A 114,293-nucleotide genomic window follows, 5' to 3' on the forward strand; every position below is an offset into this window, starting at 1 on the left:
CGCTATATTCCAGAGGCGGTGGCTTTGATCAATGCCGATGAACGATTGGATCGTCGCCTAAGTGAAGTGGATCTTGAACTGCGGGTAGAAGGCTTGATGGGTGATCATAGGATGATCGAAGAACGAGCGTTATCCTTTGGCCTGGACGCTTTTCTGTTAAAGCTCGAGCGCCATCGCTTTGAAATTGTACCCGCCTACCATCGTTATCTAGAGTTGCGACAGGACATTATTCGTAGCGAAAGAGACGCTCTTCGCCTGGAGGAATTCAAGGCGCGCCCGCTAAGTTCATTTGTCCGCAACCGTTTGATCAATGAATCCTATCTTCCGCTTATTGGTGACAACCTGGCGAAACAGATGGGAACCGTAGGGGATACAAAACGAACGGACCTTATGGGGCTATTGATGATGATCTCGCCTCCGGGATACGGTAAAACCACATTGATGGAATATGTGGCGAACCGTTTGGGATTGATCTTTATGAAGATCAACTGCCCATCTCTCGGCCATCAGGTCATATCACTTGACCCAGAGCAGGCACCGAATGCGACTTCTCGCAAAGAGTTGGAAAAACTCAATCTGGGCCTGGAAATGGGCAATAATGTGATGTTGTATCTTGATGATATTCAACACACCGATCCGGAGTTCTTACAGAAATTCATCTCACTGTGTGATGGTACACGCCGAGTTGATGGCGTGTGGAAGGGTAAAACCAAAACCTATGATATGCGGGGCCGGAAATTCTGCGTAGTGATGGCTGGTAACCCTTATACGGAATCAGGTGAGGCGTTCAAAATCCCGGACATGCTGGCCAACCGGGCTGACATTTACAACCTCGGTGACATTCTGGGTGGAATGGATGAGCAGTTTGCGCTGAGTTACATAGAAAATGCCCTGACCTCCAATCAAGTTCTGGCGCCCTTGGCGGTACGTGAAATGGGGGACGTTTATAAACTGATTGATTTGGCCAAAGGTGTAAACGTTCCCACTACTGATTTAAGTCATCAATACAGCGGCGCTGAAATTAACGAGATCACTGAAATCTTTAAAAAGATGATGGTGGTTCAGGATGTCGTGCTCAAAATCAATAAGCAATACATTGCTTCAGCGGCGCAAGATGACAAATATCGTACTGAGCCCGCTTTCAAACTGCAGGGCAGTTACCGCAATATGAACAAGATGACGGAAAAGTTATCAGCGGTTATGAATGACAAGGAACTCATGCAGTTGATTGCTGACCATTATCTGGGAGAGGCACAGCTGCTAACCACCGGTGCTGAAGACAATCTTCTTAAACTGGCGGAGCTCAGAGGCAATATCACGGAAGAACAAAGCATGCGTTGGGAGCAAATTAAAAGCGACTACCTTCGCAATAAGTCTATGGGAGGGGATGACGCTGACACCGGTGCCCGCGTTGTTGCACAGTTAGCGGATCTCGTTGACAGTGTGCAGGGTTTATCTCAGCAGACGAGCAGCGTCAATGCCAAGTCGGCACCTAAGCACAGGATTGATGCCGAAAAAGATGAGAATCTAATGCTGTTAATGCAACAGCTTACGGAAGCCGTAAAGCAATCCCAACCGTCGGTCAAAGTGGTTAATGAGCCAGTGCCTGGCATCAATAAGTTGTTATCTGCACTTGCCCAGACGATTGAGCACAGTATTTCGCCGTTGGTGCGCAGCATGGACAAAAAACTTGATATCGATTTGCGCACCCACGACAAAATGCGGGATATCTCAGAGCAGTTGCGCAGTCTGGAATCTGAATTTTCAGGAAAACCGTCGTTAGACGCACCTGATGATCCCGTCGTATAAGGTGTGTTGATCCAATATTGACAATGCAGAAAAAAGATTGAGGGTCGCCCCTTTTTCTTTTTTCTCGCACCGGAAACCTCAATGCCCACTGAACGTTTCCTGTATTCCGATGATTTGCCCTTTTATTGACTGGAATTTTCTTCCCCCGCACACTCTGTTGGATGGCGTCCTTTCTGTATCTGGCCTCTCCTGTACAGGAGCGAAGAGATTGCCTGCTCTTCAAAACATACAATAAAAAATAGCACCATAGGGGAAAGAATTGTGGGTTCAAAAATTCAAAAAAGAGTGTCCGCTATTATCATTTTCAGTGCATTTCTTATGAGCGCCTGCGCTGAATATTGGGATGGGAAATCCAGCGCGGAGGAAATGTATCGTATGTATTTTGAGGGCTTTCCCGGAACGTTGAAAGCTTACGATGCCAACCCGGAAGCCAAAGCTCAACTGTTAGATCGTACCGCTCTGGCTTATGAGAGTGGCGGGCAGGGAGCGGCTGACAGCGTTTTTCTCGCCGAGTTTTGGCAGTTTTTTAATGAACGTACTCGTTTGAACATATCCCGAGCCCCGGATGCCGATATTATTCAATACGCGCTTGCACTGGCCAATTGGTTGGATTTTCTGGCCGATAAACACGGTGCGTCCTGCCACGATATCGCTTTGACGGGCAGTGACTTACTTCGTCTTGGTTTGGTGTTGGAACATGGCACTACCCAGGGGTTTATTGGGGCAGGTGATAATCTGATGCTCAAAGCTGGGCCTAACAATCGAACACGAGCCTCAGAGAGAGACGCCAAGCGGCAGCTTGAAAATGCCCGGCGACACTTGTTCAATTCCATGGAGAATACAGACTATCGAGAAGCGTTTTTGTTTGAGCCTCTCTCGGCTGAGAGTAATGATGAAAAGAGGCAGGCCTGTCGAACACTCTCAGCAACTTTATATTACTTCAGTGCGCCAGAGCGTAATCGAGCGACATCAGCGTCGTTTCTGCGTCGTTATCTGCAGGGGCCGCAATAGCCCCTCGGATTATGGAAGGTTAAACAGGATCGACCTTGTGCATATCCACTGACTGAACCATGTCTTTGGTTGACGCCAGATAGGCTGCCATATGCACTGAGTTGGCGTGGGCTAGGAAAGCGTCTTTGTCCCGGTAGCATTCCTGTACGTAGAACATATGGGGTACTTTGCGATCTTGGTAAAATTGATAGCGAATACAGCCCGCTTCCTGGAGTGTTAGCTCTTGAGCTTTACGCATTTCGGCTTTGAGAGCCTCGATATGCTCTTCCCTGGCGCTTACGCGCACCAATAAATTAACTTCGCTCATAGTCTCCTCTCTTGCTTGAACAGTGATTAATATTATGACCGAACGATCGATCATAATATTAATGTGGCTAAATGAAAAGCCAGCTTCACTTGCCAGAGCAATGATGCAAACAGGAAAACCTAAAGTGTAGGTAAGGAGGGTGTGCGGATAGTATCAGGAATACAGTTATGGTAAGTTTAAACGCTACTGTTGGTATTGTTTAAGCCTTGACTGCTTAAGGCCTGTTATTGGAATTGACGATGAGCATTGATGCATTTTTCGAAGATAAGAGCTGCCACTTTGATGAGTTAGTCGACTATTTGGATAAGCTGGATAAGGGACGAAGAATTGACGAGTCGACAGGCTTGAGTGCTCAGCAACAACAATTGCTTTGGGAGGCCGCTGAAGGTTCCGAAAGGCTAACGATGGATTACTTTGTTCCTGAAACGTGTAAGCCATTGGAACCGGTTATTCATTGGGGTAAAAATTCCTTGCCCGCGTTTACACACTTTCAAAAAGTCATGTGTCGTACATCGACGCCTGGCGAATTTTCAGGGTACAACGTTTATGCATTGAAATCTTTGATTGGCGATGGTTATTTTGTGGCAAGAAACACCACCTCAGATGAAGCGGACGATCACGGTGTGGTTATCGATTACACTCGTGTGCCTGAAGAAAAATGTTTGGATTGGCCGGATATTCATTGTAATGAACGTAGGTTGGGCCGTTTTTTCTACTCTGGAAATTACGATTATATGCGCCGAGTCAGCCGCCATGTTTCTATCGGCCGTGCTAAAAAGGCCAAAGCACCGCACAGTACGTGGATGCCCAATTGGTTTGTACTGTGTCGGGAAGACTAATCTTGAGTTGGGTTGTCTATGTTAGATAGGCGTATAAAAAGTACCAGTCGGCTCAAGAAGAGCAAATGAGGTATAGGGCGTCGAATGCCCAATTCTGTTTCCCTTCTTTCTTTTCTGCGTTATTTTCTTTTTGTTTTTCATTTATTGCTTCTGATTTTCCACTGCACAGGCTGCTGGATGGTACGCCACGGTTTCGCTGCCTGAGTCGTATAAATAAACCCACGGCAAGAGATAATCATCAAATTTGGCAATAAGTGCAAAAAATGGCGTTTCAAGAATCATGTTTTTAGCTTCAAAGCTAAAGTAATGGCTGGTTGAGTCGACACTTTTGATACGTTCTGGTCACATGAATGACTGCTCAGTTGAGATAAATCGGAGGGAACCCATGATTTTAACCAGGAAAGGTGGTCTCAAAATTCAGCTCAAAAACAGTGAAGTCGCGTTGGAAGATGACGATTTGATCGTCAGCAAGACAGATGTCACCGGCAGAATTACCTACATCAATCGCACTTTTATGCGGATTTCCGGCTTCCTCGAGCAGGAATTGATCGGCGTTCAGCATAATGTGATTCGACACCCTGATATGCCCCGCGGCGTTTTCCGAAAAATGTGGGCCGATCTCAAAGAAAACAACGAGTTTTTTGGTTATGTGAAAAACCTGTGTCGCGATGGTTCCTATTACTGGGTCTTTGCAAACGTCACCCCGGATTACGATGAGTCTGGAAACTTACGGGGTTACTATTCAGTAAGACGTAGACCTGGCCGAGATGCAATTAAACTGGTTGAAGACTTCTACGCCAAGATGCGCGAAGAAGAAAAAATTGGTGATAAAAAATCGGCGCCAGAACGTTCCTGGAAAATCATTGACGATTTCTTAGAGGGGAACAGCACAACATACAATCGCTTTATGGTGGAACTGGATGCAGAGCAGGGGATGTCATTATGAGTATTGCGGCAAGTACAGGGAAGTCCAATAAGAATACGGTGAGTTCGCAGATACCCTTTCTACAGACAAAAGCACAGTTTACTCTGTGGGGGCTCGCGGGTGTCATTTTCGCCAATAATGCCTTTTTCTTTTTTTTCTATGAACCCGCTATGTGGTTGTTGATTGCGCCCGTGGCAACCTGCATTTTGGTATTGATTGGCCACCAGATCGTGACTCGCGTATTCACCACGGTTGATAAAGTGTTTTGTACGATTCGTTCGGCGAATAAGGGCGGGTTTAACAAGCGCGTGGTCAATACAGTTGGAATGGGTGAACTGGGTATGGTGGCCTGGGAGCTCAATGATTTTCTTGATTATATTGAATCCTATTTTAAAGAAGTAAACAGCTGCTTTACCCATGTGGCTCGAGGTTCTTATGAACGCACGGCTTTGTATCGTGGTTTGCCGGGGCAGTTGGGCAAATCCCTGTGTTCAATCAACATCTCGATTGAACGTATGAAGGATGGCATGGATCTTCTGGCCGCGAATGAGCTGCACTCTGAATTGCACAGTTTGAATACCACCAATCTGATTAAAAACCTGAAAGTCAGTCAGGTGGATTTAAACCGCATCAATAATGAAGTGAAATCGGTTGAAATCATTGCTCATGAAAACGGAAAGGCCGCGAAGGACAGCCACGTTGAGGTGAATGCCATGTCGACGCGCCTGGAAGAAATCAATGCAAGCATTCAAGACGTTGCTCGTGTTGTCGCCGAACTGGGGCAAGACAGTAAGAACGTTTCTGAATCGCTATCGATCATTGAAGAAATTGCTGATCAAACCAGCCTCTTAGCCCTGAATGCTGCGATCGAGGCGGCGCGAGCGGGTGAGCAGGGCCGAGGTTTTGCCGTCGTAGCCGAAGAAGTGAAAAGCCTTTCCAATCGCACCAAAGAATCCGCTTCTGGTGTGGCCTCGATTATTGGTGGTTTCAGCCACCGGGTTCAGGATATGGTTAAGAAAGCGGAAACGTCCAGTTCAGCGGCTGCAGAAATGAATGATCAAGTCGAATCATTCAAAAAGCGTTTTGTTGAGTTCTCTGAATCGGCTGAGAAAACCAGCAGTTATGTGTTGAGTGCCAAAGGTCTCACTTTCGGTGCGCTGATGAAGATCGACCACGTTATCCTGAAGCAGAATGGTTATCTGGCCTTAGGCGACGGGAATAGCGACATCGCCGAAGAGTTAACGGTGGAGCACACCGATTGTGAAATGGGTGGATGGTACTACCGAGGCGAAGGTTCGACTCAATATGGGCATCTGCCTTCGTACGCGGGGCTTGAGAATCCACATCGTCAATTGCACGATTTCCTTAAATCGGCGGTTTCCTATCGTGATAAAAACTGGCGCAATGATAAGCAGATTCGCGAAACGATTATTTCGGACATGCGAAAAGCGGAAGACTCCAGTGAGCTGTTCCTGAACAGTATTGACCAACTGATGCAGGAGAAAAGTCTCAACGCTGGGTAGACCGGGGGATACGGGCATTGTAACAAGAGCAGGCAGGCGCGCCTGCTTGTCGTTCGACCACAAGATAACACACAATTTGGGGCTTTCCTCGCGCCTGTTTCAACGGAGAAGTTGAGTTGTCTGGCATTCTGGTGCAAGTTCGCTAAAATAATCTTTATGGCGCTTATTATGTTGTGTCAGTTCCGAATCACATTAGCCTTACTCAGAATGTGGATGTTATGAGCGAATTAAAGCGTTGTTTTAGAGACCGCCCGCCTGAAGCACTGGATTTAGAGCAGTGGCAAACCACTGTCGACTTAATCTCCCAGATCTATGGCACGGCATGTGGGGCGATTGTTCAGTTCAGTGGCGATGAGTTTATCGCGCTTTCCACCAGCAGCAACGATGACAATTTTCTTGGACCGGGCGATGCCTGGGCTTGGGAAATCAAAAGCTTTTGCCGCCGGGTGGTTGAATCCCGCAACCTGCTGTACGTCAACAATGCAGCCGGAGAAGAGGAGTGGTCGGATGCTCCTCCGGTATGCAGTGGCCCGGTGCGTTCTTACTTGGGTTTCCCTATTTTCTGGCCGGATGGTGAAGTATTCGGCACCATCTGTTCCATCGATACCAAGTCCACAGAGTATGAAGAAAGCTTTGTAGATTTAATGGGCCAGCTCAGAGATCTGGTCAGTGGTGAGTTGCAGCATTTGTGGGATATCGAAAAGCTGCAACAAGTCGCCATTACGGATTCGTTGACGGGTTTATATAACGTCCGCGGTGTGAAAAGTCTTGGACAACAGCGCATTAACGATCAGCAACGATTTGGCCTGGAATTGGGGCTGATCTACTTTGACGTTGATAACCTCAAGCGGCTTAATGATAACTTTGGCCACCATAAAGGCGACGATTGTCTGGTTGCATTAGCCGAGGCCCTACAGTCAAGCTTTCGCAAGACAGATATTATCGCCCGAATTGGAGGAGATGAATTTTTGGTAATTGCGTTATGCCAGGCCGGCTCAGAAGGAGAGTTAAAACGCAGCTGTGAGGACGTCGGTAACCGCTTTAGAGCGCGTTTTTCCAATCAGTACGCCGATATCAAGCTGGCCGTTAGTTTTGGCCTGCATTGCTTCTCAGCAGGCGAGGCAGGGGATCTGGATGCCATGATTACCAAAGTGGATCAGCTAATGTATCAGGATAAAAAGAAAATCAAGCCGGACTAGACCAATACACATCAGGCTTGCAGCTCAAGCATGGCTTTCATGTAACTGGTAATCTCCTCCACCGGCAGTGGCTTGCAGTAATGAAAGCCTTGCACATTGTTGCAGCCATTCTTCAAGAGAAAATCTCTCTGGTTTTCCGTTTCTACCCCCTCCGCAATTACGCCCAGACTCAAGCGTTCAGACATCGCAATGATAGCCTCCGTAATGGCGTTATCATCGCCGTCGTCGCCAATGTCATGGATAAAGGACTTGTCGATTTTGAGTTTGTGAATAGGAAGCCGTTTCAAATAGCTCAGCGAAGAATAGCCTGTGCCGAAGTCATCAATGGCAATGCTAACCCCGAGTTCTTTCAACTGTTTGAGTTGTTGGACGGCAAAGTCGGGGTTCTCAAGCAACATACTCTCCGTGATTTCCAACTCCAGGTGATGAGCCTCAAGTTCGCTGCTCTGCAGTATTGAATGCACCACGTTGGGGAAATTCCCTTTATGGAGTTGTCGGTTCGATACGTTTACCGCCAGTGTCTGAATCGGAAAGCCGGCCATTCTCCACTGTTTAAACTGTGTGCAGGCCTCTTGCAGTACCCAAGTGCCGATATCTTCGATCAAACCGATTTCTTCGGCCAGTGGGATGAACTTGTCTGGGGAAATCAAGCCGAGTCTGGGGTGTTGCCAGCGTATCAGCGCCTCAACAGCAACGACTTTACCAAGTCTAATATCGATTTGAGGCTGATAGTGGAGGTGCAACTCCTGTCGGCTTATGGCGTCGTGCAAGTCGGCCTCAAGAGACATGCGTTCGATGGCGTTCTTGGTGAGTTCCTCGGTATAAAACTGAAAGTTCATCTTACCCGAGGACTTGGCGCGATACATGGCGGCATCAGCGTTGCGAATCAGGGTGGATTTATCTTCACCGTCCCCAGGGTACACGGCCACGCCCATACTGGCGGACACGCGAAGGTCCTGGCCGTCCACGGTGACTTTGGAGTTGATTTTCTTAAGAAGCTTTTCGGCCACATAGCCGACGTTCTCCGGGTTCTGAATATCACCCAGTACCAAAAGAAACTCATCGCCTCCGATGCGGGCAACGGTGTCGTCGGCCCGCACGGTTTCACTGAGTATTTCAGCAACCTGTTTGAGTAGCTTGTCGCCAACGGCGTGCCCCATGCCATCGTTGACGAATTTGAAGTTATCCAAGTCTACGAAGACAACGGCCACGTGTCGCTCACGCCGAAGGGCATACCTCATGGCCTGTTCTAGACGTTCATTAAGCAGTAAGCGATTTGGCAGCCCCGTTAGGGTGTCGTGGTGTGCCAGTTGGTAAAGCATTTCTTCGGACTTTTTAATCTGACTGATGTCTGTCATCAAGCCAACGTAATGGGTGAGCTCATCGCCATCGTAGACGCAACTAATGGTCAACCAGCTTGGCCGGTGGCTTCGGTCTTTATGGTGGTTCCAAATTTCACCTTGCCATTGTTTGAAGTTTTTCAATCCCGACCATACGCTGCTGTAACTGGAGCGGTGCTTCTTTTCTGAAGAAAACATTTCCGGCCTGGAGCCTACCACCTCAGCTTTTCGAAACCCCAGTATTTTCTCGAACGCGTTGTTCACATCCATGATGATTCCCTGCTTATTTAGAATCATCACGCCTTCTGCGGAATTTTCATAAACACTGGCAACAAGACGCAAGCGCTCATCCAGGCGGCGGCGTTCGGTAATATCAAACTCTGATCCGGCCATTCGTAGAACATGTCCTTCAAGATCATATTCGGCAACGCCCCGGTCGGCCACCCATTTGATGTCTCCGTTTTTACAGACGATGCGATAGTCTTCCTGGAAGACATCCGTCTTTCGATCAAAATGATCTTGAACCGCATTCATAACACGTTGCACATCGTCCGGGTGGATACCTTTCACCCATTCTTCCTCAGAGTCTGATATCTCGTCTTTATCGTAGCCCCGCAGTTCGCACCAGCTTTTGGAAAAGTACACGTTTTTCTCTTTGACGTTCCAGTCCCATATCGCGCCGTAGGAACCTTTAACCACGAGCTCATAGCGCAGCAAGGTTTCTTTAAGTTTTTTGTCTATACGCCGTTGTTCTGTCATGTCCGTCAAGCTTACGGGAACAAGATAAAATTCTCGGTCGCCCTTGGGGATCTGGATTTTCAATTCGACTACGATAATTTCGCCTTTCGCATTGATAAAGTTGAACTCGGATTTGAAGGAATCTTCAGAATTCCAGAAGGCAGCGACCTCTTTTTTGAACATGTTGATTGCGCCAGGCCCGAGAAGGTTTTTCGAAATCTCATCAAACTCTTCGCGGCTATTAACCTTAAACAGCTTCAGGCAGGCTCGATTGATCTTAACGATGGGCATTCTCAACAACAGCTTGTAGATTTCCTGACTGTTGTTAGACAGATATTCCTCGATATCTTCGACGCCTTGTTGTCGTAAGCTTTTGAGGTAATCATTGAGTTCGCTCAGATCTTCACACCACATGGGTGTTTCGGAGTTTTCAAACAGCAGGCTTTTATTTTTTAAGCGTTGTAACGTGCAGACGTTTTTCTGAAATTCATTGGCCAGCTTCAAAAAGTCGTAACTGTCTTCATCATTGAAAACGCGCTTGGGTTCGGAGTGGCTGATACCCAATAACATGGGTTCCCCAGTCTGGATCTCGATTTTCATCACTATAGATGGCGGGCGCGTAGCGGATGTGGGTCCGGGAATACCGATAATCGAAGGATTGATGTTGCAGGGGGAAAAGCAGGCGTCTATAGGTTGGGAGAGTAATTCTGAATCGGGTAGAACCTGGGAGAGAGAAATGTCTCGTATATCGATCGATGAATTCGGATGAGCAGAAACCATATAGGAACGAACAAGCCTGACCTCGTCGCAGAAGGGCGTAATCAGCCATGCATAATCGACGTTGATATTCGATCTGATAATCTCTAAGGCCAATTCGAAGTATTCGTCAGAACCGGAAGAGTTAACAAAAGCCGCGTACATCGATTCGATCGCTCGCGCGTTCCGAATCTCTCTTTGCTTATTTAGCTTTAACTCATTTATCTCACGTTCCAGTTCATGGATGTGCTCGTTTGAAACCTTCATGTCAGGACTTTCAATTAACAAAACACTTCTTCCGCATCAGGATTGTTAAATAGCCACTTTTTATGGGGTCATATCATCACTCGGGGTCGGCTGTTCAATACTTAACCGCCGGCGATAATGAAGTATAGATACAGATTCTCTATTGTGCTAATGAGAGTGTTCAGCGTAAGGAATAATTCCACTTCGATAGATCGTTAATGGTCTGTAAGAAGCATGGCAGGGGCTGGAATATAGGGGACCTGGAAAGCGGCATTACGAGTGTGGCTAGAAACCGAATGCAATACGCAACTGTGTAGTTTGTCTTTTTAGATTACCTTTATGAGTAAGGTAATTCTAATAAGACTATGCCCAAGACCATTAAGTTCATGACATATGATATGGAATGTTTGATTTGTGGACCCGCTCTTATTCTGCAGGAATCATGCTTGTTTGCCCTTAGGTTGGTTGGTAGAACAGTTTTTGCGTATTGACTGAACAAGGAATGCAATATGGGAATCTTAATGAAAATGCGTGAAAGTCGTGCCATTAAAAAAATAGCCAGGAATCTTCCGCCATTTTTAGCCTCTGGATACGGCGGCGGTGAAGTCTATACTCCAGGTCAAGTTGAAAACGCGATGGAGGAAACAGGTTGCGATACTGATTTTATCGACCATGCCTACGCGATGTACTGCAGTAAAGAGGCTTTTGATAACATCAGTGACGGTAATTACGAGTCGTTACAGTCCGAATTTGGTGAGGTTTGCTCCCAGGGTGGTTTGTTTTCATCGTCTGATGCCTCGTTGGGTGATATCGGTGGCGATTCGGGTGGAGGGGACTAGAGTCAGGTTTGGTAAACATCCCGTTTAAAGGACAGCCTTGCAGGAGTTTAGGACAGGTGCGTTCTTGTCAATGAATTGAAATTTAAGGATAGCTCACTTGAGAGTGAGTTATCTTTGAGCCTCATAAAAATAGGGCCTGAAAGGCCCTATTTAATCTGTATCGAAATAAATTCTCTGCGGATTTAAGTAACTACTTTAGATCCGCAGAGTTAACCCACTCTTAATCCATATACTCCTCGATACTAGGACAAGAGCATACAAGGTTTCGATCTCCATACACATTGTCGATACGATTCACCGTTGGCCATACTTTATGTTGCTTCAACCAGGCAGCAGGGCGGGCGGCGATTTCTCGGCTGTAGGGACGATCCCACTCATCGCTCATCACGTCGTCTTGTGTGTGAGGGGCGTTGTGCAGTGGGTTGTTGTCTTTTGGATACTCACCGGATTCGACCTGGGCAATTTCCTTGCGGATGGTCACCATGGCTTCGATAAAGCGATCCAATTCTTCTTTGGATTCGGATTCGGTAGGTTCGATCATTAGAGTGCCGGCAACCGGGAAGCTCATGGTTGGGGCGTGATAACCGAAATCGTTCAAGCGCTTGGCGATATCTTCTTCGGTGATGCCGCTGCTTTCTTTTAACGGACGCAGGTCCAGCAAGCATTCGTGAGCAACAAAACCGTTTTTGCCTTTAAATAGAATTGGGTAGTGCTCGCCCAGTTTTTTGGCCATGTAGTTGGCGTTTAACATGGCGAACTGACTGGCTTGTTTCATGCCCTGGCGACCCATCATCTTAATGTACATATAAGAGATCGGCAGGATGGAAGCGCTGCCCCAAGGTGCGGCGGAAACGACGCCGTTGCTAACATCGGTTTCAGGTACGGGTTGCACCGGATGACCGGCAACAAAAGGCGCAAGATGTTCTTTTACACCGATTGGTCCCATGCCTGGGCCGCCGCCGCCGTGAGGAATACAGAAAGTTTTGTGCAGGTTCAGGTGAGACACGTCGCCACCGAAGCTGCCTGGGCCCGCGATGCCCACCAGCGCATTCATGTTGGCGCCGTCTACATATACCTGGCCACCGACAGAGTGAATCAGGTCGCAGAGTTCAACGATCTCTTCTTCAAACACGCCGTGTGTGGACGGGTAGGTGACCATGATGCAGGAAATGCGCTGGCCGTATTCGTCCACTTTCGCGCGGATATCGTCCATGCACACATTACCGTTGGCATCGCACTTGGTTACAACCACTTTCATGCCGGCCATTTGTGCGGAGGCCGGGTTGGTGCCGTGGGCGGATGATGGAATCAAACAGATGTCGCGATCGAATTCACCTTTGCTGTGGTGATATTTTTTGATCGCTAACAAGCCAGCGTATTCGCCTTGGGCGCCGGAGTTAGGTTGCAAACTTACGGCATCGTAACCGGTACATTCCTGCAGCATCTTCTGCAGTTCGGTAAACAGTTGCTGATAACCTTCAGCTTGATTAATCGGTGCGAAGGGGTGAATGCGGCCGAACTCAGGCCAGGTCACCGGAATCATTTCCGCGGTGGCGTTCAGCTTCATCGTACAACTGCCCAGAGGAATCATAGAATGATTCAGGGCAATGTCTTTGCTTTCCAAGCGCTTCAGATAACGCAGCATTTCGGTTTCGCTGTGGTAGCGATTGAAAACCGGGTGGCTGAGGATATCGTCGCTGCGCAGTAGTTCCGCCGGGATACCTTCACTGGTGGCCAATTCGGCTTCGATCGCGGTGGCATCGATGGTTTGGCCGGTGATCACTTCCAGCAGTTCGCTGATGTCATCCAGCTTGGTGGTTTCGTTCAGGCTGAGGGTGATGTGTTGTTCGCCCAGAGGACGTAGGTTGATTTCCTTGGCGGTAGCGCGGGCCAGAATATCAGCGCTGTTGTCGCTTTCGATCGCCAGGGTATCGAAGAAGGTGTTGTGTGCCAGTTTAACGCCAGCCTGTTCCAGGCCGTGGGCCAACACAGCGGTCAAACGGTGAATTCGATGAGCAATGCGACGCAGGCCATCAGGGCCGTGGTAAATCGCGTAGAAGGCGCTCATCAAGGCCAACAGCACCTGGGATGTACAGATGTTGGAGTTGGCCTTCTCGCGGCGGATGTGTTGCTCTCGGGTTTGCATAGCCATGCGGTAGGCTTGTTTACCGTTGGCGTCAATGGATACACCAATAATACGGCCAGGGGCTGATCGCTTGTATTTTTCACGGAATGCGAAGAACGCGGCGTGAGGGCCACCAAAGCCCATTGGCACCCCAAAGCGTTGGTTGGTGCCCACCACAACGTCAGCGCCCATGCTGCCGGGTGATTTCAGCAGGATCAGGCTCATGATGTCGGCCGCAACGGTCACCAGTGCGTCGGCGGCATGCGCTTGATCGATGATCGCCGTCAGGTCTTTGATTTCACCACTGGTACCAGGGTATTGCAGTAATACACCAAAGTACTCCAGGCCTTCCAGATCGGTCTCTGGATTGCCCACTTTGATTTCAAAGCCAAAGTGTTCGGCGCGGGTTTCGATAACGGCGATGGTCTGTGGGTGAGTGGCAGCATCAATAAAGAAGGTATTGGATTTATTCTTCTTCATCTGGCGCTTGCACATCGCCATGGCTTCAGCTGCGGCAGTGCCTTCATCGAGCATGGAGGCGTTGGCGATTTCCATGCCGGTCAGGTCCATGGCCATCTGCTGAAAGTTGATCAAACCTTCCAGGCGACCTTGGGCGATTTCCGGTTGGTAAGGCGTGTAAGCCGTGTACCAGCCTGGATTCTCTAGCACATTACGCAGAATGACGTTTGGCACGTAGGTGTCGTGGTAGCCCATGCCAATGTAGCTTTTGAAGACTTTGTTCTTATTGGCAATCTCGCGAATTTCCGCCAGGGCGGTTTGTTCGCTCACGGCATCAGCCAGATCCAACTCATCTTTCTTCAAGATGCCATTAGGAACGGTCTTCTCAATCAGCTCTTCGACGCTGTTCAGGCCCAGTTCGGCCAACATAGCATCTACTTGGGCTGAATTTGGGCCAATATGGCGACTGATGAATTCATCGTTGTGGGCCAGGGTCTGATACGGTGTAACGGACATAGACATACCTTTGTACGGCTGCTCCGGAGGCAACTGCCCTCTTGGAAGGTTATTGCAGCAAGCAGCAATTCTCGCCCAGGCCAGTACTGGCGGGCGTTTGGGTGCATGGGGCCAAAATGGCGATTAAAAAGTGGCGCAATTTTAGCAAACGGGTTTCCTATAGGGCAATGGAAATTTCCTATAGGAAACAAGATACCTTTGAACGGTGCAGGGCACACATTTTGGCCATTTAGATGCCAACTAAATATCGACACGGCCTTAAGGACAATCAATAATTGCTTAAGCTATGGTCAGACTGGGCGATACATTCTAAAGCTTCTGTTAAATCAGAGATTTACGGGCCCAGAGCCGATCGGGCCACCAGCATTTACCATTGGAGGGTATTGAGACCAGGGTAACTGCGGATTTTGGAAAGATATATGGCCCTTAGACAAAACTTGTGCAACATGCCGATATTTGGCCTTTTAAGGCCAGTGTTGTGCGCCTGCGTTTTATGTTTTGCCATGGTGTCATACAGTGGTGCAGAAGGCGGCATTGTATACGGGGCATCCAATGGCCCCGGCCTTGAGGTGGTCGAGCTGCCTGAAACGACGGCGGCGGTTTCCCATCAGTTTCTTGATCTGAGGTTGCGCGAGGCGTCCACGCTTTTGGTCGGTGCGGTGGTCGCATCGATTGCCCTGCTGGTTTCGGTGTTGGTTCTGGCGTTTATCAATCTGCGTACACGGGGGCAGTGGCTCTCATTAGCCTTTATTCTCTCAGCCCTGTTAGGCTTGGAGTTATGGCTGGAAAGCTACATCCGTTATCGTTATGAGCAGGACGATCGTGCTCATATTGCTCGTCGCCTGGGTATGGTCCGGGCCAATCTCGAAAGTATTCTCAATAATAACCTCTCGCTGATCAAAGGGATGGGAATCGCCATCGCTGCGAACCCTGATTTGAGCAAGCGTGAGTTCAATCTCTATGCAAAAGAAACCCTGCGAACTGAAACTCTATTGCTGAACTTTGCGGCCGCGCCAGACTATGTTGTGAAGTATGTCTATCCGGAAAAAGGTAATGAGGCGGTGATCGGTCTGGAATATATGTCGACACCGGGACAACGCGAAGACGTGTTGCGGGTAAAAAATATGCGTCGGATGCTGGTCGCCGGCCCTGTAAATATTGTGCAGGGTGGTTGGGCGTTTATCGGTCGGGCGCCGGTGTATTACGCCGATTCGGTTACGGGAAGGGAAGTGTTCTGGGGCATCATTTCGTCGCCAATGATTGTTGATGACGTCTATCAGGCCGCAGGTGTGAATGATCTGGCCAACGATCAGGAAATTGCGATTCGCAAAAAAGGCTTGAACGGCGAACAGCGTTCGGTATTTTTTGGTGACCCACAAGTGTTTGAGCAAAACCCTGTTGTCAGTGAAATGTTGATTGGCGCCGAAATGTGGCAGTTGGCATCGATCTCGAACAAGCTTCCGGAAGGCTTGGCATCGGCCCTCAATGGCTTGCGTTTGGGCTTCCTATTGTTGCTTTTGGCGGGCGCGTTTTTCCTGCATGTACGTATTCGCCAGGGCAATGAACGTAAGAATCTGATTTCAGCATTGCGCTATCGCGAACGCATGCTGGCTCAGGTTGGGCGCATCGCCAGCGTTGGGGGATTTGAGTACGAGATTGATAAAGGCTTTATTTATTGGTCTCGAGAAGTGTTTAAAATTTTGGGGGTGCCATTCAGTCGCGGACCACTCCATGACGTCGAATTTTTAGATCTCATCGAACCTACCTGTCGCGACAAGGTTCGAGAAGCCTTGAGAAGTTTGTCTGACAACGCCAGTGAAACGTCGTTGGAACTTGAATTGCTATTGGATGATGGTCGCCATAAATGGGTGGCGATTCAGGCGTACTCGGAAATCAGCGATGAAGGCCGGGTGAAAATCAAAGGGGCGATTCAAAACATCACCGAGCGTAAAAAGTCGGAACTGACGATCTTGCGTCAGGCCAATTATGATACTCTGACTCAGCTTCCCAACCGCAGCTTGTTTGATAATCGATTGATCTCCGCGGTAGCCAGCGCCAATCGCAGCGGAGAAAAATTTGCATTGTTGTTTATCGATCTGGATCGATTTAAATCCGTAAACGATTCCCTTGGTCATGCGGTAGGCGATCAACTTTTGCAAACCGTGGCGGAACGACTTAACCGTTGTACGCGAGAGACCGATACCTTGTCCCGCCGCAGTGGCGATGAGTTCACCCTGATTGCCACTCAGATCAAAAGTGCCAAGTGTGTCGAGATTGTGGCTCGCAAAATCATCGAAGAACTTAAATTGCCTATTTGTATCAGCGGCAATCAAATCTACGTAACTGCGAGTATCGGCATCACCCTGTTTCCGGATGATGCCAATTGCGCGGAAACTCTGCTGAAAAATGCCGACCAGGCCATGTACGCCGCGAAAGAGCTGGGTCGTAACCGTTTCCGTTTTTATACCACGACCATGCAAAACGATGCCGATGAGCGTTTGCGCATGCACATGGATTTGATTGACGCGATTGAGCACGAACAGTTAAAAGTGTTTTATCAGCCGATTCTGGATCTGAAAAGTGGTGATGTTTGTGAAGTGGAAGCCTTGTTGCGTTGGCAGCATCCTGAGCAGGGCTATATTCCGCCGGATAAATTTATTCCTCTGGCCGAGGACGTTGGGCTGATTTCCCAATTGGGCGAAATCTCGATGAAAACGGCGATTGCGGATATTCTCGAAGTGAACGACGATTTTGGCTTGAATATCGGGCTCTCACTGAACAAGTCCTACCGGGAGTTTTTCGGTTCCGTAGATGATGGCGAAGAGCCTTGGTTGAGCACCTTGTTGTCATCGGCAAAGCGCCCACCGATCACCATTGAGATTACTGAGTCGATCCTTATGGAGGACGATCAGGTGTACCAGATCCTCGACAAGCTTCGGAAGGGGGGTATCAAGATTGCCATCGATGATTTCGGTACCGGTTATTCCTCACTGAGTTATCTGCGACGCTTTCCGGTGGATTGGCTCAAAATTGATCGCTCATTTGTGCGTGATGTTGAAGAGGATCAGGAAGATCTGGCCTTGGTAGAAAGTATCCTGGCCATGGCCCATAAACTGGGCTTGTCTGTTGTGGCAGAAGGTCTGGAAACCGAAGAGCAGCTGCGACTATTACAAATGCGTCAATGTGATATGGCTCAGGGCTTCTTTTTAGCTCGGCCTATGCCTCTGGCCGAATTTAAGCATTGGCTGCGCGAGCGTAATGCACCCATCAAAATTGCCGGTGACCGCTAATTGGGCTCTCGTATGGCTGTCTATCGAAGTTCCTCCCTGCTCAAGTTATAATCGCCGCCTATTCATAAAACAGCAGGTGCAGCAGTGAGTGTAGAGAGCGGTGATGTGTCGGTTTTGGCCGTGGCCCGTAAGGACGATGACAAATTCGTAGAGCCGTTGCAGTTGGGTAAGCGTTTAAAGGAAATTCGCCTTGCCAACAGCTTGACCCTCGAAGAAGCCAGTAACCTGACGGGCCTGGCGCGCTCCACTCTGTCCAAGATCGAAAACGAGCAAATTTCGCCCACCTTCCAGGCTGTTCAGAAGCTGACTAAAGGCCTGGGTATCGACATCCCGCAATTGTTTGTGCCACCGGCAGACGGCCCAGAAGCAACTGGGAGACGAGACGTTACCCGAAGAGACCAGGGCAAAGCTCACCCCACCAGCACCTATGAGCATGAGTTACTGGCGTCGGACATCCGCCATAAAAAAATGGTGCCTTTCAAATGTACAGTACGGGCTCGGTCATTCGACGATTTTGAAGACTGGGTGCGTCACGAAGGTGAGGAATTCCTGTTGGTATTGTCTGGGCGTGTGGCGGTACATACTGAATTTTATGAGCCTGTTGAGCTCGAAGAAGGTGACAGCATGTATTACGACGCCAAAATGGGGCATTGCCTGGTGTCGCTCAGCGAGGAGGATGCCCAAGTGCTGTGGGTGACAACCCGTTAGTGTTTTGCGACCTGAGTGTGTAACACAAATAAATAAAAGGGGCGGGTATGGGGCCGTTTAGTATCGTTTTATTCGTTAGTCTGATTGTTGGTTTGATGATTGGTTGGCGAAGTGGCTGGTTAACGACACTGATTCGCTTACTGTCTTTTATCGGCGCCTACGTTTTACTGTATCTGTATTTGAAACCCCTCGCGACGTATCTACAGCAGAGTGCTGAATTGAGCTATCTGCTCAGTTATATGGCCGCAGGTGGCGGCATCCTGGTACTCGGTGGTCTGGCTATTTCACTAACGCTTCGTTTGTTGTTTGGCTTGTTGAAATTGTTCCTGCCCTGGCAGCCACCTTCGGAAGAGGACAAAGGCAGTGCTAAAAGCCCGGTGGGAGCCATTTTGGGGGGTAGTCTGGGAGCGGCATTCGCGCTGTTTTTAATTTGGTCCTTGTCGTTATTGTCTGTTCAGTTTCCTCAAATACAAGCGAAGCCGGAACAAACTTTTGATGTGAGGCTTGTTGAAACCTCACAAGATTTAATGGGGTCGATCAGTGCTCAGTTGTTGCAGGTGGTTGGTGCCGAAAAGCAGGAACAGGCCATGGTGACCGCGATCATGCGGAATCCAGTCGAGAATGCCCAGCGTTTAAAGAGCATTGGCAGCAGCGATTCTTTCAAGCGGTTGATGCAGGATCGCAACAGTTTGACGTTAATGCGCAGTGGCAATAGCAAGGCGTTGGTGCAGGACAGAAAGTTTCAGGCGGTTATGCAGGAGCCTGCAATGAAAGCCTTGGTGGAAGAGAGTGGTTTAAATTCCAGCGACGATCAAGAAGAGTTGGCAAGTACGGTGAGCAGTGCCTTTACTCGTATGGATCGTTTGCGCCGGGACCCTAAAATACAACGGATTCTGCAAGACCCTGAACTGCAACGCCAGGTGCAAAACAAGGATTATTTTGCTTTGTTCGCCAACCCTAAATTTGCCGAAATTCTTGAAGCATTTCAAAACCCTGAGCCCTCAACCGACGCTCCTAATGAGGGCGCGCTGGATGGAGGCAACGATGAGGCTGGTTCAAGCTTGGATGAAAAGGCGGACTATCCGGAACCCAGTGGCAAGGTATACCACTGGGTAGATTCTGACGGCCGCCATCACTACTCCGATAAAAAGCCGGATTGAGATCCGTCAGGAATGGCCCCGAGTTTCAGGTGGCTATTCCGCTGCAAGCTTTTGGTAGCGATAACAACCATCTTCGTCATAGCTTCGGCTGATCAGCCCCTGTTTCCACAAATGATTCAAGTGGGCCAGGGCTTCGCCCATCGCTAAACGGAACTGAATGCCTTGTAGTTCACGTTTGTAAATTACTTCGATGGTTTCTACTGCGCGCAGCGGATGTTCACAGGCTTCCAATAATCCATCCAAGTCCCGTTGGTGTCCCTGTTTCAATTGGTTCAGGCGACTGTGCAGACCGTAAAATGGGTCGCCGTGGGATGGCAAGACCAGGCAATCTGTCGGCAAATCGAAAAACTTTTCCATCGAAACCAGATATTCGCTCAAGGGCGACTGGTTGGGCTCCAAGGATTGCACACTGATATTGGGAGAGATTTTTGGCAGAATTTGATCACCCGATAATAAGATATTGAGTTCCGGACAATACAGGCAGGCGTGTTCGGGTGAGTGGCCATAGCCAATAATGACTTGCCAGTGGCGACCGCCAATGGTGAGTGTCTGGCCTTCGCTCAAGCGTTCATAACTGATGGGCAGTGGGGCGGTGATTTTTGAGAGACTGCCGGTATTTTTAATGAAGTCTTCCATTTGTTCTTCATTCAAACCACAGCGGTGGTAAAACTGAGTTAATTCCCAATTATCTTCGCGGTTATTGCCCTTGAACAAAGCGCGCGCGGTCAGGTATTCACGTTGACTGATGTAAAAGCTGGCGCGGTATTGATCGCACAACCAACCGGCCAAGCCCAGATGATCTGGGTGCAAATGTGTGGCGATCACACCAATCAGGGGCTTCTCCTGCATCATTCGCTTACAGATTTGTTGCCAAAGGTCTCGGGTTTCCTGGCTGCCAATACCGGTATCAACGATGTACCAGCCTTTCTCATCCTGTAACAAATACACATTAATATGTTTAGGGTGAAAGGGGACTGGCATACGAATCCAGTAGACGCCGGTTGCGACTTCGGTTAAATCGCCGGGCTCAGGAATGGCCAGGTCGCTGTATTCAATACTGTAGTCGCTCATATCACTCTCTCTTTATCGGCTGGCCGGGCGTATTCTTTTTTTACTTACGGGGTTCTGTATGCCAGGGCCTTTTATTATAGGCCCGCGGGCTTAGGTCTACCCGTTTATTTGTGTGCAAATACCCATGGGAATTGTAGCGAATGTGCGGCTTGTAAACACAGTATGAAAGCGGCTGGCTTTCACCCGTGTTACGCGACATAATTTCTACCTCTTAATACTAGGTGTTCCCGCTGTTTGAACAATGGTAAAAAGGATCAAGCAATCTGTCTAAAAAGGACAATTGCGGCATTTTTAGACACGATTTAACAATGCCAGAGCTGAATAACCCTAAAAAGGAAAAGACGCGAATGATGAAATCCCTTAAGCGCCTGTCTGTCACAGCCCTCAGTGGCTTGAGTGCACTGGCATTATCCCATACGAGCTTTGCTGCTGAAAAAAGTCCCAATGCCTTGTTTGTCGAGCAATCGGTTGCCAAACAGGAAGCGCAATCCACCGGTCTGGCTGATCAGTTATGGTCCTGGGCTGAAATGGGTTATCAGGAATATAAAAGCTCTGCGGAAATGCAGCGCTTGTTGACGCAGGCGGGTTTCAATATCGAGAAGGGCCTGGCGGGCACCGAAACCGCCTTTGTGGCGACCTATGGAAAAGGCGGCCCGGTGATTGGTATTCTCGCTGAAATGGATGCTTTGCCTGGTTTCAGCCAAGCGGCTAAGCCTGAGAAGGTTGCGGAAGAGGGAATGAATTCTGGTCACGCCTGTGGCCATCATTTGTTCGGTGCAGGTTCGTTGACCGCTGCAATTGCCGTGAAAGAATGGTTGGCGGCGAATAAGGTGCCAGGGCAAATTCGTTTATACGGAACGCCGGCCGAAGAGGGGGGCTCCGGTAAAGTGTACATGGTGCGCGCAGGCTTGTTTGATGATGTTGACATCATGCTGCACTGGCACCCGGCCAATAAAAACATTGCTCCAGTGGGGACCTCGCTGGCGAATAAATCCGCCAAGTTTCGTTTTCATGGTATCGCGTCCCATGCTTCTGCGGCGCCTCAATATGGCCGCTCCGCTTTGGACGGCGTAGAAGCGATGAACATCATGGTCAATATGATGCGCGAGCACATTCCCAGTAATGCGCGTATTCACTATGTCATTACCAATGGCGGCGAAGCGCCGAATGTCGTACCGGAATTTGCGGAAGTTTTTTACTATGTGCGCAGCCCGGCCGCGGAATCTCTGGTGCCCATTTGGGAGCGTGTTGAAGATATCGCCCGAGCCGCTGCAATGGGAACAGGCACCAAGGTGGAATGGGAAGTTATCCATGGCAATCACAGTGTGCTACCCAATGTGGCCTTGGCGGAACTCATGCACAACAGTCTGGAGCAGTTTGGTGGCTTTAACTACAGCCCTGCAGAACAGGCGTTTGCCGATAAAATTCGCTTAAGTCTTGGTGAGCGTGGCGAAAAAGCCGTCGGTGATGAAGCTAAAATTTACCCTTTCAGCAAAGCCATTAATTCTTCCGGTGGATCGACGGATGTGGGCGATGTCAGCTGGGTAGTTCCAACGGTTGGCCTGCGCACGGCAACTTGGGTGCCAGGTACGTCGGCCCACAGCTGGCAAGCCGTAGCGGCTGGCGGCACCAGTATTGGCCACAAAGGCATGTTGTTGGCTGCCAAAACCATGGCGACGACTATGATCGATCTGTACCAGCAACCCGCCGTTATCGCTCAAGCGAAAGCGGAGTTTGATGAGCGCCGCGGTAAAAATTTCGAGTACAAAGCATTGCTGGGCGATCGTCAGCCACCTTTGGACTACCGTGTCAAAAAATAAACGCAGTAAGGCATAGCTTTATCTCAAGGTTGTTGAGTAATAGTGCACAAAGCGTTTAGCGTAAAGCCGCCTATTGGCGGCTTTTTTGTGAGCCGTCTCCGGTCAACGTTTTAGATGGGCGGTTTGGGGGAGTTGGTTTCGGAAAACACGGGCGTAACATGCAGCGTACATACGGAGTAGCATATTTATGGATCCGCAGGAACTTGGTAGGAAGTACGACAAAATTGCCCAATGGTGGCACGACCGACACCAAGACTCAGAATATGGCGTGACGCAGTGTGAGCGAGCTCTGCGTTACGCTGTTGATCGAGAAGACTTCCAAGGTGGCGAGGCACTGGATATTGGTTGTGGCGCTGGCGGTCGTTTGGTTCGAGCTCTGGAAGAAAAAGGTTTCTCGATCACGGGACTGGATGTGTCGGTCGAAATGATCAAGCTGGCCAGCGCGCAGCATCCTGAGCACAATTTTTATCACCAGGACATCTGTGACTGGCAGGTGGATAAGAACTATGACTTTATTCTCGCCTGGGACAGTTTGTTTTGTTTGCCTTATGAGCAACAGGAGCCAGTGTTGGAAAAACTCTGCAGCTGCCTAAGCCCTGGGGGTGTATTTGTGTATACCTTGGGTGATGGTGACGGTTGGCATACGGACACCTGGCTTGAAGATGAGTTTTATTACAGTTCGATCGGTATCGAGAAAAACATTCAGTGCTTACTGACTCAAGGTATGGCGATCAAACATGTCGAGTTGGATCAGTATCCAGAAAAGCATGTGTATATCATCGCAAGTAAGATCTAGCCCGTGCCCATATGTGGGCGTAACCAGACCTTAGAATAAAAACGGTAGAAAATCAAAACCGCTTTCACGATATAGTCGGCGATCAGCGCGCCAAATATCCATTCCACCGGCAGCCCTAAAAACTTAAACAACAGGGCAGCAGCCATTCGAGTGAGCAGAAAACCACAGAAAGTAGACAGCAGAGGAAAGCGGGTGTCACCTGCGCCGCGCAGTGCCCCACCTAAGGCAAAGTCGACTGCCATCAGAGGTTGTGAAATACCGAGCATCAATAAAAACACAGCGGTCAGGCGTATCACCTCAGGATCGTTCACCATAAAACTTGCCAGTGGTGTAGCAAAGTAAATGGTGAGTCCGCCCATGATGGTCATGGTTAACACAGCCCAAAACAAAGTGCGATACCCAATGCCGACGGCGCGGTCCGGGTTTCCCGCCCCCAGCTCCTGACCAACGAGTGCAGACGCCGCTACGCCAAAGCCGGCACCAATCACGATGGTTATGGATAAAATGCCTAGGCCCACCCCATAGGCTGCGAAGGCTTCGGTGCTGTATGTGGCGACGACGCTCAGAAATAAAAACAGTGCGATTTGAATAACGAGTTGCTCCGCGATGGCGGGGTAGGAAATCGCCCAGAGTTTTTTAACCGCGTGCCAGTCCCGTTTTATATTACTGTCTCGATAAGGCAGTTGCAGGCAATGGCGTCGCCACAGTACCCAGGTAAACATGCTGCCAATAACGTAGGCAATTCCGCCGCCGAGGGCGGTACCGCGAATTCCCAGTTCAGGGATGTTCAACAGGGGCCAGCCGTAAGTCAGTGCCGCACATAATGGAAGAAACAGTGCGTTGCACAGCGCTGTGATATACAGCGGCACCCAGCCGTCGCCGGTAGCGCGTAAGGCTGAAGTAATCAATACAATGATGGCAAAGTTTGCGTTAAAAGCACTGGAAAATCGCACGTAATCAATAGTGGCTTCCTTTGCAGGTCCTGCCAGTTGAAAGACGTCTGCAAGGTGTGGCACGAGCCACATAAAGATCAGGCTCGCGACAATACTCAAAGCAATACCGAGCTTTACACTCAAGCTGGCAAACAGTGCGGCATCGTGGGGTTTTTTGGCGCCCCAGGCGTGAGCAATCAAGGCTGTTGCTCCGGCGCTTAAGCCCATGATACCGGCATACACAATGAAAAAGATTCTTGAGCCTGTCGTAACTGCGGCCACTTCGGCTGTGCCTAAAGTGGCGACAATTTTGATCACCGCGAGGTTAACCAGATTGAAAATCAGAAAAAGAGAGATGCTGGGCAGGGCAAGTCCGAGAATGCTGGGGCCTGCTTGTGTATTCTGATTGGCCTCTCGCTTGGCACCCTCTGGATGTGGTTTGGCTTGGCGCGCGTCAGTGTCCATGAAGGTTTGGCTATTCCGCTGTGGTGAGCCGCCAGTTGCTCCTGTGTTTCCCCCGTTCTTTGCCCGTGTTCTTTGCAGCACGAGTGTTTGATGTTAGGGAACCGTGAAAGGCAGGAAGCGGCATTTTGATTATCCGCTCAGTGTAACAGCCCTGTCGATTTTCTGAACAGGGCCATTGTGTCACCCTAAATGGTGCGAAATGGTCATGCCTTCATCGGCGGCCAATACCCTCAGGATTCTGGCGCTTCTACTTTCTGTTCCGGATTTAGAATCGCGAGAATACGTTGCCGCGGAGTCATGATCAGTACATTACCAAGCAACACCAGACACAAGCCCATGACGCTGAGCCAAGTCCATTGAAAATTTTCGAACCACGCCGAAAGTTGCAGGGCGATAACGGGAAACAACAGGCTCGCGTAGGATGCCTTGTCGGCACCCAGGCGACCGACCAGGGTCAGGTAGCAGCTGAAAGCGATGATGGATCCGAACACCGAGAGGTACATCAGTGACACGATGTATTCCGTGCGCGTATCAAAATTGAATTCAAGCCCCATTACGGCGGCAACCAGCATCATGCTTAAGGCGCCGTAGCTCATGCCAAAGGCATTAGCCTGCAGAACGGGAATGCTGCGTTGCTGATTGTGGGATGACACAATATTCCCAAGTGAGGCACAGTAGGTCGCTCCCAGTCCCAGGGCCAAAGCGACCCAAATATCGCCGCCTTGGCTCTCGACGGCGGCCAGTTCTGGCCAAAATACCATGGCAATACCACAGATACCGATACAGGCCGCGAGCAACACGTGCATCTGAATCGGTCGCCCAAGAAACAGTCGTCCATTGAGTATGTTTAAAAATACAATGCCCGCAAAAATAACAGCGACCAAACCGGAGCTGATGCGTTCGGTGGTGAGATACATCAACCAGTAATTCAAACCGAATAAAAAGTTGCCCTGCAAAAACATCGACAAATGTTCACGCCATCCAAACCGCAAACGTTTGTTGAGCAGGGCACAGAAGAGCATCAGTAGAATGCCAGCCAGCGCAAAGCGATAGGCCACCGAGACCAGTGGTGCCACTTCTCCCAATTGAAAGGTAATGGCGATCCAGGTTGAGCCCCAGATCAGAACGGTGGTCAAGTACAGGCTGATATTGTTCACGGTCGTTCACTCATTGCTATGGTTTTGGGTTTATGAAAAGATAAGTCATTCTTGCCTGACAATACATGTACAGTTTGCGATACAGTATATGCCACTGTCATGGTGCTTTTACCGATACAGTTTTCACGCCGGATCGATCGGCGAAGGAGCCCCCATTGGCGTTACTTCCTATTAATCGCCACGATGAACAGCCTTTGGTCGAGCAGATCGTTCAGGGATTCAGTCAACGTATTGAGCAACGCAGTATTCGCTCGGGCAGCAAGGTGCCATCGATTCGCCGTTTTGCTGAGGAGCATGGTGTGAGTCGTTTTACGGTGGTGCAGGCTTACGATCGATTAGTGGCGTCGGGTCATTTGCAATCGCGCAAGGGCTCGGGCTTTTATGTGGGCAAGGTGGCGGCTCCGGTTAAGGTACACACGGCCTGTCAGCTGGATCGAGCCGGTGATGTACTGTGGTTGTTGCGTCAGGCGTTGAAGGATGGTCAGTATCGCTTCCAGCCAGGCTGTGGTTGGTTGCCGGCCGACTGGATGGACCCGGCCAATGTGCAACGCAGTTTGCGTCAATTATCGCGAAATGGCGGTGCGCATTTGGTGGATTACAGCCAGGCCGGCGGCTATGTTCCCCTGCGCCAGCAATTGGTGCGACGTTTGGAAGAGGCTGGTATTCGCGCCGATGTCCCGCAAATTGTGACCTGCCACGGGGCATCCCATGGTGTCGACTTGGTTTGCCGTTTGATATTGCGCCCGGGGGATAAAGTGCTGATCGATGACCCGGCGTATTTTAATCTCTTCGGCATGCTGAAGCTTTCGGGAGTCGAAGTGCTGGCTGTCCCTCGGTTGGAGGATGGGCCGGATATTCCAGCCCTAAAAGCCCAACTGGCGCTTCATAAACCGAAGTTGATGATCACCACCGCCATTTTGCATAACCCTACCAGCAGCTGCATCAGTCCGGCGATTGCCTATGAATTATTGAAGCTGGCTGAGCAACATAATTTTTATATTCTCGAAGACGATATTTACGGCGATTTGCATCCGAATCCTGGGCCGCGGTTGGCTTCTCTGGATCAGTTGAATCGGGTTATCTATGTCAGTAGTTTTTCAAAGACGGTCTCTGCTGCACTGCGCGTGGGTTATATCGCCTGCCGCCAGGATCTCACCGCCGAGTTGATGGATTTAAAACTTCTAACCCAATTAACGTCGAGCGAGATTGCGGAGCGTGCGATTCATCATACGCTGGCCGAAGGTGTGTACCGCAAGCACGTGCGCCGTTTGCACGGGCGCCTGGACAACGCCCGAGAATGCGCCAGTGAAGGCTTGGAAAAGCTGGGTTTTGACATCTTTGGTCAAGCGGAGCACGGCATGTTCCTGTGGGCAACGGTGCCGAGTGGACCATTAAATTCTTCAGAGTTGGCTCAAAAGGCCTTGGAGCACGATATGGTTTTGGCTCCAGGGAATGTATTTCGAGCGGATGGGCAGGGTGAAAATTCCATGCGCTTTAATGTGGCCAATACCGGACCGGAGGCATTAACGCTGCTAGACAGAATCCTGTCGGATTCTTAGTTGGAGTTTGTGCTGTCGGGGGCAGAGTTTGAATCACTAGGCCAATAAAAAACGGGCCATAGCGAATCCGATCGCCATGGCCCGTTAGCTCCTCGAAAACTCTGTTTAATCGGCGTGAATCGTGTGTCGATTAAACCCGCAAGCGTTTTATTGCTTCTGGTTCATATAATCCATGGTTAAGTTGGCCAGAAGCTTAACGCCCAACTTCATACCGGAATCTTCCACCTGAAACTCGGGCGTGTGATGCGCAGGAGCTTCGCTCAATGGACGGTCCTTGGCTTTACCGCCAACAAAGAGATAAACACCCGGCACTTTTTCTTGGAAGAAGGAGAAGTCTTCAGCACCTGTTACTGGGTTAACCTCTTGCACATTGGACTCGCCCGCAGTGCGGGTCAGGGTAGGCAGCATTTGGCGCATCAGTTCGGGGGTATTGTAAGTCACCGGGTAGCTGTAATTCAGAGGTAAGGTCACTTCCGCAGTAGCGTTCATGCTTTTTGCAATGTACTCAGCCTTGCGGCGGACGCCTTCATGCACTTTCTTACGAACATTTTCGTCCAGGGTGCGAATGGTACCGATGATTTCAACTTCATTGGGAATGATGTTTGAGCGAATGCCGCCCTGAATTTTACCAACGGTTACTACGGCTGCGGATTGGGTTAAATCGGCTTCACGGCTGACTACGGTTTGCAGGCCCATAATAATTTGAGCGGACGTGACAATCGGGTCCGTACTCAACCACGGGTAGGCGCCGTGCGCTTGTTTGCCTTTTACGACAATTTTGTAGGGGTCTACCGCAGCCATGATGCCGCCACTGCGATATTTAACAATGCCCACATCGGTTTGGGAATTAATATGCAGACCAAAAATGGCGTCGACATCCGGGTTTTTCAGTACGCCTTCTTTGACCATCAACTCAGCACCACCTTCTTCACCGTCTGGCGCGCCTTCTTCAGCAGGCTGGAAGATAAACTTCACTTTGCCGCGCAACTGATCTTTGTGCTTAACCAGAATGTTAGCGGCACCCATGAGCATCGCCATATGAGTATCGTGGCCGCAGGCGTGCATCACTCCGGTTTCCTGGCCGCGATAGCTTGATGTTGCTTTTGACGCCCAGGGTAAATCAACGGTCTCGGTGACAGGCAGGCCATCCATATCGGCGCGCAGACCAACTACCGGGCCAGGCTTACCGCTGTCTAAAATGGCAACAACACCGGTATGTGCTACACCGGTTTGAACTTCCAAGCCTAAACTGCGCAGGTATTTGGCAATGTATTTTGCGGTTTCAAACTCGCGGTTGGAAAGCTCTGGATTTTCATGAAAATGATGGCGCCATTCGATCACTTGTGGCTCGATTTTATCGGCCATTTTATTCACGCTGTCACTGGCAAAAGCGGAACTGGCTGCGCCTATAGCCAGACTGACCAAGGCAAACGAAATGGGCTTTAACATAAAACTTCCTTAGGTTTTATTATGGCATTAGAACTGTAACGATTTAGCTGGCCTTAACCTTAATGGATTGCCGCCCTATAGGGTAGTGGCTTGTACCGCGAAATCGATATAAGACAGCGCTTGCAGCGCTATGGTTTTCGGTCGTTCGACTGTTCTAGACGCTAAGGTTCTGATTCTGCTATGGTTTTGTTTGCTCATCTACAAAACCGTAAATCACGGAACACCGCGTAGGCCGGCTTTCGTTTTTCCCGAGGCAGGAACGTATGCTTAAGCATCTCTTCAGATGGCAAAAAGGCCGACGGGGTTCGGGCTACGATAAAATGTTACTGGCTGGCGCTTATTGGCCACTGCCGTTTGATATCTATCTGCTTCGATTTCCCGAAGGCAGTGACATTCCTGTGCATAAAGACACCGTGAAAACCGGACGTCATTACCGGTTAAATATTGTACTGAAACAAGCCAGGCGAGGTGGAGAGTTTTTTTGTGAGGCTGCCATTTATGACCACGCGCGCCTAAAGTTGTTTAGGCCTGATATTTCTGAACATTCGGTCTCGAGGGTAGAGCGAGGCAGTCGTTATGTGTTGAGCGTGGGTTGGGTGAGAGACGCTGTGCATGGAGAGTGTTCTGAGGGCGAGGAATGACTAGGAGTTAAAAAATGAGATTAGGAAAAATGAAAGTTGTTCAACGGTTTGTTTTATTGTTTATGATATCGGTTTCTGTGTTTGCAGAGGGTATTCAATCCAAAGCAGTTCTCGACTGGTTGGGGATGGTAGATGCGGGGCAGTATGCCGAGAGTTGGGAGGTTTCCGCTCCGTTTTTTAAGGCGCAGGTTACCCAAGAACAATGGCAGAATGGGCTTAATCAGGCTCGCATGCCACTCGGCAAGGTGCTTACTCGCGAGATTGCGAGCAGCGATATTCATTCGGTATTGCCGGGTGCGCCGGAAGGTGAGTACATCGTGGTGGTGCTTAAAGCCAGTTTTGAAAAAATGCCCTCGGCAACCGAGACCGTCACCCTTAAAAAGGATGATGGCCAGTGGCGGGTGGTGGGCTATTACATTAAATAGGGTGTCTGTGCCTCAGGCATCGTGTGGTTTGATGGGTGATGTGTGATAAAAGAAATTGAACGGCGTGACTTTGATGCCTTTTGGCCAAGCTTTTCGGCCATTGTCGGGGCTCGGGACAGTTACGCCTTTGAACCGAATATGAGTTACGAACAGGCCTATGAATTGTGGTGCCTGCGGCCTTTGAAAACCTACGTGTACATTGAAGATGGGCAGGTTCTCGGCTCTTATTACATTAAAGCGAATGGCATGGGACCAGGTGCCCATGTGTGCAATTGCGGCTATATGGTGAGCGAAGCGGCACGGGGTAAAGGTCTGGCCCGAAAGCTGTGTGAACATTCCCAGCAGGTCGCTGTGGAGCTCGGTTTTAAAGCGATGCAGTTTAATTCGGTGGTGGCGACAAATGAGGTCGCGGTTAAGCTCTGGCAAACGCTGGGATTTGATATTGTGGGTACCTTACCTAAGGCTTATCAGCATGGCCGCTTGGGCTATGTGGATTGCCATGTCATGTACAAACTCCTGCAGGGTATTTAAATGGCCGTTAAGGCGATTAATGGTGCGAAATTTCTTGACATTATGGGCCTGCCTATATAGCCTGCCGCTAGCTGAAAACCAAGCTTATTTACAGTCTCCATTACGATGCGTTGTTTCGGTCTTCGTCCTGTAGTTGTTAAATTATTGGCTGTTTCTTCATGCTAATTCAGGCCCTTTAAGGGCGATTTTTTCCAAATACAGGAATGATTTTATGTCTAACACCGTTACTGGTACCGTAAAGTGGTTTAACGAAACTAAAGGTTTTGGTTTTATTGAACAGGAAAATGGCCCCGACGTATTTGCGCACTTCAGCGCAATCTCTGGCGATGGCTTCAAAACCCTGAACGAAGGTCAAAAAGTTGAGTTCACAGTAACTCAGGGTCAGAAAGGCCCACAGGCTGAGAACATCGTTGCTCTCTAAGACCTGACTGATTGACTCTCTCTCGAAAAGCAAGCCTCCGGGCTTGCTTTTTTGTTTCTGGGCAACGGGTGTCTCCGTTTTGCTTTCTGTTGACTGAAACCATCCTTCTCTGCTGCTATAAGCGCCCCTGCGCTGTTTCTTTTGAGGTTGTATAGACCTGCTTAACGTTGTTCCAGTCGCTGTACTGTGCGCGAATCAGAAGGCTTGAGCGGTTTTTTTGCGGCAGCTCGATTGATCAGCTTCTTTTCCAGGCTGGTGCAATTAAACGTCGGCGCCCATCCTGGCTCAACGTCACACCTTCTTCGTCGCGTCCTGATTTATCCCATAGATTACAGGTAACCTCCTGATGGTTCTGGTCCAGGCGTTCACAATAATTGCTGTATTCACACAGGCGGACGTCCGTACCGCAACCGCTTTTCACTTTGCGAAACCAATCTGGGTCCGCAATGGCTTGCCGTGCGATACCGATAACGTCTGCCTGATCCTGCTGCAGAATCTTCTCAGCCTGTTGGTAGCTGTGAATACCTCCGGCCACGATGACGGGGGTATTGAAGCCCGCTGCTCGAATGCTGTCCCGAATGCTGGCGGTAGGCGCAATATTTCGGCCGAAAGGACCTTGTTCATCCGACTGAAACGAGGGCATGCACTCATAACCCGACTCTCCCGTGTAGGGGTAGGCAGCCTGGCCCACTTTGGGACGTTTGGCGTCGTCGAATTTTCCACCTCGGGAAAGGGAAATAAAATCCATCCCGGCGCGGGCAAACTCGGTTGCAAAGAAACGGGCGTCTTCCAGAGTGCTGCCACCTTCAATAATCTCTTCGCTTAAAAAGCGACAGCCCACAGGGTAATCACTGCCGACCGTGTCACGGACGGCTTGGAAGACCTCCAAAGGCAAGCGGACGCGGTTTTCACGGCTGCCACCATAGGCGTCCTCTCGGACATTACTGGCTGATAGAAACGAGGCCATGGTGTAGGCGTGTGCATAGTGCAGTTCAATTCCATCAAAACCCGCCGCTTTGGCGCGTGCCGCCGCGTCAGCGAAGAGACCGGGCAACACCTCGGGCAGTTCTTGTAGATGGGGAGCAGGATCGAACACCCGTTCACGGAAGCCTTGATAGAGCGATTCCTGTTGGCGGGAATCCAGAACCTGAGCCAGCGCCTCTTCGTTCAGTTCACTGAGCGCCTGACGTAAATCTGTATCGCTTATATCGTCGATGTTTTTGAGCTGGCAATAGCGTTCGCGCAGAGCATCATCAATGGTCAAAAAACGCTGGAAGAATTTATCGGGTTCCGGCCGGCGACGAATCGACAGAAAATCGATTAATTGAATAAAGACTTTAGTTTTCCCCTGGCTCGCGTCGTGTACGGTTTGAGTCAGCGTTTTCAGCCCGTCTAGGTAACGGTCATGACCGATTCGCAGCAATGGGCCGCTGGGAACATCTCTTATGCCTGTGGCCTCAATCACAATTGCCCCTGGTTGCCCTTCGGCGAATCGACGGTACCAATCCAGAACATTTTCTGAGACAAAGCCCTCATCGGTTGCGCGCCAGGGCACCATGGCGGGAATCCAGCTGCGTTGCTCGAGGCTCAATGGCCCGTGTTGAAAGCGCTGGAACAGACGCGATCGAGCCGCTTCTTCACGGCTGGGCCAGGGGTGTTCCAGAGGTGTGTATTTAATGCGCTGGGGCGGCTTCCACATAAGATCTGAACCATTTATCAATAAAAAATTTACATGTAATGTTAATTTCTAAAGCAATGCTTGGCAAGTCGGGTGTTTTGTTGCCAGCACAAGGCTATAAGCGCTTATAGGGGTTTTTCGAGGTCGATAACCGCGCGATCGAGTACTTGGTTCAGGATGATGGTGGATTCAATGTGAGCGACCTTATCGACGTGGGCCAGATCGTGCTTGATAAAACGTTCGTAAGATTCGAGATCCCGGGTAACGATGCGCAGGCTATAGTCGTGGCGACCGGCGAGAACACAGCATTCCATGACTTGGGGGAGGCGGGAGACCGCTTCTTCAAACTCGCGACCGTTTTGAGCGGTGTTGCGCTCCAGCTTTACAAACACGAAGGCGGAGATTTGCAGGCCGAGCTGCTTACGATCTAACTGGGTGCGGTATTGTTTAATCAGGCCTTGGGCTTCAAGTTTGCGCAGGCGGCGCAGGCAGGGTGTTTGAGAGAGGTTAACGCACTCGGCGAGCTCGGCATTACTGATACGAGCATTGGCTTGTAGTGCCTTGAGTATTTTTATATCGATCTTATCCAATTTGATCGCTTCGTCTTGGTTCATTGGCGAAAATCACTCGCTATATTCTCTTTCGAGGGATTTTATGCTCGCTAATCATAAAAATATAGTCGGCTAAACCAAAGGCAAACTCCTTTGGTTTGGCCGACCTTTACGGCAATATAAGTGTTTTAAGATAGGGCTACGCAGCGGCAGCGGCCTCAAACTCTTGGCAGATCTGGGCAACCCAGCGGCCAATGCGGTCGTCGGTTTGCTCAAACTGTTGGTCATCATCAATGGCTAATCCGAAAAAGTAGCTTTTGTCTTCACTGCAGCCTAAAGACGCTTCAAAGTCATAACCTTCGGTGGGCCAGTAACCGATCATGGTAGCGCCGACGTTCAGAACACGCTCGTGCAGCCAGCCCATGGCATCCAGGAAGTAGTCGCCATAGCCCAGTTGGTCTCCGAGGCCGTACAGAGCGAGTTGCTTGCCACTTAACTCGGCGTCGCTGATGATGTCTTCCCGTTCTTCCCAATCTTCTTGAATGCCGCCAAAGTCCCAAGTTGGAATACCCATGATGATGAGGTCATAGCCACTGAAAAATTGACTGTCGATATCGACAATATTGACCATTTCAACAGCCACAGCTGCTTGGGCAAACTGTTCGCAAATTTTTTCGCCAACCTCTTCGGTATTACCAGTGTCTGTGCCAAATACCAGGGCCACTCGGGCATCGCTGATCGCGCTCATGGGGTAGGGTCTCCAGTGTTAGTTTTTGCCAATGATAATAACAATGATTATTATTAACAAGTTTCATTTGTCGTTTTGTAGAACGGAGTGGCGGGCAATAGGTTTGAACCGCTGGGCTAGCCTTTGTACACTTAGCAGGTTTATGCCCGCTTACGAATCTGTGTGAATTGCGTGAGCTAAGTTTCTGATTTGGAAATGGTTTTGACTGACGATTCTCTACCTGAAAATAATGCTGGCAGCAGCGGACAACTGCCCGGTCTGGATGGATTGCTGGATGCCTTTCAAAAGCAACGGCCGCTGCGCGGTGGTTCGCTGATTATTACGGTGTTCGGTGATTCAATTTCCCAACACGGTGGCTCAGTGTGGCTGGGGAGTTTGATTGAAGCCTTGGAGCCCTTTGGGTTGAATCAGCGCTTGGTGCGAACATCGGTATATCGTTTGATTCAGGAAGGGTGGTTGGATTCCACCCAAGTAGGGCGGCGCAGCTATTACCGCTTTACAGATTTCGGTTTACGTCAGTATCAAAAGGCGGCACGCCGTATCTACGCCCAGTCACGGCAGAATTGGGATGGTAAGTGGACTTTGGTGATGCCCGCCTATGTGGTGGATGAGGCCCGCGAGCAAATGCGTAAAGAGCTGACTTGGGCCGGCTTTGGCCAGCTCACTGGCGGGGTTTTGGCCCATCCCGGGGCAGAGCGTCAAAGCCTGGACGAAACGCTTCAGGAACTGAATATTCGCGATAAGGTTGTGGTGATGACCGCTTCGACCGAGGACCTGTTATCGCAATCGGCGTTGAAGCAGTTATCCGCAAGTTGCTGGAATCTCGATCAGCTTGAGGCGCGCTACATTGAGTTCCTGGAAAAGTTTCGTCCTCTGCAAGCGGCTATTCCCAAAAGCGGTCCTTTGGATCCGAAAAGTTGTTTTCAGCTGCGTACTTTATTGGTCCATGAATACCGCCGTATTCTCTTGAAAGATTCTGATTTGCCCCAGGAGCTACTGCCCAACGATTGGGCGGGTAATGCCGCGCAATTGTTGACGGCCAACATCTACAAGCGCGTTCATCGCTACGCTAAGCAGTACCTGAGCCAGACGATGGAAACCGCCGACGGCCCCTTACCAGAGGCCTCAGTCAGTTACTACTCACGTTTTGGTGAGTTGAGCGATTAATCCTGAGTGCTTTGTTTCTGTTGGCGTCTAACTTGTTGGTGGATGTCATTGGTGGAATGTTCATCGATAAACAATTGATAATCTTTGTCGTCGGCCAGTTTTAGCCAGATTGAAAAGTACCCGTCTTTAAAGCGGGAGTGTTCGGCAAACTGACTTGAAACACCAAAACCAAGTTGCAAGGTTGTTTCCTGGGCCGCATGTTTATTAGCTTGATAGCGGTTGGTGTGCGCAGCTTGCCAGTCTTTCTGTAAGCGTTTGAAATCGTCGATGCCGCTCTGACTTATTTTCCACACACTGTATTCTTCCCTGCGTGCCTGGCCGAGCCAGTTTTCTGTTTGCAGTTGTTTCTGTTCAACAATTTCCAGAGGGAATTGGTAGTCGTTTTTGTCTGTGTCGGATTCAACGGTGAAGCTCAGGGAGGTTTTGCTGACGATCAATTGCTCGCTGCTCTGAACTTTGGCGCGGATGCTTTCAGGGGTCAACGCCATAAGGTCGTCAATATCATGATTGCGGTACTGCCAGAGGGTACCAAGGGGGATGCTACTGCAGGCGGCGATCATAAAACTCGATATGAGCACCATTGACCGTTTTATCCCTAGACTTTGCCATAACACGGTAGTGAGCATTGCGATTCCTATTGCGGAGTTTGATAAACACTGGATCTGTAAATACAGGGCGTTCGAATTTAACACAGTAACCACCGACGTTTTCGCGAGGCTTTACAACTTTGCCAACAATACCGCAATATGCCTGCATTCGACGTCACTGATAACAATAATAAAGGAATCATCATGAAAGCAAACGTACAAACATTTCCTGAAACCATTGGGCAAGTTTTTGCTCTGGGGTTGACCTATCGTGCTCATATCGAAGAAGTGGGAGCTAGAGAAACAGAGCCAATGATGTTTGCTAAGCATTGTGAACATACGATTGGGGATTGCAAATTACCTTTGCCAAGGGAAGCGCTGCTTTGGCAAGCCTTGGAAAATCTGGATTCGGAAATGGCGTTGCAGTTTAAAGGCCTACTGAAAGTAATGCCCTTGATGTTGGACTATGAGGTGGAGTTAGGCCTATATCTTATGGAAGAGGTTTGCGCTGAACAGTTAGCTGATGGGCAATGGATGCCCAAGGTGGGATTGTTTTTGGCCAATGACGTGAGCGCACGCAGTTTACAGATTTGCGGGGAACTGGCAGCGAGCGAAGCGCAGAAGATGGACTATTGGTCACTGTCCAAAAGCTTGCCAGGCTTCCTACCGGTTGCTGATGCCATGTATTACCCGGAATCTATTTTGCCCGACGCGTTTCCCGATATTGAGTTGCGTTTGACGGTGAATGGTGTGGAGAAACAAAGAGACAACTGCCGGAATATTATCTACAGCCCTAAGCAGGTGCTGCATTATGCTTTGCAGGCGTCAGGTGAGCGAGGGCTGAAATCAGGTGATTGTATTTTGACTGGTACCCCCGCTGGTGTAGCATTGCGGATGACCCCATTTAAGAAATTATTGGCGAATATTCTTCCTGCGTCATGGCGAGTAAAACTCGGCATACAGAGCGGGGCGAAAGATCCATCCTATTTAAAAGCCGGTGACGAGATTGCTATTTTCGCTGAGCCCTTTGGTCAACAAATTACTCAAATTATAGATTAAAATTCAACCAATTTTGCCAGTGAAATAATGCCACGGCCATGATTCACCACTACTAGTGACTGTAAGATTCGTCACAAAAATATTGTGACTCAGTTCACAAGTGGATGGGTGGATTTTTGATAGTTTGAAGGCTCGGTACTAGATTGTATCGAGTGACTTATCTTTTGGGGGTGGCATTCACGGCTCCTATTTAAGGAACGCAAACGCAGACACTTTTTTAAAGATAAGCCGAAACAATTTTGGAAAAGGATGCCTTTCCATGAAAGCGTTGGCTGTTAGTTTTTTTTGTCTTTTCAGTACATTTTTGCGGGCGGCAGAGGCCCCGGAAGTTATGGTGCCTCCTGGTGTTAAACCAGGTGAAACCTTTTACATCGTCTTTGTGACGGCCGCTAATGACATCGGCACGTTCAGCAGTGTTGAAGAGCTCAATCGCATCGCAAATGAGGAAGCGGACTCCAGCAGCTTCAAAGGTACGGACGATCCGAATATTGAATGGAAAGCGATGTTCAGTCATTCCGATGGCACCGTTCAAACCAGTAATCTTTTTCAAGACTCCAATGCGCCTATCTTCAATCTCAACGGCGAAAAAGTAGCGGACGATGTCGACGATATGTTCGATGGTGAGTTGGATGCGCCAATTGCTTATGAGCAATCGGGTTATGAAGTGAGTAGTTTGGTGTTGACCAGTTTCAGCGCGAACGGTGACGCGGTCGACGGTGGCCTGGCCAAAGCCGAGGGCAATTGTTCGGTGGGGCTTGCGGGACACAAAACGTCTGCTTGGGCGATGAGTGGTCCAAGCTATTGCGGCAGTGGTCGAGGGGATGAGCGCACAGGGGCTCTGTATGTTGTGTCACAGCCTCTGGTCGCGCCAGGAAAACTGGAGGAATCTCAGCAGGCGGCAATCATGAATTTCTTGAGTAATTTGTTGCCCACCGCGAGCGGGGTGGAGCAGGACTAGGTTTGATCTGCAACGCTTACGTCAAGACATAAAAAAGGGTCAGCTGTTTTCAGCTGACCCTTTTTCTTTTTTACTGTGCGGATTAAGCGTGATGCTTATTCTACGTCCAAGGCACCGCGACGAATCTGATCGCGCTCCATGGATTCAAACAGCGCTTTAAAGTTACCTTCGCCAAAACCGTCATCTTCTTTACGCTGGATAAATTCGAAGAAGATCGGGCCAACCTGAGTTTCTGAGAAAATCTGCAGCAGCAAACGAGGTTGTCCGTCGGCGGTGGTGCCGTCCAGCAGAATTCCGCGTCGCTTCAGTTCTTCTACTGGTTCACCGTGACCCGGCAGGCGTTCTTCCAGCATCTCGTAATAGGTGTCGGGTGGTGGTGTCATGAAGGGAATGTCTTTGTCCTTCAGCTTGTCCCAACAGGCGAGCAGATCGTCACAGGAGAAAGCAATGTGTTGAATGCCTTCGCCATTGTACGCCATCAGATACTCTTCGATCTGGCCCTTGCCACCGGCCGCTTCTTCATTCAGTGGGATGCGAATCAAGCCATCAGGGGCGGTCATGGCGCGTGACTGCAGGCCAGTGTATTCACCTTTGATATCAAAGTAGCGAATCTCTTTAAAGTTAAACAGCTTCTCGTAGTAGTTCGCCCAGTAATTCATACGGCCGCGGTAGACATTGTGCGTCAGGTGATCAATTACTTTAAAACCACAGCCTTCAGGCTGGCGATCAACACAGTCCAGATACACAAAATCGATATCGTAAATACTCGACTCGGGCTCAAAGCGATCAACCAGATACAGAGCTGCGCCGCCAATACCTTTAATGGCAGGTAGGTTGAGTTCCATTGGGCCGGTTTTCATGTCCATGGGTTGGGCGCCACGTTTGATCACTTCATCGTAAGCGTGACGGGAATCGCGAACACGGAAGGCCAGACCACAGGCGCAGGGGCCGTGTTCTTCGGCAAAGAAGTACGCGGGGCTGTTCTTTTCGTAGTTGGTAATAAAGTTGATGTCGCCCTGGCGCCACAGCTGGCAGTCTTTACTGCGGTGGTTGGCAATGTGAGTGAACCCGAGGGATTCGAATACGGGTTCAAGCACACCTTTTTCCGCGGCGGCAAACTCTACAAACTCAAATCCGCATAACCCTATCGGATTCTCAAATAAATCGGCCATACCAGGCTCCTTATTCTGTTTCATACATCGTCGGCTAAATCTGGGCTCAAAGGATATATCCTGAAGGGAGAAATTATTCTTCTAATTTCACCGGAATGTGGCCATAATTAGGTTGTTTCTTTCTGTTTTGTGATTTAACTGGGTGGTATTTGCCATGTCGGAAGAGAAGCCGAGGTTTTCCGCCTCTGAGAAGGCTATTTTGGGGGCATTACAGCGCCAGGGGCGCATGTCCAATGTGGAATTGGCGCAACAGGTCGGATTGTCGGAATCACCCTGCTTTCGCCGGGTGAAACAGCTTGAAGATGATAAAGTGATCACGGCCTATTGTGCGGTGGTGGATCAACGCCGACTGGGCTTGGAAGTGACGGCCTTTGTTCAGGTCGATCTTGAGCAGGGCTCTGAAGCCGATACCGATGATTTTATGGCTGCGGTACGTGCCGAGGAATACATCACGGAATGCTATGCCATGAGCGGTGAATACGATTACCTGCTCAAGGTGGTTGCTCGTAACATTGATCATTTTGGGGAGATCAGTATGAAGCGCATTCTGAAGTTTCCAGGAGTCAAGAATATTGTGTCGAGTTTTAACCTGTTGGAAGTTAAGAATACCCGACAGCTGCCCCTGGCTTGAAGACAGTTGCCAACGGGAAGCGAAATGCTGCATCAAGGAGAATCCATTTGGAAAGTACTATCGCTGTAGAAAAAGGCGACGTTAATCTGGCAGGCCACGTAGATAATGTTGTTTTGTATCGCTGGTTCAATGACCAACGCCTTACGTTGTTTGATGATATCATCCAGCGTCGGGCCAAAGCGTTCGTGCCGCCTTACGTGAAAACCGAGCTGCAATTCAAGCGAGAAGTCTTCGATCATGAGGCTGTTAACATCGAACTTGAATTAAGCCACATCGGGAACCGTTCATTCCAGTTGTACCAGGTTTTGCGACAAGATGGCGACATTTGCGCCACATGCGAGACCGTTGCCGTTAACTTTTGTACTGAGACTCAGGAAGTCATCGCGATCGATGAATCACTTAAAACGGTATTTGCTGAGCTGTTTTGAGTGATTAAGGATCGTTAAAGTAATGGCCAAGGCTGTCTATGCTGGGTACACTGCGAGGCTATACTAAAGAAAAACCCTTGTTTTATAGGGGAAAACGGAGAAAGACAACGTTGAAAAAGCTGAGTTATCTCTTCGAGGCCAATAAAAAATGGTCCGAGTCTATTAAAGAAAACGATCCTGAATTTTTTACTCGCCTCTCCAAACAGCAAGCCCCGGAGTATTTGTGGATTGGTTGTTCAGACAGCCGTGTGCCTGCCAACACTTTGATTGATTTGCCTCCGGGTGAAGTGTTTGTCCATCGCAATATTGCCAACGTGGTCGTGCATACTGATCTCAATGTGCTGTCTGTTTTGCACTACGCTGTGGAAGTGATCAAGGTGAAACACATCATTGTGTGTGGCCACTATGGTTGTGGCGGTGTTATGGCGGCAATGGAAGATGAAGACCATGGCTTGATCGACAATTGGTTACGTCACATCAAAGACGTCGCACGCTTTCACAAAGATGAGTTGGATGCGCTACCTGAAGCCGAGCGAGTTGATCGCATGTGCGAACTCAATGTTATGGAACAGGTGCGGAATGTGGCCAATACCAGCATTGTGAAAAATGCCTGGAAAGAGGGCAGTGAACTTACTGTCCATGGTTGGATTTACAATATTAACAATGGCATTTTGCGCGATCTGGATATGTGCATATCTGATTCGAGTGAATTACGCACCGAAGTGTAAACGCGGTTCCGGCCTCGAGTTATTCGAGGCCAAGCTCAATCGCGATCCGGGTTGCTTCCGCGCGGGAAGAAATACCCAGTTTGCGATAAATTGATTTGATGTGATCTGCAATGGTGTAACGTGACAGATCGAGCAGCTGGGCGATATCCGTGCGGTTTAAGCCTTTTGAAATCAAGGTCAGAATCTCGGCTTCTCGAGGTGTGAGGTCTGGAGCCAATTCAGGGTGTTTCTGCTTTTTATCCAGTTGTCTGAAATGTTGTAGAATCTTTTTCGAAATGTCTCCCGAAATAGGGGGCGCGCCATCGACAATGTCCTGTAATTTGTCGATCAAAACACTGCCGGGTTCGTTCTTCAGCAAATAGCCATCGGCTCCCATCTGCAAACATTCAAAAACCGTATTTTCGTCATCGGCCATGGTGACCACGACACAGAGTACATTGTCGCAATGTTCTTTGAGTATAGGAATCAGTTCGCAGCCTCGGCCATCGGGCAGGCTGATGTCGATGATCGCAAGTTGAAACTCTGACGATAGAATGTGCTCGGTCGCTTCATCCAGATTGTTCGCAAAGGTGGCTGGTTTCGCTTGGGGGATGGCCTGGAGCAGGTAGCCGGCCATCAGCTCCTGGAATAATATTTCATCTTCTACGATCAGGCATTGCTCAATATTCATCGATATTCCGTATATCAAATAGTGCTCGTTGGGGTGACGAGCGTTTACATCATTGATTTGTGAGCAGTGTAATTAAGCTTGTCGTCGCAAACGACTACAAGCGATTACGTCGTATATTATGAGGGGGAATGCGGTTAAATGACAGCGTACATGCATCGACTTGTGAACAGAACGGTGTTCATTGAGGGTCGGTCTGTGCGGTATGGCTTGCCTGCCGTTCCGTGGATTTATTGTCAACCTGAAGGGTAAGCCAAGCGAGGCCATTTTGAAGGCGCTGTTGCAGTTGTTTGAGCATCACGGCAATGGCGCCCCAATCCAGGGGGTCTTTTTCTGATTTTAATTGCAGCTGCTTTGCTTGCTGGGCGCTGTCAATCAGGCCCAGTGCGGCACACAAGCCGGCCAGACGATGGCTGCCAGCGGCCAACTGCGCTGCTTGTTTTGAGACGGCAAAGGCTTCCAGTTCCTCAAGCAATTCGAGGCAGCTGCTGCGATAACGTGAGAAAAAATCCTGAAGTTCTTCCGGGTTTTTATAGCGGGCGATATCGTCCAGAAAACGGATGTCATAGCGTTGGACAGAAGCATCACTGATGGTTTGTACGTCATGACGCTGCACCAGGCTGTAGAATACAGGTAAGGAAAACGGTTTCTCCATTAACAGGTTCATACCCTGGGCTTTCAGTTGTTCACTCAATTCTGCGGTCAGACCGGCGCTGATGCCGATGATCGGGCAGCCTACGCCAATTTCCCTCAGTTTGGGCATCAATTCCTGACCTGAAATCAGCGGCATGTGAATGTCCAGCAGAACCGCATCGAAGCGATGTGTTTCAGCCAGTGCGACGGCTTCGCTGGGATCGACAGTGGTGTGAACCGTATGACCAGCACCGCGTAATAAGCTGGCGATAATTTCAGTGTTGAGTTCAACATCATCAACCACCAGCACGGTTAAATGATCATCCATTTGTATGTTCTGTTCGGGAATTCGTACTCGCAGGTGGAAATCAAAACGACTGCCTTTGCCTGGCTCGGAACGAAATGAAATTCGTCCTCCGAGACGATCAGCAATGTTTTTCACTATCGCCAGGCCCATGCCCGTGCCCATGAGTTCTCCCTGACGGTTATTGCTGGCCTTGGTAAAACTGTGGAATATGCGGTCCTGATCTTCATAGGGGATTCCGATACCGCTGTCTTTGATTGAAAAACACAGATCCATTTCGCCGCGCGTCAGATACCGCCCGCTGCAGAGCACAGTGATCTCACCAGTATTGGTGTATTTGGCTGCGTTGTTCAATAGATTGTTGATCAGCTGTTGCAATAGATCCGGGTCGGTTTCGATAACTGTGGGTACATTGGGTTCTATTAAGTATTCCAATTGAATACGCTTCTCTTCGCAAATACCTTGAACCAGCGCAACCGAAGAGTCGAGGATATCAAGCAGAGACGTAGACTGGGTTTTAATCTGCTGCTGTCGACCTGACTCCAGTAGCAACACGCTATTCAGCTGTTGCAGCAGTTTATTACCACTGCGGTTCATCTGCTCAATGTATTTGTTTTGAAGTTGATTGAGGGAGGTTTGCTTTAACAGTTTGATTAAGCCCAGCATGCCATTGATTGGAGTCTTCACTTCATGACTGAAATAAGTGATAAACGCTGAGCGCGATTTTTCCATTTCTTTGGCAGCGATATTGTCTAGCTGAATCGAACGAAATTTTTGTGAGATCGCCAAAGAGAGCATGTACATTTCAAATACATGGCAGGTCAAACCCACCAATAAAATATTTTCAAAACTGGGCGCCAGGCCGATGGTCACCAAAGCAGGTAGGGTCGAGCCGGCAATGAGGCCGATCCAGCCGATAAAGACGAAAATGGCCGGTTTGACGCCGCGTCGATAGGCCAGCCACGCAGACAGTATCATCAGAGTTCCGAACAGAGGGTGTGGCGCTGCAGAAATAATACTGAAGACTTCCCGGCTGGTAAAAGGATAGGTGAGGAGCAGTATGACGTAGTAAATCATCAGGGCTTTAAATGCCCAGTTGAGCTCTTTTAGCAGGCGCGGCACTTGAAAGAAGACATAGCAAAACCAAGTGCCAAAGAGTTGAACCCCTACGCTAGCGGGTTTGTAGAAATACAGCTCATAGTCATAAAAGCCGAACACGGTTTTGAACAAACCGTAGGCGCTGACAACAAATACCACACCGCACAAGGAATGGATTGCGTAGAGAATATGACTGACATCACGTACGGTGGCCCCAAAAAATAAATTATGCAGAGCCAGGGACAATGAAATACCTACCATGAAAAATAAAAAACTGGTTCTGGCGGTAGACGTAATTAATGAGGTTTCATAGCGTTCCAGATTAATGTTCAGCGAAGAAACAATAGGCGAGGCAATACGAATCAACATTTGATATTGCCGCCCGGCTTTTAGGGGAAGTTCATTCAGCCAATCCGACGAGAGGGTATGTAGGCCTTCGGTGTTGGCGTGATACCCACTTTGTTCATGGAGGATCAATTTACCTTGCTGATATAAAAAAAGCTCGATTTCCCGAAAATGCGCATTGGCCAGACGGACTGCCCAGCGCTGATCCAAATCGCTTTCGATGTTCATTGCAAACCAGTATTGTCCGGCGTGCTTGGGGAAGCCGGTTTCACCACTGATGTCATCACTGCGGGGGTTGGCCAGTCGCTCCAGCACCAGAGTAGGGTTGAGCTCTTGCTCACTGTCGAGCAGTAATATGCCTTGATCACTGACATTTTCAGACAGGGAAAACGGTGCAAGAAGGAGCAGCAGAATCAGGATCAAAACTCGGTAAAAAGCACATTTGGTATGTTTGAGGCTTTGCATGACCAGTGAGTATTTCCTGCTCAGGAGGATTATTTTTATTGGCTTGGATTCCTTTCTGCGAACCTTTGCGCTCGTCAGGCGACCCTGCCTCAACACGATAATAAACGGTGACGATTAACGATGCACTCCCTTAGATGGGGGAGTTGGCCTTATTTTGAGGCTTATGGGCGTGATGTTGAGCGTATTGAAAGAAGCGTAAGACTGGAGTGACGACGAGAAAGAAGGGTCCATGGTGCTCAACAGAGTGTTGAGCGCCATTGACCCTGACGGATCCGTTTAGGCGATGCGCCCGGTTTCGGACTGTTGTACCAGGTTGTCAAAGTTTGCGCGATCTTCCTTGGCACGTTCGGAGTTGTCCATATGGGACACGATCCAGATGGCAAAGAAGGCGGCCGGCATCGTGAACAAGGCTGGGTAGTCGTAAGGGAACAGGGCTGTTTCAAATCCAAGAATATCCACCCACACCTTCGGGCCAACAATGATTAAGCCAATTGAAGAGACAAAGCCTACGATCGCTCCGGCAACTGCGCCGCGAGTACTTAGTTTCGACCAATACAGCGACAGCAGAAGAATAGGTAGATTGACACTGGCAGCCACCACCATCGGTAAGGTCGCAATCACGGCAACGTTTTGCTCCTGAAACACAATACCCAGGGCGACCGCGAGCAGGCCAAGCACCAGGGTAACAATTCGGGTTAAACGAATTTCTTTATCTGGATCGGGTTTGCCTTTGCAAAGCACTTGAGCGTATAGGTCATGGGAAATGGCTGCTGAACCGGCAACCGTTAAACCGGCCACGACCGCTAGAATGGTGGCAAAGGCAACGGCGGACATAAAGCCCATTAACAGGTCACCGCCTACTGCGTTGGCCAGGTGAATGGCCGCCATATTGCCGCCACCTAATAACTTGCCAGTGGCATCGGTGTATTCCGGATTGCCCATGACAAAGACGATGGTTCCGAAGCCTGCAACGATTAACAGCAGGAAGAAGTAACCAATAAATACCGAAGCGTAAAACGCCGATTTACGGGATTCTTCCATGTTGGGCACGGTAAACAGGCGCATCAAAATATGGGGCAGGCCCAATGTACCAAACATCATTGAGACCAGCAGGGTCAGAATTTGAATTGGATCGTCGATCCAAACACCGTTGGTAAGAATGTCACCACCCCGTGGGTGTTTGTCGACCGCCTGACGCAGCAATTCATTCAAATTAAAGTCCACACTGTGCAGCACCAGAATGCCAATAATGGTGATGCCGCTTAACAGGAGAAGCGCTTTCACAATCTGCACCCAGGTGGTGGCCAGCATGCCACCAAAGGCGACATAAGCCATTACGAGAGCCGCAACAATGATGACCGCCACTTCATAGGGCAATCCGAACAGCAGCTCGATGAGTTTTCCGGCGCCTACCATTTGTGCGATCAGGTACATCACTACAACTGAAACCGAGCCGAGTACCGCGATAATTCGGGTTCGAGTTTGTTCCAAGCGCAGTGCAACCACATCGGTGAAGGTCACTTTACCCAGATTGCGCACGCGTTCGGACAAAAGAATCAGCATCATTGGCCAGCCAGCAAAAGCGGCCAGGGCCAGTGTCATACCATCGATACCGGTGGCATAAATCAGGGCCGTAATACCCAAAAAGGACGCGGCGGACATAAAGTCCCCAGCGATGGCGGCGCCATTCTGAAGGCCGCTAATGCCACCGCCAGCGGTGTAAAACTCGGCGCTGGTATTGGTGCGTTTAGAAGCCCAGTAACTGATGTACAGCGTCACACAGACAAACACCAGGAACATAGCGATAGCGGTGGGGTTGACGCTCTGGCGTTCTACCGCACCATCAATGCTGCCCGCGGCCATGGACAGGCTAGGCAGCACACAGGCGGGGAGTAGAAATAAGAGAGAGGTGAGAGGCGATTTATTTCGCATAATGGCTGACCTCCTCATCTTTGGGGTCCAGGTTCTTGGCGGCTTTCAGATAAATCATCTCGATGATCACAAAACTGAAGATCAAGCTCGCGAAGTAGACCAAGCCAAAGGGGATGAGGCTGTCGGCCATTTTTTCGGCAAAGAGTTCTTTCAGTGGGCCATAGCCCAATGCAAAACCAAAATAGAGGGCCATAATAATGACGGCCATCACCAGGCGCAGGCGATTTTTCTTGCGGATAAGCGTCTGCACATCCTGAGAAGTGGGCATAGTTATCATCTCTTCTTATTTGACGGTTCTTTTTATTGCTGTTTTATATTATTACTGTTTTATTGAGCCCCATTGCGACGGGGAGAGAGGCAGATTAATCCTTGCACAGAACTCAAGCAAAGGCTAGACGGGCTCTTGCTGTATAACACCGAACGTTGAATCGACCTCCTAAAAGAAATACAGAAGGTAAAGAAATTCAGAATCTTCGGTGTTCAAGCGCTTGCCTCGCAATCTACCCGATATAATCGCCGCTTTTACAAGGCCAGCTCGACACTGAGCCCGAAAGTACGAGGGGTGCCGAATAAGGCGTAATCATTACCACCGAGCAGGTAGAGATGTGCAATATAAGCCCGGTCGCTGAGGTTCTTCCCCCAAAGGCTCAGTTTCCAGTTTTTATTCGCCATCTGCCAGCTCAGCTTGCTGTCAATAAGGGTGACCGCTGGCTGCACAGTAATTTGATTGTCGGGTTCGCGATAGCTTTCATCCTGATATTGCACCGCTACGTGCCATTGCAGTTTTCCGGCGAAGGGGCCTTGTTCGATCACACTTTGGTAGTCGGCAGAAAGGTGCGCGCTGTGTTCCGGGGATTGACGAAGCGTACTGCCTTTATAGTCGCGCCCGTCGGCTGCACTGAAACTGTCATAGCGCGCTTTCAAATAGGCGTAACTGCTGCTGAGTGTCCACTTGGGCGAAGGTGAGTAGACCATTTCCAATTCAATGCCGGACAGTTTGGCCGACGCGGCGTTACGGGTTTCAAACACACCAAAATTATCAATGGTTCGAAACTGCACCACCTGCAAATCGCGATAGCGGGTGACGAAGCTGGCCAAGTTCAAACGCCAGCGATTTTGCCATTGAGCTTTGATCCCCATTTCGAATTGCAAGGCGGATTCCGGCTGAATGATTTCCCGGGCGGATTGCAGATTGCCTGGCACGCCCTGAAAACCACCGCTTTTAATACCTTCAGTGATCGAACCGTAAACCATCAAGCTGTCTTGCAACTGATGACGCCAGGTCAAGCGGGGCGAAAAGTCCTGCCAGCTGTTGCTTTGACGCGATTGGAAATCTTCGAGAATAATCGCAGGCGCGCCACCATTGATGGCGGTTTGTTGTAGGGTTTTTTTGTCGCGGTTGTAACGTGCCCCAAGACTGACGTGGCTTCGCTCACTGAGTTGCCATTCCAACTCCCCGAACAGGGCCAGATTTTGGGTCGTGTTGAACTGCTGCGACACAGCGCTGGCTCCGGTAAAGAAAAACGTCTCTTGGCGTCGAGTCAGTTCACGCAGGAAATAAATTCCCGAAATCAATCGCAGACGTTCATGCGCTTGCCACTGCAGGCGAAACTCCTGTGAGTATTCCCTGTAGCTCTCGCGCACATTCAAATCCACTGTTTGGGCTGTGGCCGTAGCCGGTAATCCTGAGGAATCTTCCAGCCAGTCGAACTGACTGTGGCGATAGGCACTGATGCTGTGAAATTGCCACTGATCCGATTGCCACTGTATGCGCTGGGAGCCGCCCCAAATGGTTCGGTCGGTGTAGCCTGCCAGGTCATTTGTGGCGTGTTGGTAATTCCCACCGAGCTCATTGAACAGGTCCGTCGGCAATGCGCTGCCCGCATCGTCCAAGCGGGCCAGCGGTACGCGACTGGCCACAGGAATACGCCCTGTGGAGCTAAGATTGTCTCGACTGGCATCCAGATTCCAATCCGCACGCCATTGCTCATCAAATTGATGACTCAATTGGCCCCGAAGTCGGCTTTTGATTTTGCCCATTTGCTTGTCGCCAGGACGGACGATATTCTCCTGCCAGCCTTCACGATAACGGTGATCGAACACGGCGCGGGCGAGCCATTGTTCTTCCGAGTCGAGGGCGCCGTTGAGGCTCAGATTGGCATAGCGCGCATTGTAGTTCCCAGCGCCCAGAGTGAGCTTGGCTTGGGATTCGGCGCTTGCCTGATGCGTGCGCACATTAATCGCACCGCCAATGGAATTTTTTCCATACAAAGTGCCCTGAGGCCCTCGAAGTACTTCGATTTGGTCGACATCAAGAATATCCAGATCGATACTGGAAATACGCCCGATATAAACATCGTCCACAAATAGCACGACCGAAGAATCCATAGCGGCGCCATCGTCGTTGGAGCCTATGCCGCGTAAATGGATAGAAGGTTGTCCTAAACTGTATGAGCTGATGGACAAGCCGGGTGTGCGGTATGAAATTTCCTGCAAATCCCTCAGTTCGGCACGATCAATCTGAAGGTCATCAATGACGCTGAGCGCAATGGGCACCTGTTGCAAGTTTTGCCGATAACGTTGGGCCGTCACAATCACTTCTTCCATTGGGCGAAAGTTTTCGGGCAGCGTATTGGGATGTGAATTGGCGGGCACTGCCTGTGCTGGCTGAGGTGTTTCGGGGCGTTTGCTGATCATCAACTGAGTGCCTTGCCAGTTGAATTGCAAGTTGCTGTCGGCGAGTAGCCGGGTTAATGCCTGTTCAATATTCAAAGTGCCGATGACGGCAGGGCTGTGTTGTTGCCCTACCAGTTCGCTGGGGACGGCAATATTGATTTTTGCAATACGAGCCAGCTCAATTAATGCAGCCGCGAGCGCGCCAGAAGGAATATCGAACTGGAAATTATTGAGCTTGTTTTGTTGTTGAGGTCGATCAGACGATTCGTTCGTATCAGCTTGCCCGTAGAGCGGGCAGGGCAAAGTCGCTGCCAGTGCAGAAAGCCAAAGGGACATGTGTCGTCGGCAAGGACGCGCTGTGTTCAAGGCCTTTTTATCAAGCAAGGCTATACCTGATTGTTATCATTATTGTTTCGCAGACGAGTACTGCGAAGGCCATTTACAGGCCTGCTATTGAGAATCCCCATGCCATCTGCCCAAGGGATGGAGTGGGTTTATTATGTTATTTTCGTTGTGTTTTTAGCAATGTTTCGCCATTGGCCAGTTCAACGACTTCCAGAGACAGGCTGTTGGCCAAGGTGCTGAGCGCGGCATCTTTGTCATCGAGACGCAGAGCGGCAACTAATGTGCGTTCGCCCAGGCTTTCGTCCTGCAGGCGAATCTCGCCATTGTAATAGCGGTTCAAATCCTGAATCACTTTGTTCAGGCTGCTGCCATTGTAAATTGCTTCGCCACGTTGCCAGGCCAGTACATCATCACTATTGACGGTTACGACTTCACCACGCTTGCTGGCGGGAGTGTTACCCAGAACATCATCGAGCCAGGTATTACTGTCGAGATAACGCAGTTGCACCTGTTCGTTGGCGGTTAATACGCGCTTGGATTGATAATCACGCTGACGCAGTTCGGAAAATTCCTTATCGGTGCTGACATCAACCTTGCCCTCAACGACGGTCACCTGAGTACGTTCTTGATCACTGTATACATTAAAGCGCGTACCCAACACGCGTACGTAGGCGCCTTGGGTTTTGACGATTAATGGCCTATCCGGATCGTGGGCAATATCGAAATAGGCCTCGCCCTGTTCCAATTCCAATAAGCGGTAGTTTTCACGCAAATCGATTTGCATGGTGGATTGGGTGTTCAACTGAATTCGGCTGCCATCACTCAGGCTGAGCTGCAATTGTTCGCCTTTGCCGGTTTGCATTTGCTGGCCCTGCAAGGCTCCCCAGCCAGGCAGCAGGGCTAATGCAGCTACCGTTGCCGCTGTGGCAAAAGCCAGCCAGGGTTTCCAGGCGCGGCCTTTTTTCTGTGGGGGTGATGAGCGAGTTTCAAGAGGGTAGGGCTCAAGGCGTTCATTGAGTTCGGTGGAATGACCCAGGCTGTGCCATAGGGCTTCCGCACGCAGATAAGCAGCTTGATTCGCGGGGCTGGCTTCCAGCCATTGAAAGAAGGCCTGCTCTTCGTTTTGACAGAAGCTTGGAGATTGAATTCGAATTAGCCAGGATTCGGCCGCTTCATCCACAGACGGGTCGGCCGGCCAAGCAAGATCAGCGGAACTTGGCTCGCGTTCGGGTCTTCCCAGCTCGTCATTCGCAGCATTAGCAAATTCTTTGTCGGCCATGCCTGTGGTGTCTCATGTGTTTACTTACTTCTATAGACACACAAGTATGCCATAGCCTCCAGCAGTAATTGCAGCTTTATAGTGTTTAGCCGATATTCTGCGTTGTTTTGCGCCATGTTATAGAGCTTGGCGCATTTCTTTCAGTGCCCGAATCAGGTATTTCTCGACGGTGCTAACGGCGACGTCCAGTTCTTCGCTGATCTGACGATAGCTGTAGTGATGAACCCGGCTGAGAATAAACGCTTGGCGGCATTTTTCCGGTAGCTTTTGCAGAACCCGTTCAATACGCTCGAGATCTTGTTCCGCCAGTACTGATTGTTCCGGTGGAGGGACTTCCTGAGATTCCCGGTCGGATTCGGTCAGCTGTTGATAATTGGTGTGGCGGCGCAGTTTGCGGATTCGGTTTAAGGCGAGATTGGCCGCTGTCTGAAAGAGATATGCCCGAGGGTTCTCCAGACTGTCGGTATTTTCACTGCGAATCAGATTGTGGAAGGCATCCTGAGCAATATCTTCCGCTTCGCTGCTGTCGCCCAGGCGAAAACGCAGAAAACGCAGCAGCGCAGACTGGTTCTGCTGATAAAGCGCCTGAACTGCCTGGCGATTCGGGTCAGGTTTGTCGGTCATCACGGCTACCTCGCATCGCATATACCGATAGGGCATGTGAGCTTATTATTATGGCCTTCAGAGAGCGATACTCTCTTTGCTTACCTATATAAACATTTAATTACATGTAAAACAATACCGATTCACCTCTTTTGAGGCGAATCGGGTATCACAATCGTTCTACAGCGTGCGACGATCAATCACGCGTTTGGCCTTACCCTCTGAACGCGGCACCGAGCCTGGCTCAACAATCTCAATACGAGTTGAGACGCCGACAATGGACTTAATGTGGTGTTGCAGTTCTTTAGCCAAGCCTTGCTTTTGTTCATCGGCCATCGCGGTTTGGCTTTCCACCTGGACACTCATGGTGTCGAGATTACCATTGCGATCAACTTCAATCAGGTAATGGGGAGCCAGGCCTTCGGTACCGATGATCTGTTCTTCAATCTGAGTGGGGAATACGTTCACGCCACGGATAATCAGCATGTCGTCACTGCGACCCGTGATGCGGTCCATACGGCGCATGGTACGGGCTGTACCTGGCAGCAAGCGGGTCAAATCGCGGGTGCGGTAGCGAATGATAGGCAGCGCCTCTTTGGTCAAGCTGGTGAACACCAGCTCGCCTTCTTCACCATCTGGAACCACTTCGCCGGTTTCAGGGTTGATGATTTCCGGATAAAAATGATCTTCCCAAATGGTTGGGCCGTCTTTGGTTTCGGCACACTCCATGGCAACACCTGGCCCCATCACTTCTGATAGACCATAAATGTCGATCGCATCAATACCCAAGCGTTGTTCCAACTCTTCTCGCATGGAGCCAGTCCAGGGTTCGGCTCCGAAGATGCCAAGACGCAAATTGAGTTTGTGTGGATCGATGCCTTGACGTTCCATCTCATCGGCGATGTTCAGCATATAAGAAGGCGTCACCATAATGATATTCGGGTTGAAATCCTTAATCAGCTGAACTTGCTTCTCAGTTTGGCCGCCTGACATGGGAATCACGGTGCAGCCCAATCGTTCAGCACCATAGTGTGCGCCCAGTCCGCCGGTAAATAAGCCATATCCATAAGCCACATGCACCATGTCTTTTCGACGCCCACCAGCTGCGCGGATGGAGCGGGCAACGACGTTGGCCCAGGTATCAATGTCATTTTGTGTATAGCCAACGACGGTTGGTTGGCCGGTGGTTCCACTGGATGCGTGAACCCTAACGATATCGTCCATAGGGGTGGCAAACATGCCGAAAGGGTAGTTCTCACGCAAATCCTGTTTGGTGGTAAACGGGAACTTGGACAGATCCGACAGCTGCTTCAGGTCGCTCGGGTGCACACCGTGGGTATCAAAAGCTTTGCGATAATGGGGGGAATTTTCGTAGGCATGATGCAGGCTCTTCTGCATTCTCTCCAATTGCACAGCGCGCAATTCGTCAATGCTGGCTTTCTCGATGGATTCAAGTTCATCGCTTATCACTTCTCTGGTCACTGTATGCCTCCAGGCGCTAGATCCGGAATAATGTTATGGGAAACCCGGTTATTTAGGCTTGGGTCTCGCGTCTTCGTTGTGACATTTGGGCGTTTATTGTTTTCTGTGTGCATTGCTAAATTTTATAAGTTATTGATTTACATGCAATATTTTATTTTTAGCAACACAATCACAGTGCTCTCGCCCTGATTTCAATCAAATATAACACGAAAAATCCGTTGTAAGCACTATTTTTGTATCATATACTTTTTTCAACTTAAGCGGAGCAATGAAAACCAATACTCGGTTTTTTGGGCTGCTTCGCGCCAACATCTACAAGAATAAACGTGTCGGTGTCGCGCACAGTCGACCCTGCCCAGTGTTAACCCAAACAAGTAATGTGAGGCCTAGATGAGCAAAAAGCTGCAGAGTTACGTCAACGGACAATGGCTGGAAGGCCAAGATGATGGAGTCATGGTGTACAACGCTGTGAATGGAGATGCCATCGCCAGCGTGAGCAGTAAAGGTGTCGATTTTCAGGCCGCAATCGACTACGGTCGAACTGTGGGTGGTCGTGCGTTACGCGCCATGACATCTCATGAGCGTGCCAATCGCTTGAAGGCTCTGGCCCAGCACCTGATGTCTATCAAAGACAAATTTTATGAAGTATCGGCCTGGACCGGGGCGACCAAAGCCGATAGCTGGGTCGACATCGAAGGTGGTCTCGGTACGCTATTTACCTATTCTTCATTAGTGCGTCGGGAAATGCCTAACGAAACCTTCTGGTTGGAGGACGGTGTCGAGCGTTTGTCGGCTAATGGCACTTTTCTAGGTCGTCATATTTTGGTGCCTAAAGAAGGTGTAGCGGTTCACATCAACGCCTTTAACTTTCCTTGCTGGGGCTTTCTGGAAAAAATGGCGCCGAGCATTGCTGCGGGTATGCCCGTTATTATCAAGCCTGCGACAGCGTCTTCCTACCTGACCGAAGTGATGGTGAAAGAGATTGTTGCTTCTGGAATCCTTCCTGATGGCGCCATCCAGTTAATTTGTGGCAGCGTTGGCGACACATTGGATCGTCTGAACGAGCAAGATGTTGTGACCTTTACCGGCTCCGCGTCCACTGGCCAAATGTTGCGTTCCCATCCAAACATTATCGCCAAGTCTATTCCATTTACCATGGAAGCTGATTCATTGAACTGTTGTATTTTGGGCGCGGGTGTAGAACCGGGCAGTCCAGAGTTCGATCTGTTTATTAAAGAAGTGGCTAAGGAAATGACCACCAAGGCCGGTCAAAAATGTACGGCTATCCGTCGTACTATTGTGCCTCGCAATCGTGTTGAAGCGGTGCAGGAAGCTCTGGCAAAACGTTTGGATGGCATCAAGATCGGTGACCCGGCTGCTGAAGGCGTTCGTATGGGTTCACTGGTCGGCCGTGATCAAATGAACGATGTGCGCTCTGCTGTGAATAATCTCTGTGAAGCGGCTGAGGTGGTTTATGGCGGTAACGATGATTTCGACGTAATCGGCGCGGATAAAACCAAAGGCGCCTTTTTCCCAACTACCGTGCTGTACTGTGATCAGCCATTGAATAGCGAGATTCCTCACTCTGTAGAAGCTTTTGGTCCAGTCACTACGATGATGCCTTACGACAGCACAGAAGAAGCGATTGAGCTGGCGAAAATGGGTAAAGGCAGTTTGGCCGGTTCACTGGTGACCGCAGACGACGAGGAAGCGGCCAAGGTAATTTTGAACACGGCGTCTTACCACGGTCGTATGCTGGTTCTGAATCAGGATTGTGCGAAAGAATCCACGGGTCACGGCTCACCTATGCCAACGCTGGTACACGGTGGCCCAGGTCGTGCAGGTGGCGGCGAAGAGTTGGGTGGCCTGCGTTCTGTGAAACATTATATGCAGCGTACGGCGATTCAGGCATCGCCGACGACCATGACAGCCATCACTAAAGAATTTAATCCGGGTTCTGAGCAGCTAATCGATAACGTTCATCCGTTCCGTAAGAACTTCAATGAAGTGCGTATCGGCGATACCCTGATTACCCATAAGCGCACAGTTACCGAAGCCGATATCGTTAACTTCGGTTGCATTTCCGGTGATCACTTTTACGCTCATTTTGATGAAACCGCGGTGGCGGATTCCCTGTTCGGAAAACGTGTGGCTCACGGTTATTTCATTATCAGTGCGGCCGCTGGCATGTTTGTTGATCCGGCTCCTGGCCCGGTGCTGGCCAACTACGGTTTGGAGAACCTGCGTTTCGTTGAACCCGTAGGTATCGGTGACACAATTCAGACGCGTTTGACTTGTAAGAAGAAAATCAAGAAAGACAAGCGTCCGGATGAGGATAAAGCGAATGGTGTTGTGGTTTGGGATGTGGAAGTCCGCAACCAACACGACGAGCCCGTAGCACTCTACAACATTATGACTCTGGTAGAGCGCGAAGAAGACTGATTTTCTTTTGGTTTGACTCTTTGCAACAATTCCCGCAGTAACGTTAAGCCGCGCTTTGCGCGGCTTTTTTTGTATTTAACGCATACGAATTGCGTCCATGTAACCGATCTCTCAGGAACCGTGTCTTTTAAAGATTTTAACGTTCGAGATGGGGGAGAGTAGAGGCAGGTACGCATTTCTACGTTCCACTCAACACCCCCCTGAACAAAAACGCTTCCGTTTACGCCCCGACAAAACAACCATGAAACCCAAACGGAAACTGCTCATTGGCCCAGGCGGTAGCCACGGGGCCAGCCGCGAGTTCACCAGCCTTAAACAGAGCTAATCCAGTTTGTTGTTTGTCTCGGTCGGCCAGTGTGTGCAGAACATATTCCTGGTCATTGCCGCCACGAACATACAAGGGTTCTTCAATGGTGATGTTTTCCCCGAAATCATAGTGCTCTTGCTCACCGGTCAAAGGGTGGTAACTCAATAAATAGTCTTGGTCGGCCTTGGCGCCCGGAGCGACTGGTCGACCCATGCCAATAATTGCTTGAGCTGAAAACGCCTGGCTCTCTTTGATATTGGGGAATTCCAGAGAAAGCTGACTGTGTTCCTTACGCCATTGGCCCGATTTCAGGTTGATCCGGTATAGGTTCAGTTCGCTATTGTATTGAGTCGCGTCTTTGGCGAATGCAGATTGCGGCCCAAGGCCCAGGCCCTGGTTCATGATGTCGGCATTTTTATACTCAGCCATTGAGAAGCACAGTTCATCGCCCAGCTCAAAAGCATTCCCGAAGTGGAACACAAAATTTGCCGGAATATCGATGGTTTTAAAAACACTGAGATCATTTTTATCCACCAATACGATTTCACTTTTTCCCTTTGAATCGTAGTGAAAACTGTCGAAGTAGTTTTCTCCTGCTCGATAGATATTGGCTGTGTTGACCAATATGACAAAACGCGGGCTCAGTGCAAAAGCGTGCATGTAACCCGCCTGTTGCATTGGAATGGCTTTTACGCGTTTAAGATTTGCTTTTGCGTCCAGCTGATAAATAATGGTCCGGGCTTGGCCGCCGTAAATCCAGGAACCAATATTCCACCAGTCACCATTTTCATCACGTAGAGGGTGTGCAGAGAACGGTAAGTGTTTTAAATCGTCGTTCCAGTCGACGCGGCCATAGGTTGCCAACGTATCTGGGTCAATTTCGTATGCGGAACCGGCCTCCCAAAGCGCAAACAGCTTGTTGCCCATCTTGCGCACCGAAATATTGGCGGGATTGGCCGTATCATTGTTGCGGGAAGGGCGAGGGTTTGGAGGGCTGCTGCCCAAACCGCGATACAGAAACCGACCAGCGTCTTCTTCCGCCAGATACTTATGAGTGGCAACCATTTGCGCTTGATGGAAAACCTGGCCGCCTTCCAAAGTAAAGCGCTGAATCATGCCGTCACCATCGAACAGATGACTGTGTTGAAAGCCATTGCGCTCCAGCATCGCGGGACTGTTACGGTACAGATTCCCGACCAGATCCGATGGCCACTTCCCATCCACTCGCAAGCGCGTTCTGGGAAACTGTTTGGGGACCTGATGAAACGCTTTGTCGGAATGGGTGCTGGCTAGGCCCAGGCCGGCCTTGGCTCCCAGACCAAGCGCGGAAGCGGCACCTATTTGCTGAATAAACTGACGACGATTAGGCATGGGAGGTCTCCAATTAGCGCAGATTGATGACGATGGTTTTATCCGCTTCCAACGTAAAGCTGGCCTTGTTGAACTTGGCAGGGCCAAACGCGCCAGCGTCATTCGAGAAACCGTAAGGCTCGCTGGGAATCCCCAACATGTTGCGATCCAGCTCCCGGTTGTTGTTGGCATCGTGATATAGGCTTACGGCATATTGGCCGGAATTCAGATCGTGAAAGGTAATGCGAAGGGTGTCACCGCTGATGCGTTGCTGAACATTGGCGACAGACTTGCCATCCATTTTGTTGAAATGCTCAGCCTTATCGTAAAGGCTCAGATAGGTTGTACCTGTGCTTTCTTCATAGCCCTTGATCAGCAAGGTCAACTGATGTTGGTTTTGTTCCGCCGTAGCGAACGGACTGCAGTACAGGCCCAGCAGGGTGATGATGGACGTCAGGGCTGTTGAGGTTTTGCTTAAGCTTTTCATAGTGATCTCTCCAGAGGTGAGTTGCGTGTCAGTGGTGAGCAGTATGTCTCTGGAGGAGGTTTTGCACAGTTGCCAAAAGTCATGACATCGATGGGCTGAAAACATGACTTTTGGCACCTGAGTAAAAACAGGTCTCCGCCTATAATGTTCAGCTACATTGACCCAGGCAATACCTGAGTCAATGGTAGTATTGAGATGAACGCAATAAAGCAGGAATACCATGAAGAACATGAGGATGAGTCTGGGGGAGCTGGCACTGATCGCCAGCGGTTTGCTGACCATAGTGGTGGTGGCCATTGTCGACTATAAAATCAATCCGGTTTGGGGCGTCGAGCGAGCCATCGGTTTTATGGCGTTTATGTCGGCGTTTACCTGGCTGTGTTTCCTCGAAGATTCCAAGCCGAAGCTTCTGGCACGCAGCTTGATCTGCGTACAGCTGGCCTCGACGTTTTATTTGTTTGTGGGGTTTCCCTTTGAACCCATTATGGTCCTCCTGGTGGTTTGTGCGGGGCAGATGCCTTATGTCGCTGGGCGCTACAGCCATGTCCTGCTGGTGTTGGCGAATATCCCGTTTTTTATCTATTCGAGTTTCTATTCCGAGATGCCTTTGCATACTCTGAGCCTCGTCATGTTTTTAGGCTTCCAGCTGTTTGCCGGTTCTTCCAGTCAGGCGAGAAAAGAAGCAAAGGAAAACAAAGAAGAACTGGAAGAGGTTAATCTGAAACTTCATGCCACCCAGGCTTTACTGGCGCAGCAGAGTCAGCAACAGGAGCGGCTCAGAATTGCGCGAGATTTGCACGATAGCATCGGCCATAGATTAACTGCACTGAGCTTACAGCTGGAACATGCCAAGCATCAAAACCCGGAATCATTTGAGCCCTGGAGAGCGGAACTGGGGGAGCAGGTCAAAGGGACCCTGGGGCAATTGCGCGAGATCGTTAAAGCGACACGTCAGCAAGGGGAAATAGAATTAGTTGAGGTTCTTAAACGCTTGCAAACTTCCTTGCCGGCAAACATTCAGTTGGTTTACCCCCAATCCTTGCCGGTGAATAACCCGGAGTTGGGTGAACAGCTGGCTTACTGTGTGCAAGAGGCCATCAGCAATGCCCTGAGACACGGGGGCGCTGATCGTATCGAAATCTCTAGCCCCAGCACGGCACCTTTGCAATTGAAAATCAGCGATAACGGCCGTTCAATACAGCAGTGGCAGGCTGGCAGCGGCCTCTTGGGGATGCGGGAACGACTAAAAGAATACGGTGGCTCGGTTGAGCTCAGCCCGAATGGTCGAGGCATGGATTTGAATTTAATCACAGCGGTGAATAGTTAAGATGATATCGATAGCGCTCGTAGACGATCAGGCACTCATTCGAGAAGGGGTCAGTCGTTTGTTGCAACTGAATGAGCAGTTTGAAATGTCCTGGGAAGCCAGCAATGGGCAGGAGGCATTGGAAAAACTGGCAGAACAACAGGTTGATATCATCATCAGTGATATCCGTATGCCTAAAATGGACGGCATCGCTTTTGTGCAGGCATTGCGCGACAAAGGCGATAATACTGCGATCCTGATGCTCACCACTTTCGATGAGCATCAATTGTTTATTCAAGCTCTGCGTGCCGGTGCGAATGGATTTCTGCTAAAAGACGTGAGTCTGGAAAAACTGCACAAAGCGGTTGAAACCGTTGCGGGAGGGGGCTTCCTCGCGGAACCCGAATTGTTGCAAAACGATGCTTTGCAAAGCATAGACGATGAGCAGCTAAGTCGGCCTTTGTTGCTGGAGGAACTCAGCGATAAGGAGCGCCAAATTCTGCGCTATATTGCGGCGGGTTTCAGCAATAAGGAAATTGCCGGGGCCGTATTTTTGTCGGAAGGAACTGTGAAGAATCACATTTCCACCATACTGCAAAAAATGGAGGCTCGAGATCGCACTCAGGCGGTGGTCAAGGCTTTGCGATGGAAATTGCTGGACTAGAGAAATGATACAACGGCGACGATGAATTTGCCGCCGTTGTAACAAGCTTTAAAAATCAGGCGTCGTAGCCGAAAGGGTCGTCGACAGAGTGGCTCGGCTCAGTAAACCATACCGGGCCGTTTTCACCCATATAGAAGTGGTCTTCCAGGCGTACACCAAATTCACCGGGCAAGACCAGCATGGGTTCATTGGAAAAGACCATCCCAGGGGCCAGCGGTGTTTTGTCTCCGCGCACCAGATACGGGCCTTCGTGAATGTCGATGCCACAACCGTGTCCGGTGCGGTGGGGCAAACCAGGCAGTTCATAGTCTGGGCCAAAGCCTGCGGCCTCCAGAACTTCACGGGCGGCATAGTCGCTAACTTCACAAGGTTGGCCAAGTTGCGCAGCGGCAAAGGCGGCAGCTTGTGCGTCTTTTTCAACCTGCCATGCTTGGCGTTGTCGCTCGGTGGCTTCTCCGTAAGCATAGCTGCGGGTAATGTCGGAATTATATCCTTCCACCAAACAGCCAGTGTCAATCAAAACCCAATCGTTCTCTTGTAATATCTGAGGATCTTTTACGCCATGCGGAAAGCTACTGGCCAAACCGAAAAGAACGATACAAAACGAAGAACCACTGGCACCTACTTTTTTGTGGGCTTCATTAATAAACTGGGTCACTTCCGTGGTACTGATACCAGGACGAAGGATTCGTGCGGCTGCCTTGTGCACCTCAATGGTCATATCCTTGGCGCGTTGCATCAGGGCCAGCTCAGCCTTGGATTTTTGTTGGCGACATGCCGTGCTGACGCTGTTGCCATTCACAATGTTCAGATGCGGATTGGCTTTAGCGATGGCATCGACCTGGAAAAACCCTGCGGAATCGTCAATGCCCAGTTTGCCTGAGTCGATACCGCGTTGACGCAGCACTTCACCCAATAACACATGGGGGCTTTCGTGCTCATGCCAACCATGGAAGGGGGCATCGATTAACATGAAGTCACGCAGCGAGTTCTCTTCAAAATGTGGTGCGATGTAGTGGAGTTCACCATTGGCCAATAATATTGCGCCAACCAGACGTTCGCTGGCGTACCACTTGAGACCGGTAAAGTAATAGAGATTGGTGCCCGCGTTCAAATAACAGGCAGCAACGCCTTGTTGTTGCATCAATTGGCAGGCGCGTTCTTGGCGCTGTAAGAATTCTTCTTTGGCAATCGGCGTGATATCGCCTGTCATGTTGCTGAGTTTGGCCAGTTCCGCCTCGGGGCTAGAACCTCCTACACCTATGGTCATGCTTCTCTCCGGCTATGCTTGTGTTTATCAGCTGCTTATTATTATGGCTAACGCTACAAAGGTGTAGCGGTTTTCAGGGAGCTTCCCAAAGGAGAATGCGGCAAAAAGAGTCTTTGCCGCATATAATTTGGCTTAGAGCCAGCCTTTTTGCTTGGCAATGCGAGCTGCGTCGATGCGATTGCTGGCATTGAGTTTGGCGATGGCCTCGGACAGGTAATTACGCACGGTGCCTTCTGAGAGAAACAGTTTGGCGGCAATATCAATCGTTTTCATACCTTCGCCCGCCAGGCGGAGCGCCTTACGTTCTTTGTCGCTGAGTGGGTCATTATCACCCAGGGCGCTCAGAGCGAGTTCCGGGTCGATTACGGTTTTGCCTTGCATAATCTGCTTGATGGCTGTGAGCAGAGAATCTGACGGTGCCTCCTTTAGAATAAAGCCGCCAACACCGGCTTCAATTGCGCGGCGAATGTAACCGGCACGAGAAAAAGTGGTCATAATGGCGGTTTTCACATGGGGGTAATCCTGGCGTATTTTTTCCGCCAACTCCAAGCCGGTCATGTTGGGCATTTCAATATCACTGAGCACTAAGTCAGGTTGCTTTTCTTCGATCATAGCCAAGGCCTGTACGCCGTCTTCAGCTTGATCGACAACCTCCAGGCCCTCTTCGAGTTGCAAGAGGGCACTGATGGCTCCGCGAACCAGAGCCTGGTCTTCTACAATTAACACCTTGGTCATACTAAGCCTCTTGATCTGCAAATTCTTTGCAGATGGAAATCAGTGTGCCTTCGGCACCGTGTTGAATTTGGTATTCGGCGCCGACCTGAGCACAGCGGTCTTTCATTCCTGATATCCCATTGCCTTCGAGAATGTGGCTGGCGTTGCCGTTATCCCAGATATTCAAGATGATCTTGGAATGTTGATAATCCAATGTCAGATGAGCCCGGTTGCCCTCGCTGTGGCGTAGAATATTGGTGCTGCCTTCCTTGAGCAACAGGATCAAGGTGGTTTCTATTTCGGGGCTGAGCGAATGTTCTACAGGCAGATTATTCTCGCACTCAGCGGTGAAGCCCGCGCTGCGCAAACGTTCACACATCACGTTGAGTTCAGCGCTTATGCCGGTTTTTTTCAGCCCGGAAACACTTTCACGGACTTCACTCAAGGCACTTCGGCTGAGTTGAGCAACGTCGGATATCTCCTTCATCGCATTGTCTTGCTGGCCGGCGTGAATTAATTTTTCCGCCAGCTCGGCCTTCAAAGCAATGCTGGATAAGCTGTGGCCTAATAAATCATGCAGGTCGCGGCTGATACGCTCGCGTTCTGCAATGGTGGCCAATTGCTGAATCTGTTCTTGATCTCGCGCTTCACTGAGTCGATGCTGCAGATCTTTCCGAACAAACGCCGCATTAATAAACAGGGCAATGCTCAGGAAGATCGCGATGCCCAAAAACATTGTGTCGTAATTGCGCAGATAAACAAAGCCAAGCACCTCGATGACAATGGCGAATACTAACAGCCAAACCCCTTTCTTAAAGGGGAAGTAATACGCGGCTAAAAACATCGCAAAGCCAAACAGGGCATTACTTCCGGGTGTGAAGGCTGTGAGGACAAAGCAACACAGTAAAATAGCCAAGATCGGATAAATGGCGTTACTGGTATCAGATTTCAAACCCCAAAAGTAAAGCCCCAGAAAAATCGCATAACCCACCAGTATCGTCACCCAATCAGTGATAACCATGGAGTTCATGGACATCACAGCGGGTAGAAAATAAAACAGGGAAAACAACAAGGAAATGAAATTCCACTTTTGTGCTCGTGGTGCCATGAGGGGAGGCATATAGTTGCTGAAGGTGGGATTGCTGGACATGTGTATTCCTTGTATTAGGCGGTGATTTTTAGCGATTGCGGCCCTGCTGTAAAGCACCCCGTATGTCACAGGGTGCTATGAGGCTTGAATTTTTGCTGGCTTTACTGATGTTTTTGGATCAGTGAGTTGGCCCAATGGTAGTCCGGTTCGATTGCAACTGCAGATCGCCAGTCGTTCAGGGCTTTACCGCTTTCCCCCAATTCCATTTGCGCCAAACCGCGCCATACATAGGCTTCGGCCAGGCCCCAGTGGTAACCGGAAGACTGATCACTGGTGTATTGATGAATAGCGGTGCTCAATGATTTGATCGCACTGGTTTTGCTGCCACCGAATACGGCCGGAGAAAAATAATCGCTCACACCTGATACCAGATTCACTCTTGGGTTTTCCGGCGCCAGTGCTTTGGCTTTGGCCAGGCTCTTACCCGCTTTAGGTCCGTAGTACATCCCTTTCATTGGGTTAAATCCGATCTTGGTACCATAAATGTGGCTAAGCAAGGCCCAGGCTTCGGCGTTATTCGGTTCGGATTCAGTCAGCGCTTCCATGGATTCCATGGCGGTATCAAGTGCATCCTCCGCGGCATCGTTATCGGCTTTCAGGTTGTAACTGATGGCCAAACGATAATGGGCTAATGCGCTGTCGTAAGTGTCTGGGGAATGGCTTAGAGCTTCCAAACGGTCCGTGTCCAGTTGACGCGCAGCGTCTTCGATATCGTTAATGGTCGCCTGGTCTGCCAGAACACTGATGCTGAAGACGCTGATGATAGTGGCCAAGATGTGCTTTTTCATAATGATCTCCCGAGGGCTGTTGTTTAATGTGAGATCAGTATGGCGAATGGGCGGTGGAATTTTTAGAGAGCTTTGTCAGGACTTTCGGATGACAAATGTCATTGGTGTAGGGTTTGAGTCTGGTGGTAATTGGCGGAAAAAGTGGAATGGGCGAAACAAGAGCAAAGAAAAAGGCGGGTGATGACCCGCCCGTGATGGTGGTTTAGCTGGCCGCTTTCATTGCTGGTGGGTTAATGAAACGCTGTTCAGCAACCTGGTCAGCGACAATATTAGTGGGCAGTCCCTGCTCCTGAGCGCGGCCAAAGATTTCTTCCAGAGTGTGGGCAATGGTGTCCACATGGGCCAGCATTTCTTCGCGACTCTTGTTTTCACGTTGGTAGGCGATATCGATAATACCTCCTGCATTGAGAACATAATCGGGTGTGTAAAGAATGCCGTTTTCCAATAGGGTTTCGGCGACCTGAGCTTGGGCCAGCTGATTATTGGCTGCACCTGCGATCACCTTGGCTTTCAGTTCCTGAACGGTGTCTTGATTGATGCTGCCACCCAGAGCGCACGGGGCGAAGACATCGGCTTCAACGCTATAAATTTCAGTGGGTGCGACAATGCGCGCGCCCAGCTGTTCGGCGGCACGTTCACTGTTTTGTACGAAGATATCACTGACAATCAGTTCCGCACCGGCTTCCTTCAAATGGCGGGCGAGATGGAAGCCCACATTTCCGACACCTTGAAGAGCAACCGTGAGGCCATTAAGGTCATTTTGGTTAAAACGGTGTTTCACTGCGGCTTTCAGGCCAACAAACGTGCCGTATGCGGTCGTGGGCGAAGGATCACCACCGTGTTCACCTTCTGGGTTAATACCAGCCACATAGTCGGTGCTGCGAGAAATGATTTCCATGTCTGGCACACTGGTGCCGGAATCTTCTGCGGTGATGTAAGCACCGGACAAGCCATTGATGTACTCACCCAACGCCAGCAACATGCTCTCGCTTTTGTCCTGACGAGGATCGCCAATAATCACACACTTACCGCCACCGAGCTGTAAACCCGCAACGGCGGATTTATAGGTCATGCCTTTTGATAGACGCAGCACATCAGTCAGAGCATGTTGGAACGAGGCATAAGGCCACATGCGGCAGCCGCCCAGAGCAGGGCCCAGATTGGTATTGTGAATGGCTACAATAGCCTGTAATCCAGATGCGGGGTGGTTAAAAAATGCCACCTGTTCGTGTTGGTCAAAATCTGGATGGTCAAAAACTGACATAGTCTCGCCTCGGTCTTCTCAATATTTCTTCTTGTTGGGCGTATTTTGCGCCCTTGAACCGCCCAATATAGTCCGATTGCCATGTAAAATTTATGCCTTTATTTATCGAAATTGCACTTTTGGTGAATTATTTATACTCATATTGTCTTTTTTGGGTATAAAATATTCTCGCAATTGTCGGGGTATTTTATGGGAGGTAGAAACTGTGAATCTGGATAAAATTGATCGCAAAATTCTTAAATTGATTCAGCGGGACGCGAGTCTGACGGCATCCGAAATCGCTGAGCAGGTGAATCTTTCCCAGCCGCCGTGTTGGCGCCGGATTAAACGCTTGGAAGATGAGGGGTATATACGGGCACGCGTGGGCCTCTTGAACCGACAAAAGCTGGGTTTGAATACCGTGATCTATACCGAGGTGAAGCTGACGGCGAATGGTCGTCAGGAGTTGCACGCCTTTGAAGAGCGCATCCGCGGAGTTCCCGAGGTCACCGAATGTTATGTGATGCTTGGGCGAGTGGATTTTCTGCTTTGTATCGTGACCAAAGACATGGAGCACTACGAGCGGCTGTATCGTGATGTGTTGTCCCAACTGCCGGGTGTGCAGGAATTTAACTCCAGTGTGGCAATGAGTGAGATTAAACTGAGCACGGAGTTACCCTTGGACGCGATTTAACCTCCTAAGAAGCCGAAAGGATGCGGTAGCTTGCTTGTTGTTTGCACCCGATGCAGCCTGTGACTCAACGTCACTTGTTTTCGTGCGGCCTTGCATGATTCAAGCGGCTCTGCAAGTTACCGACATGCAATTCCAATTGGTAGCCGTCCGGATCAAGAAAATAGATTGAGTCGCCTTCGCTTTTATTGGCTTGCCATTCCTGGATGTTGGCTTGCTGAAGTTTGGTTTTCCAGTGCTCAAAGTCTTTCTGCTGAATCGAGAACGCGATATGGGTGTAGCCCTGTTGAGACGTTTGGTAGCTCGGCTTTTCGATCAAGCAAAACCAGAGTTGACCAGCACTGAAGTAAGCACCGCCGGGCCATTGATGTTCCAGTGTCATGCCCAGCAGGTTTTGGTAAAAGTTGATCGATTGAGCCAGACTCGAGCAGCTCAAGGTAATGTGGTTGAGTCCCTGAATCATAATGCGCTCGGTGTGTGACCCTGTAAAACCTGACTGAAAACCGGGCGATCAATATTGGCTCCGGTCACAATCAAACCGATTTTCTTTCCGGCCTGCTGTTCTCGCTCCTGTCTCAGGGCGGCGAGTGCCGCCGCACCAGCGCCTTCAGCCAGTGTGTGGCAACTTGAAAACAGTTGTCTCTGCGCAGCGGCCACTTCATCATCGCTGACGCTCACAATACGGTCGGCGCCTTGTTGAATAATGGCCATTGCTTCTGCTTGAGGTTCGCGACAAGCCATGCCGTCAGCATAGGTAATGGCCGAGTCAGTAGGGATAATGCGTTTTTGTTCGAAGGATTGTTTGATTGCATCCGCGCCCGTCGACACCACGCCAACAACCTTTGTATTCAGCTGTAAAAGGTCACGCACTGTGATGACGCCGCAGATTCCTGAACCCATTCCAATCGGTACATACACCGTATCGAACGTCTGGCTTTGGAACATTTCCAGAGCATAGCTTGCAACGCCCAGAACCAGATTCTTGTGAAAGGAGGGCACCATATGCCACGCTCTTTCATGGGCCAACTGTTCCGCGATTTTACGGGATTCATCAAAGTCTTTGCCGGCGAGAAGCAACTCGGCTCCAAACGCTTCCATTGCGGCGTTCTTTTCTCGTGAGTTGCCTTCCGGCGCCACAATCAGTGTTTGCAAACCGACTTGACTGGCGGCGAGAGCGATGGATTGCCCATGGTTACCACGGGTTGCTGACACTACTCCTTTCAACTCGGGCTGCTGTTGGCTCAGGGCCTGCATGTACACCAAACCTCCGCGGACTTTAAAGGCCCCCGTTGGATTATGATTTTCATGTTTAAGGTGTAATTCGCAGCCCAGCTCCTGGCTTAACAATGGCCAATGTCGGCAGGGGCTCGGCATCATGTGTTGATAAATCTGGGGTAACACCGCTTCCAAAGCCGGCAGATCAAACAATGCGGTCATAGTGGCCTCGCGTATTGCGCGTTCCTTTTTATTCTTCGTAAGAACGCGTTGTAGCACGAGCGGAGGCCGGGGCCAAGGCTAATTTCCCAGCATCAGGCCGACTTTGAAATGGCCAGCGTAGGTTTCGGGTTACTGCAGTCGCCTTGTTGAGCGCAGTTTCGGCCAGCTTGTTTGGCTTTATACATCGCAGCATCAGCGCGATGTAACATGGTATCGAGATCATAATGGTGGCCGCAATCTACCCAGCCGATACTGACGGTGTAGGGAATGCGATTTCGACGTTCCACAAAATCATGCTGGGCCACTCGCTCACAAATTTCATCGAGAAAATGCTGGCACTGCTCCGGGGTCATGTTGGGCATCAGTAAGACAAATTCTTCGCCACCGTATCGCACGAAGGTATCAGTTTTACGAATTCTGGCGTCAATGGTTTTGCAGAAGTGTTGCAGTATTCGATCGCCAATCTGGTGGCCGAAGTTATCGTTGATTTTCTTGAAATGATCGATGTCCATTAACGCAAGGCAAACTTTATTCCCGTGGCGGCGATGGTATTGTAAAAATTGCGGTCCGAATTCCGAGAGGTATTTGCGATTGCAGATTCGGGTCAAGTGATCTTTCATCGAGAGGTCGACCAGTTGCCTATGGTACTGAATAAAGCGCCAATTGATGGTGATAAAAATAGCGAAAATCAATAGGGCATTTAAGCCTAGGATCAAGGGTAAAGACTTGGCCAGGCTTTCTTCACGTTGATGAAGATTATGCAGGTTTTTCGCAAGACGCTTGTTTACCACGATTAAAAACTGATCGATAGGGGCCATGATGCTGTGTTTGGCTTCTTTGTACTTTTCGCCGAACAATAAGGCCTTGGCGGCCTCCTGGTCGGAGGGGGCCAGTGCAAAGGCGTCGCGCTCTATCATAGCCAGTTTGTCGGATTGGGTTTTAGCCAAGTGCAAAAGTGCGAATTCAGCTTCGCTATAGGGCATGGAGGCCATGATGTCCAACAGAGCAATGCCTTCCTGTTGGCCGTGACGAGCGGCTCGCTCATCTTCATTCAAGTTCCAGTACGTTGCATGGTAATCCTGTGGTCGAGGTTCGACTCCATTGCGAATGGCCAGTACCTGTTCAAAGGCGCGCAGATACTCCGGATTTCCCGTCACAACATAATTCTGAGCGAACAGGGTCAGCTGGTCTGAGCTTTGCTGCAGTTCATTGGCCAGGGCAACCATATCAAAGCGGTTGTTTTCCAGGCGGGCAATGTCGTGGGTGAGGCGATAAAAGTCATTGATCAGATAGCCGCTGTAAGCCAGCAATCCCAGCAAAATGGCCTGTAAACCATAGAAATAGCGATGAAAACCTGCGGAAAACTTCATTGATATCCTGTCCTTGAATCCATGGGGTTGCTCGTTACGGCGTAGGCAAAACCCTCTCTGTTCATAACGGCGCCAGTTCGCTTTTTTTGAGTGACTCATTCGTCAATATAAGGTTTTAGGATGAGCGGTCAGGGCTTGGTCAATAATGGGGGTAAGCCTCGCTGGTAGTGGTGGCCGGGCAGATTTGCTTGATGCGTCGGTAAATCCCTGAATTGTTGGGTTCGAAGGGGCTGCTGCCCTAGAGTTGGCGGGGGGCTTGGGGTACAATTCGCGCCTTTCAAATTGCCCGAATTGACCCCTTAAACCTGTGGATGGGGCCTTGGGCAGGCATTAACGAACAGAATCAGTGGCATTTATGGAAATCAATCCAATTATTAATCAGTTGAAAGACCTGCAAACGCGTACCGATACGCTTAGGGGGTATCTTTGACTATGATCACAAGAAAGAACGCCTGGATGAAGTAGAGCTGTTGCTCGGAGAACCGGATGTCTGGAACGACCAGGAAAAAGCCCAAGAGCTGGGCCGTGAGCGCTCTTCTCTGGAGGCCGTTGTAGAAACAATCGATACTCTCGACGGTGGTATCGCCGACGCCCACGAGCTGTTGGAAATGGCCGTGGAAGAAGAGGATGAGGATACCGTTGCTGAAGTTGAATCCGAGATTGAGGGTCTGAATAAACATCTGGCCAAGCTCGAGTTCCGTCGTATGTTTTCTGGTGAAATGGATCCGAATAATGCCTATTTGGATATCCAGTCGGGTTCCGGTGGTACTGAAGCTCAGGACTGGGCGGAGATGGTCCTGCGCATGTATTTGCGATGGGGGGAAGCAAAGGGTTTCAAAACCACACTGGAAGAAGCTTCCGCGGGCGATGTAGCGGGTATCAAATCAGCGACTATTCGCTTTGAAGGCGAATACGCTTTCGGTTGGCTGAGAACCGAAACCGGCGTACACCGTCTAGTGCGGAAATCGCCGTTTGATTCTGGCAATCGTCGTCACACGTCGTTTTGTTCTGTATTTGTGTCCCCGGAAATTGATGACAATATCGAGATTGATATCAACCCTGCGGATGTTCGTACCGATACCTACCGCGCCTCTGGTGCAGGTGGTCAGCACGTCAACAAAACCGACTCGGCTGTTCGTTTAACCCACGAACCCACGGGTATTGTGGCGGAATGTCAGAGTCAACGTTCTCAACATAAAAACCGCGATCAAGCCTGGAAGATGTTGCGTGCAAAATTGTACGAACAGGAAATGCTCAAACGCAATGAAGAAAAGCAGGCGGCGGAAGACAGCAAAGCTGATATTGGGTGGGGCAGCCAAATTCGATCCTATGTACTTGATGATCAGCGTATCAAGGATTTGCGTACCAGTGTGCAGACCAGTAACTGTCAATCCGTATTAGACGGTAATCTGGACCAGTTTATCGAGGCCAGCTTGAAGGCCGGCCTGTAAGCGACAGGTCACAATGATCGGTGTCGCACCCTATTTTACTTTTTATAGATTTATTTCTACTGACTAAAGAGCTTTAACCATGAGCGATAACAAGCCACAAGACGAAAACAAATTAGTTGCCGTGCGTCGTGAAAAACTTGCGACGATTCGCGCCGAAGACGGGCCTACTTTCCCAAATGACTTTCGCCCTAAACACAAAGCTCAGGATGTTCAGGATAAATACGCGGAAATCAGTAAAGAAGCACTCGAAGATGATGATGTGCAAATCAGCGTAGCCGGTCGTGTTATGGCCATGCGTGGTCCGTGGGTAGTGATTCGCGATGCCAGTGGTGCTATTCAGTTATACATTACAAAAGAAGCTCGCCCTTTTGCCAAACGTTTGGATTTGGGTGATATCGTTGCTTGTGAAGGTAAGCTGCATCGCTCTGGAAAGGGTGATCTTTATGTGAATATGGATAACACGCAGCTGTTGACCAAGTCCTTGCGTCCCTTGCCGGATAAATATCATGGTCTGGCGGATCAGGAAACCCGCTACCGTCAGCGTTATGTGGACCTGATCGTCAATCCTGAAGTTCGCGATGTGTTTCGCACCCGCTCCAAAGTGATTGAGTTCATTCGCAGCTACCTGAATGGCAAAGATTATATGGAAGTGGAAACACCGATGTTGCAGGCCATCCCTGGTGGTGCTACGGCACGTCCGTTTGTGACTCATCACAATGCTCTGGATATTGATATGTATTTGCGTATCGCGCCGGAGCTGTACCTGAAGCGCCTGGTTGTGGGTGGTTTCGAACGTGTTTATGAAATTAACCGTAATTTCCGGAATGAAGGCTTGTCGACTCGTCACAATCCTGAATTCACGATGCTGGAGTTTTATCAGGCCTACGCCGATTACAACGACCTGATGGATTTGACCGAAGATATGCTGCGCAATCTGGCCGAGTCGGTATTGGGCACCACTCAGGTCCGTTCTACAGTGAAAAATGCCGAAGGGGAAGTGGAAAGTGAAACGATTTACGATTTCGCCAAGCCTTTCCGTCGACTGTCTGTGTTCGATTCCATTCTGCACTTTAATGATGATATTAATGCGGAAGAACTGGCAGATGAGCAGGGTGCTCGTAAGATTGCTGAAGGTTTGGGCATTCCACTGAAAGATATCTGGGGACTGGGTAAGGTTCAAATCGAAATTTTTGAGAAGACGGTCGAACACCGCCTGGACGACCCAACGTTCATTACCCAATACCCAACCGAAGTTTCGCCTTTGGCTCGTCGCAATGATGACAATCCATTTGTCACCGATCGCTTTGAGTTCTTTGTGGGTGGTCGTGAGATTGCCAATGGCTTTTCGGAGCTGAATGATGCGGAAGATCAAGCCGAGCGTTTTCAGCAGCAGGTGGCTGAAAAAGATGCGGGTGATGATGAAGCCATGCATTACGATGCCGACTATGTACGCGCGTTAGAGTACGGTTTGCCTCCAACAGCAGGTGAAGGTATTGGTATTGACCGTTTGGTTATGTTACTGACTGATTCCCCGTCCATTCGAGATGTTTTACTGTTCCCGGCAATGCGCCCTGAGTAAGATGATATGAGCAGGGACGTACAGTTAGACCCTTCTTGGAAAGCGCTGTTGGCCGATGAGTTTGAACAAGCTTATATGCAACAGCTCGGGGATTTTTTGCGCACTGAAAAGGCGGCGGGAAAAGTTATTTTTCCGCCCGGTCCGCAAATGTTTAACGCCTTGAACAGCACGCCGTTCGATAAAGTCAAAGTGGTTGTGCTGGGGCAGGACCCTTACCACGGACCAGGGCAGGCCCATGGCCTGAGCTTCTCGGTTCCTCCCGGTGTGCGAATTCCGCCTTCTCTGTTGAATATCTATAAAGAAATTGAGCGTGATCTGGGTTTGGCTATTCCTAATCACGGTTGTCTGCAAAGTTGGGCTGATCAGGGGGTGTTGCTGTTGAACGCAACCTTATCGGTACAACAAGCCAATGCTGGTTCTCATCAAAACAAAGGCTGGGAGCAGTTCACGGACAAAATCGTTCAGCTTTTGAGTGAGCAACGTGAAGGTTTGGTGTTTTTACTTTGGGGCAGTTATGCCCAGAAAAAAGGTCGGGTTATTGACTCGCAGAAACACTGCGTCCTGAAGTCTGTTCACCCATCCCCTCTGTCGGCCCATCGTGGCTTTCTGGGTTGCGGTCATTTTTCTGCGACGAATCACTATTTGCTTCAACGCGGGCAAACCGCGATCGATTGGTCTGTGCCGTCACAGTAATGTCAAAAAATGGCCGACCTCGTGCGGTCGCGATAGAGTGACAGCTATAGGGTGGTCATGTGATATTGAGTGACTTTTTATTCGAAGTAGAAGTCTTTGGTGATATTTCCGTGATAAATTACTCTCATGCTTACGCCCTATAACAAGAATGAGTATGAGGTAGCCATTGAGCTCACAAATAAGTTGGTCCGATTACTGGCAAACCGGGGCAGAACAATCCCTTCAGGCACATGCCGCCAGTCCCGTCAAACAATTCGTGCAACAGTACTTTGTTTCAAAGCTTAAAGATCAGGACAGTGTTCTTGATTTGGCAACGGGTAATGGCGCCTTGCTTCAGCAGTTGCCTGAGAGCCATACTGGCTTTTGTGTTGGTGTTGACTACAGTGATATTGTCCCGAATACCGATTTACGCCATCAGCATCACTTCATTCGTATGGACGGTTCCAGTCTGGCGTTTCCCGATCACAGTTTCAGTTGGGTGGTGAGTCAGTTCGGTTTTGAATACATTCCGCGTGAGAGTGGCATACGAGAGTTGTGTCGAGTGCTACAACCTACGTCGCAACTGTTACTTCTATGCCACCGAAAAGATTCTCTGCTGTGCCGCCACTCGCAACAACAGTTAATGGAAGGGCGTAGTGTTTTGGATAGTGGTCTGTTTGCCGCCGCTTGGCAATGGTGCCAGAACGCTCACACAGACAAAACGGACCGAGTGGGTTTGCAGAAACTGATGGCTTCTATGATGAACGAGATTCGTTTGCCCAGGGAATCCAGTTTGATGTTTGCGTTGTTACGAAGCCTTGCGCAGTTATTGACCGATGTTCGTGATGATAAAGTGCGTAGCGATCTGGCTCAACAAATGATCGGTCAATGGCAATCTTCCTTGCTGGCGAACATCGATCGGTTGGAACAACAGATTTCGGTTGCCTTAAGTGGTGCAGACCAAAAAAACTTGGTAGACACGATCAGGGCATCAGGGTTTAAGGCCAAAACCGTCGCACTCGCGGAGCAGGGTCGTCCATTGGCTTGGGGGATGTACTTCTCACGAGAACAGCGCTGAGCTTTTCGTGCGAAAAACAGGTTGCGTTGTCCTCGTGAGTGACGTGGGTTGATCAGGTAAGCATGGCCATGGCGGCTTCCATTTCAGCCGAAATGTCTTCGCCTTCGGCATCTTCCATATTGGGATCGAGCCCCAGGCGGGCAAATGCGGTTACGGTGCCGTAGTCAATATTAGCAAATGGGTGATTGCCTCCCATATGGCTTTGCAGCATGGCCACAGTAACGATATCCGCGTAGCCAACGGTATCGGCTTCGCGCGCAAAGTCCAGATGCTGGCTGGGTACGTGAACAAGCTCCGGGGAAAATTCCCAGGAGCTTAAAATCTTATCACCCAGTTCGGCGCCAAGATCATACACCAGCATATCCAGCACAAAGGGGTTATTCAAAGCGTCCGGATTTTCTTCGGCGTATTTGAAGATGGGGAGGGCGCCAATATTGTGTACCAGCCCTGCCAGGGTCGCCTGATCGGGTTGCAGATCGGTGCGGAACTTACAGAGCACATTGCACATGCCGGCAATTTCACTTGAGCGACTCCAGACTTCACGAATACGGCGATCAATCTCTTTCGATTTTGCCTGGAACATTTGCTCCATGGCTAAGCCCATGGCCAGGGAGGCGGTAAACTGTAAGCCCAGGCGCGAAAGCGCCATTTGCAGATTGGTAATTTCCTGGGCGCCGCGCATAGTAGGGCTGTTGGCCACTTTAATAATGCGCGCGGTCAGGGCGACGTCGTTACCGATAACCTTATTTAAATCCATAACACCGGCGTCAGGATCTTCAGCAACCTCCCGAACCTGCAGGGCAATTTCCGGCAAGCTGGGGAGTACTAACTCGTCATTATCAATAGCGGAAAGAATGTCTGTACGGGCCTGGGCCGCTAGTGGATTCATCGCATCGTCTCGTTTAAGGCTTGGCTTCTTATGGGCCGCCTTAACTGAGCGACCCTTATTTAAGTTATAGCATATGGGAGCGGTTCGACCGTGAAATTCCAAGGTCCGTCCGGAGACAGTGCCAGGGCATTTTGAGAGGCGTTATCTTTAACGACAGCCAGCGCTTCAATACCCTCCGCGCTGGTGGCAACATTAACCAACTCACCTACGGCTTGCGTGCTATCGGCGCCAAACAATTCGCGACCACTACTCAGCTGTGACTCAGCAACAGTGTCTTTGGTGTTCACTAAACGAACGGTATGGCGTTTCAAATTACCCCGGTACTGCATTCTGGCGATGATTTCCTGGCCGGTATAACACCCTTTTTGGTAGTTAATACCGCCCAGTTCGTTGAAGTTCAGCATTTGGGGAATAATCGATTCTTCCACCCCGGCCTCGACTTCAGCGATTCCCGCTCGAATATCCAATAACCTCCAGTAGCCGTTATCGACCAATACGGGCTCGGACTTTAACTGATCCAACAAATTTTTTATCTGCTCACGATCTGCCCAGATTTCAAAGCGGTCATCCGAAATATTGAGAACCTGGATGCCGTTTTGTTCGCTGCAGTGGCCCTCAGCGGGTGCCTGCAATTGCCAGGCCTGGAGTTGATCTGGGGCACCTTGGCCGTGTAAGCCAAGCCCAATACAGTCGGCATTCAATGTGAGTTCGGCTTTTGAAAAAATGGCGTATTTAGCCAACGCTTTGTGGGCATTGGCAGAAATATTCTGGCGCAAAATCAAACGGATGTGTTCTTCGCCTAGGGCGCTGGCTCGAAAACTGCTCAGCATCCGCCCCTTGTGATTGCAGTGCGCGCCAAGGCGCCATTGTGTCGTGCTGACCTCATCAAGATCACAGGTGAGCTGACCTTGCAGGAAGGTCTTGCAGTCTGGACCGATTACGTCGAGTACGCATTTGTGATCGAGCGTACAAAGGCGCAGCGGGCGCCCCTCAGCCGCCGCGGATTGGCTATCGAGCGTAGTGTAATTTGAGGCTTGTATAAGTTCTGACCAGTTGTTCATGGCTATTCCTATGTCAATGCGCTGGCCATTGTAAAATATTTTGCTTCAGCTGTGGTCGCTGTTATGGCCTTTAACTTATAATTGGCGAAAGCTGAATTCGAGGTAACTATGGATAAAAATCGCCTGTTTTGGGGTAGCCGACGGGGCATGTTAGAACTGGACCTGGTGTTATTGCCGTTTTTGGAAAACGTTTATCCCGATCTCGATCAGGAAGATAAAGAGCGCTACTGGGCGTTGTTGGAGTGTGAAGATCAGGACATGTTTGGTTGGTTTTTGAAGCGCAAAGACCCGGATGATCCCGAGATGTTGAAGATCGTCACGATTATCCGCAACAACACCGGTTTGCAAGAATAAGATTTTGCAGCAGAAGCGGCCGCCAAGATTTAATGTCGGCCGCCGTTATGTCGTACGGTTGCCATTGCAAGCATCCGCCTTTCTTTCTCTATTGATCTGTGCGCTTCACGGCTTGTTGTTTCTGGCGCTGTTGCTGTTTTCTGAACTTCCCCCTTTTGTGTATATCGTCGCGCTGTTGTTTCTGACTCTGAGTGCAGGGCTGTGGGTGCTGCGTCATTGGGCAATGAACGCTTTTCGGTTGTGTGTCAGCGAGAACGATGATGCACTCGGTATGCCGAAGCTTCTCCTTCAGGGGCGTGATCAGGATACGCTGATACTTCCCGAGGTTCATTCGGAGTGGCAACACTACGAATTGATCATTGCGAGAGTGGATATCCGCAGCGAGCTGATTGCCAGACAGATGGTTTTGTGCGGTAACTTACAGGCACGGGGAAGTTTGATGTATGTGAGCCAGTGCTTGTGGGCGGTCTTGCCCACGCACAGATTTCGCTGGCGGCTAATACTGTTTCGCTCGCTTCATGAGCCTGAGGCCTGGCGTTTACTTTGCCAGAGGCTGAGACTACTCCACTGAGGTGCTGACGATCAGATCCTGGCCTGCAAAATTCATCGGAACCAGAATCGTATCTTTGGCAACGTTGGATAATTCAGGGTAGTCGAGTGAGTAGTGCAGTCCTCGGCTCTCCTTACGACCCATGGCCGAGCGGATAATCAATTCCGCAACGGTTGCCAGGTTACGCAGCTCGATCTGATCATTGCTGACCTTGTAGTTGCTGTAATACTCCGCAATTTCTTTCTGCAGGAGTTTGATGCGGTGGGTGGCTCGTTCCAGGCGTTTTCGGGTTCGAACAATGCCGACATAGTCCCACATAAAGCGGCGGAGTTCGTCCCAGTTGTGGGAGATAACCACGTCTTCATCCGAATCGGTTACGCGCGAAGCATCCCAAGGCGCAATGGTATGAATGTCAGCGACATCTTGGATGGTCTCGCTGATGTGTCGAGCGGCCGCCTGGGCGTACACAATGCATTCCAGCAGAGAATTACTGGCCATGCGATTGGCGCCGTGAAGGCCGGTAAAAGAGGTTTCTCCGATCGCGTAAAGCTGCTGCAAATCGGTTTGGCCATTGTGATCGACCACAACGCCACCACAGGTATAGTGTGCGGCAGGTACTACGGGAATCCATTCTTTACTGATGTCAATGCCGAACTCCTGACAGCGGGCTTTCACCGTTGGAAAGTGCTCCGCAATAAAGGCTTCCGGTTTGTGGCTGATGTCGAGGTACAGGCAGTCGCTACCCAGACGTTTCATTTCGTGGTCAATCGCACGAGCCACAATATCACGAGGGGCCAGTTCCTCGCGTTCATCAAAGCGATGCATAAAACGTTCACCGTCGGGCAGGCGCAGATAAGCACCTTCACCGCGCAGGGCTTCGGTAATCAGAAACGATTTCGCTTTAGGGTGAAATAGGCAGGTCGGGTGGAATTGATTGAATTCCATATTGGCGATACGACAACCGGCTCGCCAAGCCATGGCGATGCCATCGCCTGAGGCCCCGTCGGGGTTACTGGTATACAAATACACTTTGCTGGCACCGCCGGTGGCGAGAATGACGGCTTTGGCCTGAAACAAATCGACCCGGTCTTTCGGACGGTTGTACACGTAAGCGCCGGCGCAGCGCAGCTTGCGACTGTTCGGGCTGGGCTGTTTCACCAGGTCGACTGCGATGTGGTGGGCATAGACATCAATGTTACTGTGAGCCAGGGTTCGTTCGGACAGCGCGGAGTGTACCGCTTGCCCAGTCGCATCGGCGCTGTGGATGATACGGCGGTGGCTATGGCCACCTTCTTTTGTGAGGTGGTAGTCCTCCCCCTCGGCTTCGCGTGTGAAATCGACCCCTTGGTCGATCAGCCAGCGAATGGCGTCAGCGCTGTTTTCAACGGTAAAGCGCACGGCGTCTTCATGGCATAGGCCTGCGCCGGCATCGAGAGTGTCGCTGACATGAGCTTCTACGGAATCTTCAGAATCCAGTACGGCGGCAATGCCGCCTTGGGCAAACCAAGTGGAGCCTTGGTTGATATCGGACTTGCTCAATACCGCCACTTGAAAGCGTTCGGCCAGATTAAGTGCCAAAGTGAGGCCTGCAGCGCCACTTCCAATGATAAGCACATCGTATTGATGTCGAGTTTTCATACTGTCGTTCCTAAAGCAAGCTGGCGCTAGTATACCGTATCTGCACATTTGGGTGTGTGATGGATAATCTTTGCAAAGACAGTGGCTTAGTCAGGGTAACTTAGGTAAAACGTAAACTTGTGGTTTCGCAATTCCTGTGGGAACTTGTGCCGTACTAACCAGTCTATGAGCTATCTTTGGTTCGCCCGTGCTAAACTGTTGCGCAAAATGCGACCGCAATAGATTAAAAGAAAGAACAATAGTGTATCTGCCCGAGAGCAGATTGTTTGGAGTGAGGAATGGCAGCGCAGTCGGCGCCAACAACGGATCAGCAGCTGGTAGAGCGTGTACAGAAGGGGGATAAGAAAGCCTTCGATTTGCTGGTGCTTAAATATCAGCACAAAATTCTATCGATCATCAGCCGCTATATTAAAGACTCGGCCGAGGTTCATGATGTTGCCCAGGAGGCCTTTATTAAGGCGTATCGGGCGCTCCCCAATTTTCGTGGTGACAGTGCTTTTTATACTTGGCTCTACCGCATCGCCATTAATACCGCTAAAAATTTCCTGGTGTCTCGTAACCGCCGCCCACCGGCCAGTGATGTCGAAGTGGAAGAGGCGGAGTTTTACGGCGGCAGTGATTATTTGAAAGATGTGGATAGCCCGGAAAACAATCTGTTCCGGGATGAGTTGCAAGAAGTGGTCGATCGCGCGATTACGGATTTGCCAGAAGACCTCCGAACCGCAGTAACCTTGCGGGAAATGGAAGGTCTGAGCTATGAAGAGATTGCCAGTGTTATGGCATGCCCGGTGGGCACCGTAAGGTCTCGTATTTTCAGAGCTCGGGAAGCGATTGAAAAGGCCATGTCCCCCTTGCTTCGATAAGGGGACGACGCCCGGAAATCCCTAGGGGGATTTTGTAGTTGAAGGAAGGTTTGGCGGGTGAGTTTGCAGCTTTCCGGCCAATGAGGTGACAAGAAATGTGCGATGGTTCAAAATTGTGTGAGCTTTTTGTGAACCTTTTGACATGTCTTGAGTCCTATTGAATGATTCGGAGTGTCGCAGCTCTGGAAATGGTTTGGTTAACTCGTATGAACGAGACCGCTTATACTTTGCTAACACTAGGGCACCACAGAGTGTCTAATGGGGAAACGCTATGACCGATAAGTCCGTTGATCAGCATCGCCAGCAAGACCAGCAAATCGCTGAGTCGCTTTCGGCTTTGGTAGACGATCAAGCCAGTGAGTTGGAGTTACGTCGACTGTTAAAACAGTCCGATCCTCAGCTGGAGGAGCGTTGGTCTCGATATCACATGATTGGTGCCGCAATGCGTGGTGAGCCTCTGATGTCCAGCGAAAGCATTCTGCCGGGTATCCAACAAGCTCTGGAAGACGAGGCGCCTCATCAAGCCAAACCTGCGGGTTTCTGGGCTGGAGCCGGCCGCTTGGCTATTGCCGCTTCCGTGGCTTGCGTGGTTGTGTTGGGTGTTCAACAAAACTGGCAGCAGTTTGCACCGGAAGGTACCGATGCCCAGTTGGCCGAAGCCGATGCAGCCCCGGTTATCAGTCAGCCGAGTATTGTAGAACAGCCCATTCTGGCCGCTGGTGTTAACAGTCAATTGCCTCGCGCACAAAGTCCGGCGATGGTGAATCGCAGCCCGAACTTCATGATGCCTCGTCAGTCTGACGATGAGCAGGCGACGTTGAAAGCTCAGGCTCAGGAAGAACTGCAGCGCCGTTTGAATATCTTAATGCTCGAACATGCGAACAATGCCGCTGCCAATAGTGGTCGTGGTGTATTACCCTACGCTCGAATCCCCAAAATTGAACAACAATAATCCGCTCTGATCATCGTTTTCGGTGATAATGCCACAGGGCATGTTAGTGAGCGTTTTGAGGTCATAAACTGACATGCAATCTACACGTCTGGTCGCTGCGCTGGCAATGTTCAGCTCAGTGGTCCTGGCTCAGTCCGAGCCGCAAGTCCAAGAATTTTCTGAAGGCTCCGCTGCGGCGGAGTTTTCCAGTAACGAAACCCTTTCTCGACCTGTTGAAGGTCAAACCGAAGGTGCGGAAACTCCTGAGCACGGTTTTCGTCCTAAGCCAAATGTCTCCGTGCCGCAAGCGGATAGCGCTTCCGCCAGCTCATCACCGGCATTAGGGCGCGCGCTGTCGGAACAGGAGCGCCGTGTTCTTATTCATCAGGAAGTGCAAACCATCCTGCATAAGATGTCTCGTGCGATGCGCGAATTGGATTATCAGGGCTTGGTGACCTTTGAATTTGATAACCATGTCGACAGCTTGAAGATATACCACAAGGTCATTGACGGTGTGGAGCATGAGCGCCTGGTTCAGCTCAATGGCATTCGCCGTGAGGTGGTGAGTACAGGGCGTGCGGCAAACTGCACCGCGATTGGTGAGCATTTGCTTCGAGGTGCCAGTATGCGCCTTGGCGAACGTATTCTTCGCCTTGGCGATTTGTATCAGTACTCTATTCTGGGGCGACAGCGTATTGCCGATCGCGAAGCCCTATTGCTCGGCATCAAACCCCGTGATGAGCACCGTTACGGTTATGTCATTGCTCTCGATCGCGAGACGGCGTTGCCGCTTATGATGGAATTGGTCGGCGGTGCCAACAAGGTGCGCGAGCGTTTTCAATTCGTGGATTTGCAGTTGGGCGACCTGGTGTCGGCTGAGCAATTACTGCCCAGCGATGCCCGTGCTGAGCGAGTGGATCAGGCTCATTTATGCAGCAGCAAAGAGCAGCTGCCGGATGTGCATAACACTCTGCAAACCTGGGAAGCAGGTTGGTTGCCGGAGGGCTTTGTGTTCACCGGACAGCAGCAGTCGCGTACCGGAGCGGATCAGATTATGTATACCGATGGCTTAAATGCGCTGTCGATCTTCATTCAGCCTGTCAGTACCGATGAGGTGTTGATCAGTGGCACCACTCATCGTGGCGCAACCTCGGTGGTTATGAGTAAAATGAGTCATGGCCAGCAACTGTACACCGTTACTGCTGTTGGAGAGATTCCTGGTGGCAGTTTGCGCCAGATTGCCGAGTCAGTGCGCTTGAGGCGTGCCAGTAGGTAAAGCATGATTCGAGAAGATGGCCGCATTATTGCTGTGGCCGATGATCATCTGTGGTTACAGACCACCCAGAAAACCACCTGCGACAGCTGCCTGGGGCGACATGCCTGTGGGCAGCGTCTGCTGCAGAACCTCAATGAAAGCCACGGTCTTTTGAAAGTGCCTTTGCTTGACGCCGTAGGAGATACCTATAGGCAAGGTGAAACCGTCACGATTGGCATTGAAGAATCCACCTTATTGCGGGCAACGATGCTGGCGTATCTTATGCCCTTATTCCTGCTGATGCTTATGGCCTTTGTGGGACAGCAACTCGGAGGCGAGTTGCTATCAATTATTGGTGCTCTCCTTGGTTTGGGAGGTGGTGCGCTCTGGGTTCGCCACCGCCTGTCAAAAGAAGACTGCCATTCCCGCTTCCAGCCCCGATTGCTCAAATAAAATCTGTGCACGGATTGTGCGATCGGGTAAATTCCCATTAAGCTTTGGAACCAAGTTGGTATCGAGTAATCCAATGCCATGGACACGCGGCTGGACGCCGTACGAAGAAAACGCTGTTTGAGGTTGAATATGACGCTACGCAAAGCATCGCCTTTTGCATATTTGCAAAGTTGTTTTTATCTAATGCTGTTGCTGCTGCCAGCAACATTGCAGGCGCGCGAGCTGCCTGAGTTTACCCAGTTAATTGAAGAGCGCTCTCCTGCGGTGGTTAAAATTAATACCATCGAAAAAGCGCGCAATCGACGTTCGGCTCCCCAACGCCAAGACATTCCCGAAATTTTCCGCCACCTGTTTGAGCAGCGTCAGCGCCAGCAACCGCAGCGTCAGGCACGTTCCATGGGCTCCGGTTTTATTATTTCCGAAGACGGATATTTGCTGACCAACAATCACGTCATTGATGGCGCAGATGAAATTACTGTCAATCTGCTGGATCACCGTGAGTTTGATGCCAAGGTGATTGGTGTCGATGCGCGTTCTGATCTGGCTTTGCTGAAGATCGAAGCCAGTGACCTTCCGTATTTGAGCTTTGGCGACTCCGATGACTTGAAAGTAGGGCAGTGGGTGTTGGCGATTGGTTCCCCCTTTGGTTTGGACTTTACCGCCAGTCAGGGCATTGTCAGTGCCATTGGCCGCAGCATTCCTACCGAGAATAATGAGAACTATGTGCCGTTTATCCAGACCGATGTTGCCATTAATCCAGGTAACTCCGGCGGCCCACTGTTTAATCTCAATGGTGAAGTCATAGGCATTAATTCCCAGATCTTTACCCGCTCGGGTGGCTCAAACGGTTTGTCTTTTGCGATTCCAGCGTCTGTGGCCAAAGAGGTTGTCGCGCAATTACGAGAAAAAGGTCGTGTTGATCGAGGCTGGTTAGGGGTTGCTATCCAAGATGTGGATTCTGATTTGGCCGCTTCTCTGGGAATGTCCAAGCCAGTTGGTGCTTTGATCTCTCAAATTGATCCCAAGGGACCTGCCGCTGAATCGGGCCTTCGTGCAGGTGACGTCATCATCAAGTTTGGCGACTATGACATCAATGATTCGGGTGAACTGCCTCACGCCGTAGGTCGCACGGCCCCTGGATCTGAGGTTGAAGCGTTGGTTATGCGTGAAGGCAAGCGAACCAAGATTGATGTAACGGTTGGATCCTTGAGTGGCGAAAATGACCAGGTAGCGGGTACTCGTGCCAATATGGGCGGACGTATGGGTCTTGAGGTCGAAGAGGTTGGTGATCGTCTGCGTCGAGCCTGGAATCTTGATGGGGGTGTCATTATCAAGCGTGTGCGCCCTGAGAGTCCTGCCGCCAAAGCGGGCCTGCGTCCCGGTATGGTGATTGTGCAGATGGGCTTTAAGGAAGTGAAAGACGTTGAAGGCTTCCACAGCATCATCGCGGAGTTGCCAGCTGAAGAGCTCTTGCCGATTCGATTCTTTGTGAATGGTCGACCGGTCTTCCGAAGCTTCTCTCTGCCGGAATAAGCGTCCGTATACCCGACTGACGGTGGCCCGAAATGGCGCCGTCGGCCTAAATGGGGTAGACTTGCCGCCTTGAATTTTCCTGTGCCTTGGCTTTTGCCGGGGCCATTTTATTTATGGCGCATGAGAATGTGCGCCCTTGGACGTTTTAACTACCGTGACTGATCTCAGCCATATCCGTAACTTTTCAATTATTGCCCATATTGACCATGGTAAATCCACTATTGCTGACCGCTTTATTCAGCATTGTGGTGGCCTCTCAGACCGTGAAATGGAAGCCCAGGTGCTTGATTCCATGGATCTTGAGCGTGAACGGGGCATTACCATCAAGGCCCAGAGCGTAACGCTGAATTATAAGGCTCGCGACGGCAAAACTTATCAGCTCAACTTTATTGATACACCTGGGCACGTGGATTTCTCCTATGAGGTGTCCCGCTCATTGTACGCCTGTGAAGGTGCCTTGTTGGTGGTTGACGCGGCTCAGGGGGTTGAGGCCCAATCCGTCGCGAATTGCTATACGGCCATTGAGCAGGGACTGGAAGTCATTCCTGTTCTGAACAAAATGGATCTTCCCCAAGCCGAACCTGAGCGAGTGGCTCAGGAAATCGAAGACATTATTGGTATCGAAGCCCTGGAAGCTGTGCGTTGCAGTGCAAAATCGGGTCTGGGTATTGAAGATGTGCTGGAAGAACTGGTTAACGGCGTGCCGGCGCCAGAAGGCGATACCGATGCGCCTTTGCAGGCCCTGATCATCGATTCCTGGTTTGATAACTACCTGGGTGTTGTCTCCCTTGTCCGCGTTAAAGAAGGGACTCTGACCCTGAAGGATAAGGTAGTGATGAAGTCGACCGGCAAGTCCCATATTGTGGATGGCGTGGGTATTTTTACCCCCAAACGTCAGCCAACCAAGGAACTCAAGGCCGGCGAAGTTGGGTATGTGGTTGCTGGCATTAAAGACATTCAGGGCGCTCCGGTTGGTGATACGATCACCCATGCCAAGACGGAAGAGGTTGAGGCGCTACCTGGATTTCAGAAGGTCAAACCACAGGTTTACGCTGGTTTGTTCCCTATCAGTTCGGATGACTATGAAGCCTTCCGAGATGCCTTGGCAAAACTCACACTGAACGATGCCTCGCTGTTTTATGAGCCGGAAAGTTCCGATGCGCTGGGTTTTGGTTTCCGGTGTGGCTTCCTTGGCATGCTGCACATGGAAATCATTCAAGAACGCCTGGAGCGAGAGTACAACCTCGATTTGATTACCACTGCACCCACAGTAGTGTTTGAGGTACTGAAAAAAGACGGCGAGACCACCTACGTTGATAACCCTTCAAAGCTGCCCGAATTGGGTGATATCGATGAAATGCGTGAGCCAATCTGTCAGGCCAATATTCTGGTTCCTCAAGAGCATCTCGGTTCGGTCATTACCTTGTGTGTCGAAAAGCGCGGCGTGCAAAAAGACATGCAGTATGCCGGCAAACAAGTATCCGTAACCTACGACATGCCAATGAATGAAGTGGTGATGGATTTCTTCGATCGTTTGAAATCGGTCAGCCGCGGTTTCGCGTCACTGGATTATAGTTTTGACCGTTTTGAACAAGCCAATCTGGTTCGTCTGGATGTGTTGATCAATGGTGAACGGGTTGATGCCTTGGCGTTGATTGTTCACAGAGATAATGCCCAATTTAAAGGCCGTGCGCTGGCCGATAAAATGAAAGAGCTGATTCCGCGTCAGATGTTTGATGTGGCTATTCAAGCGGCGATTGGCGGCAATGTAGTGGCTCGCACAACCGTAAAGGCTCTGCGCAAAAACGTAACTGCCAAATGTTATGGTGGTGATGTTACCCGGAAGAAAAAGCTGTTGGAAAAACAAAAAGCGGGTAAAAAACGTATGAAGCAGGTTGGTCGAGTGGAGATTCCACAAGAAGCCTTCCTGGCGGTTCTTAAAGTCGACAGTTAATCAAAAGACGTTGGTGAATTTTATACATGGATATTAATTTTCCGCTGGTTTTAGTTTTGGCCGTTGCCATCAGTGGTGCAATTTGGTTGTTTGATGCCCTGATGTTGGCGCCGGGGCGCCGTCGTAATCTGGCCGAAGTGAAAGCGAATCAAGAGGGCTCCAATGCCCTGAACGAAGAACAAAAAGCAGAACTGGAAGCCGCTGCTGAGCGCGAGCCGGTGGTAGTTGAATATGCCAAGTCTTTCTTTCCTGTGTTGGCGATTGTATTAGTTCTGCGCTCCTTTATTGCTGAGCCTTTCCAGATTCCGTCGCCTTCTATGGTACCAACGTTAAAAATTGGCGATTTTATTCTGGTGAATAAATACACCTATGGTTTGCGTTTGCCAGTGGTGCGCACCAAGGTATTGGATGTAAATGATCCAAAGCGTGGAGATGTGATGGTGTTTTTCCCGCCACATAAACCGGATACCTATTACATTAAGCGCGTTGTGGGTTTGCCTGGGGATCATATCCGTTACACCAATAATGTGCTTTATGTGAATGGCGAGAAGATGCCGCAAACGGTTCTGGCTTCTCTGCCTCCTGCTCAGCCCCAATATCAGCTGGTAAAAGAGCAGTTAGGTGAAGTTGAGCACGATATGCGTAAAAAAATTAACCCAGGGCATCTGAGCCGTCACGGTGAGTGGGTTGTACCTGCCGATCACTACTTTATGATGGGTGATAACCGCGACAACAGTTCCGACTCCCGCGTATGGGGGCCGGTTCATGAGTCAGCCATTGTGGGCAAAGCCTTTGCGATCTGGATGACTTGGGAATCGCTGCTGAGCTTACCGAGTTTCGAACGTGTTGGTGGAATCCAGTAATTCTTTGAGGGGGTAAACATGTCAGTTAAGAACTTGTCTCGCCAAACCGGAATGTCTCTGACGTCGGTGTTAGTTATTGTTTTTATCTTTGGTTCTTTGTTGTTGTTTTTGAGCCAGACCGTTCCAGCGTTTATTGATGATCGTTTTGTTAAGGCGTCTCTGAAATCCCTGACTTCGGGCTCTATGGGTATCGTAGGGAAGTCACCTCGAATTGTTCGTGACAACTTGAGCAAACAGTTTGGTATGAACAATGTGCGAACTGCTGCATCTGACCCCAAAAACTGGGAGATCGAACGAATCGATGAGCATTATATTGTGACGATCGATTATGAAGTTCGAAACAACCTGATTTCCAATATCGATGTCGTGATGCATTTCCGACATCGCCTGGATACCCGCAGTCCTGAATTATGCTGTGCTGATCGTGTCAAACGCTAAACCTCCTGTTTCAAGCCCGGCGCGAATTCGTTTATTGCAGCGCCTGGGCCATTCATTTTCTGATGAAACCCTGTTGGATCTTGCTCTGACTCATCGCAGTTGTGGCAAGCACAATAATGAGCGCCTGGAATTCCTGGGCGATTCCATTCTGGGCTTTGTGATTGGTCAAAAGCTCTTTGATATTTTACCCGACGCTACTGAAGGACAACTCAGTCGAGTGCGCTCCGCCTTGGTTAAGGGCGAAACCTTGGCATCTATAGCCCGTGAATTTAATCTGGGTGAAAGCTTGAAGCTGGGCGAAGGGGAAATGAAAAGCGGTGGTTTTCGGCGTGATTCTATTCTGGCCGATGCCGTTGAAGCGATTATTGGCGCGATATACGAAGATGCGGGTTTTGAAAGTGCCAAAGCCTGCGTGCTGGATTGGTTCGAGTCCCGCTTGCTACCGGCGGACCTAATGGGAACGGACAAAGACCCCAAAACCGCTTTACAAGAGCTGCTTCAGGCCCGCAAACTGGCCTTGCCGGTGTACGAAGTTGTGTCGATCGCAGGCGAACATCATCAACAGAGTTTTGTTGTACAGTGTCGTCTGTCTTTACTGCAGGAACCTGTTCAAGCCGAGGCCAGCTCCCGTCGAAAAGCTGAGAAAGCCGCTGCCGCTGCTGCATTGGCAATCATTAAAGAACAGCAGATCTGATTGCGAGGTGAACGTGTCTGATCATGATAAACCACAGCGTTGTGGGTACATCGCCATTGTAGGCCGCCCCAATGTTGGCAAATCCACCTTACTGAACCATGTTCTGCAACAGAAAATCAGTATTACCTCTCGTAAGCCTCAAACCACGCGACACAATGTGCTTGGCATCAAAACTGAAGGACCAAGTCAATTTATTTACGTTGATACGCCGGGCTTGCACCTGCAGCACAGTCGTGCAATCAATCGCTACATGAATCGAGCGGCGACAACGGCTCTGCGCGATGTGGATTTGGTGGTGTTTCTGGTGGACCGTCTGGCTTGGACAGACGAAGATGATATGGTGGTCAAGCGCCTCCAGAATCTAAGTTGCCCCATTATTCTGGCGGTGAACAAAGTGGATATTCTGGATGACAAGGAACAATTGCTGCCTCATTTACAGGCGTTGATGGAAAAACTACCCATTGATGAGGTCGTGCCTATTTCTGCCCTGCGTGGTCACAACCTTGAAGCGCTCGAAACGGAAGTCGAGAAACGCTTGCCTGAAGGCATGCACTTTTTCCCGGAAGATCAAATCACGGATCGCAGTTCGCGTTTTATGGCTGCGGAAATTGTGCGTGAAAAAATCACTCGTCAGTTGGGTGATGAATTGCCTTATCAGATGACCGTGGAGGTGGAAGATTTTTCCGCTGAGGGCCATGTCTTACATATTTCAGCTCTGATTCTGGTGGAACGCGATGGTCAGAAGCGAATTCTGATTGGAGACAAGGGAAGCAAGATTAAAAATATCGGTTCCCAGGCGCGTGAAGATATGGAACGCTTATTCGACTGCAAAGTCATGTTGAAACTGTGGGTGAAGGTAAAGTCGGGTTGGTCAGACGATGAGCGTGCATTGCGCAGTCTGGGCTACGACGACGTATAGTTGGCCGATGTTATTGCTCACGACTGTTTAATTATTTTCTCTTCTAGGTGCCACTATGGCGAAACTGGAAATTGTTGAAAACCAAGCGGCTTATGTTTTACACAGTCGACCGTTTCGCGATTCCAGTTTGCTGGTTCATCTGCTCAGCAAGGATCATGGCCGGGTAAATGTCATTGCCAAGGGAGCTCGTAAGCAAAGTGGAAAGCGTCAGGTTCGGCAACCGCTGCAGGCGCTCTTGGCGTTGCAGGTTGACTGGCAAGGGCGAAGCGATTTAAAGACCTTGTTGCGTTGGGAAAGCCGTTCTCATCCTCTCCGCTTGCAAGGAGACCGCCTTTACAGCGCACTCTATATCAATGAATTGTTGTTACGCTTGTTACCTGAAAACGACAGTGCAGCGGAATTGTTTGAGCCTTACGAAGCGTGTTTACAGGCGCTGGAATCTGATTGCGATTTGCAGCCGCTGCTGCGCTGCTTTGAACTGAATTTGCTGGCCGCATTGGGGTATGGACTGGATTTTGCGCATGCAGAAGGCGGTGCCGATATTCATCCAGAGGGCTTTTATCACTGGCAAGCAAGCGGTTTATTTGTTTCCACAAGCAACCATTCAAAAGCTTATTCTGGTGAGCATTTATTGGCGATTGAACAGAGGCACTTTGGTTCTCCGGCCGTATTGCTCAGTGCCAAGCGATTGATGCGTCAGGTATTTGATTGTTTGCTGGATCACAAACCACTGAAAACCCGGGAATTTGTTCGGCAAATGCAACAGAAGTCTGTAGGAGTCCCGCAACATGATTAAAGGTCTTGGCACGGATATTGTGCAAATCGAACGAGTGGCCGCCAGTTTGCAAAGAACCCGTGGGCGACTCTTGCAACGTATTCTGACTCCCCGTGAACAAGAAATTTACCATCAAAAAATTGAAGCCAGCGAACAGCAAGCTTTACATTACTTCGCCAAGCGCTTTGCCGCCAAAGAGGCGGTAGGGAAAGCACTCGGAACGGGAATCGGGCAAGGGGTATCCTGGCATCATATTGAAATCAGTAATAACAGTATTGGTGCACCCGAGGTGTGTTTGACCGAGCAGGCGCAGATTCATATGGAGCGCCTTGGCGCCGACAGTTGTCATCTGAGTTTGAGTGATGAGCAGGAGTATGCCGTTGCGTTTGTGGTCCTGTCTGCCAAGTTAGGCTAAGATTTTCTTCTTTGGTCTATTCTGTTTTGCGGGTATTTATTTTACCGCTGTTAGAACAAATCGCCCCAAGCAAAGACTTTATCGCTCTAAGTGGGTGGTTTTCGCTGTGCGGGTGAGGCATTAGAATAGCCAGCATTCAAAATAAGCAAGTGATGAGAGTGAGCCTGTGTTTCCCACTATTGAAGACTATATCGGCAATACCCCCCTGGTTCGTTTACAGCGTATGAGCGGACAAAGCAGTAATACAATCTTGCTTAAACTCGAAGGTAATAATCCCGCTGGCTCGGTGAAAGATCGCCCGGCTTTATCGATGATTCAACGCGCCGAAGCGCGTGGTGACATTAAACCTGGCGATACGCTGATTGAGGCGACCAGTGGTAACACCGGTATCGCTCTGGCAATGGCGGCTGCCATCAAAGGGTATCGCATGGTCTTGATCATGCCGGCGAACTCCACCCAGGAGCGTAAGGATGCCATGGCAGCCTATGGCGCGACCCTGATTGAAGTCACTCAAGAGCAGGGGATGGAATATGCCCGTGACTTGGCGACCGAAATGGCGAGTCGTGGTGAAGGGATCGTACTTGATCAGTTTGCTAATCATGACAATCCTCTGGCCCACTACCAGGGCACGGGCCCGGAAATCTGGCGCCAAAGTGACGGTAAAGTGACACACTTTGTGAGCTCAATGGGAACAACTGGGACCATCATGGGCACTTCACGTTATCTGAAGGAACAAAACCCCAATATTGAAATTGTCGGTTTGCAGCCAGAAGACGGAGCCAGCATTCCCGGCATTCGTCGCTGGCCTAAAGCGTATTTGCCCAGCATTTTTGATGAAACACGCGTTGATCGAGTGATCAATATGGGACAACAGGAAGCCGAAGACACTATGCGTGCATTGGCCCGTGAAGAAGGGATCTTCTGCGGGGTTTCTTCCGGTGGTGCTGTTGCTGGTGCATTGCGATTGAATCAGGAGCTGGAAAATGCCGTGATAGTCGCGGTCATCTGTGACCGAGGTGATCGCTATCTGTCTTCCGGCCTCTATGGGGATAATAAACCCTGAACATAGGCTTGGCCGTTCATTGGCCTACTCTATCCACGCCAATAGGGCGGTGGTATTGCCATGGTGAGTCAATGTAAAATAAGGACTTCGCCTCAGGCCATTCAATACCTCTGCCTTTTATTATGGTTCGCTCCTCCCACTTTTCCCGTCTGAAAACTGCCCAAGCCCTGCGTCAACAGCAGAAGGGCTCTGAAGGCGATATTCAGAACTTTGATCTTCACATCGAAAGCTTGAACGAACATGGTCAAGGTTGCGCCCAGGGGCCGGCCAAGGAAATGCTTACGGTTCCCTTTGCTCTGCCAGGGGAGCGATGTTCCGCGAAAGGGCGTTTAAATGAACCCCTTCAGCTCCTGAAGCTTCATGAGGTGAGCGATCAGCGACAGCAAGCGCCTTGTCCTGAGTATGGGGAGTGTGGCGGCTGCCAGTTACAGCATATGCGCTACGCTGAACAAGTCCGATTTAAGCGTGAGCGCTTGTGGCAGGGGCTTTCAAAATTGATTAACCCCGAGCCAAAGGCTAAACCCAAGAGCAAGCCCAAGCCCAAATTGGGGCGTAAGCCCTCGCAAAATAAGGCTAATCACCCGGCTTTCAATAGCGATGTTCGGTCCGCTGAAGCGATTTCGATACTGGACAGCTCTGAGCTGGCCTACCGTCGTCGAGCCCGCTTGGGGATCAGCGAACAAGGGCGTCTGGGCTTTCGTAAAGCCGCCAGCAACGACACCATGAGCATTGAACTGTGCCCGATATTAACGCCCCCGTTGCAAGCAATGATGCGAGTACTCAACCAAGCGTTAGCGACTTTTCCCAAGGTGGATTGGCGCTCGCACCTGGGACATGTGGAGCTGCTTGATGTCGAGCCGGCCCCTTTGGCGTTGCTGAGGGTGGTTAAAACCATCCCACAAGGTGCCTTTGAACACCTCAAAACGGTTGTCGCTGAGCATGGCTGGCGTTTGGCAATCCAGAGTCAAAAGGATGCTGATATCGAGGCTGTGCTGGGTGAGCTGGATAGTTTTTACTCAATTGGTCGGCATACACTGGCGTTTGAGCCCGGCCGTTTCATTCAGGTGAATGCTGGCCTTAATGAGGCAATGTTGAAGCAGGCCTTGCAATGGCTTCAGCTCCAGAGTGATGAGCGGGTGCTGGATTTATTTTGCGGGGTAGGTAATTTCACTTTGCCTTTGGCTGAACAGGCCCAGCAGGTGCTGGGAATTGAACTCAGCGAAGACATGGTGTCTACCGCGCAAGACAACGCGCGGCGTCTGGGTGTGGATAATGTCGAATTTATGGCAGCTAATCTGGATGTGGGCGATGCCTTGTTGTCCAACGATGAACGTTTGACGGAGAGTCGCCCCGACGTGGTTTTGTTGGACCCTCCAAGGGCCGGAGCTGGGGGATTTATTCCCACATTGCTCGAACTTTCCCCTGAACGAATACTCTATATCTCTTGTCATCAGGGCAGCTTACTGAGAGATTTACGCCGCTTGGGGCAGGCCTCATACCGCCTCGAAAAATTATCCCTTATGGATATGTTTCCGAATACGGAACATGTAGAATGCATGGCGCTGTTGCGCAAAGGATGACGGATATCGCTGCAGCAAGAATCAAAAGCTGAGCCGAACAAGAATAACAACAGTAATCGTATTCGATAGCAGGAGCGTCCACGAATCGTTAGACCTGATTGAAGTGGTCAGTTTGGAATGGCCTGGTTTAACGCAGTGAATGAATTTTATGGTCAAAGTACGCGAAGATCACCCCATCAGCGCCGACGGTAGTGTTGATATCCCTTCCTGGATCCGGCGTTTACAATCCCGATTTGAAGATCCCGATCACCTGAGTCCCGCCGATCAAGCGTTGATGCTGCAGGTATGCCAATATGTGCAGGAAATTGAGGAAAGTGTAGAACCTTCTGAAAACAGCTGGGCCGATAGCCAGGGCTGTTTCCGCACGGGTCTCGAAATGGCCGAGATTTTGGCGGACCTGCAAGCGGACACAGAAGTTTTGCTGGCGGCCATCCTCTACCGGGCGGTGCGTGAACACAAATTATCACTCGCGAAAGTTGAAAAAAAATACGGCGACAGCATCGCTGGTTTGATTTCCGGCGTGTTACGCATGGCGGCAATCAGTAATCTTCGCAACGACAGCGAAGAAAGTGTGCTGGGTAGCCCTTCAGCAGAACAAGCTGAAAATATTCGTAAAATGCTAGTGGCCATGGTGGACGATGTTCGCGTGGCACTGATTAAGCTCGCGGAACGAACCTGTGCCATTCGAGCGGCCAAACATGCCAATGACGAAAAGAAGCGGCGGGTTGCTCGTGAAGTGTCTGATGTGTATGCCCCATTGGCGCATCGCCTTGGTATTGGCCACATCAAATGGGAGTTGGAGGACCTGGCATTTCGCTACCTCGAACCCGATGATTATATGCACATTGCGAAACTGCTCGATGAACGCCGTGTTGATCGTCAGGATTATATCGAGAATGTCATTCAGCATTTGCAGGACGCGGCCACTGAAGCGCGTATTGAAGCGGAGATTCAAGGGCGCGCCAAACACATCTACAGCATCTGGCGGAAAATGCGCCGCAAGGATATCGGATTCTCTCAGGTCTATGACATTCGCGCGGTACGTGTACTGGTGCCGACAGTTCGAGATTGTTACACCATTCTCGGGATTGTTCACAGTCAGTGGCGTCTGATTCCCAATGAGTTCGATGACTACATCGCGTCTCCGAAGGAGAACGGTTATCGCTCTCTGCACACGGCTGTTATCGGTCCTGATCGAAAGGTACTCGAGATTCAAATCCGTACGCATTCCATGCATGAGGAAGCTGAGTTCGGTGTTTGCGCCCATTGGAAGTACAAGGGCACGGACGACAATCAAAACCAGGACAGCTACGAGCAAAAAATCGCCTGGTTACGCCAAGTCCTGGAGTGGAGCGAAGAGTTGGGCACTAATGCCCTGGAAGACGATCTTCAGCGCGGTGTTGAACAAGATCGCGTTTATGTCTTTACTCCCGATGGACATGTTATCGACTTACCACCGGCTGCTACGGTTTTGGATTTTGCTTACCGTATTCATACCGATGTTGGCCATCGTTGTTGTGGCGCCAAGTTGAATGGTCGAATTGTTCCACTTAACCAGACTGTCAGTACTGGTGATCAGATTGAAATTCTGACCGGCAAACGAGAATCACCGAGTCGGGATTGGTTGTCTCCGGCTCTGGGTTACCTCAATACCGCTCGGGCTCGAGCCAAAGTTCAACAGTGGTTTAAGTTGCAGGCCAGGGATCAGCATCTGGCCAGTGGACGAGCGTTGCTGGATAAAGAATTCAAGCGTCTGGCGGTCGATAATCTGGATTTCGAAGCCCTGGCCCAACGCTTAAATCTTACCAGCCTTGAGGGTCTGTACGTGGCCGTTGGTGCTAGTGACATCAGTGTTGGCCAAGTGCTCAATGCCGCGCAAAAAATGCTGGGTCAGGATCAGCACCATCCAACGCAATTGGTAGGGCGGGCGAGCGAGCAATTTAATAACGACGATGTTTACATTGACGGTGTCGGCAATTTAATGACGACGTTTGCACGTTGTTGTCATCCGGTACCGGGCGATAGTATCGCCGGCTACATTACTCTGGGTCGCGGTGTATCCATCCATCGACAGGACTGCTCGAATTTACTGCAACTGCAAATGGAAGAGCCCACTCGAATTATCGAGGTGTCCTGGTCAGCGGCTCCCCAGGATGTATATGCAGTGTCCATCAATGTTGAAGCCATTGATCGTCATGGCCTGCTGCGTGACATTACCGCCTTGCTGGATGTAGAGCGTATCAATATTACGGCTATGCACACTCAATCGAATAAAAGTTCTCACTCAGTGAGCATGCAATTTGATATTGAAATTCACAGTTACAGTGAATTGAGCCGGGTATTGGAACGTTTGAATCGCCTGCCTAATGTTGAGTCCGCCAGCCGAAAGAAATAAGCCCGGGGCTTATTTCTTATCCCTCCAATACTGAAAAATATAGAACACGAGAAGGTTTATGAGTGAGACGCAAAGCATGGATCAATTATTGGCAATAATGACTCAGCTGCGAAACCCTGAGGGCGGTTGTCCTTGGGATTTGGAACAAAACTTTGCGTCCATTGTGCCCTCGACGTTGGAAGAAGCGTACGAAGTGGCCGATGCCATTGAAAGTAATGATATGCCTCAGTTAAAAGAAGAGCTGGGCGATTTGTTGTTTCAAGTGGTGTTTTACAGCCAGTTGGGCAAAGAAGGCAATCTTTTTGACTTCAATGATGTTGCCGATGCAATCAGTCAGAAATTGCTGCATCGTCACCCCCATGTGTTCGGCGACAAACACCTCCAAGATGAAGACGCGATTCATCAAAACTGGGAAAATTTAAAAGCGCAGGAACGGGCGGCCAAGGGACTGTCTTCGGTATTGGCGGACATTCCCCTTGCATTGCCGGCCTTGAGTCGGGCTCAGAAATTACAACGCCGTGCCGCAAACGTAGGCTTTGACTGGAAAACCCCCCAGGCAGTCCTGGATAAACTCGATGAAGAGCATCAAGAATTCACCGAAGCGATGACCGCGAATAATCGTGAGGCGATGGCTGACGAACTGGGGGATATGATGTTTTGTCTGGTCAACCTTGCCCGCCATCTCAAGCTTGACGCAGAGACGGTATTACGCCAGGCCAATCGAAAGTTTGAGCGTCGGTTTAACGACGTTGAGACGCAAGTGGTTCACAGCGGTGAGGATTGGCCCGCACACAGCCCAGAGCAACTTGAGGCCTACTGGCGACAGGCGAAGGAGAATACCCGCAACAACCTCGACTAATGTCCAGTAATCCCGTCGTGGTGAAAGCTTTTATAGTGTCGCCCCATGAGAGAAAGAGGGCACTGGTTTTATCGGTGGCCTGACGAAGCCAAATGTATGGGGAATTCAGCCGACAAGAATGGGAATGTGTCATTTTGTTTAAATAATGAACAGTTTGGCTTTCCCTCAGCGCTATTTCCCTTGTGATTGATACGGCCTAAGTGTATGGTTACGGCCCTCTCAATCCCGTATGTAAAGCGCTCCATAGAAGTGCCTCGGGAAGCCGAGCCGCCAAACGAGCGGCCCGCTGTGAACAAGTTTCTACAATATTAGGAGAACTCCGTAATGCGAGTCATTTTATTAGGTGCTCCAGGCGCTGGTAAGGGTACGCAGGCCCAATTCATTATGGAACAGTACAATATTCCTCAGATTTCCACTGGGGATATGTTGCGCGCGGCGGTGAAAGCGGGTACCGAGTTGGGTTTGAAGGTTAAAGATATTATGGCCAGTGGCGGCCTGGTGTCAGATCAAATCATTATTGCTCTGGTTAAAGAGCGTATTACCCAGGATGACTGTGCCAATGGCTTCCTGTTTGATGGTTTCCCTCGCACCATTCCGCAGGCTGAAGCTCTGCTGGAATCTGGTGTCGACATCGATCATGTTATTGAAATTGATGTGGATGATGAAGAAATCGTATCTCGTTTGAGTGGTCGTCGTGTTCATGAAGCGTCTGGCCGCGTTTATCATCTGGTTTACAACCCGCCGAAGAACGAAGGCGTTGATGATGAGAGCGGTGAGCCATTAGTGCAGCGCCCGGATGATCAAGAAGATACCGTACGCAAGCGTTTGGCGGTATATCATGATCAAACCAAGCCTCTGGTGAGCTTTTATCAGGAATTATCTGCTTCAGGCAAGGCCGATACCAAGTACGCAAATGTTCCTGGTGTTGGGAATATGGAAGACATTAAAGCGAAAGTATTTGCGGCATTGTCTTAAGTATTTCGCCGGCTTCAAAAGGCCCCGCTCAGCGGGGTTTTTTTATGCCTGCAAGAATGGTCGCAAAGTGAATTGTTACTTTAGTGAGGTTTTCGTTAGTATTCCCATTTGGATAGAGTCCTGATAAGGAAAATAAGCATGCCCGCGCCATCCCTTGATGCCCTGCCGCAAGCCAAAAAAACTGCGGTGTTGTTAGTGAATTTGGGCACACCCGAAACCGCCGAGCCAAAGTCCGTTAAAAAATTCCTGGGTGAATTCCTGAGTGATCGCCGGGTAGTGGAGATCCCCCGTTTGATCTGGTGGCCAATTTTGAACGGCATTATTCTAACCACGAGACCCAAAGCGGTAGCCAAAGCGTATCAATCTATTTGGTGGGAAGAGGGCTCCCCGTTAAGAGTGATTACCGAACGCCAGAAAGACGCTCTACAGAGAACGCTGAATGAGCGTTTTCCCCATCGTCAAATCATTGTTGAGTACGCCATGAGTTATGGTGCGCCAAGTATTGCCGAGCAAGTGAAAACCTTGCAGCAGCAGGGGGTGGATCAGATAGCGGTTTTGCCAATGTACCCCCAGTATTCCGCGACCACCACAGCCGTGGTGTACGACCAGATTGGCAAACTGCAACAACAACAGCGGAATATTGCCGATACCCGAATCAATAAGTACTACTTCGATCGTCCTTCTTATATTAAGGCCCTGGCTGAGTCTGTTCGGGAGCATCGCCGAAAAGAGGGAAGTGCAGAGCGCTTATTGATGTCTTTCCATGGTATCCCCAAACGCTGTGTTGATTTGGGCGATCCGTATTACCAACACTGTGTCGCCACCGCTGAAGCATTGGCGAGTGAATTGGGGCTGGAAGATGCCGAATGGGGTCTGAGCTTTCAATCCAGATTGGGTAAAGCGGAATGGCTAAAACCCTATACCAGTGATATCGCTAAGGAATGGGGGAGCGAAAAGCTGGCCTCGCTTGATGTTATTTGCCCGGCATTCTCGGCGGACTGTTTGGAAACACTGGAAGAAATTTCAGAGGAGATTCGTGAGGAATTTCAGGCCGCCGGTGGCGGTACCTTTTCTTACATCCCTTGTTTGAACGATTCCGATGCTCACATTGAGTGTTTGGCTGAGATTTCCGAGGAGTTATTGGCGCTCTAAATGAAAATAATGCTCATTTTTCAAAACGGGCGTTTGGGAAATGGGCATGACGGCAAATTTGAATATCTAAAACCGGATTTCAGTCGTCCTGCCGCTTTTGGTTTTATTATTTTTGTCCTTTTGATGATCTTTTCGATCACGTTTTTTCTGCAAGTTCCCCTTTGTGTAGTCCGTCCCGTTTTTTCTTTGTGTTTATTCGAACCGGTTCATCTTTTGTTAATGCCTTCATATTGAGTGACTCCTCAGCAGAGTTAAAAGCGTAAAATTTCTCCCGGAACGGATAAAAATTAAAAAAATCAGCAAAAATTTCTCTTTTCGATGCAAAAAAGCGTTGTAAAAACGTGCAAATTGGTTTTTTTTTAAATAATATCGGCTTTAGCCCTTGGGCTGTTGAATTTTTGTGCTATTGTTCTAAGTGCTAGTGGACTGGCATCTATCGAGGAGAAACCTTATGGCCAAAGTTGCAAAGAAGACAGCGAAACGTAAAGCTGCATCGAAAAAAGCAAGCGCAAGCAAAGCAAAGGTGGCAGTATCACCTGCAACTGCACGCGCACAAACTTCATTAGATAAATTAGTCAAGGAGTTAACCGCTCAAGCCAAGAAAGTTGCTGCAGCTCGTAAGAAAGCGGCAGCCGCCAAGAAAAAATCCGGTAAAAGCAAAAAAGCTGCTGATAAGCGCGCTGCGAAGTCTGCCAGTGCGGCGGTAAGTAAAGCGGCTGATAAAGCTAAAACGCTGCGCGGTAAGATCTCAACCGCTAAGCAAAACCTGGCGGCCGCCAAGAAAGCCGAAGCTGCTAAGGCTGCTCAAGCCGCAGCGAAAGCTCGAGTAGAGGATTTAGAAGCCAAATTGGCCGCTAAAGCTGAAGCTGATCTGGCCAAAGCCGTAAAAGCCTTCCAAAGCAAATGGGAAGCTAAGCGTAAGGCTGCGGATAAGAAGAAAGTCAGTACAATGGCGAAAAAGCTGGATGCTAAGCTGAAAGCCGCAGAGAAGAAAGAAAAAGCCAAAGCTGCCGCTGCCGCTAAAAAAGCCGCTGCGAAAGCTAAGGCGGCTGAAAAGAAAGCGGCCGCTAAAGCAAAGGTTGCCGCTAAAAAAGCAGCCGCCAAAGCCAAAGCAGCCGAGAAGAAAGCGGCTGCACGGGCAAAAGCTGCTGAGAAGAAAGCGGCTGCTAAAGCCAAGGCTGCTGCCAAAAAGGCCGCTACTAAAGCTAAAGCCAAGCCTAAAAAAGCAAAAAAAGCCAAGCCTAAGGCCAAACCAAAGGCTAAGCCAAAGGCAAAAGCGGCTACCAAGAAGCGCGGTCGCCCCGCTAAAAAGAAGAAGTAATCACGCTTCTTTAGCTGCATGAGAATAAACCCGTCCCTGCGTTGCAGAGGCGGGTTTTTTTATGCCTCGAGCATTTATGGGATTTGGGTGGGTTAGTAGCGAGACATGCGGTGCTGAGCGACAAATTAATCTGAACAGAGCCCTGGATTTAGAGTAAAATTCGCTTTTTTGAATTTGCAGGTTTGTACCCCCTATGAGCTATATTCTCTCTCTGGATACCGCTTCGGACTATTGTTCGGTGGCCATTGTTGATGCCCAACAGCAAAAGAATCTGGCTGCGCCGGATATCAGAGAGCTGCGTCGCCAAGCGCCCCGACAGCACACTCAGTTACTGTTGCCCATGGTGGATGAATTATTACAGCAGGAAGGTGTCGATAGAAAGGAGTTGAAAGCGATTGCGTTTGGGGTTGGCCCGGGTTCGTTTACCGGCCTAAGAATCAGTTTTTCGGTTGTGCAAGGTTTGGCTTACGGCCTGAACATTCCAGTTTTGCCCATTTCGACTTTGGCGGCGATGGGGTCAGCCGCGGCGCATTCGGTGCTGGCTGACGCGAACTCTGTAGTCGATGGCAAACAGATTATTCTAAGTTGCCTGGATGCCCGCATGCAGCAGGTCTATTGGGGCGCGTACCAATACGATGGTGATGGCGTGTCGGCCCTGCAAGATGACGCTCTGGATGACCCTGACATTGCTGCGGAAAAAATGCAGCAGCTCATCGACGATCAAGGGGCGGTTGCTACATTGTCCTGTTGTGGGCCAGGTTGGCACTATTCAGAATTATCGACTTTACTGGGAAAAGCTACTGCGCAAGATAGGGCGATTGAGCCTTGGGCGATAGACATTTTACGTTTGGGACTGGTGCAATGGCAGGCCGGTAACGCGCAAGATATTCGCCAAGTCCAGCCCGTGTACCTGCGCAATGAAGTGAGTTGGGAAAAACGCCAACGCATTCGTCAGCCTTAATATAGTATCAGGGAAGCTTGATTTGATTGGTGGTTTCAGGAGAGATGATGGATAGTCTACAGGCGATTATTTTAGCCTTGTTGCAGGGACTCACCGAGTTTCTGCCCATCTCGAGTTCAGGGCATCTGATTTTACCGTCGGCCTTGTTTGGCTGGCCTGATCAAGGCTTGGCGTTTGATGTTGCCGTACATGTGGGCTCACTCCTAGCCATCGTATGGTTTTTTCGCAAGGATATTGGGGCGATTGCTTCCGGTTCTATCGAGAGCTTGCAGAATCGGCAGTGGAATTCGGAAAGCCAAACGCTTCTGTTTTTGTTTGTGGCCACTGTGCCGGCCGGCTTAGCTGCTTTGGCTTTTAATGATTTTATTGAGCGCGAATTGCGTTCTCCGCTGGTGATTGCGACAACGACCTTGTGCTTTGGTCTGTTGCTGGCGGTGGCCGACAAGTTAGGTACACGTGAAAAATCTCTGATAAAAATGACCTTGTGGGCCGCGTTTATTATTGGCTGTGCTCAAGCGATTGCATTAATCCCCGGCACGTCGCGTTCAGGGATCACCATGACGGCGGCATTGCTATTGGGCTTTCAGAGAGATGCTGCTGCCCGTTTTTCTTTTCTCATGTCGATACCCATTATTGTACTGAGTGGCGGCTACAAGGGCCTGGAGTTGGTTTCTCAATCGGCCCCACAGTGGGATTTAATTGCTATCGGTGTATTGGTTTCTGCATTGTCGGCGTACGCATGCGTGTACTGGTTTATGGCGGTGATAGAACGCATGGGAATGCTCCCCTTTGTTTTATATCGAATTGTTTTAGCGGCGATTCTGTTTGCTCTGTTTGTTTAGTCGATTAGGCGGCAAACGAGGCGAAATGAGAAGGCTGGTCTATTATGTCAATAAACACGTATTCATTTGATGGTTCGTTTGATTAGCGAATCACACTTACCAGATTGATGGCTGGAGAATAGTATGCATCAAAAAGTCGCATTTATCGGATTGGGTGTTATGGGGTATCCCATGGCGGGTCATCTTCAAAAAGCGGGTTGCCCGGTGACCGTGTACAATCGCAGCACAGAGAAAGCTGAACGTTGGAAAGCCGAATTTGGCGGTGAGATGGCGCTGACGCCTAGAGAGGCTGCCGAAGGTGCTGAGATCGTATTTACCTGTGTAGGTGATGACAATGATATCCGCGAGGTTTGCCTCGGTGATGATGGTGCCTTTGCCGGTATGAAAGTCGATGCGGTACTGGTTGACCATACGACAGCATCGGCTGAAGTGGCCCGTGAACTGAATCAAGAAGCGAAACGCCTCAAGCTGCATTTTCTGGATGCTCCCGTTTCAGGCGGTCAAGCGGGTGCTGAAAATGCTTGCCTTACGGTCATGGCTGGTGGTGATGTAACGGTTTTTAATCATGTGAATCCGGTGATTGATCACTATGCTCGTTCCTGCCGTTTACTAGGGCCAAGTGGTGCGGGGCAACTGTGCAAAATGGTGAATCAGATTTGTATTGCGGGCCTGGTGCAAGGTTTGGCAGAGGGCTTGAACTTTGCAGAGAAAGCAGGTTTAGACGCGCATCAAGTGGTGGATGTGATTTCCAAAGGTGCTGCGCAATCCTGGCAGATGGAAAATCGCTATCGCACGATGCTGGCCGGTGATTACAATCATGGTTTTGCGGTGGACTGGATGCGCAAAGATCTGGCTGTCGTATTGCAGGAAGCCTCCCGAATCAATGCGTCGCTGCCCGTCACTGCGACCGTTGATCAATTTTATAACGATGTTCAGATGATGGGGGGCGGGCGATGGGATACCTCATCTTTGCTGGCTCGCTTGAAACGCGACTGAGGCGCCTTTAAGACATTGTTAACTGCCACCCGAAGGCTGTTCCAGCATACCGCAGCCTTCTTGACAGAGTCTCCTTTTCAAGAACGCTTCTTCCTTGGCGTTCAACATCAGAAAAGCAGACGCCCCTGCCGATACTTTGGATGTTCAGGAGTGTTGAATGTCCTGCTTCAAGGCCGTTGATCAAGCTGAGCTTTGGCCTTAAAACTGCTAAGATACGCGCACCGGTGATTTCGCTGTGAGTTTAATAGTTAAGGGGATGTATGACTGCCAACGATCAAGCGGCTGCGAATCAGTTTTTGCAGCGCTGTATAGAATTTCTCGATGAATCCGTAACACCGTTTCATGCCGTACAGGCCATGGCTAAACGCCTGGATGCGGCTGGTTTTCAAGCACTGAATGAAGCGGATGCCTGGCAGTTGTCCCCAGGGAACAAATATTATGTCTGTCGGAACGATTCTTCGATCATTGCCTTTGTTTTCGGTAAGAGTGATCCTGTTGAACACGGCCTGCGCATGTTGGGTGCGCACACAGACAGCCCTTGCCTTAAAGTAAAACCGCAGCCGGATCTTCACCAACAGGGTTACGCACAGCTGGGTGTAGAGATCTACGGTGGCGTCTTACTCAATCCTTGGTTTGATCGAGACCTGTCTCTGGCAGGGCGGGTAAGCTACAGTGATGCGAATCAGCAATTGCAATCCGCGTTGATCGATTTCAAACGTCCTGTGGCGACTATTCCCAGCTTAGCGATTCATCTGGATCGAGGTGTTAACGATAAACGCAGCGTCAACCCTCAAACCGATATGCCGCCGGTGTTAGGCCTGAGTGACGAACCGATGGATTTCCAACATTTGTTGCGCGAAGAACTTCTGGCCCAGCAGCCGGAGCTGGATATCAATCAGATTCTGGATTTTGAGATCAGTTGTTATGACTGTCAGGGCGCCGGCCAGCTCGGCCTCAATGGTGACTTTTTGGTCAGCGCACGATTGGATAACCTTTTGAGTTGCTTCATTGGTTTGGAATCCTTGCTGGACGCGGATGGGGAGCAGAGTTGTCTGTTGGTCTGTAACGATCATGAAGAGGTGGGCAGTGCTTCGGCTTGCGGTGCCCAGGGACCAATGTTGGCCAGCTTTTTAGAGCGCATTTGGCCTGAGATTACCCCACGTGAACAGCTGATCAATCGCAGTGTGATGATCTCTGCGGATAATGCCCATGGGATTCACCCGAACTTCCCAAATAAACACGATGGCAATCATGGTCCTAAGCTCAATGCGGGACCGGTGATTAAAATTAATGCCAATCAACGTTATGCCAGTAACAGCGAGACGTCGGGTTTGTTTAAGTTGCTCGCCGAAGAGTTACCGGTACAAACCTTTGTGACCCGAGCGGACATGGGCTGTGGCAGTACCATCGGACCGATTACGGCCACTGAGATCGGTGTTCGAACTGTCGATGTCGGGGTGCCGACCTTTGGTATGCACTCTATTCGGGAAACGGCCGGTAGTGAAGACTGTTACACCATGTATCGGATTTTTAATAGATTTTTGGCGAAACAAAGGGTATAACCTGAAGTTCTGGATGACAGGGAATCTGTAATATCAGTCGAAATTATTGAATGCTGACCTCACCAGGGAAGGGTCGAAATGGCAAAAACTGCTGTTATCGTATATAAGAATTTATATAACAATATTGCTGGGAATAGGCATGATCTTGATGTCTTCCCGGTTATGGGTGTGCGGCTCAGTAATGACAATAAATAAAGAAATATTACAACTGTTCTCTCCTTTTGACAGCCTGTCCAGCGACTTTCTGGAAAGTGCTATTGAGCGGATCAGTGTTCGCGAGTTTAAAAAAGGCGATGTGCTGTTCCAGCGCGGCAAAAAACTCTCGGAAACCTTCTATTTACTCAAAGGTGGCGTTGATTTACTCGCCGCTGATCTATCCCGAATCAGTGTTAACCACACCAGTCCCCAGGCACGCCATCCGTTGTGCAATACCCAGCCGGCAAGGGTAACGGCATTTGCAAAAACCGACGTCACGGCTTTAGTCATCGAGCGTGATTTTCTGGATTTGGTGATGGTATGGAGCGAATCCAGTTTGCTCGATGGCGCTGGAATTGATCCTACAGATGAGTTTGATACCGATCCAATTATTGAAGAGCAGCTCAGTACCGACTGGATGAGTGTTTTATTGGCTGCACCACTTTTTTCCCGAATTCCTCCTGGCAATATTCAAGCCTTGTTTCAACGATTTATTCCTCGTAATGTCAGTAAGGGTGAAAAAGTTGTCGTGGTCGGAACCAAGGGCGATTACTTTTACGTAATCAAATCGGGAACCGCTCAAGTTCTCGATTCGGCGGGCTATTGCAAAGCCAATTTAGGCACCGGTGACTACTTCGGAGAAGAAGCGTTGATCGGTGATACGGCGCGCAATGCAACGGTGGAAATGAGCAGCGACGGAGAACTGATGTGCCTGGGTAAAGAAAGCTTTGCGGAGCTCTTGCACCGGCCTCTGGTTAATTATGTATCGGTCACTGAATTTTTTAAGTTGCAACAGTCTGGCCGTTCTATTCGACTCATCGATGTGCGTTTGCCCATCGAATTCAAACAACAGCAATTGTCGGGCTCCGTCAATATTCCGCTTTCTTATTTACGCCCCAAGCTCGCTGAAATGTCTAAAGACGTATTGTATGTGGTCAGTGATTATGGAGGGCGCCGCTCTGAAGTGGCTGTGCAGCTCATGGTACAAGCCGGTTTGGATGTGCTGTTATTGCGCAGCAGTGATGTTCAGGAAGTCGAGCTCTAGGTGTTTGCTGAGATTCGCTATTGGCAATGACCCAGGCAACTGATAATTACCCCCGTGCACTTTTGCTTTCTGCGTATGATGCCCAGAGTCATCGCTATTGGCGTCGACAACTCTGCCAGGGCTTACCCGACTGGCAATGGACGGAATTGAGTTTACCCCCACGTTATTTCAGCTGGAGGCAGCGCGGAAACAGCCTGTCGTGGGCGTTTAAACAACGAGATATACTCACGCAGGACTATGAATTTTTATTGGCCACGTCCATGGTCGATCTGTCGGCATTGCGAGGTTTTGTACCCGAATTGGCCCGGTTGCCTACGGTACTTTATTTCCATGAAAATCAATTTGCCTATCCTCAAAGCACTCGCCAGCATAGCCCTGTTGAACCCCAGTTAACGAGTATTTACAGCGCGCTGTGTGCCGATAGTATTCTTTTCAACAGCCAGTTCAACTTGGACAGCTTCATGGCCGGCGCTCGTGCTTTGTTAAAGGCGATGCCGGATCATGTCCCCAAAGGATTAATGGAGCAGCTTAGTGAGCGCGCGCGAGTGCTGCCGGTGCCTATTAGCCCTTATGTTTCAAAAGTGCCAAATTCAGCTCAGGTACGCCGACATGAAAAAGCGTTGCGCATTCTTTGGAATCACCGCTGGGAGTATGACAAGGGGCCGGAACGCTTGTTGGCGGCAATTGAACGTCTGGATCGTCAACTCAAGTCCCTGCCTGAACAGGAACGCCCCGATATACGCTGGTTAATTCTTGGTCAGAGTTTTCGCAATGTGCCTGAGGAATTTGCTCAAATTCAGCGCATTCTTACGGCCAGTGATAGCCCGATGGCCCTCGAAGCTTGGGGTTACGAGCCCTGCGTGCACAGCTATCAATCTCATATGCATTCAGCTGATGTGGTGCTGTCCACCGCGGAACACGATTTCCAAGGCTTAGCGATACTGGAGGCCCAGGCGGAGGGCTGCTATCCATTGCTCCCCAAACGGCTCGTTTACCCGGAATGGTTTGATGAATCGCTCTGTTATCCCTCCTCGACGATTGCACATGAGGCAGAGGGGTTGGCCGCCGAGATTTGCAAACTCGCCGCTCACAAGATCCAGCAGGGCAAGCTGCCGGAAGTGGTTAGTCGGGTCGACTTTGATTGGTCTGCATTGGGACCGGACTATCAGCGTACCTTTCATTCCTTGCGTAAGAAGCCCGTCTAAGGCTCGCTTTGCTCCATCGTCCAAGCCCTGTATCATAGCGGCGCCCGGCAGCAATGGCTGCCCTTGAAAAAATTTGGACCAAGCATGAGCAGCAAAGAAAAACAACGTATTCTCACCGGTATTACGACTTCGGGAACGCCCCATATTGGTAACTATGTTGGCGCCATCCGACCGGCTATCGAAGCCAGTCGCAATCAGGACAATTTGTCTTTTTACTTCCTGGCGGATTTTCACGCCTTGATTAAATGTCAGGACCCGGATCTGGTTGCTCAATCGACCCGAGAAATTGCTGCAAGCTGGTTGGCGCTTGGTTTGAACCCGGAAGAAGTGGTGTTTTATCGCCAGTCCGATATCCCCCAGATCGCTGAACTCTGCTGGATGCTTAATTGTGTGTGCGCCAAGGGCTTGATGAATCGTGCCCATGCATACAAAGCCGCCGTTGATCAAAATGGCGAGGCTGGCGAGGACCCGGATTTCGGTATCACCATGGGACTGTTCAGTTACCCGGTGTTAATGGCGGCGGATATTTTGATCTTCAATGCCAATAAAGTACCTGTTGGTAAAGATCAAATTCAACATGTGGAAATGGCCCGAGATATGGGCCAGCGATTTAATCATTTGTTTGCCAGCAAAAAGAAACCGCTGTTTACGTTGCCCGAGTACGTGGTCGATGATGATGTTGCTGTGCTGCAAGGCCTGGACGGCCGTAAAATGAGTAAAAGCTACGGCAATACCATCCCTCTGTTTTTGGGCGAAAAACAGCTGCGCAAACACATTAACAAAATCAAAACCAACTTGCTTGAGCCCGGTGAACCAAAAGACCCGGATACTTCCACGGTATTCCAGATCTGGAAAGCGTTTGCTAACGAACAGCAGCAAGCTGATATGCGCCAGGCGTTTGCGGACGGTATCGCTTGGGGCGAAGCCAAAAAAGAACTGTTTGAACTGATCAATAATGAACTGGCAGAACCTCGAGAGCGCTACAACGAGCTTCTGGCCAATCCATCTTACATCGAAGATGTGTTGCAAGCTGGGGCCGAAAAAGCACGCAGTTACAGCGAGCCGTTACTCGACAAAGCTCGCAGCGCGGTAGGCATTCGTAAGCTGGGTTAAGCTTGATGAAACTATTACCATTCGACGGCAGCGGGTCTTGCGGTTGTCGAATGGCAGAATGTCAGTCCGGTATTTCTTGCCTGACTCACAGCGCGTACTCTGCATTTTAGTTGGGAATTGCGTGAGTTCAAAGGGCGGATAAGGTGTCCACCATGGCTTTACACAGTACCTGTATATCCTCTTCGGTACTGATAAACGGCGGCATAGTGTACACCAGCTTTCCAAAGGGGCGCAGCCACACACCACGCTGAATCAAGGCTTTTTGCAGAGCTTCTTTTTCAACATCGTCCTTCATTTCGACCGCGGCAATTGCGCCAATCACTCGAACATCTGCCACAGTTTCTGCGTGTTTCAATGGAGCCAAACCTGATTTGAGCTGCTCTTCAATCAATCGGATACGGCTCACCCAGTCTTGTTCAATCAAAAGGCGGGTGCTGGCCAGTGCCGTTGCGCAGGCTAAAGGGTTTGCCATAAAAGTGGGGCCATGCATAAATACTCCGGCTTCCCCCTCGCAAATACCATTGGCTACTTTGGAAGTACACAGCGTGGCCGCCAGAGTCATGTAGCCGCCGCTCAAGGCTTTGCCCAAACACAATATGTCCGGGCTGATATCGGCGTGCTCACAGGCAAACAGCTTTCCAGTACGGCCAAAGCCCGTGGCAATTTCATCGGCGATCAGCAGGATATTAAACTCTTCGCACAGAGCTTTAAACGCTTTCAAATAGCCCGGTGAATAGACACGCATACCACCAGCGCCTTGCACGATAGGCTCCAAAATAAAGGCGGCTATTTCGCTGTGATGAGTCGCGATAAAATTTCTCGCTCGGGCCAAGTATTCAGGGCAGGGCTCTGATTCAAATCCAGCCGGTGGTGCTTCCAGAAAATGGTGCTTTGGTAAATTGGCGCTGAATAAATGGTGCATGCCATTGACTGGATCACAGGTCGCCATCGCCCCAAACGTATCGCCGTGATAGCCGTTTTTAATCGTTAACAGGCGATGTTTTTCAGCGTGCCCTTGGGAATGCCAGTATTGGAGAGCCATTTTGATGGCCACTTCCACGCTGACAGAACCCGAGTCGGCGAAGAACACCTTATCCAGCCCCTTAGGGGTTAGCTCCACCAGTAAGTGAGCCAACTCAATAGCCGGTTGGTGAGTGAGGCCGCCAAACATCACATGGGCCATTTTATCAATCTGCTCTTTGGCTGCCTGATTCAAAACGGGATGGTTGTAACCGTGCAACATGCACCACCAGGATGACATTCCGTCGATGATCCGCTCGCCCGTTGCCAGTTCCAAATGAACCCCTTCGGCGCGTGCCACAAGAGGCAGGGGGGAGCTGTTGCTGTCGGCGACCTGGCTGTAGGGGTGCCAGATGTGTTCCTGATCAATTTGCTGGAGGTGAGATAGGTGGTTCTGTCCACTAGAGGGATTGGAAATCACGGATTTCATACTGGAGAATAACTCTGTTAACCAAATGTTATAAATTGGTTAACTATTCTAGAGTATCCCCCCTCCATATGCCATGGCAAACTGACGTGCAGTAATTGAGAGCTTTTTCTCCCTCTTTGAAACCAGTATTTCAGGTTCTTCTATGCGTAGTATGTTCAGTTCCATGACTTTATCCAAATGCCTCGTGGTGGTGACGTTAATGTGTCACATACCTGGGGTGTTGGCGGCGCCAAAAGCCGAACTTTGGCCCTTTTGGCAACCTCAGGAGATCAAGCAGACGAGTGACAAACCCCTCTCTGTGGCGGATTGGCAGGCGTTTCTGGACACCTATGTCAGTCCGGATGCGCAAGGCGTGAATCGCGTGGCGTATGGTGACGTGAGTAAAGAGGACAAACAAACTTTGCAAAGGCATTTGAACGCTCTGGCTGAGCTGGATCCCCGAGAATGGTCTGAAGCTGAGCAGCAGGCATTTTGGATCAATACTTACAATATAGCGGTGGTTAATTTGGTCTTGGATCATTACCCGCTGGACTCTATTAAAGATATCCGCTTGAGTTTCAAAAGTTTGTTTAATGCGGGCCCCTGGGAAGACAAAATTTTAGTGGTTGCTGGAAAAAAACTTTCCCTGAATGATATTGAGCATCGAATCTTGCGCCCAATTTGGAAGGATGCCCGCTTTCACTTTGCCTTGAATTGCGCCAGCATAGGTTGCCCCAATCTGGCGAAAGAGGTGTATCGCGCGGAGAGCCTGGATGAGCAATTGGAGCGTGCGAAACGTGAGTTTCTTAGCTCGTCCAGAGCCTTTTCTGTATCTGGTGAGAGTTATCGTTTATCCAGTATCTTCAATTGGTATTGGCAGGACTTTGCGCCCGAGAAGAAGCAACTCTGGCGTTATTTTCAGGGCCAGGGCCTGATTGAGAAACCTGTTGAAAGTTTCAGTTATGATTATGATTGGGATCTCAATGTTCACGTCAGCACTGAAGGAAAGTAAACCTTCCGAGAAGGTCGAATTGCTTACTTATGAGGTTGGCTTTAAGGCTATCCTAGCCAATTTGACGAACCTTTGGCTAGCGTTGTGGTCTCTTATGAATCAACAATCTGTACTTGTTTAGGGTTGTTTAAAATAAGGCGTTGATTCCGAGGAAGAGACACAATGAAAATCGTTCCCTTGAGAATGTTTGGCCTGCTGAGCTTGGCCGCAATCCTGGCGGCCTGCACTCAACAGGATGTTTATGAGATGTCGCAGGAGAATGGTCGTAAAGCCTGTGAGAAAGAGCCGCCCCCGATGCAGGATCGCTGCATGGAGCAATACCAGCAAAGCTACGATGAGTATCAACGTGAACGTGACGCATTGCTGGAAGACAGCAAGTAAACACGGCCAGTTTGCTCACCACGTTATAGAGTTACTCTGCGCTTGAACGAAACGGCAAGGGTTTAACCTTGCCAGGTTTGAGCGACTCATCGCGATCTGCTGAGCGAAGGGTTTTAACTGGGTAGGCGCAACGTTGCAACCATTTTCCTATCGCCGCTTCGTCCAGTGGCTTTGCGATGAAATAGCCTTGCATATAGTTGCAACCCCAGGCAATTAACTGCTGTAAGGCTGCCTCGTCTTCTACCCCCTCGGCGACGACCGACAATCCAATATTATGGGCAAGCTCGATGGTTGAGCGGACAATGGTTCTGTCCTCTTCATCCTGTGCTAAATCCTGTACAAAACTTTTGTCAATTTTTAATTCATGTACGGGCAATTGCTTAAGCTGTGCAAGGGATGAATAGCCTGTACCGTAATCATCAATAGACAATTTGATGCCTTGGTCTTTTAAGTGACTCAATTGGGCAATGGCGCTTTCAGGGTTTTCGACAGCGGCACTCTCGGTTACTTCTACAATCAATGCGCTGGTGGGCAATTCAGCATTTTGCAGCAAAAAGGCGACTTCTTTGTCGAAATCCTTTTGGGCCAGATCGAGTGCAGAGATATTGACCGCGACGGCGAGATCGTAACCTTGTGCCCGCCAGCGTTGGCATTGCTCCAATGCTTTGGCCAACACCCAACGTGTCAGTTCAACGATATAACCAGTCTTTTCCGCGAGACCGATAAAATCATCTGGAGGTACGAAACCCAGCTCAGGGTGCTGCCAACGTACCAAGCATTCCACGCCTTCGACTTGGGTTTTGCCCTGGTGATGGCGTATCTTCGGTTGGTAGTGTAAACACACCTGATTTTCTATGATGGCTTTGGGCAGCTCGGCCATTAAGGTCAGTTTGCGAAGACTGTATTCGTCGTGTTTAGGATCGTAGGTGACGGTGGCTTTTTGACTGCTGCAGGCCTCGTTTAAGGCGACACCGGCACGGCGTAATAAACCCTCAGCATCCAGGGCGCTGAACGGGTAAATCACAATGCCAACCGAAATTTTTAGGCTCAGTTCAATGCCGCTGACACAAAACGGATCTTTCAGGGCTTGATGAATTTGTTCATTGATTTCACGAGCACCCATGATGTCATTGGTTTTACCCAACAAGATAAATTCATCCAAATTCAAGTGTGCCAGTTTGTGATCTTCCAGTTTTGTGCTCAATCGTTCGGTAACCAAATGAATCAGTTTATCGCCCCAGGAGTAACCCAGCGCATCAACGATATCTTGAAAGTGATTGAGGCGGAAGTTTGCCAGCACCGCAACTTCCTGGCTGCTGTCCAGATGGTTGATGGTATGGTCAATGCGTTCAATCAATCCTTTGCGATTCAACAAGCCGGTTAAGCTGTCATGGCTGGCTTGGTAAGTAATGTGTTCCTCACGTTCCGATACCGCTCGTTGCATGCGTGAAAATGCCTTCGCCAATCGGCCGATTTCATCGCGACGATGAATGCGAATAGGGGTGTTATAGTCACCTTTGGATACATCATCGATAACGTGCAAAAGTTGATTCAGGGGTTTGCTGATGCCTCTTGAAAAAACATAGCCAAAAACTAGAGCCAGTAAGGAAATTAAACCAAAAATTGAGAGCAGGCTAAGCCACCACTGGCTGAACTTTTCTCGGGGCTCATTCAACGATTGCTGAAATAAAATAGCCAAACCGCTTTGTGAGTGTTCATCAAAAGGACGATACAGAGCGAGATCTTCCCACTCTCCTTGGGTGATCACCCAGGGCTTATCTGCTAAGGCCGGAGGCGTGGGCGGCATGCTTTTCATGCGTTCTTCCGGCAGGCTGCTGGCAATAAATTGCAAACTGTGGCTGTGGGGCAGGACAAAGCTGATATTCACACCGCTGATTTCGCTGTAGCGATTTGCCATCTGATCGTCAATCTCAAAACCCATGCCGAGCCAGCCGACCCGAATGGGGGCTTTGACCTCGGTCAATACCAGTTGATAGTGACGTTGGTTGATCTGGGTGATGGTTTGAAAAGTGATTTGCTGGCTGCGGTTGACCAGTTCCAGAATCTGTTGCGGCAGTTGCTTGTCCTGACGAATGGTACTGACTGCCAGCACTCCCTCATTGTCGACAAAAAGAGCGACATCAGCGCCCACGCGATTACTGTGGTTTTGCAATACGCTTTCCAGGGTGCTGTAGTCGCGTTGACCGATAGATTGCCTAAGGCCCCAGTCTTTCACCACGGTTTCGACGCTGGTATTCAATAAATGATGTTGGTTATCGAGTACATCAAAAAAGTTTTTTGAGCCACCAGAAGCTTGTCGGAAGCGTCTTGTTCGACCTTTTGACTGGCCGATTGATAGAGGAAGAGCATGCTGGAGAGACCCAGCCCTAACAGGATGGTGGTCAATAAGGCGAATATTCGACTGTGTAGTTTCATGGTAATTCACTGTAGGTTTGCCCTAAAAATAGTAACGGGCACTGAAACTCAATTGGTCTTCCTTGGCGTATCGGCGTTCGCCACGGTAGTGGCGTCGATGTTGTCGGGAGCGACGTTGCTGATATTCGGCGCTGAATTTCCAATGCGGCGCTAAATAATAACTGTAGTTGATATTGAAACTATTGCCTGATTCATTGTTGTTATCCATTGGAGTCGTGTCCCTATCTTCCACTGTGGCTCTTTCGAACCGTACACTGAGGCGATGGGGCCCTGAAGATTTGGACAGGCCGATATAGGCAGACTCGAGGTCATTGAGCACAAAACCCCGCCCCATACTGGTGTCGCCGCTCATGTATTGGCCGTAGAGTTCTATATCAGACTGCAAAAAATAATGGGCACCAAGGTGCCAAAAGCGAGTGCGCCAAGCGTATTGGCCGTTGTGGAAGGCGGTGTCTTCGGCTTGGTTGTCGTAGTAGTAGACCTCCGCTTTGAACTGCTTACGCCGCGACAGCCCAAATGAGGCATAGAAGCCAGGGCGGTCGTCGATTTCCCGAAAGGGTTGATAGCGTTTGGCCTGTGGGTTTTCTGCAGCGGCGACCCCTGGAGCGGGATAAAACGGTAAAGAACTGTCCCAACCACTTTGACGGTCGTGATTAGACCATCCTTTCCATGACAGTATGGCCCCCGTGGGATCATTGAAAGCAAACAGGGCTAAATTGATACTGGCGTTGAGCTTATGATGTGTGTGTGCTGTCGGGCTCGCAATAACCCAGCGCCAGTTTCCTTCCAATCCCACAGTCCGGAGTTCTTCAGCAAACCAAGTGTTAATCGCAGAATAGTTAAGTCCGTAAATCGAACTCCAAACGCTTCCACGGTTTTCGATCGACATTTTGGGATAGAACATACCCAGCCGCCAGCGGCTGCGCACCTTCCCCTTCCGCAGTGGACGATATTGCCAGTACAACTCAGTAACTTCTATGCCGGAGGTTTGTTCCGGGTAGGCATGGATTTGAGTGACCAATTGACTGCCGGGTTTTAGATCCACTTTTATCTCTGCGGCGGCATCGGCAAGAAGTGGACGGCCATTGTGATCATGATCAAAACGCGAATGTCCTGTACCTGCATCCAACCAACTGTTGTTACCTTCAAAATGCTGCAAACGGAAATCGAGGTAAGCTTTGCTGCTGATTCTTTGTAACCAGTCAGTTTGTTGTCCCAGAGATTGCCCCTGAGATTGTGACAGTGCGATTGACGGACAAGTGGCGAGTGCAAATGTCATGGCATGGCGTATGACCTTGCTTGGCATTCCAGGGGCGTATTTATTTAATGTCTTCACATCTCGCATAAAGGGCTTCTGGTCTTTAGATTGACTTACGCTTAATAGTCCTCATCTTCATCCAAGCGCTCTTGAGGCGCTTTCACCTGGGCTTTGGGGGTGACTTTTTGAGGTACAGTAATGCGATATGTGGCTTGCCCTTGATAATCCAGCGCGGTAATCAATGCTTGGCCATTGTTAATGTCCGGGTGCCAGACGTTGATCTGATACGGACCGTGTGGAATACCTTTAAAGCTCACGAAGTCTTTTTCAATTTGCCCAAAAAAAGGAGTGTCGACGACGACAAGGTAGGCGATCATCCAATCGTGGATATTACAGCCCAAAGCGATAAGTCCCGGGTTTTCCACTTTGATGGGAGCAGGCGTTCGTTTTTTATAGAGCGGCAGTTCAAAGCTCAGGGGTTTGGAAAATGAATATACGTGATGTGCGGTGTTATCCCGGTTGGGGAAATGAATGTCGCTGCCGAGCCGAACGATACTGATATACGGATCAAATTGTCGGTTTCGTTGCTCAATGACCTTGGCGTTTTGTGCCTCTGAAGCTGTGACGGGAGCTGACTCTGGGAGTGGAAAGTTTGCTTCTAGCCACACTACTGCACCCGGCGCAGTTTGAATGTTTCCCTGATGTTCGAGACGAATGTCGAGTGCGGAAACCCGGCATGTAATTGAAAAACAAAGAGCGAAAATGACAAGCCCTGGAGTACGAAACACAAACCACCTCTAGGTGCAAAAATAGACGAATTTGATTGTGAATTATGGTCGCTTGACGCGGCATTGTTTTTAAAGCTTAGTTTGTTTTCCATACTGCGCAAGTTCGAAAAATTAAATATCTATAACCACCCTGTAATGGGATAGTTTTGTGATAAATGAAGCGCTCATGTGATGCGCGCTTTGCTCTAAAACGGCAAATAACCTTGCTGATGTCGTGTGTATTCAAGCGGCTTCACAGCGTTGCCCAATGGCTTCGATTAACCCTTCAATTTGTTGTCGTTGTGCTGATGCCAAATCCAGAAAACTCAAACTGATGCTGGTGTGGCGTCTTGGCTGACGAAGAAATTGGATGCCTTTGAGTTTCGCGCGGCAGCGAATGTTGAATCCGCCAGGAAAGGCTAAGTCGCACATAGGTAATACTGCCCCGGGATAAAGATCTTTCAGTTGGTTTCCCGCGAAGCGTAAGCGCACACCACCACTGGATAAATTTTCCACACTGCCAAACAACTTTTGTCCGACCGGCGTTTGAAGACTTGCTGCAATCGGAAAATCTTCATCGATAACAATGCGGGGTTGTTTGCGGCGCTGTCCTGAGTCAATTCGATCAGGTATTTGAAGACTGTAGTAGGGCATGGCGGTGTGGTGGTGGTAGCACAGAACCTGGCACTCCATTTCCTGAACCTGGCCTCCCTGATGAAGTCGGATATGCAAAGCATCTCCGGCGCGAATTTGGCCGTGATACTGACTTGGAAAGAGTTCATCGATATCAAAGCTGCCGCTGCTGGCGTCTACCGACAAGATCAGACTTTGCTGGTAATCACCCTGGCGAACACTTTTAACTTCAATCAATTGCCTTTGCTTTTGCCAGAGGCGCAGTTGCCTCAAGACCTCAGGATGAGGTTGCGAAGCGTCTTGGGCCATCTCCTTAAAAAAGCCGGGCATACTGCGAGCTTCAATTTCAGGCTTTTTGCCAAACATTTTTTGCCACAAGGTCATCGTGAATCCTTATCGTGCACTGATGTTATGAACGCATTCGAGGGAATCCGCTTTCTCGTGACATGCACACTGCAAAGGCCGTGCCAGGCAAAATTGCTCACGATATGAACGTGAATGGGCCGCAAGAGACCCAATTGTGTCGTTTTTGAGCGATAGGAGTGGTAGACGGTCACTGCCACAGGAAATTCTTTGCCGCTTGTCTTATCGATAAGTACCTATGGGCGGGTTGAGAAAGGTATAACCTTAGATTCTTCGGTCTGTGCGGAATTTAAAGCCTGATTCATCCAGAAAAGGGGATTTCAGGCCGGTTTTCCATGGTTTTTTGCCAATAGAGGACGGAATTCTTATTCCATTCATGTTTTCCCAGATAGAATTGGGGCCTTTATAGAACCATCTGGCACTAAAAGCTTAATAAAAAGGCATGTTTGGCTTATATGGCTGACAAGTGGACTGCTACTTTGTGGTGTGTGTCACATTTTGGCTATAAAATGATTGTTGCTATAACAATCATTGCTTGATAGGCCAAAGTTATTAGCGCGCCAAGGTATTGTG

General features: G+C 49.9%; 101 protein-coding genes (1 of these 101 only partly in view). 61 read left to right on the forward strand and 40 right to left on the reverse strand.

The genetic code is table 11. The annotated features are described in order from the left end of the window. Together ABWW03_RS15355 and ABWW03_RS15360 are read left to right on the forward strand one after the other, a co-directional pair. A protein-coding gene (locus ABWW03_RS15355; protein ID WP_353409671.1) for a DNA repair ATPase crosses the window boundary here: on the forward strand, nucleotides 1-1,809 show its 3' end. It extends 3,510 nt beyond the left edge of the window; only the last 1,809 of its 5,319 coding nucleotides appear in the window; the start codon falls outside the window, past its left edge; it ends in the stop codon at nucleotides 1,807-1,809. Nucleotides 1,810-2,127: 318 nt separating this feature from the next. Continuing rightward, nucleotides 2,128-2,820, forward strand: a complete 693-nt coding sequence (locus tag ABWW03_RS15360; protein ID WP_353409673.1) for a hypothetical protein — start codon at nucleotides 2,128-2,130, stop codon at nucleotides 2,818-2,820. Nucleotides 2,821-2,839: 19 nt separating this feature from the next. Here the strand turns inward: ABWW03_RS15360 and ABWW03_RS15365 are convergent, their stop codons facing one another. Beyond that, nucleotides 2,840-3,127 carry a putative quinol monooxygenase gene (locus tag ABWW03_RS15365; RefSeq protein ID WP_353409675.1) on the reverse strand — a complete coding sequence of 96 codons (288 nt, stop codon included), beginning with the start codon at nucleotides 3,125-3,127 and terminating at the stop codon, nucleotides 2,840-2,842. 239 nt (nucleotides 3,128-3,366) lie between these two features. On the opposite strand from ABWW03_RS15365, the gene ABWW03_RS15370 reads away from it, so the two are divergent. Continuing rightward, nucleotides 3,367-3,966 carry a hypothetical protein gene (locus ABWW03_RS15370; protein WP_353409677.1) on the forward strand — a complete coding sequence of 200 codons (600 nt, stop codon included), beginning with the start codon at nucleotides 3,367-3,369 and terminating at the stop codon, nucleotides 3,964-3,966. Nucleotides 3,967-4,107: 141 nt separating this feature from the next. Here ABWW03_RS15370 and ABWW03_RS15375 read toward each other — a convergent pair whose 3' ends face one another. Continuing rightward, on the reverse strand, nucleotides 4,108-4,248 hold the full coding sequence (locus tag ABWW03_RS15375; RefSeq protein WP_353409679.1) for a hypothetical protein: 141 nt from the start codon (nucleotides 4,246-4,248) through the stop codon (nucleotides 4,108-4,110). Between the two features lie 103 nt (nucleotides 4,249-4,351). On the opposite strand from ABWW03_RS15375, the gene ABWW03_RS15380 reads away from it, so the two are divergent. The 3 genes from ABWW03_RS15380 (at nucleotide 4,352) to ABWW03_RS15390 (ending at nucleotide 7,613) form a co-directional block, all read left to right on the forward strand. Then, nucleotides 4,352-4,912, forward strand: a complete 561-nt coding sequence (locus ABWW03_RS15380) for a PAS domain-containing protein (protein ID WP_353409680.1) — start codon at nucleotides 4,352-4,354, stop codon at nucleotides 4,910-4,912. Next, nucleotides 4,909-6,414 (forward strand): methyl-accepting chemotaxis protein, encoded by a 1,506-nt coding sequence (locus ABWW03_RS15385; protein ID WP_353409682.1) that lies wholly within the window; start codon nucleotides 4,909-4,911, stop codon nucleotides 6,412-6,414. The genes ABWW03_RS15380 and ABWW03_RS15385 overlap by 4 nt, the downstream gene beginning before the upstream one ends. Before the next feature lie 218 nt (nucleotides 6,415-6,632). Next, nucleotides 6,633-7,613, forward strand: coding sequence for a sensor domain-containing diguanylate cyclase (locus tag ABWW03_RS15390; RefSeq protein WP_353409684.1), 981 nt, complete (start codon nucleotides 6,633-6,635; stop codon nucleotides 7,611-7,613). 11 nt (nucleotides 7,614-7,624) lie between these two features. Here the strand turns inward: ABWW03_RS15390 and ABWW03_RS15395 are convergent, their stop codons facing one another. Continuing rightward, nucleotides 7,625-10,714 (reverse strand): EAL domain-containing protein, encoded by a 3,090-nt coding sequence (locus ABWW03_RS15395; RefSeq protein ID WP_353409686.1) that lies wholly within the window; start codon nucleotides 10,712-10,714, stop codon nucleotides 7,625-7,627. 488 nt (nucleotides 10,715-11,202) lie between these two features. Between ABWW03_RS15395 and ABWW03_RS15400 the strand changes: the two genes are divergently transcribed. Next, complete coding sequence (locus tag ABWW03_RS15400; protein WP_353409688.1) at nucleotides 11,203-11,532, forward strand: DUF6559 family protein; 330 nt, start codon at nucleotides 11,203-11,205, stop codon at nucleotides 11,530-11,532. A 220-nt stretch (nucleotides 11,533-11,752) separates the two neighbouring features. Here the strand turns inward: ABWW03_RS15400 and gcvP are convergent, their stop codons facing one another. Then, complete coding sequence (gene gcvP, locus ABWW03_RS15405) at nucleotides 11,753-14,632, reverse strand: aminomethyl-transferring glycine dehydrogenase (RefSeq protein ID WP_353409690.1); 2,880 nt, start codon at nucleotides 14,630-14,632, stop codon at nucleotides 11,753-11,755. Nucleotides 14,633-15,135: 503 nt separating this feature from the next. Between gcvP and ABWW03_RS15410 the strand changes: the two genes are divergently transcribed. The 3 genes from ABWW03_RS15410 to ABWW03_RS15420 all read left to right on the forward strand — a co-directional run bounded on the left by ABWW03_RS15410 (nucleotide 15,136) and on the right by ABWW03_RS15420 (nucleotide 19,790). Continuing rightward, nucleotides 15,136-17,922 carry a bifunctional diguanylate cyclase/phosphodiesterase gene (locus ABWW03_RS15410; RefSeq protein WP_353409692.1) on the forward strand — a complete coding sequence of 929 codons (2,787 nt, stop codon included), beginning with the start codon at nucleotides 15,136-15,138 and terminating at the stop codon, nucleotides 17,920-17,922. An 84-nt stretch (nucleotides 17,923-18,006) separates the two neighbouring features. Further along, nucleotides 18,007-18,630 (forward strand): helix-turn-helix domain-containing protein, encoded by a 624-nt coding sequence (locus ABWW03_RS15415; RefSeq protein ID WP_353409694.1) that lies wholly within the window; start codon nucleotides 18,007-18,009, stop codon nucleotides 18,628-18,630. A 47-nt stretch (nucleotides 18,631-18,677) separates the two neighbouring features. Further along, nucleotides 18,678-19,790 (forward strand): CvpA family protein, encoded by a 1,113-nt coding sequence (locus ABWW03_RS15420; protein ID WP_353409696.1) that lies wholly within the window; start codon nucleotides 18,678-18,680, stop codon nucleotides 19,788-19,790. A 33-nt stretch (nucleotides 19,791-19,823) separates the two neighbouring features. Here ABWW03_RS15420 and ABWW03_RS15425 read toward each other — a convergent pair whose 3' ends face one another. After that, nucleotides 19,824-20,861, reverse strand: coding sequence for an MBL fold metallo-hydrolase (locus tag ABWW03_RS15425; protein WP_353409698.1), 1,038 nt, complete (start codon nucleotides 20,859-20,861; stop codon nucleotides 19,824-19,826). Between the two features lie 347 nt (nucleotides 20,862-21,208). Here ABWW03_RS15425 and ABWW03_RS15430 point away from each other — a divergent pair, with 347 nt between their 5' ends. Together ABWW03_RS15430 and ABWW03_RS15435 are read left to right on the forward strand one after the other, a co-directional pair. After that, nucleotides 21,209-22,681 carry an amidohydrolase gene (locus ABWW03_RS15430; RefSeq protein WP_353409700.1) on the forward strand — a complete coding sequence of 491 codons (1,473 nt, stop codon included), beginning with the start codon at nucleotides 21,209-21,211 and terminating at the stop codon, nucleotides 22,679-22,681. A gap of 187 nt (nucleotides 22,682-22,868) precedes the next feature. Continuing rightward, nucleotides 22,869-23,477 carry a class I SAM-dependent methyltransferase gene (locus tag ABWW03_RS15435; protein ID WP_353409702.1) on the forward strand — a complete coding sequence of 203 codons (609 nt, stop codon included), beginning with the start codon at nucleotides 22,869-22,871 and terminating at the stop codon, nucleotides 23,475-23,477. Here ABWW03_RS15435 and ABWW03_RS15440 read toward each other — a convergent pair. Both ABWW03_RS15440 and ABWW03_RS15445 read right to left on the reverse strand, forming a co-directional pair. Then, entirely contained in the window at nucleotides 23,474-24,874 is a 1,401-nt protein-coding gene (locus tag ABWW03_RS15440) for an MATE family efflux transporter (RefSeq protein WP_353409704.1), read from the reverse strand. The genes ABWW03_RS15435 and ABWW03_RS15440 overlap by 4 nt on opposite strands. Before the next feature lie 230 nt (nucleotides 24,875-25,104). After that, nucleotides 25,105-26,031, reverse strand: a complete 927-nt coding sequence (locus ABWW03_RS15445) for a DMT family transporter (protein ID WP_353409706.1) — start codon at nucleotides 26,029-26,031, stop codon at nucleotides 25,105-25,107. Between the two features lie 155 nt (nucleotides 26,032-26,186). Between ABWW03_RS15445 and ABWW03_RS15450 the strand changes: the two genes are divergently transcribed. Continuing rightward, nucleotides 26,187-27,590: a PLP-dependent aminotransferase family protein gene (locus ABWW03_RS15450; RefSeq protein WP_353409708.1), complete on the forward strand. Its 1,404-nt coding sequence runs from the start codon at nucleotides 26,187-26,189 to the stop codon at nucleotides 27,588-27,590. A gap of 147 nt (nucleotides 27,591-27,737) precedes the next feature. Here the strand turns inward: ABWW03_RS15450 and ABWW03_RS15455 are convergent, their stop codons facing one another. Further along, nucleotides 27,738-29,039 (reverse strand): amidohydrolase, encoded by a 1,302-nt coding sequence (locus tag ABWW03_RS15455; protein ID WP_353409710.1) that lies wholly within the window; start codon nucleotides 29,037-29,039, stop codon nucleotides 27,738-27,740. Nucleotides 29,040-29,302: 263 nt separating this feature from the next. On the opposite strand from ABWW03_RS15455, the gene ABWW03_RS15460 reads away from it, so the two are divergent. The 4 genes from ABWW03_RS15460 to ABWW03_RS15475 all read left to right on the forward strand — a co-directional run bounded on the left by ABWW03_RS15460 (nucleotide 29,303) and on the right by ABWW03_RS15475 (nucleotide 31,057). Further along, the gene (locus ABWW03_RS15460) at nucleotides 29,303-29,680 is read left to right on the forward strand and encodes a hypothetical protein (RefSeq protein ID WP_353409712.1); all 378 of its coding nucleotides are present in this window, start codon (nucleotides 29,303-29,305) and stop codon (nucleotides 29,678-29,680) included. Nucleotides 29,681-29,694: 14 nt separating this feature from the next. Next, a complete protein-coding gene (locus tag ABWW03_RS15465) occupies nucleotides 29,695-30,105 on the forward strand; it encodes a DUF4019 domain-containing protein (protein WP_353409714.1) in 411 nt (136 codons plus the stop codon). A gap of 42 nt (nucleotides 30,106-30,147) precedes the next feature. Then, on the forward strand, nucleotides 30,148-30,636 hold the full coding sequence (locus ABWW03_RS15470) for a GNAT family N-acetyltransferase (protein ID WP_353409716.1): 489 nt from the start codon (nucleotides 30,148-30,150) through the stop codon (nucleotides 30,634-30,636). A 211-nt stretch (nucleotides 30,637-30,847) separates the two neighbouring features. Beyond that, nucleotides 30,848-31,057 (forward strand): cold-shock protein, encoded by a 210-nt coding sequence (locus tag ABWW03_RS15475; protein ID WP_353409718.1) that lies wholly within the window; start codon nucleotides 30,848-30,850, stop codon nucleotides 31,055-31,057. A gap of 235 nt (nucleotides 31,058-31,292) precedes the next feature. Here the strand turns inward: ABWW03_RS15475 and ABWW03_RS15480 are convergent, their stop codons facing one another. The 3 genes from ABWW03_RS15480 to ABWW03_RS15490 form a co-directional block, all read right to left on the reverse strand. Beyond that, a complete protein-coding gene (locus ABWW03_RS15480; RefSeq protein WP_353409720.1) occupies nucleotides 31,293-32,756 on the reverse strand; it encodes an NADH:flavin oxidoreductase in 1,464 nt (487 codons plus the stop codon). 104 nt (nucleotides 32,757-32,860) lie between these two features. After that, on the reverse strand, nucleotides 32,861-33,349 hold the full coding sequence (locus ABWW03_RS15485; RefSeq protein WP_353409722.1) for an Lrp/AsnC family transcriptional regulator: 489 nt from the start codon (nucleotides 33,347-33,349) through the stop codon (nucleotides 32,861-32,863). A 136-nt stretch (nucleotides 33,350-33,485) separates the two neighbouring features. Further along, nucleotides 33,486-34,034: a flavodoxin gene (locus ABWW03_RS15490; RefSeq protein WP_353409724.1), complete on the reverse strand. Its 549-nt coding sequence runs from the start codon at nucleotides 34,032-34,034 to the stop codon at nucleotides 33,486-33,488. Nucleotides 34,035-34,235: 201 nt separating this feature from the next. Between ABWW03_RS15490 and paaX the strand changes: the two genes are divergently transcribed. Then, nucleotides 34,236-35,201 carry a phenylacetic acid degradation operon negative regulatory protein PaaX gene (paaX, locus tag ABWW03_RS15495; protein WP_353409726.1) on the forward strand — a complete coding sequence of 322 codons (966 nt, stop codon included), beginning with the start codon at nucleotides 34,236-34,238 and terminating at the stop codon, nucleotides 35,199-35,201. Here paaX and ABWW03_RS15500 read toward each other — a convergent pair. Continuing rightward, nucleotides 35,198-35,827: a hypothetical protein gene (locus tag ABWW03_RS15500; protein WP_353409728.1), complete on the reverse strand. Its 630-nt coding sequence runs from the start codon at nucleotides 35,825-35,827 to the stop codon at nucleotides 35,198-35,200. The genes paaX and ABWW03_RS15500 overlap by 4 nt on opposite strands. Before the next feature lie 165 nt (nucleotides 35,828-35,992). On the opposite strand from ABWW03_RS15500, the gene ABWW03_RS15505 reads away from it, so the two are divergent. Together ABWW03_RS15505 and ABWW03_RS15510 are read left to right on the forward strand one after the other, a co-directional pair. Then, a complete protein-coding gene (locus ABWW03_RS15505) occupies nucleotides 35,993-36,847 on the forward strand; it encodes a fumarylacetoacetate hydrolase family protein (RefSeq protein WP_353409730.1) in 855 nt (284 codons plus the stop codon). Nucleotides 36,848-37,106: 259 nt separating this feature from the next. Beyond that, entirely contained in the window at nucleotides 37,107-37,805 is a 699-nt protein-coding gene (locus ABWW03_RS15510) for a hypothetical protein (protein WP_353409732.1), read from the forward strand. A 95-nt stretch (nucleotides 37,806-37,900) separates the two neighbouring features. On the opposite strand, the gene hppD is transcribed toward ABWW03_RS15510, so the two are convergent. Further along, on the reverse strand, nucleotides 37,901-38,977 hold the full coding sequence (hppD, locus tag ABWW03_RS15515) for a 4-hydroxyphenylpyruvate dioxygenase (protein ID WP_353409734.1): 1,077 nt from the start codon (nucleotides 38,975-38,977) through the stop codon (nucleotides 37,901-37,903). A 154-nt stretch (nucleotides 38,978-39,131) separates the two neighbouring features. Between hppD and ABWW03_RS15520 the strand changes: the two genes are divergently transcribed. From ABWW03_RS15520 to can, 3 genes are all read left to right on the forward strand, one after another. Then, nucleotides 39,132-39,608 (forward strand): Lrp/AsnC family transcriptional regulator, encoded by a 477-nt coding sequence (locus ABWW03_RS15520; RefSeq protein WP_353409736.1) that lies wholly within the window; start codon nucleotides 39,132-39,134, stop codon nucleotides 39,606-39,608. A gap of 47 nt (nucleotides 39,609-39,655) precedes the next feature. Then, nucleotides 39,656-40,036 carry an acyl-CoA thioesterase gene (locus ABWW03_RS15525; protein WP_353409738.1) on the forward strand — a complete coding sequence of 127 codons (381 nt, stop codon included), beginning with the start codon at nucleotides 39,656-39,658 and terminating at the stop codon, nucleotides 40,034-40,036. A 110-nt stretch (nucleotides 40,037-40,146) separates the two neighbouring features. Further along, entirely contained in the window at nucleotides 40,147-40,764 is a 618-nt protein-coding gene (can, locus tag ABWW03_RS15530; RefSeq protein WP_353409740.1) for a carbonate dehydratase, read from the forward strand. A 19-nt stretch (nucleotides 40,765-40,783) separates the two neighbouring features. Here the strand turns inward: can and ABWW03_RS15535 are convergent, their stop codons facing one another. From ABWW03_RS15535 to paaK, 8 genes are all read right to left on the reverse strand, one after another. Beyond that, nucleotides 40,784-41,434, reverse strand: coding sequence for a response regulator transcription factor (locus ABWW03_RS15535; RefSeq protein WP_353409742.1), 651 nt, complete (start codon nucleotides 41,432-41,434; stop codon nucleotides 40,784-40,786). A gap of 178 nt (nucleotides 41,435-41,612) precedes the next feature. Next, nucleotides 41,613-44,276 carry a hybrid sensor histidine kinase/response regulator gene (locus ABWW03_RS15540; RefSeq protein ID WP_353409744.1) on the reverse strand — a complete coding sequence of 888 codons (2,664 nt, stop codon included), beginning with the start codon at nucleotides 44,274-44,276 and terminating at the stop codon, nucleotides 41,613-41,615. A gap of 276 nt (nucleotides 44,277-44,552) precedes the next feature. Further along, nucleotides 44,553-46,208, reverse strand: a complete 1,656-nt coding sequence (gene actP, locus ABWW03_RS15545; RefSeq protein WP_353409746.1) for a cation/acetate symporter ActP — start codon at nucleotides 46,206-46,208, stop codon at nucleotides 44,553-44,555. Further along, nucleotides 46,198-46,476: a DUF485 domain-containing protein gene (locus ABWW03_RS15550; protein WP_353409748.1), complete on the reverse strand. Its 279-nt coding sequence runs from the start codon at nucleotides 46,474-46,476 to the stop codon at nucleotides 46,198-46,200. Before ABWW03_RS15550 ends, actP begins: the two co-directional genes overlap by 11 nt. Nucleotides 46,477-46,730: 254 nt before the next feature. Then, complete coding sequence (locus tag ABWW03_RS15555; RefSeq protein ID WP_353409750.1) at nucleotides 46,731-49,220, reverse strand: TonB-dependent receptor; 2,490 nt, start codon at nucleotides 49,218-49,220, stop codon at nucleotides 46,731-46,733. Nucleotides 49,221-49,386: 166 nt separating this feature from the next. Further along, entirely contained in the window at nucleotides 49,387-50,508 is a 1,122-nt protein-coding gene (locus tag ABWW03_RS15560) for a FecR family protein (protein ID WP_353409752.1), read from the reverse strand. 117 nt (nucleotides 50,509-50,625) lie between these two features. Next, nucleotides 50,626-51,132, reverse strand: coding sequence for an RNA polymerase sigma factor (locus ABWW03_RS15565; protein WP_353409754.1), 507 nt, complete (start codon nucleotides 51,130-51,132; stop codon nucleotides 50,626-50,628). A gap of 159 nt (nucleotides 51,133-51,291) precedes the next feature. Beyond that, complete coding sequence (gene paaK, locus ABWW03_RS15570; protein ID WP_353409756.1) at nucleotides 51,292-52,593, reverse strand: phenylacetate--CoA ligase PaaK; 1,302 nt, start codon at nucleotides 52,591-52,593, stop codon at nucleotides 51,292-51,294. A gap of 390 nt (nucleotides 52,594-52,983) precedes the next feature. Here paaK and paaZ point away from each other — a divergent pair, with 390 nt between their 5' ends. Further along, nucleotides 52,984-55,035, forward strand: coding sequence for a phenylacetic acid degradation bifunctional protein PaaZ (gene paaZ / locus ABWW03_RS15575; RefSeq protein WP_353409758.1), 2,052 nt, complete (start codon nucleotides 52,984-52,986; stop codon nucleotides 55,033-55,035). Between the two features lie 220 nt (nucleotides 55,036-55,255). Here the strand turns inward: paaZ and ABWW03_RS15580 are convergent, their stop codons facing one another. Then, nucleotides 55,256-56,713 carry a carotenoid oxygenase family protein gene (locus tag ABWW03_RS15580; protein ID WP_353409760.1) on the reverse strand — a complete coding sequence of 486 codons (1,458 nt, stop codon included), beginning with the start codon at nucleotides 56,711-56,713 and terminating at the stop codon, nucleotides 55,256-55,258. Between the two features lie 13 nt (nucleotides 56,714-56,726). Continuing rightward, on the reverse strand, nucleotides 56,727-57,179 hold the full coding sequence (locus ABWW03_RS15585; RefSeq protein WP_353409762.1) for a DUF2141 domain-containing protein: 453 nt from the start codon (nucleotides 57,177-57,179) through the stop codon (nucleotides 56,727-56,729). Between the two features lie 220 nt (nucleotides 57,180-57,399). Here ABWW03_RS15585 and ABWW03_RS15590 point away from each other — a divergent pair, with 220 nt between their 5' ends. Together ABWW03_RS15590 and ABWW03_RS15595 are read left to right on the forward strand one after the other, a co-directional pair. Beyond that, on the forward strand, nucleotides 57,400-58,506 hold the full coding sequence (locus ABWW03_RS15590) for a sensor histidine kinase (RefSeq protein WP_353409764.1): 1,107 nt from the start codon (nucleotides 57,400-57,402) through the stop codon (nucleotides 58,504-58,506). Nucleotide 58,507: 1 nt separating this feature from the next. Beyond that, complete coding sequence (locus ABWW03_RS15595) at nucleotides 58,508-59,149, forward strand: response regulator transcription factor (protein WP_353409766.1); 642 nt, start codon at nucleotides 58,508-58,510, stop codon at nucleotides 59,147-59,149. A gap of 55 nt (nucleotides 59,150-59,204) precedes the next feature. Here ABWW03_RS15595 and ABWW03_RS15600 read toward each other — a convergent pair whose 3' ends face one another. From ABWW03_RS15600 to ABWW03_RS15620, 5 genes are all read right to left on the reverse strand, one after another. Then, nucleotides 59,205-60,419 (reverse strand): M24 family metallopeptidase, encoded by a 1,215-nt coding sequence (locus tag ABWW03_RS15600; protein WP_353409768.1) that lies wholly within the window; start codon nucleotides 60,417-60,419, stop codon nucleotides 59,205-59,207. Between the two features lie 132 nt (nucleotides 60,420-60,551). Then, on the reverse strand, nucleotides 60,552-61,154 hold the full coding sequence (locus ABWW03_RS15605) for a response regulator transcription factor (RefSeq protein WP_353409770.1): 603 nt from the start codon (nucleotides 61,152-61,154) through the stop codon (nucleotides 60,552-60,554). A gap of 1 nt (nucleotide 61,155) precedes the next feature. Beyond that, complete coding sequence (locus ABWW03_RS15610) at nucleotides 61,156-62,283, reverse strand: sensor histidine kinase (RefSeq protein ID WP_353409772.1); 1,128 nt, start codon at nucleotides 62,281-62,283, stop codon at nucleotides 61,156-61,158. A 101-nt stretch (nucleotides 62,284-62,384) separates the two neighbouring features. Beyond that, on the reverse strand, nucleotides 62,385-63,071 hold the full coding sequence (locus tag ABWW03_RS15615; RefSeq protein ID WP_353409774.1) for a tetratricopeptide repeat protein: 687 nt from the start codon (nucleotides 63,069-63,071) through the stop codon (nucleotides 62,385-62,387). 202 nt (nucleotides 63,072-63,273) lie between these two features. Then, nucleotides 63,274-64,335 carry a Glu/Leu/Phe/Val dehydrogenase dimerization domain-containing protein gene (locus ABWW03_RS15620; RefSeq protein ID WP_353409776.1) on the reverse strand — a complete coding sequence of 354 codons (1,062 nt, stop codon included), beginning with the start codon at nucleotides 64,333-64,335 and terminating at the stop codon, nucleotides 63,274-63,276. A 205-nt stretch (nucleotides 64,336-64,540) separates the two neighbouring features. Between ABWW03_RS15620 and ABWW03_RS15625 the strand changes: the two genes are divergently transcribed. Then, nucleotides 64,541-65,008, forward strand: a complete 468-nt coding sequence (locus tag ABWW03_RS15625; RefSeq protein ID WP_353409778.1) for an Lrp/AsnC family transcriptional regulator — start codon at nucleotides 64,541-64,543, stop codon at nucleotides 65,006-65,008. Between the two features lie 70 nt (nucleotides 65,009-65,078). On the opposite strand, the gene ABWW03_RS15630 is transcribed toward ABWW03_RS15625, so the two are convergent. The 3 genes from ABWW03_RS15630 to ABWW03_RS15640 form a co-directional block, all read right to left on the reverse strand. After that, the gene (locus tag ABWW03_RS15630) at nucleotides 65,079-65,468 is read right to left on the reverse strand and encodes a VOC family protein (protein ID WP_353409780.1); all 390 of its coding nucleotides are present in this window, start codon (nucleotides 65,466-65,468) and stop codon (nucleotides 65,079-65,081) included. Next, nucleotides 65,465-66,442, reverse strand: coding sequence for a threonine dehydratase (locus tag ABWW03_RS15635; protein ID WP_353409782.1), 978 nt, complete (start codon nucleotides 66,440-66,442; stop codon nucleotides 65,465-65,467). Before ABWW03_RS15635 ends, ABWW03_RS15630 begins: the two co-directional genes overlap by 4 nt. Nucleotides 66,443-66,534: 92 nt before the next feature. Further along, the gene (locus ABWW03_RS15640) at nucleotides 66,535-67,812 is read right to left on the reverse strand and encodes a GGDEF domain-containing protein (protein ID WP_353409784.1); all 1,278 of its coding nucleotides are present in this window, start codon (nucleotides 67,810-67,812) and stop codon (nucleotides 66,535-66,537) included. Between the two features lie 355 nt (nucleotides 67,813-68,167). Between ABWW03_RS15640 and prfB the strand changes: the two genes are divergently transcribed. From prfB to ABWW03_RS15660, 4 genes are all read left to right on the forward strand, one after another. After that, nucleotides 68,168-69,263 (forward strand): peptide chain release factor 2 gene (gene prfB / locus ABWW03_RS15645; RefSeq protein ID WP_353409786.1). Its coding sequence is split into 2 segments (ribosomal slippage): nucleotides 68,168-68,239 and nucleotides 68,241-69,263, totalling 1,095 coding nucleotides; the frame shifts between segments, so codons are not numbered across the junction. 79 nt (nucleotides 69,264-69,342) lie between these two features. Further along, complete coding sequence (lysS, locus tag ABWW03_RS15650) at nucleotides 69,343-70,842, forward strand: lysine--tRNA ligase (RefSeq protein WP_353409788.1); 1,500 nt, start codon at nucleotides 69,343-69,345, stop codon at nucleotides 70,840-70,842. 6 nt (nucleotides 70,843-70,848) lie between these two features. Continuing rightward, nucleotides 70,849-71,535 carry a uracil-DNA glycosylase gene (ung, locus tag ABWW03_RS15655; RefSeq protein ID WP_353409790.1) on the forward strand — a complete coding sequence of 229 codons (687 nt, stop codon included), beginning with the start codon at nucleotides 70,849-70,851 and terminating at the stop codon, nucleotides 71,533-71,535. Between the two features lie 166 nt (nucleotides 71,536-71,701). Further along, nucleotides 71,702-72,592, forward strand: a complete 891-nt coding sequence (locus ABWW03_RS15660) for a class I SAM-dependent methyltransferase (protein WP_353409792.1) — start codon at nucleotides 71,702-71,704, stop codon at nucleotides 72,590-72,592. 52 nt (nucleotides 72,593-72,644) lie between these two features. Here the strand turns inward: ABWW03_RS15660 and ABWW03_RS15665 are convergent, their stop codons facing one another. Both ABWW03_RS15665 and ABWW03_RS15670 read right to left on the reverse strand, forming a co-directional pair. Further along, nucleotides 72,645-73,481 carry an HDOD domain-containing protein gene (locus ABWW03_RS15665; protein ID WP_353409794.1) on the reverse strand — a complete coding sequence of 279 codons (837 nt, stop codon included), beginning with the start codon at nucleotides 73,479-73,481 and terminating at the stop codon, nucleotides 72,645-72,647. Between the two features lie 59 nt (nucleotides 73,482-73,540). Beyond that, a complete protein-coding gene (locus ABWW03_RS15670) occupies nucleotides 73,541-74,542 on the reverse strand; it encodes a YgfZ/GcvT domain-containing protein (RefSeq protein WP_353409796.1) in 1,002 nt (333 codons plus the stop codon). 108 nt (nucleotides 74,543-74,650) lie between these two features. On the opposite strand from ABWW03_RS15670, the gene ABWW03_RS15675 reads away from it, so the two are divergent. Together ABWW03_RS15675 and ABWW03_RS15680 are read left to right on the forward strand one after the other, a co-directional pair. Beyond that, entirely contained in the window at nucleotides 74,651-74,896 is a 246-nt protein-coding gene (locus ABWW03_RS15675; protein ID WP_353409798.1) for a succinate dehydrogenase assembly factor 2, read from the forward strand. Nucleotides 74,897-74,900: 4 nt separating this feature from the next. Next, a complete protein-coding gene (locus ABWW03_RS15680) occupies nucleotides 74,901-75,467 on the forward strand; it encodes a hypothetical protein (protein ID WP_353409800.1) in 567 nt (188 codons plus the stop codon). On the opposite strand, the gene nadB is transcribed toward ABWW03_RS15680, so the two are convergent. Continuing rightward, nucleotides 75,456-77,084, reverse strand: coding sequence for an L-aspartate oxidase (nadB, locus tag ABWW03_RS15685; protein ID WP_353409802.1), 1,629 nt, complete (start codon nucleotides 77,082-77,084; stop codon nucleotides 75,456-75,458). The two genes, ABWW03_RS15680 and nadB, sit on opposite strands and share 12 nt — an antisense overlap. Before the next feature lie 278 nt (nucleotides 77,085-77,362). Between nadB and rpoE the strand changes: the two genes are divergently transcribed. From rpoE to ABWW03_RS15815, 26 genes are all read left to right on the forward strand, one after another. After that, a complete protein-coding gene (gene rpoE / locus ABWW03_RS15690) occupies nucleotides 77,363-77,947 on the forward strand; it encodes an RNA polymerase sigma factor RpoE (RefSeq protein ID WP_353409804.1) in 585 nt (194 codons plus the stop codon). A gap of 271 nt (nucleotides 77,948-78,218) precedes the next feature. After that, a complete protein-coding gene (locus ABWW03_RS15695) occupies nucleotides 78,219-78,899 on the forward strand; it encodes a sigma-E factor negative regulatory protein (RefSeq protein ID WP_353409806.1) in 681 nt (226 codons plus the stop codon). Between the two features lie 73 nt (nucleotides 78,900-78,972). Further along, complete coding sequence (locus ABWW03_RS15700) at nucleotides 78,973-80,154, forward strand: MucB/RseB C-terminal domain-containing protein (protein ID WP_353409808.1); 1,182 nt, start codon at nucleotides 78,973-78,975, stop codon at nucleotides 80,152-80,154. 3 nt (nucleotides 80,155-80,157) lie between these two features. After that, on the forward strand, nucleotides 80,158-80,586 hold the full coding sequence (locus ABWW03_RS15705; protein ID WP_353409810.1) for a SoxR reducing system RseC family protein: 429 nt from the start codon (nucleotides 80,158-80,160) through the stop codon (nucleotides 80,584-80,586). Nucleotides 80,587-80,715: 129 nt separating this feature from the next. Further along, complete coding sequence (locus tag ABWW03_RS15710) at nucleotides 80,716-82,119, forward strand: DegQ family serine endoprotease (protein WP_435372764.1); 1,404 nt, start codon at nucleotides 80,716-80,718, stop codon at nucleotides 82,117-82,119. A 154-nt stretch (nucleotides 82,120-82,273) separates the two neighbouring features. After that, on the forward strand, nucleotides 82,274-84,073 hold the full coding sequence (gene lepA / locus ABWW03_RS15715) for a translation elongation factor 4 (RefSeq protein WP_353409877.1): 1,800 nt from the start codon (nucleotides 82,274-82,276) through the stop codon (nucleotides 84,071-84,073). Between the two features lie 26 nt (nucleotides 84,074-84,099). Continuing rightward, complete coding sequence (gene lepB, locus ABWW03_RS15720) at nucleotides 84,100-84,936, forward strand: signal peptidase I (RefSeq protein WP_353409812.1); 837 nt, start codon at nucleotides 84,100-84,102, stop codon at nucleotides 84,934-84,936. An 18-nt stretch (nucleotides 84,937-84,954) separates the two neighbouring features. Next, nucleotides 84,955-85,374, forward strand: a complete 420-nt coding sequence (locus ABWW03_RS15725) for a DUF4845 domain-containing protein (RefSeq protein WP_353409814.1) — start codon at nucleotides 84,955-84,957, stop codon at nucleotides 85,372-85,374. Further along, complete coding sequence (rnc, locus tag ABWW03_RS15730) at nucleotides 85,361-86,068, forward strand: ribonuclease III (protein ID WP_353409816.1); 708 nt, start codon at nucleotides 85,361-85,363, stop codon at nucleotides 86,066-86,068. Before ABWW03_RS15725 ends, rnc begins: the two co-directional genes overlap by 14 nt. A 13-nt stretch (nucleotides 86,069-86,081) precedes the next feature. Next, the gene (gene era, locus ABWW03_RS15735) at nucleotides 86,082-86,987 is read left to right on the forward strand and encodes a GTPase Era (RefSeq protein WP_353409818.1); all 906 of its coding nucleotides are present in this window, start codon (nucleotides 86,082-86,084) and stop codon (nucleotides 86,985-86,987) included. Between the two features lie 55 nt (nucleotides 86,988-87,042). Then, nucleotides 87,043-87,783 carry a DNA repair protein RecO gene (gene recO / locus ABWW03_RS15740; protein WP_353409820.1) on the forward strand — a complete coding sequence of 247 codons (741 nt, stop codon included), beginning with the start codon at nucleotides 87,043-87,045 and terminating at the stop codon, nucleotides 87,781-87,783. Continuing rightward, complete coding sequence (gene acpS, locus ABWW03_RS15745) at nucleotides 87,776-88,177, forward strand: holo-ACP synthase (protein ID WP_353409822.1); 402 nt, start codon at nucleotides 87,776-87,778, stop codon at nucleotides 88,175-88,177. Before recO ends, acpS begins: the two co-directional genes overlap by 8 nt. A gap of 166 nt (nucleotides 88,178-88,343) precedes the next feature. After that, complete coding sequence (cysM, locus tag ABWW03_RS15750; protein ID WP_353409824.1) at nucleotides 88,344-89,240, forward strand: cysteine synthase CysM; 897 nt, start codon at nucleotides 88,344-88,346, stop codon at nucleotides 89,238-89,240. 122 nt (nucleotides 89,241-89,362) lie between these two features. Next, nucleotides 89,363-90,820, forward strand: a complete 1,458-nt coding sequence (gene rlmD / locus ABWW03_RS15755; RefSeq protein ID WP_353409826.1) for a 23S rRNA (uracil(1939)-C(5))-methyltransferase RlmD — start codon at nucleotides 89,363-89,365, stop codon at nucleotides 90,818-90,820. Between the two features lie 148 nt (nucleotides 90,821-90,968). Beyond that, the gene (gene relA, locus ABWW03_RS15760; RefSeq protein WP_353409829.1) at nucleotides 90,969-93,215 is read left to right on the forward strand and encodes a GTP diphosphokinase; all 2,247 of its coding nucleotides are present in this window, start codon (nucleotides 90,969-90,971) and stop codon (nucleotides 93,213-93,215) included. Between the two features lie 58 nt (nucleotides 93,216-93,273). Continuing rightward, a complete protein-coding gene (mazG, locus tag ABWW03_RS15765; RefSeq protein ID WP_353409831.1) occupies nucleotides 93,274-94,074 on the forward strand; it encodes a nucleoside triphosphate pyrophosphohydrolase in 801 nt (266 codons plus the stop codon). 324 nt (nucleotides 94,075-94,398) lie between these two features. Beyond that, nucleotides 94,399-95,049 (forward strand): adenylate kinase, encoded by a 651-nt coding sequence (gene adk / locus ABWW03_RS15770; protein ID WP_353409833.1) that lies wholly within the window; start codon nucleotides 94,399-94,401, stop codon nucleotides 95,047-95,049. A gap of 138 nt (nucleotides 95,050-95,187) precedes the next feature. Further along, nucleotides 95,188-96,201 (forward strand): ferrochelatase, encoded by a 1,014-nt coding sequence (gene hemH, locus ABWW03_RS15775; protein ID WP_353409835.1) that lies wholly within the window; start codon nucleotides 95,188-95,190, stop codon nucleotides 96,199-96,201. Nucleotides 96,202-96,652: 451 nt separating this feature from the next. Beyond that, nucleotides 96,653-97,522 carry a hypothetical protein gene (locus tag ABWW03_RS15780; RefSeq protein WP_353409837.1) on the forward strand — a complete coding sequence of 290 codons (870 nt, stop codon included), beginning with the start codon at nucleotides 96,653-96,655 and terminating at the stop codon, nucleotides 97,520-97,522. Between the two features lie 193 nt (nucleotides 97,523-97,715). After that, complete coding sequence (tsaB, locus tag ABWW03_RS15785) at nucleotides 97,716-98,483, forward strand: tRNA (adenosine(37)-N6)-threonylcarbamoyltransferase complex dimerization subunit type 1 TsaB (protein WP_353409839.1); 768 nt, start codon at nucleotides 97,716-97,718, stop codon at nucleotides 98,481-98,483. Between the two features lie 47 nt (nucleotides 98,484-98,530). Next, on the forward strand, nucleotides 98,531-99,325 hold the full coding sequence (locus ABWW03_RS15790) for an undecaprenyl-diphosphate phosphatase (protein WP_353409841.1): 795 nt from the start codon (nucleotides 98,531-98,533) through the stop codon (nucleotides 99,323-99,325). A gap of 123 nt (nucleotides 99,326-99,448) precedes the next feature. Then, nucleotides 99,449-100,321, forward strand: coding sequence for an NAD(P)-dependent oxidoreductase (locus ABWW03_RS15795; RefSeq protein ID WP_353409843.1), 873 nt, complete (start codon nucleotides 99,449-99,451; stop codon nucleotides 100,319-100,321). Nucleotides 100,322-100,581: 260 nt separating this feature from the next. Then, nucleotides 100,582-101,883 (forward strand): M18 family aminopeptidase, encoded by a 1,302-nt coding sequence (locus ABWW03_RS15800; RefSeq protein WP_353409845.1) that lies wholly within the window; start codon nucleotides 100,582-100,584, stop codon nucleotides 101,881-101,883. A gap of 181 nt (nucleotides 101,884-102,064) precedes the next feature. Then, entirely contained in the window at nucleotides 102,065-103,123 is a 1,059-nt protein-coding gene (locus ABWW03_RS15805; RefSeq protein ID WP_353409847.1) for a cyclic nucleotide-binding domain-containing protein, read from the forward strand. Nucleotides 103,124-103,149: 26 nt separating this feature from the next. After that, nucleotides 103,150-104,328 (forward strand): tRNA-queuosine alpha-mannosyltransferase domain-containing protein, encoded by a 1,179-nt coding sequence (locus ABWW03_RS15810; RefSeq protein ID WP_353409849.1) that lies wholly within the window; start codon nucleotides 103,150-103,152, stop codon nucleotides 104,326-104,328. An 84-nt stretch (nucleotides 104,329-104,412) separates the two neighbouring features. After that, nucleotides 104,413-105,441, forward strand: coding sequence for a tryptophan--tRNA ligase (locus ABWW03_RS15815; protein ID WP_353409851.1), 1,029 nt, complete (start codon nucleotides 104,413-104,415; stop codon nucleotides 105,439-105,441). Between the two features lie 127 nt (nucleotides 105,442-105,568). Here ABWW03_RS15815 and bioA read toward each other — a convergent pair whose 3' ends face one another. Continuing rightward, nucleotides 105,569-106,891, reverse strand: a complete 1,323-nt coding sequence (gene bioA, locus ABWW03_RS15820) for an adenosylmethionine--8-amino-7-oxononanoate transaminase (protein ID WP_353409853.1) — start codon at nucleotides 106,889-106,891, stop codon at nucleotides 105,569-105,571. A gap of 199 nt (nucleotides 106,892-107,090) precedes the next feature. Here bioA and ABWW03_RS15825 point away from each other — a divergent pair, with 199 nt between their 5' ends. Both ABWW03_RS15825 and ABWW03_RS15830 read left to right on the forward strand, forming a co-directional pair. After that, nucleotides 107,091-107,882: a DUF547 domain-containing protein gene (locus ABWW03_RS15825; RefSeq protein ID WP_353409855.1), complete on the forward strand. Its 792-nt coding sequence runs from the start codon at nucleotides 107,091-107,093 to the stop codon at nucleotides 107,880-107,882. Nucleotides 107,883-108,044: 162 nt separating this feature from the next. Further along, on the forward strand, nucleotides 108,045-108,263 hold the full coding sequence (locus ABWW03_RS15830) for a hypothetical protein (RefSeq protein WP_353409857.1): 219 nt from the start codon (nucleotides 108,045-108,047) through the stop codon (nucleotides 108,261-108,263). 31 nt (nucleotides 108,264-108,294) lie between these two features. On the opposite strand, the gene ABWW03_RS15835 is transcribed toward ABWW03_RS15830, so the two are convergent. The 5 genes from ABWW03_RS15835 to ABWW03_RS15855 form a co-directional block, all read right to left on the reverse strand. Next, a complete protein-coding gene (locus tag ABWW03_RS15835; RefSeq protein WP_353409859.1) occupies nucleotides 108,295-110,523 on the reverse strand; it encodes an EAL domain-containing protein in 2,229 nt (742 codons plus the stop codon). Then, a complete protein-coding gene (locus tag ABWW03_RS15840) occupies nucleotides 110,520-110,699 on the reverse strand; it encodes a hypothetical protein (RefSeq protein WP_353409861.1) in 180 nt (59 codons plus the stop codon). The genes ABWW03_RS15835 and ABWW03_RS15840 overlap by 4 nt, the downstream gene beginning before the upstream one ends. Nucleotides 110,700-110,721: 22 nt before the next feature. Beyond that, nucleotides 110,722-112,044, reverse strand: coding sequence for a porin (locus ABWW03_RS15845; RefSeq protein WP_353409863.1), 1,323 nt, complete (start codon nucleotides 112,042-112,044; stop codon nucleotides 110,722-110,724). 32 nt (nucleotides 112,045-112,076) lie between these two features. Next, nucleotides 112,077-112,745, reverse strand: coding sequence for a hypothetical protein (locus ABWW03_RS15850; RefSeq protein WP_353409865.1), 669 nt, complete (start codon nucleotides 112,743-112,745; stop codon nucleotides 112,077-112,079). A 222-nt stretch (nucleotides 112,746-112,967) separates the two neighbouring features. After that, nucleotides 112,968-113,741, reverse strand: coding sequence for a flagellar brake protein (locus tag ABWW03_RS15855; protein WP_353409867.1), 774 nt, complete (start codon nucleotides 113,739-113,741; stop codon nucleotides 112,968-112,970). Nucleotides 113,742-114,293: the final 552 nt, after the last annotated feature.

Source organism: Pseudoteredinibacter isoporae, from assembly GCF_040372805.1.
In the GTDB taxonomy this organism is placed as follows: domain Bacteria; phylum Pseudomonadota; class Gammaproteobacteria; order Pseudomonadales; family Cellvibrionaceae; genus Pseudoteredinibacter; species Pseudoteredinibacter isoporae_A.

Bases quoted from the DNA above. Each gene is read 5' to 3' on its own strand.
- ung (WP_353409790.1), top strand. From the start codon at position 70,849: ATGAGCAGGGACGTACAGTTAGACCCTTCTTGGAAAGCGCTGTTGGCC.
- ABWW03_RS15610 (WP_353409772.1), bottom strand. From the start codon at position 62,283: ATGTCCAGCAATCCCACCTTCAGCAACTATATGCCTCCCCTCATGGCA.
- ABWW03_RS15805 (WP_353409847.1), top strand. From the start codon at position 102,065: ATGACAATAAATAAAGAAATATTACAACTGTTCTCTCCTTTTGACAGC.
- ABWW03_RS15710 (WP_435372764.1), top strand. From the start codon at position 80,716: ATGACGCTACGCAAAGCATCGCCTTTTGCATATTTGCAAAGTTGTTTT.
- ABWW03_RS15830 (WP_353409857.1), top strand. From the start codon at position 108,045: ATGAAAATCGTTCCCTTGAGAATGTTTGGCCTGCTGAGCTTGGCCGCA.
- ABWW03_RS15500 (WP_353409728.1), bottom strand. From the start codon at position 35,827: ATGCTCACTACCGTGTTATGGCAAAGTCTAGGGATAAAACGGTCAATG.
- paaZ (WP_353409758.1), top strand. From the start codon at position 52,984: ATGAGCAAAAAGCTGCAGAGTTACGTCAACGGACAATGGCTGGAAGGC.
- hemH (WP_353409835.1), top strand. From the start codon at position 95,188: ATGCCCGCGCCATCCCTTGATGCCCTGCCGCAAGCCAAAAAAACTGCG.
- ABWW03_RS15370 (WP_353409677.1), top strand. From the start codon at position 3,367: ATGAGCATTGATGCATTTTTCGAAGATAAGAGCTGCCACTTTGATGAG.
- ABWW03_RS15550 (WP_353409748.1), bottom strand. From the start codon at position 46,476: ATGCCCACTTCTCAGGATGTGCAGACGCTTATCCGCAAGAAAAATCGC.
- ABWW03_RS15600 (WP_353409768.1), bottom strand. From the start codon at position 60,419: ATGACCATAGGTGTAGGAGGTTCTAGCCCCGAGGCGGAACTGGCCAAA.
- ABWW03_RS15670 (WP_353409796.1), bottom strand. From the start codon at position 74,542: ATGAACAACTGGTCAGAACTTATACAAGCCTCAAATTACACTACGCTC.
- ABWW03_RS15590 (WP_353409764.1), top strand. From the start codon at position 57,400: ATGAAGAACATGAGGATGAGTCTGGGGGAGCTGGCACTGATCGCCAGC.
- ABWW03_RS15615 (WP_353409774.1), bottom strand. From the start codon at position 63,071: ATGAAAAAGCACATCTTGGCCACTATCATCAGCGTCTTCAGCATCAGT.
- gcvP (WP_353409690.1), bottom strand. From the start codon at position 14,632: ATGTCCGTTACACCGTATCAGACCCTGGCCCACAACGATGAATTCATC.
- ABWW03_RS15640 (WP_353409784.1), bottom strand. From the start codon at position 67,812: ATGAAGTTTTCCGCAGGTTTTCATCGCTATTTCTATGGTTTACAGGCC.
- acpS (WP_353409822.1), top strand. From the start codon at position 87,776: ATGATTAAAGGTCTTGGCACGGATATTGTGCAAATCGAACGAGTGGCC.
- ABWW03_RS15725 (WP_353409814.1), top strand. From the start codon at position 84,955: ATGTCAGTTAAGAACTTGTCTCGCCAAACCGGAATGTCTCTGACGTCG.
- ABWW03_RS15630 (WP_353409780.1), bottom strand. From the start codon at position 65,468: ATGATTCAGGGACTCAACCACATTACCTTGAGCTGCTCGAGTCTGGCT.
- ABWW03_RS15420 (WP_353409696.1), top strand. From the start codon at position 18,678: ATGGGGCCGTTTAGTATCGTTTTATTCGTTAGTCTGATTGTTGGTTTG.
- lepB (WP_353409812.1), top strand. From the start codon at position 84,100: ATGGATATTAATTTTCCGCTGGTTTTAGTTTTGGCCGTTGCCATCAGT.
- hppD (WP_353409734.1), bottom strand. From the start codon at position 38,977: ATGGCCGATTTATTTGAGAATCCGATAGGGTTATGCGGATTTGAGTTT.
- ABWW03_RS15360 (WP_353409673.1), top strand. From the start codon at position 2,128: ATGAGCGCCTGCGCTGAATATTGGGATGGGAAATCCAGCGCGGAGGAA.
- ABWW03_RS15665 (WP_353409794.1), bottom strand. From the start codon at position 73,481: ATGAATCCACTAGCGGCCCAGGCCCGTACAGACATTCTTTCCGCTATT.
- ABWW03_RS15585 (WP_353409762.1), bottom strand. From the start codon at position 57,179: ATGAAAAGCTTAAGCAAAACCTCAACAGCCCTGACGTCCATCATCACC.
- ABWW03_RS15365 (WP_353409675.1), bottom strand. From the start codon at position 3,127: ATGAGCGAAGTTAATTTATTGGTGCGCGTAAGCGCCAGGGAAGAGCAT.
- ABWW03_RS15620 (WP_353409776.1), bottom strand. From the start codon at position 64,335: ATGTCAGTTTTTGACCATCCAGATTTTGACCAACACGAACAGGTGGCA.
- ABWW03_RS15390 (WP_353409684.1), top strand. From the start codon at position 6,633: ATGAGCGAATTAAAGCGTTGTTTTAGAGACCGCCCGCCTGAAGCACTG.
- ABWW03_RS15845 (WP_353409863.1), bottom strand. From the start codon at position 112,044: ATGCGAGATGTGAAGACATTAAATAAATACGCCCCTGGAATGCCAAGC.
- recO (WP_353409820.1), top strand. From the start codon at position 87,043: ATGGCGAAACTGGAAATTGTTGAAAACCAAGCGGCTTATGTTTTACAC.
- ABWW03_RS15465 (WP_353409714.1), top strand. From the start codon at position 29,695: ATGAGATTAGGAAAAATGAAAGTTGTTCAACGGTTTGTTTTATTGTTT.
- ABWW03_RS15435 (WP_353409702.1), top strand. From the start codon at position 22,869: ATGGATCCGCAGGAACTTGGTAGGAAGTACGACAAAATTGCCCAATGG.
- rlmD (WP_353409826.1), top strand. From the start codon at position 89,363: ATGGTTCGCTCCTCCCACTTTTCCCGTCTGAAAACTGCCCAAGCCCTG.
- lysS (WP_353409788.1), top strand. From the start codon at position 69,343: ATGAGCGATAACAAGCCACAAGACGAAAACAAATTAGTTGCCGTGCGT.
- ABWW03_RS15505 (WP_353409730.1), top strand. From the start codon at position 35,993: ATGAAAGCAAACGTACAAACATTTCCTGAAACCATTGGGCAAGTTTTT.
- ABWW03_RS15535 (WP_353409742.1), bottom strand. From the start codon at position 41,434: ATGAATATTGAGCAATGCCTGATCGTAGAAGATGAAATATTATTCCAG.
- ABWW03_RS15430 (WP_353409700.1), top strand. From the start codon at position 21,209: ATGATGAAATCCCTTAAGCGCCTGTCTGTCACAGCCCTCAGTGGCTTG.
- ABWW03_RS15410 (WP_353409692.1), top strand. From the start codon at position 15,136: ATGGTGTCATACAGTGGTGCAGAAGGCGGCATTGTATACGGGGCATCC.
- rpoE (WP_353409804.1), top strand. From the start codon at position 77,363: ATGGCAGCGCAGTCGGCGCCAACAACGGATCAGCAGCTGGTAGAGCGT.
- ABWW03_RS15855 (WP_353409867.1), bottom strand. From the start codon at position 113,741: ATGACCTTGTGGCAAAAAATGTTTGGCAAAAAGCCTGAAATTGAAGCT.
- adk (WP_353409833.1), top strand. From the start codon at position 94,399: ATGCGAGTCATTTTATTAGGTGCTCCAGGCGCTGGTAAGGGTACGCAG.
- ABWW03_RS15460 (WP_353409712.1), top strand. From the start codon at position 29,303: ATGCTTAAGCATCTCTTCAGATGGCAAAAAGGCCGACGGGGTTCGGGC.
- ABWW03_RS15605 (WP_353409770.1), bottom strand. From the start codon at position 61,154: ATGACCAAGGTGTTAATTGTAGAAGACCAGGCTCTGGTTCGCGGAGCC.
- ABWW03_RS15510 (WP_353409732.1), top strand. From the start codon at position 37,107: ATGAAAGCGTTGGCTGTTAGTTTTTTTTGTCTTTTCAGTACATTTTTG.
- ABWW03_RS15475 (WP_353409718.1), top strand. From the start codon at position 30,848: ATGTCTAACACCGTTACTGGTACCGTAAAGTGGTTTAACGAAACTAAA.
- ABWW03_RS15425 (WP_353409698.1), bottom strand. From the start codon at position 20,861: ATGAGCGACTACAGTATTGAATACAGCGACCTGGCCATTCCTGAGCCC.
- nadB (WP_353409802.1), bottom strand. From the start codon at position 77,084: ATGAAAACTCGACATCAATACGATGTGCTTATCATTGGAAGTGGCGCT.
- ABWW03_RS15780 (WP_353409837.1), top strand. From the start codon at position 96,653: ATGGCCAAAGTTGCAAAGAAGACAGCGAAACGTAAAGCTGCATCGAAA.
- ABWW03_RS15560 (WP_353409752.1), bottom strand. From the start codon at position 50,508: ATGGCCGACAAAGAATTTGCTAATGCTGCGAATGACGAGCTGGGAAGA.
- ABWW03_RS15675 (WP_353409798.1), top strand. From the start codon at position 74,651: ATGGATAAAAATCGCCTGTTTTGGGGTAGCCGACGGGGCATGTTAGAA.
- ABWW03_RS15840 (WP_353409861.1), bottom strand. From the start codon at position 110,699: ATGAAACTACACAGTCGAATATTCGCCTTATTGACCACCATCCTGTTA.
- ABWW03_RS15555 (WP_353409750.1), bottom strand. From the start codon at position 49,220: ATGTCCCTTTGGCTTTCTGCACTGGCAGCGACTTTGCCCTGCCCGCTC.
- tsaB (WP_353409839.1), top strand. From the start codon at position 97,716: ATGAGCTATATTCTCTCTCTGGATACCGCTTCGGACTATTGTTCGGTG.
- ABWW03_RS15380 (WP_353409680.1), top strand. From the start codon at position 4,352: ATGATTTTAACCAGGAAAGGTGGTCTCAAAATTCAGCTCAAAAACAGT.
- ABWW03_RS15825 (WP_353409855.1), top strand. From the start codon at position 107,091: ATGTGTCACATACCTGGGGTGTTGGCGGCGCCAAAAGCCGAACTTTGG.
- ABWW03_RS15490 (WP_353409724.1), bottom strand. From the start codon at position 34,034: ATGAGCGCGATCAGCGATGCCCGAGTGGCCCTGGTATTTGGCACAGAC.
- ABWW03_RS15705 (WP_353409810.1), top strand. From the start codon at position 80,158: ATGATTCGAGAAGATGGCCGCATTATTGCTGTGGCCGATGATCATCTG.
- mazG (WP_353409831.1), top strand. From the start codon at position 93,274: ATGAGTGAGACGCAAAGCATGGATCAATTATTGGCAATAATGACTCAG.
- ABWW03_RS15520 (WP_353409736.1), top strand. From the start codon at position 39,132: ATGTCGGAAGAGAAGCCGAGGTTTTCCGCCTCTGAGAAGGCTATTTTG.
- ABWW03_RS15540 (WP_353409744.1), bottom strand. From the start codon at position 44,276: ATGCAAAGCCTCAAACATACCAAATGTGCTTTTTACCGAGTTTTGATC.
- ABWW03_RS15400 (WP_353409688.1), top strand. From the start codon at position 11,203: ATGGGAATCTTAATGAAAATGCGTGAAAGTCGTGCCATTAAAAAAATA.
- ABWW03_RS15790 (WP_353409841.1), top strand. From the start codon at position 98,531: ATGGATAGTCTACAGGCGATTATTTTAGCCTTGTTGCAGGGACTCACC.
- ABWW03_RS15485 (WP_353409722.1), bottom strand. From the start codon at position 33,349: ATGAACCAAGACGAAGCGATCAAATTGGATAAGATCGATATAAAAATA.
- ABWW03_RS15440 (WP_353409704.1), bottom strand. From the start codon at position 24,874: ATGGACACTGACGCGCGCCAAGCCAAACCACATCCAGAGGGTGCCAAG.
- ABWW03_RS15700 (WP_353409808.1), top strand. From the start codon at position 78,973: ATGCAATCTACACGTCTGGTCGCTGCGCTGGCAATGTTCAGCTCAGTG.
- ABWW03_RS15695 (WP_353409806.1), top strand. From the start codon at position 78,219: ATGACCGATAAGTCCGTTGATCAGCATCGCCAGCAAGACCAGCAAATC.
- ABWW03_RS15595 (WP_353409766.1), top strand. From the start codon at position 58,508: ATGATATCGATAGCGCTCGTAGACGATCAGGCACTCATTCGAGAAGGG.
- relA (WP_353409829.1), top strand. From the start codon at position 90,969: ATGGTCAAAGTACGCGAAGATCACCCCATCAGCGCCGACGGTAGTGTT.
- ABWW03_RS15815 (WP_353409851.1), top strand. From the start codon at position 104,413: ATGAGCAGCAAAGAAAAACAACGTATTCTCACCGGTATTACGACTTCG.
- ABWW03_RS15565 (WP_353409754.1), bottom strand. From the start codon at position 51,132: ATGACCGACAAACCTGACCCGAATCGCCAGGCAGTTCAGGCGCTTTAT.
- actP (WP_353409746.1), bottom strand. From the start codon at position 46,208: ATGCGAAATAAATCGCCTCTCACCTCTCTCTTATTTCTACTCCCCGCC.
- ABWW03_RS15810 (WP_353409849.1), top strand. From the start codon at position 103,150: ATGACCCAGGCAACTGATAATTACCCCCGTGCACTTTTGCTTTCTGCG.
- ABWW03_RS15455 (WP_353409710.1), bottom strand. From the start codon at position 29,039: ATGTTAAAGCCCATTTCGTTTGCCTTGGTCAGTCTGGCTATAGGCGCA.
- ABWW03_RS15385 (WP_353409682.1), top strand. From the start codon at position 4,909: ATGAGTATTGCGGCAAGTACAGGGAAGTCCAATAAGAATACGGTGAGT.
- ABWW03_RS15800 (WP_353409845.1), top strand. From the start codon at position 100,582: ATGACTGCCAACGATCAAGCGGCTGCGAATCAGTTTTTGCAGCGCTGT.
- ABWW03_RS15395 (WP_353409686.1), bottom strand. From the start codon at position 10,714: ATGAAGGTTTCAAACGAGCACATCCATGAACTGGAACGTGAGATAAAT.
- ABWW03_RS15375 (WP_353409679.1), bottom strand. From the start codon at position 4,248: ATGATTCTTGAAACGCCATTTTTTGCACTTATTGCCAAATTTGATGAT.
- ABWW03_RS15795 (WP_353409843.1), top strand. From the start codon at position 99,449: ATGCATCAAAAAGTCGCATTTATCGGATTGGGTGTTATGGGGTATCCC.
- ABWW03_RS15635 (WP_353409782.1), bottom strand. From the start codon at position 66,442: ATGACCGCATTGTTTGATCTGCCGGCTTTGGAAGCGGTGTTACCCCAG.
- ABWW03_RS15480 (WP_353409720.1), bottom strand. From the start codon at position 32,756: ATGTGGAAGCCGCCCCAGCGCATTAAATACACACCTCTGGAACACCCC.
- bioA (WP_353409853.1), bottom strand. From the start codon at position 106,891: ATGAAATCCGTGATTTCCAATCCCTCTAGTGGACAGAACCACCTATCT.
- ABWW03_RS15580 (WP_353409760.1), bottom strand. From the start codon at position 56,713: ATGCCTAATCGTCGTCAGTTTATTCAGCAAATAGGTGCCGCTTCCGCG.